Raw genomic sequence first — 96,398 nt, 5'->3', positions numbered from 1 at the left:
GGGTTGTAAGGGATCGCATCGCGGTGCGAGGCCGAAGGATCGGTGAGTCATGATAAACGTCGAGGGCGCGGCTGCTCTACCCTGTGGGGGAGAGAGCCGCGCCCGATCCGTATGAGCTGGAGGAGAGTCATGATAGCGGTCCTACGACGCGGCCTGACGGCCTGGCTGCTGGTGGTCGCCGGGCTGTGGGGCGCGCCGGCCTCGGCCGATCACCATGTCGGCACCCTCGATACCGTCGGTTCCGACACCATGGCGGGGCTGATGCTGCGCTGGGGCGAGCTGCTGAGCCAGCGCTATCCGGGGCTTAGGGTGCAGCTTCAGGCGGCGGGGTCGGCCAGTGCGCCGCCGGCGCTGACCGCCGGCACCACGCTGCTGGGGCCCATGTCGCGGCCGATGGACGACGAGGAGCGCGCGGCCTTCGTCGAGCGCCACGGCTACCCGCCGCGGGAGGTGGTGGTGGCGCTGGATGCGCTGGTGGTGGTGGTGAATCGCCACAACCCGCTGAAGAGCCTGTCGCAGCGCGAGTTCGATGCGATCTTCTCCGAGACTCGGCGCTGCGGGGCCGAGCGGGCCATCCAGCGCTGGGAAGCGCTGGGCCTCGTGTCTCCTGCCGGCCCCATCGTGATGCACGGCCGCAACGCCGTGTCCGGCACCCACGGCCTCTTTCGCCGCGAGGGGCTGTGCGGCGGCAGCTTCCGCCCCGACGTCAACGAGTATCCCGGTTCGGCCGCGGTGGTGGAGGCGGTGGCCGGCGATCCGCTGGCCATCGGCTATGCCGGCCTCAATCACCTGACGCCCGGGGTGCGGGCGGTGCCGCTGCGCGATACCGAGGGGCGAATCCACCGGCCCGATCCGCCCTCGGTGCGGGGCGACGATTATCCGCTGGCCCGGGCTCTGCGCATCTACGTCAATCAGCCGCCGGGCACATCGCTGCCCGTCGCCGAGCGAACCTTCCTCGAGCTGGTGCTCTCGGCCGAGGGCCAGGCCATCGTCGAGGAGCTCGGCTTCGTGTCGCTGCCCACAGCGACCCTGGCCCGCCAGCGCCGGATACTGGAGCTCGACGATGGGGCGTGACAGTGTCACCGCTTTGTCATGAGAATGTCGTAACCTTCCGTTAACCCCTCGACGCCCGTGCGCTGACGATGCCCGACTCCTCCTCTTCACCGCTGCTGCGCCGTCGCCTGCGACAGGGGCGCGATCGCCTTGCCACGGCGCTGATCACCGCCGGTGGCATCGGCGTGATCGCCGCGGTGATGGCGATCGGCGTGTTCCTGGCGGTCGAGGTCCTGCCGCTGTTCTGGCCCGATGCGTCCGGCGAGTCGTCGCTGAGCCTCTCCTCGCTGTGGCTGCCCCAGCCCTATCCCGGCCTCGACGAACCCGTCTACCGCTGGCAGCCCGCGCTGCCGGAGGGCGATCCCGGGCCGCGCTTCAGCCTGGCGCCGCTGGCCTGGGGCACGCTGGAGGCCGCGGCCTGGGCGCTCGCGATCGCCGTGCCGCTGGCGCTGGGCGCGGCGGCGCACTCGGCGCTGTTCATGTCGCGGCGCCTGCGGGCCCACCTCAAGCCCACCCTGGAGCTGATGGAGGCCCTGCCCGGGGTGGTGATCGGCTTCCTCGCCGGCCTGGTGCTGGCGCCCTGGCTGGAGCGCCACCTCGGACTGGGGCTGACCCTGCTGCTGCTGCTGCCGCCCGGCGTGGTGCTGGGCGGCGCCCTGTGGAGCCGGCTGCCCGGGCGGCTGCGCCAGCGTCTGCCGCTGGGCTGGTCGGCGCTGTGGCTGGTGCCCTGGCTGCTGCTGCTGTGGGCGCTGGCGGCCTGGCTGGCGCCGTGGCTCGAGGGCTGGTGGTTCGGCGGCGACCTGCGCACCTGGCTCGCCGCCCATCTGGGGCTCGACTACGCCAGTCGCAACGCCATCATCGTCGGCATGGCGATGGGCTTCGCGGTGATGCCGACCATCTACGCGCTGGCCGAAGATGCCCTGTCCGGTGTGCCGAAGAGCCTGGGTGAGGGCGCCCTGGCGCTGGGCGCGACGCGCTGGCAGACCCTGTGGCGGGTGGTGCTGCCCGCCGCCGCGCCGGGCGTGTTCTCGGCGGTGATGATCGGCGCCGGGCGCGCCGTGGGCGAGACCATGATCGTGCTGATCGCCAGCGGCAACACCGCCCTGATGAACCTCAATCCGCTGGACGGCCTGCGCTCCATGGCCGCCAGCATCGCCATCGAGCTGCCCGAGGCCGCTCCCGGCGGCAGCCACTATCGCCTGTTGCTGCTGGCGGCCCTGCTGCTGTTCCTCTTCACCTTCCTGGTCAACACCCTCGCCGAGGTGATCCGGACCCGCCTGCGTCGCCGCTACCGGCGTCTGGGAGACACGGCATGAGCTGGACGTGGCGACGCCCGGGGCGCGCCCGCCTGCCCCGGGGCGAAGGCCCCTGGGCCTGGCTGGCCGCCGGCAGCATCTCGCTGTCGCTGCTGCTGCTGGCCCTGCTGCTGGTGCTGCTGGCCGCGCGGGGGCTGGGCCATTTCTGGCCCAGCGACGTGGCCCAGCTGACCCTCAGCGACGGCCGCACCCTCGCCGGTCGGGCGGTGAAGCAGACGCCGCTGCCCGACAGCGAAGGCGAGGAGCGGCTCTATCGCACCGGCAACCGCGATCTGGACGGCGATATCTGGACCTGGGTGCCGGTGGCCGATATCGCGACCGAAGCCTATCCCGCCGACCTGGTGGTGCTGGAGCGGCGCCGCTGGGGGGACTTCATCGGCCGCCTGGTGGCCTGGATGCCGGCCGAGGGCGAGCGCCTCGAGGGCGCGGCGGCCTGGGAGGCCCTCAGGGCGCGGATGGCCGATCACGAGCGTCAGCGCGAGGCGATCGCCCGGCTGCGCGACCGGGTGCTGCTGCCGCTGGCCGGCGAGCTCGAGGGGCGCGGCGCGGATCCCAAGGCGGCGCGGGCGCTGTCGGAGGTCGAGGCGCGCATGCGGGCCATGCACGAGGCGATGGCGGGCGACCTGGTGGTGATGGAGAGCGCCGACGGGCGCCGCATCCGCCTGCCCGTCGAGGAGATCGTCAGGGCCCGGCATCCCAACGACATGGGCGTCGGGGCCAAGCTGATCGCCTGGGGCGACGGCGTGTGGCGCTTCCTTTCCGAGGGGCCGCGCTCGGGCAACGTCGAGGGCGGGGTCTGGCCGGCGATCTTCGGTACCGTCCTGATGGTGATGCTGATGTCGCTGCTGGTCACGCCCTTCGGCGTGCTGGCGGCGGTCTATCTCAACGAGGTGGCCCACCAGGGCCGGATGACCCGGCTGGTGCGGATCGGCGTGCGCAACCTGGCCGGCGTGCCCTCCATCGTCTACGGCGTGTTCGGCCTGGGGGTGTTCGTCTACGGCCTCGGGGGCCGTCTCGATCAATGGTTCTTCGAGGAGTCGCTGCCGTCGCCGACCTTCGGCACCGGCGGCCTGCTGTGGGCCTCGCTGACCCTGGCACTGCTGACGCTGCCGGTGGTGATCGTGGCCACCGAGGAAGGGCTGTCGCGGATTCCCGATCGCCAGCGCGAGGGCGCCTTGGCGCTGGGCGCGACGCGCCTCGAGATGCTGAGCCGGGTGGTGCTGCCGATGGCCGCCCCGGCGATGCTCACCGGGATGATCCTAGCGGTGGCGCGGGCCGCCGGGGAGGTGGCGCCGCTGATGCTGGTCGGTGTGGCCAAGCTGGCGCCACAGGTGCCGCTGGACGGCGATTTCCCCTTCCTTCATCTCGAGCGCAAGTTCATGCACCTGGGCTACCACATCTTCGACACCGCCTTTCACAGCAACGATGTCCAGGCGGCGATGCCGCTGGTCTATGCCACGGCGTTACTGCTGGTGCTGGTGATCCTGGTGCTTAACCTGACTGCAATATTTCTGCGCCATCATCTGAGATCACGCCATGGTGGCCTCTCGCGATTATGAGGGCGACCATGGTGCCAAGGGGTATGTGATGCCGGTCAAGCAGGACCCGGCTCCGCGACGCGGGGCCTTTGTCGATTTTGCGCCCGAGGACTCCTGCCTGGAGGTCTCGGGCTTCGGGCTGCGCTATGGCGGCAAGTCAGCGCTGCGCGACCTGACCCTGCGGGTGCCGCGGAACCGGGTCACCGCCTTCATCGGGCCCTCGGGCTGCGGCAAGTCGACGCTGCTGCGCGCCCTCAATCGCCTGCACGATCTCAACGAGGACGTGCGGCGGGAGGGCGAGATCCGCCTCGAGGGTCAGGAGATCCACGCGCCCGAGGTGGCGGTGGCCGAGCTGCGGCGTCGGGTCGGCATGGTGTTCCAGGCGCCCAACCCCTTCCCGATGTCGATCTACGACAACGTGGCCTTCGGGCTGCGGCTGCAGGGCGGGCTGCGCAAGCGGCGCATCGACGACATCGTCGAGTGGTCGCTGCGCTCGGCGGCGCTGTGGGAAGAGGTGAAGGACCGCCTCCAGGCCTCGGCCTGGGCGCTGTCCGGCGGCCAGCAGCAGCGCCTGGTGATCGCCCGGACGCTGGCGGTGGAGCCCGAGGTGCTGCTGCTCGACGAGCCGGCCTCGGCGCTGGACCCGATCTCGACGCTCAAGGTGGAGGAGCTGATCCGCAACCTGAAGTCGAGCCTGACCCTGGTGCTGGTCACGCACAACATGCAGCAGGCGGCGCGGGTGTCGGACTACACCGCCTTCCTGCAGGACGGCGAGCTGGTGGAATACGCCCCCACCGATACCCTGTTCACCAATCCGCGCCTCGCGCGCACCGAGAACTACATTACCGGACGCATGGCCTGACGCCGGCGCCCTCAGGAGAGTCTCATGGACATCACCAGCGATATCCACAGCCAGCATATCTCGCGGCAGTTCAATCATGAGCTCGAGGAGCTCAAGACCCACCTGATGGCCATGGGCGGGCTGGTCGAGAAGCAGGTGCAGGACGCCGTCCGCGCCCTGCTCGACGGCGATTCCGCCCTGGCCGAGCGCGTGGTCGACAACGATCGTGCCGTCAACGACATGCAGATCAAGATCGACGACGAGTGCACCCAGATCCTGGCCCGTCGCCAGCCGGCGGCCTCCGACCTGCGCCTGGTGCTGGCGGTGATCCGCGCCGCCTCCGATCTGGAGCGCATCGGCGACGAGGCCAGCAAGATCGCCCGCAACGCCGTGGACCTGGTCGAGAACCAGAGCGGCACCCGCGGCTTCGTCGAGGTGCGCGTGATCAGCGAGCACGTGCGCAAGATGATGCGCGACGCCCTGACCGCCTTCGCCCGCTTCGACACCGAGCTGGCGCTCAAGGTGGTGCAGGAGGACGAGCAGGTCGACAGCGAGTACCAGAGCGCCATGCGCTCGCTGATGACCTTCATGATGGAGGACGCCCGGGCGATCTCGCCGGTGCTCGGCATCATGTGGATCCTGCGCGCCCTGGAGCGCGTCGGCGACCACTCCAACAATCTGGCCGAATACGTGGTCTATCTGGTCAAGGGCCTCGACATCCGCCACACGGCACCGGATGATCTCGGCGATGAGGTGCTCGGCGACGAGGGCTGAACCCCGCTCGACCGGCACTGTCCATGAAGCGGCCGTCGCCCCTGGCGACGGCCGCCGTCGTCGTGATGGAGGAAATGACACCGATGCTGGATGCCTTCTCGGCGCTGTCCCGGGGGACGCGCCTGGTCTACACCCCCGGCCTGCGCCGCTACGTGTTCCTGCCGATCCTCGCCAACCTGGTGGTCTACGCCGCCATGCTGAGCTACGTGCTGACCCACTTCGGCGGCTGGCTCGACGGCTGGATGGCCATGGTGCCGGGCTGGCTCGACTGGCTGTCGTGGCTGATCTGGCCGCTGTTCGTGCTCAGCCTGGGGCTGATCGTGTTCTTCAGCTTCACCCTGGTGACCCAGCTGATCGCCGCGCCCTTCTACGGCCTGCTGGCCGAGAAGGTCGAGCGCGAGGTGACCGGCCGTCCGCCGCTGGACGACCGCGGCCTGGCGCGCACCGCCATCGATGCCCTGGGCCGCGAGCTGGTCAAGCTGGGCTACATCCTGCCGCGCATGCTGCTGCTGTTCGTGATCGGCTGGATTCCGGTGATCAACCTGATCGCGCCCGTGCTGTGGCTGCTGTTCTCGGCCTGGATGATGGCGGTCACCTACCTCGACTATCCGATGGACAACAACAAGGTGCCCTTCGCCGACATGCGCCGCCGCCTCGCCGCGCGCCGCTGGCCGACCCTGACCTACGGCGGCTGGGTGATGCTGATCACCTGGGTGCCGCTGGCCAACCTGTTCCTGCTGCCCGGTGCCGTGGCCGGCGCGGTGCTGATGTGGGAAGACCACTATCGGGCGCTGACGCCCGACATCGCCCCGGCGAGGCGCTGACGCTACAGGCGTCGTGATCACGTGACATCTCCGCCCGGCCTGCGCCGGGCGGAGTCGTGTCTGTGGGGCGGAATCAGGCGCGCCGGGAGGCCGGCGCGGCGTCGGTGAGGCGCGCGGCGGGGAAGATGCAGCGGAAGGTGGCGCCCTCGCCGAGCCGGGAGTCGATCTCCAGCTGGGCGTCGTGGCGCAGCAGCACGTGCTTGACGATGGCCAGCCCCAGGCCGGTGCCGCCGGTGGCGGTGCTGCGGCCCTTGTCGACCCGGTAGAAGCGCTCGGTCAGGCGCGGGATGTGCAGCGGGTCGATGCCCTCGCCGTCGTCCTCGACCTCCAGGCAGGCGCCGTCGCCCCAGGGGCGCCAGCGCAGCACGATGCGGCTGTCCTCGCCGGCGTAGCGCACGGCGTTGAAGGCCAGGTTGGAAACGGCGCTGTGCAGCTCCTTCTCCGAGCCGAGCAGGGCGCGGGGCTCGTCGATCTCCACCTCCAGCCGATGATGGCTCTCGGACAGCGCCTCGGCGTCGCGGCGCACGGCCTCGAGCAGGCTGAGCGGGTCGAGGCGGACGTCGTCGTGGCCGCCCTGATCGTTCTCCAGCCGCGACAGCAGCAGCAGGTCGTTGACCAGGTTCTGCATGCGCTTGGTCTGGCTCTGCATCTGGCCGATGCCGCGGCCGAGGCGCTCGGGCAGCATCTCGGCCATGTCGCCGTAGGTCTCGAGGTAGCCCGCCAGCACGGTGAGCGGGGTGCGCAGCTCGTGGGAGACATTGGCCACGAAGTCGCGACGCATCTGCTCGAGGCGGTGCAGGCGGGTGATGTCGCGGGCCATCACCAGGCGTTCGTCGTCGCCGTAGAGGGTGATCTGGAACTGCAGGATCAGGTTCTCGTCGATCGGCGAGCACAGCGTCAGCGGCTCGCGGTAGTCGCGGGCGTGGAAGTAGTCGACGAAGCTCGGGTCGCGGAGCAGGTTGGTGATGTGCTGGCCGCGGTCCAGGGTCGGCTTGAGGCCCAGCATCCGCTCGGCGGCGCTGTTCCACCACTCCATGTCGCCGTGGCGGTCGAGCATCACCACGCTGTCGCGCATCGCCTCGGAGGATTCCTGGATGCGGCTCAGGGTGTCGCGCAGCCGCCGCTGGGTGATGCGCTGGCCCTTCTGATAGCGGTAGAGGCGGTCGAACAGTTCCCCCCACAGCCCCACCGCCGAGGGCGGCTCGTCATGGGGGTGATGGGTCAGCCATTCCTGCAGCGCGTGGAGCTGGCGCATCTGGTAGAAGAGATAGATGGCGAGCCCCACGGCGAGGCCGAGGCCGCTCAGGGCGAAGGGCCAGCCGATCAGCGCGCCGGCGGCCACCAGGGCCGCCAGCCGCCACCATTCGCGTCGCCACAGCCGGCCCATGTCAGGCCTTGGCGGAGAAGCGGTAGCCGGTGCCGCGCACGGTCTGGATCAGCTGCTGGTGCGGCTCGCCCAGCGCCTTGCGCAGGCGGCGGATATGCACGTCCACGGTGCGCTCCTCGACGTAGACGTTGCCGCCCCAGACCTGGTCGAGCAGCTGGCCGCGGGTGTAGGCGCGCTCCTGGTGGGTCATGAAGAACTGCAGCAGGCGGTACTCGGTGGGGCCGATCTCCAGCGACTGGCCGTCGATGCTGACGCGGTGGCTGACCGGGTCGAGCATCAGGCCCTCGACCTGGACCGGATCCTCGACGCCGCGCGGCGTGGCCCGGCGCAGCACCGCCTTGAGGCGCGCCACCAGCTCGCGGGGCGAGAAGGGCTTGGTGATGTAGTCGTCGGCCCCGGACTCGAGGCCCTGGATCTTGTTGTCCTCTTCGCCCTTGGCGGTGAGCATGATGATCGGCAGCTCCGAGGTGCCTTCCTCGCGCTTGAGCCGGCGGGCGAGCTCGACGCCGCTGGTGCCGGGCATCATCCAGTCCAGCAGCACCAGGTCGGGCTGGTGATCGACGACCATGGCGTGGGCGCTCTGGGCATTGTCCGCCTCGAGCACGCGATAGTCGGCCATCTCCAGCGCCACGGCGATCATCTCGCGGATGGGCGCTTCATCATCGACGATCAGTACGGTCTTGGCGGTCATCCCGGGGCCTCATGGTCGAGAGCAGTGACATATTGGTGACGATGACAGCATGTCCTTGTGACAATACCGTGACAGCCTCGTCCTGTCGCCCCCGCTCAGCGCCGCGGTTTTTCCCGCCCGGCGTCATGCGCCGGCGCCCGGCCACAGCGACAGCGCGATGCCGGCGAACACCAAGAGCCCCGACCAGTGATTGTTGAGGAAGGCCTGGAAGCAGCGATCGCGATCGCGGTGGCGGATCAGCCGCTGCTGGTGGACGAAGGTCGCCGCCATGGCGGCCAGGCCGAGCCAGAAGAAGCCGGTGAGGCCGAGGCGCTCGCCGGCCCAGGCCAGCAGGGCGAGCGTGGCCAGCTGCAGCAGGCCGATGATCCGCTTGTCGGCGCGGCCGAACAGCACCGCCGTGGACTTGATGCCGATGCGCAGGTCGTCGTCGCGGTCGACCATGGCGTACTCGGTGTCGTAGGCCACGGTCCACAGCACGTTGGCGGCGAACAGCAGCCAGGCCTCCAGCGGCACATGGCCGAGCACCGCGCCGAAGGCCATGGGAATGGCCCACGAGAAGGCCGCGCCCAGCACCACCTGGGGCAGATGGGTGTAGCGCTTCATGAAGGGATAGACGAAGGCCAGGATCACGCCGCCCACCGACAGCATCACGGTGAAGGCATTGGTGAAGCACACCAGCACGAAGGCCGCCAGCACCAGGCCGGCGAACAGCCCCTTGGCCTCGCCTTCGCCGATGCGTCCGGTGGCCAGCGGACGCGACTTCGTCCGCTTCACGTGGCCGTCGAAGTGGCGGTCGGCGTAGTCGTTGACCACGCAGCCCGCGGCCCGCATCAGGTAGACCCCGGCGACGAAGATCAGCAGCAGCCGGCGCTCGGGAACGCCCTCGGCCGCCGTCCACAGCGCCCACAGCGTCGGCCACATCAGCAGCCAGGTGCCGATGGGGCGGTCGAGGCGCGTCAGGTGCAGGAAGTCGGGCAGCCGGGCCAGCCCCTTGGGGCGCATCAGGGAACGTTCCATGTGGGTCTCTCGGTTGAATCGGACGACGCGGGTTTCGGGCGATGCCAGACGCAGCCTATCGCGCCGGCAGGGCCAGGTCATCCGCCATGGCGTCGAGGAAGAACTCCTGGACCAGCACCGCGAAGCGGCCGTGGCGCAGCACCGAGCGGCGACCCCAGGGGCCGGGCGCGTCGTGGAAGGGCGCCGGGTCGGCGCTGACCTCGATGGGGCCGCGCTCGAGGCCGGGCTGGCGGAACAGCCAGTGCCCCAGCGAGCGCTCGCCGAGGCCCGCCAGCCGCTGGCCGTGCAGGCCGTGGAGCGGGGCCACCGAGCGCGCCATCACCCAGGGACGGTCGTCGAGACACAGCGCGACCTCGCGCCGCCAGACCAGGCGGTCCGGCGCCGTGCCCAGCGCCATGGCCTCGTCGCGGCGCGGCCGGCCCAGGCGCTGGTCGAGCAGCCTGACCCGGAAGCGGCGAGGCGCGCCGGCCTCGATCAGCCGCTGGGTCAGCGAGCCCCGGGTGGCGATCCAGCGCCACCAGGCCGGGCTCATGGCGGGGCGTGCCGCCGCCAGGGGGGCGCCGAGCGGGGCGAAAGGGCCGGGGCGTGATTCGACTGCGCGACTCCGCGTCCAATGCAAGGGGCGGCTAGTGTACCATGGCGGCCCGTCGCGCCCCCTGCAGCGAGGAGCCCCATGAGCGCACCCCTGACCATCATCGGCTCCGGCATGGCCGGGCTGGGCCTGGCGCGCCAGGTCCGGGCCCGGCAGCCCGAGCGCCCCATCACCCTGATCACCGCCGACGGCGGCGAGGACTACTCCAAGCCGCTGCTCTCCACCGGCTTCGCCAAGCGCCTGCCGCCGGATCGCCTGGCCTCGCGCAGCGCCCTGGAGGCGGCTGACCGGCTCGGCGTGACGATGCGCACGCACACCCGGGTCGAGGCCATCGATCCGGCCGCGCGCACCCTGGCCCTCGGCGCCGAGCGGCTGCCCTGGGGCGAGCGGGTGGCGCTGGGCCTGGACGACGGCACCGCCCTCGAGGCCGATCTGGTGCTGGTGGCCACCGGCCTGCGGCCGCGCAGCGCCCTGGCCGAGGCCGCGGGGCTGGCCGTGGGGCCGGCCGGCATCCTCGTCGATCGCCGGCTTTCGACCTCGGCGCCCGGCATCCATGCGCTGGGCGACGTGGCCTGCGTCGACGGCGTCAATGCCATGTACGTCCAGCCGCTGCAGGCCGGGGCCAAGGCGCTGGCGGCGACGCTTGCCGGCATGCCCACCGAGGTGCGCTACGGCCCCTGGCCGGTGCTGGTGAAGACGCCGCTGCTGCCGGTGGTCTCGCTGCCGCCGACCCGTGCGCCCGCCCGCTGGCGCATCGAGGGCGAGGGGGCGGATCTGACCGCCCTGGCCGAGGATGAAGACGGACGTTTGATCGGATTTGCGTTGACAGGCGCCTGCGTGCGTCGGAAAGTCGAACTGGCGCGCGCTGCACCGCCGTTGCTAGGCTAGTGACGTCAACGACGGCGCCCCCGGAGTTCCGGGCCCGGCAGCGGCGTTGCCACACGGCGTCATGCGTCTGCCTCACATGGCATGGCAGGCGGGTGGTGCATGAATCAGCGCGAACAACAACGCGGCCGATGGGATCATCGGCAGGATGTCAAACCAGGAGGGCTGTATGCGCAAACCAGAACTCGCCGCGGCGATCGCCGAGCGTGCCGATCTGTCCAAGGACAAGGCCAGCCAGGTGCTGAACGTCATTCTCGACGAGATCACCGGCAGCGTGTCCGATGGCAAGGATGTCTCGCTGATCGGTTTCGGTACCTTCACCGTGCGCGAGCGTGCCGCCCGCACCGGCAAGAACCCCCAGACCGGCGAATCCCTGACCATCCCGGCCAGCAAGACCGTGGCCTTCAAGCCCGGCAAGGGCCTCAAGGACGCCGTCGCCAAATAAGGCGCGACGCGCGGCTCGATCCCCGGGCCGCGCGGCCTCATCCCCTCATTTCCGCTTTCCGGCCAACGGTGTTCCGATGAAGCTACGCCTGATGCTGTGGGTGCTCGGCGTGCTACTCAAGCGTGCGCTGCGGCGCAAGCCCGCCTTTCGCGATCGCCTGGGTGACCTGAAACGCCTCGACTGGGGCATCGGCACCGAGGATCTCGCCATCGCCCGCCACTACCGGATGACGCCCCGAGGCATCGAGACCGGCAGCGGCCTGCCGGTGGATCTCGACCTGGAGCTGCGCTTCGAGGACGCGGACACGGCGCTCCGGGTGCTCAGGAAGCCGACCCAGAAGGCCTTCCTCGACGGCATGATGGCCGGTCGCGTTCGGCTGGTCGGCGACGCCCGGGACCTCGACCGCCTGCAGGGCCTGCTGAAGCACCTGTAGCGCCGAGCGACAAGCGCCGAGCCACAAGCGCCGAGCCACAAGCGCCGAGCCACAAGAAACCCCGAAGGTTGAGCCATCGGGGTTTTCTTTTGCTTCCGGCGATTTCACGCTGCTGGCTTGCAGCTTGCAGCTTGCAGCTTGCAGCTTGCAGCTTGCAGCTTGCAGCTTGCAGCTTGCAGCTTGCAGCTTGCAGCTTGCCGCTGTCAGACCTGCCCGTAGCGCCCGGCTTCCTCGCCCAGCCAGCGGCGGATCAGCGGCCGGCTGGCCTCGGGGTGCTCGGCCAGCAGCGCCTCGGCCAGCGGCGAGATGCGCGGCAGCAGGTCGGCGTCGCGTTCCAGATCGGCGATCTTCATCTGCGCCAGGCCGGTCTGGCGGGTGCCCAGCACCTCGCCGGGGCCGCGGATCTCCAGGTCCTGCTCGGCGATGCGGAAGCCGTCGTTGGTCTCGCGCATCACCGTCAGCCGCTTGCGCGAGTGATCCGACAGCGGCGGGTGATAGAGCAGCACGCAGAAGCTCGCGGTGGCCCCGCGCCCGACCCGGCCGCGCAGCTGGTGCAGCTGGGAGAGGCCCAGCCGCTCGGGGTTCTCGATGATCATCAGGCTGGCATTGGGCACGTCGACGCCGACCTCGATCACCGTGGTGGCCACCAGCAGGTCCAGCTCGCCGGCCTTGAAGGCGGCCATCACCTCGGCCTTCTCGGTGGCCTTCATGCGCCCGTGGACCAGGCCCACGGCGAGCTCCGGCAGCGCCTCGACCAGCTCGTCGCGGCTGGCCTCGGCGGCCTGGCACTGCAGCGCCTCGGACTCCTCGATCAGGGTGCAGACCCAGTAGGCCTGGCGGCCCTCGGCGCAGGCGTGGCGGATGCGCTCGACCACCTCGGGGCGGCGCTCGTCGGGCACCACCACCGTCTTCACCGGGGTACGCCCGGGCGGCAGCTCGTCGATCACCGAGACGTCCAGGTCGGCGTAGGCGCTCATCGCCAGGGTGCGCGGGATCGGCGTGGCGGTCATCACCATCTGGTGGGGCGTCAGGCCGCCGGCCTCGCCCTTCTCGCGCAGCGCCAGGCGCTGGTGGACGCCGAAGCGGTGCTGCTCGTCGATGATCGCCAGGCCCAGGCGCTGGAAGTGGACATCGCCCTGGAACAGCGCATGGGTGCCGACCACCATCTGCGCCCGGCCGTCGTGGATTGCCGCCTTGGCGTCGAGCCGCGCCTTGCCCTTGAGCTTGCCCGCCAGCCAGGCCACCTCGATGCCGAGCGGCTCGAACCAGGCCTTGAAGGCGCGATAGTGCTGCTCGGCGAGGATCTCGGTGGGCGCCATCATGGCCGCCTGGCAGCCGCCGGCGATGGCGGACAGCGCCGCCATGGCGGCGACCACGGTCTTGCCCGAGCCCACGTCGCCCTGCACCAGGCGCAGCATGGGCCGCTCCTCGGCCAGGTCGGCGCGGATCTCGTCGAGCACCCGGCGCTGGGCGCCGGTCAGCGAGAAGGGCAGCTGGGTCAGGAAGCGGGCCTGCAGGCCACGGCCGTCGGACAGCGCCGGCGCGCCGTCCTCCTGGATGCGCAGGCGTACCTCGCGCAGGCTTAGCCGGTGGGCCAAGAGCTCCTCCATGGCCAGTCGGCGCGCGGCCGGGTGGCGGCCCTCGGCCAGCGCATCCGGGTCGGCCTCCGGCGGCGGATGGTGCAGCTCGCGCAGGCAGTCATGCAGCTCGGGCAGGGCGTACTGGTGGCGCAGCGACTCGGGCAGCCATTCCGGCAGCGCCGCGGGGGCCTGCGCGAGCCGGGCCAGGGCCTGGTCGATCAGCGCCCGCAGGCGCGTCTGGTGCAGCCCCTCGGTGGTCGGGTAGATGGGCGTGAGGTGATCCTCCACCGCCGGCGCGCCCTCGCCGATCAGGCGATATTCCGGGTGGTAGATCTCGAGCCCGGTGGCGCCGGCCCGGGCCTCGCCGAAGGCGCGCACCCGGGCGCCGGGGCAGAACTGCTGCTGCTGGGCCGGCGAGAAGTGGAAGAAGCGCAGGCTGAGGATGCCGGAGCCGTCGCGCAGCCGCACCAGCAGGCTGCGGCGGCGGCCGCGCACCACGTCGGCGGCCATCACCTCGCCCTCGACCACGGCCTCGTCGCCGGAGCGGAGGCCGGCGACGGGGGTGATGCGGGTGCGATCCTGGTAGCGCAGCGGCAGGTGGAACAGCAGGTCGGCGACGGCATCGATGCGCAGGCGGCCCAGCTTCTGGGCCAGCGCCTCGCCGACGCCCTTGAGGTCCGTGACGGGGGCGTCGAGGCCGCTCATGCCGGCTCGGTCGTGGCCGCGCGGCAGTGGGCGATGGCGTCGGTCACCGCGTCGATGGCCTGGGGCCGCGGGAAGCTGGCGCGCCAGGCGATGGCCACGGTGCGCCCGGGGCCGGGCGGCGTGAAGGGTCGGCTGGTGAGCAGGCCGCTCTCGTAGTGGCCGGTGCCGATCGCCGAGCGCGGCAGCACGGTGATGCCGAGCCGCGAGGCGACCATGTGACGGATGGTCTCCAGCGAGCCGCCCTCGGCGGTCAGGGTGTTGTTGGGGCTGTTGAGCTTCTGGCTGATCGCCGGGCAGGCCTCGAGGATCTGGTCGCGGAAGCAGTGGCCCTCGCCGAGCAGCAGCAGGCGCTCCTGCAGCAGGTTCTCCTTGTCGATGCTCTCGCGCTCGGCCCAGGCGTGGTCGGCCGGCATCAGCACGTCGAAGGCCTCCTCGTAGAGGGGCTTGGTGACCACGTCGGTCTCGGTGAAGGGCAGCGCGACGATGATGGCGTCGAGCTCGCCGCTGCGCAGCTTGCGCCGCAGCTCGCCGGTGAAGCCCTCCTCGATGTAGAGCGGCATCTGCGGCGCGCGGCGGGTCAGCTCCGGGATCAGGTGCGGGAACAGGTAGGGGCCGACGGTATAGATGGCACCGATGCGCAGCGGGCTGGCCAGCTGGTCGCGGCCGGCGCTGGCGAGCTCCTTGATCACGCTGCTCTGTTCCAGCACGCGCTGGGCCTGCTCGACGATCTTCTCGCCCAGCGGCGTGACCTGTACGGTGGACTTGGAACGCTCGAACAGTGCCACGCCCAGTTCTTCCTCCAGCTTCTTGACCGCCACCGAGAGGGTCGGCTGGGACACGAAGCAGTGTTCGGCGGCGCGGCCGAAGTGGCGTTCCTGGGCCAGGGTTACGATGTAACGGAGTTCTGTTAGAGTCATTTCGGTGCCGGGGCTTCCTCGATTGTCGATGTGTCGCGGGCCCCACCCATAGGGCACCCCGAGGTCGTCATAGGGACTTTTTATCAGGGGGCGAGGGAAAGGTGAAGACAACGACGCTGATTCTGGGTTGTGGTGATATCGGCACGACGCTGGGCCGGGAGCTCAAGGCGGACGGCCACAAGGTCATCGGGGTGCGCCGCGATGCCGCCAAGCTGGCCGACAGCGGCCTGAAGGCGGTGTCGGCGGATCTCGGCGACGCCGCGGCGCTGGCCGAGCTGCCGGACGCGGAGGTGCTGGTCTACGTGGTCAGCGCCGACCGCTTCGAGGAGGAGGCCTATCGGGCGGCCTATCCGGACGGGCTCAAGGCGGTGCTGGCCGAGTTCGGCGCCCGCCGGCACCCGCCGAGGCACGTCTTTTTCGTCTCCTCCACCAGCGTCTACGCCCAGCAGGGCGGCGAGACGGTGGACGAGGCAAGCCCCACCGAGCCGGGCGGCTTCTCCGGCGCGCTGATGCGCGAGGCCGAGCAGGCGCTGATTGATCACGACCTGCCGGGCACGGTGGTGCGCTTCTCCGGCATCTACGGCCCGGGGCGCGACCGCCTGATCCGCCAGGTCGGCGAGGGGCGCATCGCCGCCGCCACGCCGCCGATGTACTCCAACCGCATCCATCGCGACGACTGCGCCGGGGTGCTGGCCCATCTCATCGGGCGGGCGCAGGCCGGCGAGTCGCTGCATGAGCTGTATCTGGCCAGCGACTGCGAGCCGGCGCCGCTCCACGAGGTGATGGCCTGGCTGGCCAAGCAGCTCAAGGTCGAGGCCACCGAGACCATCCAGTCGCCGCTGCGCCGCCGGGCCAGCAAGCGCTGCGACAACGCCCGCCTGATCGAGAGCGGCTATCGCTTCCGCTTCCCCACCTTCCGCGAGGGCTATCTGCAGGTGCTGCGCGAGGGTGGCTACCTGCCCGAGGCCACCACCTAGCGCCCCTCCTCCCTCCGGCCGTCGGCCGACACGCCCGGGAGCGGCCCGGGCGTGCGCGCCAGGCACGCATAGCGGCTGCCCCGCGGGGTGACGGTCGAGCGGATCAACTCGACGCGCGAATACGTCCAGTCCAGCGACACGGCCGGCAGGTCCTGGCCGGGCGGCCTTGCGGCCCGGCGCAGCAGGGTGACATGCGGCACGAAGCGCTCGGGGCGCCCCTCGACGCCGAGCCGCTCGAGCCCCTCCCACAGCTGGTGCTGCAGGCCGACGAGTGCCGGATCGGGCTCGGCGCCGCCGACCCAGACGATGCCCGGACGGCGGAATTGGCCCCAGCGGTCGAGTCGCCAGTGGCCGGGAAGCAGGGTGAAACGCGTCAGCCAGTCGGCGATGGCCGTGGCCCGGGCGTCGGGCTGCTCGCCGAGGAAGGCGAGCGTGAGGTGAACGCTGTCGTCCGGCATGCGCCGGCCGCCGCAGCGGGAGCGGGCGGTATCGGCCAGAACGCCGAGCCGCCGGCGCAGGGCCGGCGGCGGTACCAGGGCCAGAAACAGGCGCATGGTAGGAAGGCTCTCTTCAGAGAGGTAACGGAAAGCGAGGATTCATGTCGCGAGCGAGGAGAGGCTGGTCGCCGCCGGAGCGCAGCTACCGGAGTGTAGCCTGCTACATGAGGATAGCGAGCACCGCCGGCGGCCAGGATCTCGAGCGCAGCAATGAATCAGCCTTTCCTTAGTCGCCGATGACCAGCACGGCCTCTGCCTCGACCTGGCTGCCCTTGGGCAGGGCCTTGACGCCGACGGCGGCGCGGGCCGGGTAGGGCGCGTCGAAGAACTCTTCCATGATGCCGTTGACGATGGCGAAGTTGTCCAGGTCCACCAGGTAGAGGTTCAGCTTGACCACGTCCTTGAGGCCGCCGGCGGCTTCCTCGGCCACGGCCTTCAGGTTGGCGAAGACCTGGCGGGCCTGGGCCTCGAAGTCGTCGGAGACGATCTCCATGGTGGCCGGGTCCAGCGGGATCTGGCCGGACATGTAGACGGTGTTGCCGGCCTTGATGGCCTGGGAGTAGGGGCCGATGGCGGCGGGTGCCTGGTCGGTGTTGATGACGGCCTTGTTGCTCATGGTGTGCTCCATGTGTTGTTGGCGATGATGGGGGTGTCCAATGACAGCGCCCCCGTCCGCCGCGACCGCGACGGACGGGGGCGCTGAGACTCAATTGCCCAGGCGGGTGATCTTGCCGACGTGGGACAGGTTGCGCAGGCGCTTGATGATGCGCGCCAGGTGTACGCGGTTGCGCACCGACAGGGTCAGGTTGACGATCGACAGCCGGGCGTCGCGCTCCTCGATGCCGATGCGCTCGATGTTGGCTTCGGCGTCGGTGACCAGGCTGGCCAGCTCCGCCACCAGTCCGCGGCGGCTCTCGATCTCCAGGCGCAGCGGCACCGGGAAATCCTCGTCGGCCTGATCGGACCACTCGAGGGCGAACAGCTTGTCCGGGTCGCTCTTGAGCTCGGCCAGGTTGCGGCACTCGGTGCGGTGGACGACGATGCCCTTGCCCACCGAGAGGTGGCCGATGACCGGGTCGCCGGGCAGCGGATGGCAGCAGCGGGCGAACTTGATCACCATGCCCTCGGCGCCGCTGATCACGATCGGCCCCTCCTGGGGCGAGCTCTCCACGGTCGGCAGCTGCTCGCCGTGATGCAGGTCGACCAGGCGCCGGGCGGCCACGTGGGCGACCCGGGCACCGAGGCCGATCGATTCCAGCAGGGCGTCCTGGCTCTTCAGTTCGAGCTCGGCCAGCAGCGTGGCCATCGGCCCGCCGGGCAGCTCCTCGAGGCTGGTCTCGAACTCCGCCAGCGCCTTGTTCAGCAGACGGCGGCCGAGCTGCACGGCCTCGGTGTGCTGCTGGTGCTTGAGCGCGTGGCGAATGGCCGAGCGCGCCTTGGCGGTGACCACCACGTTGAGCCAGGCCAAGCTGGGCCTGGCGGCAGGGGCGGTGATGATCTCCAGCGTCTGGCCGCTCTCGAGCCGGGTGGAGAGCGGGGCCAGATGGCGGTCGATGCGGCAGGCGATGCAGCTGTTGCCGATGTCGGTGTGCACGCTGTAGGCGAAGTCGATCACCGTGGCGCCCTGGGGCAGCTCCATGATGTCGCCCTTGGGCGTGAACACGTAGATATCGTCCGGGAACAGGTCGTTCTTGACGTGCTCGATGAACTCCAGCGAATCCCCGGCGTGGCGCTGCATCTCGAGCAGCCCCTTGATCCAGGAGCGGGCCCGGGCGTGGCTGCCCTCGGCGATCGGATGATCGGTCTGGCCGGCCTTGTACAGCCAGTGGGCGGCGATGCCGTTGTTGGCCATGGCCTCCATCTCGCGGGTGCGGATCTGCACCTCGATGGGCATGCCGCCGCTGCCGAACAGCGTGGTATGCAGGCTCTGGTAGCCGTTGGCCTTGGGGATGGCGATGTAGTCCTTGAAGCGTCCGGGCACCGGCTTGTAGAGGTTGTGCACCATGCCGAGGATGCGATAGCAGCTGTCGACGTCGTCGGTGATGATGCGGAAGCCGAACACGTCCATGATCTCGGCGAACGACTTCTTCTGGTCGCGCATCTTCTTGTAGATCGACAGCAGGTGCTTCTGACGGCCCATCACCGAGCCGCTCAGGCCTTCCTCGTCGAGGCTGTTCTGCAGGGTGTCCTGGACCTGGCGGATCGCCGAGCGGCGGTGACCGCGGGCGCTGGCCACGGCGCGCTTGATGCGCTCGGCGCGCATCGGGTGGATGGCCTGGAACGAGAGGTCCTCGAGCTCGACGCGGATGGTGTTGATGCCCAGCCGGTTGGCGATGCGGGCGTAGATCTCCAGCGTCTCGCGGGCGATGCGGCGCTTCTTCTCCGGGCGCAGCGCGCCCAGGGTGCGCATGTTGTGCAGCCGGTCGGCCAGCTTGACGATGATCACCCGGATGTCCCGGGACATCGCCATCACCATCTTCTGGAAGTTCTCGGCCTGGGCGACGGCCTTGTCCTCGAAGGTGATCTGGGTCAGCTTCGAGACGCCGTCGACCAGCTCCGCCACGGCCTCGCCGAACTGCGCGCCCAGGGCCTGCTTGGAGACGCCGGTGTCCTCGATGACGTCATGCAGCATGGCGGCCATCAGGCTCTGATGGTCCATGTGCATGTTGGCCAGGATGTTGGCCACCGCCAGGGGATGGGTCACATAGGGCTCGCCGGAGCGACGACGCTGGCCGTCGTGGGCCTGCTCGGCGTAGTAGAAGGCACGCTTGACCTGCTGGATCTCGTCCTGGGGGAGGTAGCCGCCGAGGCGGTCGGCCAGGTCATCGATGGTGAACATGCGGCGTGCCCTGAAGGTTACGTGATGGCCGTGCGGATGGCGGCGACGCCGGCATCACTCCTCGGCGGGGATGCCCGGTTCGCCTTCGGGGCGCGGACGCGCCGGGGCGGCTTCGATCGGCTCGTCCAGCACGCTGGAGTCGACCAGGCCGTCGGCGATCTCGCGCAGCGCCATCACGGTGGGCTTGTCGTTTTCCCAGGGCAGCAGGGCATCGCGGGAGCCGCGGGCCAGCTGGCGAGCGCGCTGGGTGGAGATCATCACCAGCTTGAAGCGATTTTCGACGTTTTCCAGACAGTCTTCGACGGTAACACGCGCCATGGATGCCTTCCTGAATGCTGACGGGCGAAGCCCCGGCCGGCGCCGCTGCGCCCCGGGGATTCACCGATGAATAGAGGGGTTAGATTACTCGACGCCCGGCTCGCCTGACAAGCGCCGCGGCCGCGCTCAGGAGAGCAGCGCGGCCAGCAGCGGCGCGTGGCGTTCGCGGATGCGTTCGGCGCTCAGGCGCCGGGCGATGACCAGCGACTGAAGCTCGCGCTCGGCGGTGGTGAAGTCGTCGTTGATCACCACGTAGTCGTACTCGTCATAGTGCGACATCTCGCTGACCGCCTCGCGCATGCGCCCGGCGATCACGGCGTGCTCGTCGGTGCCGCGGCCGGACAGGCGACGCTCCAGCTCCTCGCGCGAGGGCGGCAGGATGAAGATCGAGACCGCCTGGGGCAGCTGCTCGCGGACCTGACGGGCGCCCTGCCAGTCGATCTCCAGGATCACGTCCTGGCCGGCGGCCAGCAGTTCCTCCACGGCGCGCCGCGAGGTGCCGTAGTAGTTGTCGAACACCCGGGCATGCTCGAAGAAGTCGCCCTCGGCGATCATGCGCTCGAACTCGGCCCGGTCGACGAAGTGATAGTTCACGCCGTCGACCTCGCCTTCGCGGCGCGGCCGGGTGGTGTGCGACACCGAGACCTGGATGCCGTCGAGGCGTTCGATCAGCTCGCGTACCAGGCTGGTCTTGCCGGCGCCGGAGGGGGCGGAGACGATGAAGAGCGTACCTTGGGGCATGGCGGGTCCTGCGATATCGACGGCTGCGGAGGAGGGCGCGAAGTATCGCACACTTCGTGCCCGTGCCCCAGCCTTGGCCTCAGGCCGCGGCGGCCCTGATCTCTCGGCGCTCCAGGTAGCGGCCGGTGAAGAACATCGCCAGCCCGCCGAGGGCCAGCACGGCGCCGACCAGGCCGCTGGACGACCAGGGCGCGCCGCCCTTGATCACCACCGCGGCCAGCCAGGCGCCCAGGGCGTTGGCGCAGTTGAAGGCGGCGTGGTTCATCGAGGCGGCCATGGTCTGGGCATCGCCGGCGACGTCCATCAGCCGGGTCTGCAGCGCCGGCCCCAGCGCCATGCTGGTGCCCACCAGGCCGACGAACAGCAGGCCGGCGATCAGATGGTTGGCGGCGAAGAAGAAGCCGGCCTGCACCACCAGGCACCACACCAGGATGCGGGGGATGGCCTTGAGCAGATGCTTGTCGGCCAGCCGTGCGCCGACCAGGTTGCCGACGATGGTGCCGACACCGAAGATCGTCAGCACCCAGGGCCCGATGGCTTCGCGCATGCCGGCCTGGGCGGAGAGGGTCGGCACCACGTAGCTGAACACCGCGAACATGCCGCCGAAGCCGATGCTGGCCACGCCCAGGGTGAACAGCACGCGCTGCTTGGCCAGCGCGGTGAGCTCGCGCTTGGGGCTGGCATGGGGATCGGGCGCCTGGCTCGGCACCCACAGGCGGATCAGCGCGGCGGTGGTCAGGGCGATGGCGCCGACGCCGAGGAAGGCGCTCTGCCAGCCCAGCCACTGGCCGGCCCAGGTGGCCAGCGGCGCGCCGACCAGGATGGCGGTGGTCAGGCCCAGCATCACCCGGCTGACCGCCTGGGCACGCTGCTCGATGGGCACCGCGGCGGCCGCGACCAGCGCGGCAACGCCGAAGTAGGCGCCGTGGGGCAGGCCGGCCAGGAAGCGCAGCCCGACGAACGGCCAGAACGAGGTGGCCATGGCGCTGGCGACGTTGCCGACGGCGAACACCAGCATCAGCACGATCAGCAGGGTGCGGCGCGGCACCCGGGCGGCCAGCGCGGAGATCAGCGGTGCGCCGACCACCACGCCCAGGGCGTAGCTGGAGATGGCGTAGCCGACATCGGCGGCGGCGACCTGAAGATCGCCGGCGACCCGCTCCAGCAGGCCCATGATCACGAACTCGCTGGTGCCGATGCCGAAGCCGCCGAGGGCCAGCGCGAGCTCGGCCAGGCGGGGGTGGCGCGCGGTGGCGCCGGCAGAGGGTGTCGACATGGTAGACCTCGGGAAATAAAAAAGACCCTGACGGAGTCAGGGTCGCGTAAAATTACTACAAAAGTATAACGCAGATGTCGTTAGGAAGCGAAGAGGCCCGGAGGGCGGGCGCGGTGTCGCCTCACTCGATGTTCTGGATCTGTTCGCGCATCTGCTCGATCAGCACCTTGAGCTCCACCGCGCAGCGAGTGGTCTCGGCGACCACCGACTTCGATGACAGGGTGTTGGCCTCGCGATTGAGCTCCTGCATCAGGAAGTCCAGGCGGCGGCCGATCGGGCCCTTCTGCTTGAGCTGGCGCTCGACCTCGCCGACGTGGGTCTCCAGCCGGTCGAGTTCCTCGGCCACATCGGCCTTCTGGGCCAGCAGCACCAGCTCGGCCTCCAGGCGCTGGGGGTCGAGCTCGGCGCGCATCTCGGCCAGCCGGTCGAGCAGCTGGCCGCGCTGGCGCTCGAGGATCGTCGGCAGCAGGCCGCGGACCTCGTCGACCTGGGCGCGGATGCCGACCAGCCGCTCGCGGATCAGCTCGGCGAGCTGCTCGCCCTCCCGGGCGCGGCCGGCGACCAGGTCGGCCAGGGCGGCGTCGAACAGGGCGTTGGCCTCGGCCTTGATCGCCTCGAGATCGAGCCCGGGCGCCTCGAGCACGCCGGGATGGTCGAGCAGCGCCAGGGCGTCGGGCATCGGCGCCTCGGGCACGGCCTCGCGCACCTCGCCCAGCGCCGCGCCCAGGGCGCGCAGCTTGGCATGATCGACGCTGGCCTCGGCGCGGCGCTCGGCGGGCTCGAAGCGCAGCGTGCACTCGACCTTGCCACGGGCCAGGCGGCTTCTCAGGCCGTCGCGGAAGCCGGGCTCGAGATCGCGCAGGGCCTCGGGCAGGCGGAAGTGAGGGTCGAGATAGCGCTGGTTGACCGACCGCAGTTCCAGTTGCAGCCGGCCCCAGTCGGCGTCGCGATCCTGCCGTGAGAAGGCGGTCATGCTGTGCACCATGGCGGGCTCCTTGTGGGTAGGTCGGGGTCGGGGCGAGTCAGTGTAACCGATTCCCCCTTCAGGCCGTGTAGAATGGCGGGCCATCCATTTCCGACTGCGAGAGAGCTGACATGGCCGAGGACTTCCGGCGCCCCAGCGGGCGCGCCGCTGACGAGCCCCGCGAGATCCGCCTGACCCGCGACTACACCCGCCACGCCGAGGGCTCGGTGCTGGTCGAGTTCGGCGATACCAAGGTGCTGTGCAACGCCAGCGTCGAGGCCGGCGTGCCGCGCTGGCTGCGCGGCAAGAAGCAGGGCTGGGTGACCGCCGAGTACGGCATGCTGCCCCGTGCCACCCACACCCGCGGCGGCCGCGAGGCGACCCGCGGCAAGCAGGGCGGCCGCACGCTGGAGATCCAGCGGCTGATCGGCCGCTCGCTGCGCGCGGCGGTGAACCTGAAGAAGCTCGGCGAGTACACCATCACCGTGGACTGCGACGTCATCCAGGCCGACGGCGGGACCCGTACCGCGTCGATCACCGGCGGCTGCGTGGCGCTGATCGACGCCGTGCGCTATCTGCAGCGCGAGAAGCTGATCAAGGCCGACCCCTTCCATCAGCTGATCGGCTCGGTCTCGGTGGGCATCTACAACGGCGTGCCGGTGGTCGACCTGGACTACCCCGAGGACTCCCGCGCCGGCACCGACATGAACGTGGTGATGGCCGAGGGCGGCGGGCTGATCGAGGTGCAGGGCACCGCCGAGTCCGGCACCTACAGCCGCGCCGAGCTCGACGCCATGCTCGACCTGGCGGAGCAGGCCGGGGCCTCGCTGTTCGCGCATCAGCGCGAGGCGCTGGGCATCCGCGGCTGAGCAGCCTTCATTCCGGGAACGCGGATTGTCGTCGCGAGCGTTGCAGACCATCCGCGGTTCCCTAACGCAGCACGCCGGCCATCAGGCCGGCGTGCTGCGTCATGCCCGGGGCATGACGGCGACGAAGGGAGACGCGTTACAGCGGCAGGTCGTACTCGACGATCAGCGGCGCGTACTCGGAGAAGGTCGCGTCGTAGTCGATCCAGGCGTCCACCACGTGGCGGCGGAAGTTGGGGCCGACCAGCTGGTAGTCGATGCGCCAGCCTTCCTGGCGTTCGCGGGGCTGGTCCTGATCCAGCGCCGGCCACCAGGTGTACTCGCCGGCATCGCGGTTGATCTCGCGGAAGGTGTCGATGAAGCCGGTCGGGCCGAGCACCTGATCCATCCAGGCGCGCTCCTCGGGCTTGAAGCCGGGGGTCGTCTGGTTATCGGCCCAGTTTTCCAGGTCGATGGTCTTGTGGGCGATGTGCCAGGTGCCGGCGATGATGTACTCGCGGCGCTTGCGGGCCATCTTCGACAGGTATTCCTGGTACTGGGCCATGAAGGCCTGCTTGGCGGCCGGATCGCTGCCGTCGGGCATCAGGAAGCTGGCGATGCTGAAACGGTCGTAGTCGGCCTGCAGGAAGCGTGCCTCGTGGTCGCACTGCGGGAAGCCGAGGCCATACATGATCGCCTTGGGGATCTTGCGGCAGTACAGGCCGACGCCCGAGAAGCCGTCCTGCTCGGCATCGAGGAAGTAGCCCTCGTAGCCTTCCGGATAGAGGATGCTGTCGTCGAGCTCGAAGCTCTTGGCCTTGAGATTCTGCACGCAGACGACATCGGCATCCTGGTTGGCCAGCCAGTCGAGAAAGCCCCGACCCACCGCCTCTCGGATGCCATTCACATTGATGGTGGCGATTTTCATACATGGTCCCTTTTGCGTCGCGCGTGTATGATACCCGACGTTTCGACGTTTGGGTAAATGGCGTCCGCCAATAGACGTGATAGGAGGCTCCGTGGCCGCATCGACCCTGCAACCCTATCAGCAGGCCTTCATCGAGTTCGCCATCGAGCAGGGCGTGCTGCGCTTCGGCGAGTTCACCCTCAAGTCCGGGCGTACCAGCCCCTACTTCTTCAACGCCGGCCTGTTCAAGAGCGGCCGCGCCCTGGCGAAGCTGGGCCGTTTCTATGCCCAGGCCATCGCCGACAGCGGCCTCGAGGCCGACGTGCTGTTCGGCCCGGCCTACAAGGGCATTCCCCTGGCCGCGACCACCGCGGTGGCGCTGGCGGATCATCATGACCGCGACCTGCCCTATGCGTTCAATCGCAAGGAGGCCAAGGCCCACGGCGAAGGCGGCAACATCGTCGGCGCGGCGCTGGCCGGCCGCATCCTGATCATCGATGACGTCATCACCGCCGGCACCGCGATCCGCGAGGTGATGGGGCTGATCGGGGACGCCGGCGCCGAGGCCGCCGGCGTGGTGGTGGCGCTGGACCGCCAGGAGCGCGGCGGCGACGACAGCGACCCGCGCAGCGCCATCCAGCAGGTCGAGGCCGCCTACGGCATGCCGGTGGTGAGCATCGTCACCCTGGACATGGTGCTCGAGTACCTCGAGGTCCATGCCGGCGACGAACTGCGCGGCCACGCCGAGGCGATCCGCGCCTATCGCGACCGCTACGGCATCGCGGGCGACTGAGCCCGCCCGCCAGGGCGCCGAGACCGGCCGCCCGCTCGCTGCCTCGGGCCCCGTTTCGGGGCCCGAGTGCGTTGGCGGCCCTGTCCTCCCCGCCGTCTACAGGAGTCATCGATGCTCGACGTGGTGCTCTACCAGCCCGAGATCCCGCCCAACACCGGCAACCTGATCCGCCTGTGCGCCAACACCGGCTTCCGGCTGCACCTGATCGAGCCGCTGGGCTTCACCCTCGACGACAAGCGGCTGCGCCGCGCCGGCCTCGACTATCATGAGTGGGCCCGGGTGCGGGTGCATGCCGACTGGGCGGCCTTCCTCGCCGAGGTGGCGCCGAGGCGGGTATTCGCGGTCTCGACCCGCGGCCGCACCGGCTACCACGAGCCGGCCTACTGCGAGGGCGACGCCCTGGTATTCGGCCCCGAGACCCGCGGCCTGCCCCAGGCGATGCTCGACGCCCTGCCCGAATCGCAGCGCCTGCGCATTCCCATGCTGGCCGAGAGCCGCAGCCTGAATCTGTCCAACGCCGCCGCGGTGCTGGTCTTCGAGGCCTGGCGACAGCTGGAATTCGTGGGGGCCGGCCTTCCGGGGGCCGCGCTTCCCGAAAGCGAGTCGATCGCCGCGCCGAGGAGTGACGCATGACCGAGAGCATCGCCAGTCGCATCGCCAAGCTCAACCCGCGCCAGCAGGAGGCGGTGCGCGCCATCGACGGGCCCTGCCTGGTGCTGGCCGGCGCCGGCTCGGGCAAGACCAGCGTGATCACCACCAAGATCGCCTACCTGGTGCAGGAGTGCGGCATGAGCGCCCGGCGCATCGCCGCGGTGACCTTCACCAACAAGGCCGCCCGCGAGATGAAGGAGCGGGTCGGCAAGATGCTCCAGGGCCGCCAGGGTCACGGCCTGACGGTGTCGACCTTCCACACCCTCGGCCTCAACATCATCCGCGGCGAGCTCAAGGCGCTGGGCTACAAGCCGGGCTTCTCGCTGTTCGACCCCGAGGATGCCAAGGCGCTGCTGCGCGACCTGATGAACAAGGACGCCCAGGTCGACGCCGAGGCGATCAACCAGGTCCAGGCGACCATCTCCAACTGGAAGAACGACCTGGTGCTGCCCGGCCAGGCGCTCTCTCATGCCAACAGCGAGGACGAGCTGTTCGCCGCCCGGGTCTACGAGGCCTACGGCCGCCACCTCAAGGCCTACAACGCGGTCGACTTCGACGACCTGATCCTGCTGCCGGTGACCCTGCTGCGCGACGACCCCGAGGCCCTCTCTCGGTGGCGCAAACGCATCCACTACATGCTGGTCGACGAGTATCAGGACACCAACGTCAGCCAGTACCAGCTGGTGCAGCTGCTGATGGCCGAGCGCCAGACCTTCACCGTGGTCGGCGACGACGACCAGTCGATCTATGCCTGGCGTGGCGCGCGGCCCGAGAACCTGGTGACCCTGGGCGAGGACTTCCCGCGCCTGAACGTGATCAAGCTGGAGCAGAACTACCGCTCCACCGGCACCATCCTGCGCGCGGCCAACACCCTGATCGCCAACAACCCCCACGTCTACGAGAAGACCCTGTGGTCGGACATGGGGCAGGGCGCGGCGATCCGGGTGGTGGTCAATCGCCACGAGGAGGCCGAGGCCGAGCGGGTGGCCAGCGAGATCCTCACCCGGCGCATCAAGGAGCGCGCCGAATGGCGCGACTTCGCGGTGCTCTACCGCGGCAACTTCCAGGCCCGGCTGCTGGAGCTGAAGCTGCAGCACTACCAGATTCCCTACAAGCTCTCCGGCGGCACCTCCTTCTTCTCGCGCAACGAGATCAAGGACGCCATGGCCTACCTGCGGCTGTTGATCAATCCGGCCGACGACAACGCCTTCCTGCGCATCGTCAACGTGCCGCGCCGCGAGATCGGCCCCAGCACCCTGGAGAAGCTCGCCAACTACGCCACCGAGCGTGGCGGCTCGCTGTTCGCCGCCTGCCAGGAGCTGGGGCTGGCCGAGCTGCTGCCGGTGAGAGCCGTCGAAAGGCTGGGGAGATTCACCCACTTCATCGAGGGCGTGCGCCGGCGCATGGACGGCGGCGATGCCATCGAGGCCATCCGCGACATGCTGCGCGAGATGGACTACGAGGCCTGGCTCTACCAGAACGCCAGCGCGCCGACCATCGCCGAGCGGCGCATGGCCAACGTCTGGACGCTGATCGACCAGCTCGAGAAGTCGATGGGCGCCGACCCCGACGAGGACACCGCCAGCACGGCCACCGAGACCGACGGCGTGGAGGCGGCGATCTCGCGGCTGGTGCTGCGCGACATCCTCGAGCAGCAGGCCGAGGAGGACGACTCCGACCGCGTGCAGCTCTTGACCATGCACGCCTCCAAGGGCCTCGAGTTTCCCCACGTCTACCTGATGGGGCTGGAGGAGGAGCTGCTGCCGCACCGCAACGCCATCGAGGTGGGCACGGTCGAGGAGGAGCGGCGCCTGGCCTACGTGGGCATCACCCGGGCGCGGCGCACCCTGACCATGACCCTGGCGCGCCAGCGCAAGGCCTACGGCGAGCTGATGGACTGCACGCCGAGCCGCTTCCTCGACGAGCTGCCGGAAGACGCCCTGGAGTGGGAAGGCCGGGCCGACCGCGAGGACCCGGAGAAGAAGCAGGCCCGCGGCAAGGACGCCATCGCCGGGCTGCGCTCGCTGCTGAACTGACGGCGATCCAGGCCAGCGGAACGACGAGCGGGGCGCCACCGGGCGCCCCGCTTTTTTATGTCTACCGTTTCCGTCGTTGCCGGCCTGGCGCGAGCGTCACTGTGCCTCGCCGACCATGTAGTCGACGATGGCCTTGATCTCCTCGTCGGGCAGGCCGGCGCCGCCCTTGGGCGGCATGGTGCCGATGCCGTTGATGGCGCTGGCGTAGAGGGTCTCCATGCCCTTGTCGATGCGCGGTGCCCAGGCCTCGGTGTCGCCGAGCTTGGGCGCCCCGGCGACGCCGGCGGCATGGCAGGCGGCGCAGGGCGCGCTGGCGTAGAGGGCCTCGCCGTCCGCGCCGCTCTCGGCCGGCGCCGCGTCACTGGCGGTGGCGCTGGCGTCTTCGTCGGGCGCGGCCGCGGTGTCGTCGGCGGCCGGCACGTCCATCACCGGCTCGACCAGATAGGCCACCGCGGCGCGCACCTCCGCATCCGAAAGGTTGGGATTGCCGCCGCGGGCCGGCATGGCGTTGAAGCCGTTGAGGGCGTGGTCGAGCAGGGTGGCGAAGCCCTTGCCGGTGCGCTCGGCCCAGGCCGCCTCGTCGCCGCGGATCGGGGAGCCGGCGGCACCGGTCTCGTGGCAGGCCATGCAGATGCTGCCATAGATGCCCTCGCCGTCGATGGCATCGCCGGCGGTGCCGGTGTCGCCGGCGCCGGCCGAGGCCATGGCGGTGCCGCAGTCCTCGCCCTCCAGGCACAGCTGGCCCACCGGCGCCAGGCGCTCGGCGAGGGCCTCGCGGTCCACCTCCTGCTGGGCATGGGCCGAGGCCGCGGTCACCAGGCCGAGCAACGTCAGGCATCCCAGGATCAGCTTGCTGGCATTCACTCTCACCACCTCTCATTGACGGTCTTGTTATCGGATCACGGACGGCGGCGTGATGGGCGCAGTATAGCGACAGTCCCCCGCCCGGAAAATGTCGCCGATCAACTGCGCGGCGAACGAGGCCGGTGAGGGAAGCCAGCGGGGGGAGCCGCGGAGGCCAACGCAGCAGCGGCGACCCGAGGGCCGCCGCTGGTGGACCTGGTTCGGGGCATCGCCCGGGATGCCCCGTGGGGGCCGCGGCCTACCGCGGCGCCGATATCGGCACTTACACCGGCTCCATGGCGTAGCGCAGGATGGCCGCCGCGCCGCTGTTGCCGGGCATCAGCTCGCTGGGCACGAAGACCACGTCGCCGTCGGTGTTGATGACGTGCCGCGCGACCGCGTCGAGCACGTCCTCCGAGCCGGTGCGATCGTAGTCGACCCTGCCGCCTTCGCTATCGACGGTGCCCTCGATGCGGGCCTCCTCGTCGATCAGCAGTGTGCCGACCTGGCCGATGGTGGCCGAGTAGGCGATCTGCTCGAGATCGCTCTCGCCTTCGCCCTGGGCGGCCTTCTGCTGGTACTGCTCGATGAGGCGTTCGAGGTCGGTGCGCGTGGCGCGCTGGGCCACCTCGCGGGAGAGTTCGCTCAGCCGGTGCTGGCGAATCGCCTCGAAGGGCTCCTGATCCACGCCCTGCTCGAGAAGCTGGGGATGCTCGCTGACCTCGCGGAACAGGCCCTGATGCTCGGCGACCATGGCCAGCACCAGCGGGCGCTGCCGGGGATCGGCGTGATGGTCGCGGATGGCCTTGTCGACGGCCTGGAAGTACTGCTTGAGGTCCGTGCTGTCGTCGCCGCTGCGGTCGCCGTCCTTGCGGTTGGCCGAGGTCTCGGTCTTGCCCAGCGCCTCGCCCATGCCCCGCGGCACGTTGCTGTGCAGCGCCACCTCGGTCAGCTGGTCCTGGTTGCCGTCGTACAGCGCCACGTCATGCAGACTGACGCACAGCACGCGGTACTGCATCCAGTGGGAGGCCTCGCGCAGCGCGGGGCGCAGGTGGAAGGCATCGCCCACGATGGCCTGGGCCTTCTCGGGGCGGGTCATCATCTTCCTGACCTCGAAGCGCTCGGGCGAGACGAAGACCGCCAGGCCATTCTGCTGGTGGGTCCAGAAGGCCTCGTCCGTGCCGACGCTTTCCAGTCGTTCGATCAGCTCGGCGCGCAGCGACTTGTCGATGTCCTGACGCTCGAGCTCGTGTGCCGCCTCCTTGATCTGATCCTTGTAGAGGATTCGGTTTTCCTCGCGATAGTTGGAGACGGGGGTGGTGGGAACGTAGAGACTGATGCACGGCGATTCCTTCGCCTCGAGCAGCCCGTCGATGTCCTGCCATTGAAGTACCGGTGCCTGAGTCTCGTTTGCCGTCGCTGTTGCGTTAGCCATGGAGCACTCCTGAGTTCTCGGTTGATGTCATCCTTGTCCTCCATGACCTGACGATGAGCACCGGGGAATTCAAGGCGTCGGTATCGTTTGCACATTTCGCGCACGCGTCTCTCGCCCCGCCGGCGCCGAGAGACGCCGTCTGCCGCCCGGCCAGGGCCGCGTCACGGCTAGACAGTCGACAGGCGGCAAGGTAGGATGTGCCTCGCTCGGTGGCGCCAGCCCTCGAGCACCGCGCGCCCTTAGCTCAGCTGGATAGAGCGTCGCCCTCCGGAGGCGAAGGTCAAAGGTTCGAATCCTTTAGGGCGCGCCACCGAATCTCGAAAGGGCCCACGGTTATCCGTGGGCCCTTTTTCGTTCGCCTCGCCTTTGTCCACAGCGCCTCGTTATCCACACCCCCTTTGCCGGCCGCGCGAGATGAAAGAGACGTGCTCGGCCCGGTATGCTCTCCGACTGGCTCACCGCAATGAGAACCCGCCGACCGATGCGGGGCACAAGGATGCGCACATGACCCTGCCCGACTACTCCTGGCTCGCCTGGACGCTGATCGTGCTCTCCACCTATCTCACCGGTGTCTCCAAGGGCGGTTTCGCCGGCGGCTTCGGCACCCTCTCGGTCCCGCTGATGGCGCTGGCCATCGGGCCCATCGAGGCGGCGGGCCTGCTGCTGCCGCTGCTGCTGGTGATGGATGCGCTGGCGGTGAAGGCCTGGTGGGGGCATCAGGACATGGCCGAGGTGAAGCGTCTGCTGCCGGGGCTGGCCATCGGCGTGGCGGCGGCGAGCCTGGTAGCGGGCAGCCTGAACGAGGATCACGTGCGCCTGCTGCTGGGCGTGATCTCGTTGCTGTTCGTCGCCTACATGATCGCCAAGCCCGCCTCGTCGCGGCCGATCCGCGCCTTCTGGGCCTGGCCGGCGGGGATCGCCACCGGGATCACCAGCTTCATCGCCCATGCCGGGGCGCCGCCGATGAACCTCTATCTGGTGCCGCGTCACCTGCCCAAGATGACCTTCATCGCCACCACGACCCTGATGTTCGCCTCCGTCAATCTGATGAAGCTGCCGCCCTACCTGGTGCTCGGCGAGATCAACCTGACCAGCATCTGGGCCTCGCTGGTGCTGGTGCCGGTGGCCTGGGCGGGGGTGCGCAGCGGCCTGTGGCTGCAGCATCGCGTCAACGAGCGGCTGTTCTACCGGCTGGTGGTGCTGGCCATGGCGATCGTCGGCGTGCAGCTGATCGTCAAGGCGCTGGGGTAGGCTGGGTGCTCGAGGCCGAGGTTTTAAGTTGGGCGGTAGCCTGCCGAACTCTGACAGTGACCGTTGCCATCTTAAAGACATCAAACACTGATATAACATCATTCAGGATACCGCCAAGCAGGCTTATCCCCGTAGCGGCAAGATGTCCGGCTCGCCAATTTGGTGTTGTGACTCCCCAGCTCAGTATTCGGAGCTCTCGTCGAGCAGTCTAAGGCGTACATGTACCGGCCCCTGCGACCTGAAAAGGAGGCGCCATGCAGAACGGAGATCGGTCAGAGCAGGCGACGGCCGAACAGCTCGACGAGCTGGCGCGGATACTCGACGAGGGCGCGATCACGCCGCTGTTCCAGCCCATCGTCGATGCCGGCTGCCAGGGCATCTTCGGCTACGAGGCGCTGGCACGCGGCCCCGAAGGATCGCCGCTGCACTCGCCGGTGGCGCTGTTCGACTGCGCCCGCCAGGCGGGGCGGCTGCTGGCGCTGGACCTGCTGTGCCGCCGGCGGGCCATCGAGGCCTTCGCCCAGGGCGGGCTGCCCGGGCGGCTGTTTCTCAACGTGATGCCGGCCTCGCTGCTCGAGCACGACTTCCGCGAGGGGCTGACCCGCGCCTACCTGGACGGCGTGGGGCTGTCGCCGGAGCGGGTGGTGATCGAGCTCACCGAGCACCTGCCGATCCACGACTATGCGCTGATGCGCCAGGCCGTGGATCACTACCGCCGCATGGGCTTCCAGGTGGCGCTGGACGACCTGGGCGCCGGCTATTCGAGCCTGCGTCACTGGGCCGAGCTGCGTCCGGATTTCGTCAAGGTGGACCGCCACTTCGCCCACGGCATCGATCGCGATCCGGGCAAGTGCCAGTTCCTGAACTCGCTGCTCGATGTGTCGAAGAGCCTCGGCTGCCAGGTCATCGCCGAGGGCATCGAGACCGACGGCGAGCAGCGCTGCCTGTGGGAGATGAACTGCACCCTGATGCAGGGCTATCACTTCGCCCGGCCGTCGCGGCATCCGCCGACCCGGCTCGAGCCCACCCTGCCGGCGCGCCAGGAGGTGTCCGGCTCCTTCGGCACCACGGCCGCCATGCTGTGCCGGCATCTGGAGCCGGTGCGTCAGGGCACGCCGGTGCCCGAGGTGGTGGAGCGTTTCCGCCACGATCCGGAACTGCGCTGCCTGGCGGTGCTGGACGACGACGATCGCCCGGTGGGCGTGGTGCGCCAGCACGAGTTCCTGGGCGTGTTCGCCAATCCCTTCAGCCACTCGCTGCATGCCCGGCGGGCCATCGACGAGCTGATGGATCGCCGCATGCTGGTGGCCGAGGCCTCGATGCCGCTGGAGGCGCTGAGCCGGCGCATCACCGGTTCGCCCAAGGCGGGCCGGGACGACTTCGTGATCGTCGACGACGCGGGCCGCTATCGCGGCCTGGGGCAGATCATCGATCTGCTACGCGAGATCACCGCGATCCAGGTGCGCACGGCGCGCCAGGCCAACCCGCTCACCGGCCTGCCCGGCAACGAGGCGATCCACGACACCCTGGCCGCCTGCCTGGCCCGGGGGTGCGCCTTCGTCGCCGTCTATGCCGACCTCGATGCCTTCAAGGCCTACAACGATGCCTACGGCTATGCCCGGGGCGACCAGGTCATCCTCTCGCTGGGACGGATGCTGCAGGAGGAAGTCGGCGAGGAGGGCTTCGTCGGCCACGTGGGTGGCGACGACTTCATGCTGGTGCTGCCGGAGGCATCGGCCCGGGAGCGCTGCGAGGCGATCCTGTCGCGCTTCGCACACTTCGCGCCAGAGTTCTATTCGTCGGCGCATCGCGAGGCCGGCGGCTTTCCGGGCCACGATCGCGAGGGGCGTGAGCGCTTCGTGCCGCTGATGTCGCTGTCGCTGGCCTATCACGCCGTCGCGCCCGGGGCAGAGAAGACCGCCATGGACATCGGCAATGTGCTCGCCGAGCTGAAGGGGCAGGCCAAGCGTCAGCCCGGCAACAGCCTGTTCATTGACCGTCGTCAACAGGACGCCGGGTAAGCCTGTCGCTGAAAAGTGACATTGCGCTAGATTGAGGGGTTCCCCTTTGATGCGGTAAGCGAATGGACTCGGATCAGCTGCTCAACACCCACGCCCTCTCCGTCGAACGGATCATGAACACCGGCCTGCTCAGCTGCGGGCCGGACACGCCGCTGTGCGAGGCCGCCACGCGCATGAGCCAGCGGCGCTGCAGCGCGATCCTGGTAGTCGAGGAGGGGCGGACCCTGGGCATCTGGACCGAGCGCGACAGCCTGGCCCTCGACTTCGCCGATCCCGAATCGATGCGCCGTCCGGTCGGTGAGGTGATGAGCCGCCCGGTGGTCACCATCGGCCGCGGCGTGTCGGTGGGCGAGGTCGCCGCCCGCTTCGCCCGGCTGGGCTATCGCCACCTGCTGGTGGTGGACGACGATGGGCGGCCGCTGGGCATGGTGTCCCAGAGCGACGTGGCGCTGAACCAGGGCCTCGAGCCCTATCTGCGGCTGCGCGAGGTGAAGGGCGCCATGCGGCGCTCGCCGCTGGTGCTGTCGAGCGCGCTCGGCCTGGCCGAGGCGGCGCGCCGGATGCGCAATGCCGGCGCCGAGGCCGCCGTGGTGGAGGATGCGTCGCGCTCGCTGGGCATCCTCACCGAACGCGATCTGGTGCGCTTCGTCGCCCGTCATCCGGGCTCGATGAGCGTCGGCGAGCTGGCCAGCCGCCCGCTGATGACCATCGGCGCCGACGAGCCGCTGATCCGCGCCCGGGAGGCGCTGGTCGGCGAGGGCGTGCGCCACCTGGCGGTGCTCGATGCGTCGGGCGAGGTGAATGGCCTGCTCGGCTTTCAGGACCTGCTCGCCGGGGTCGAGCACGGCTACCTGCAGGACCTGCGCGAGGCGCTCGAGGCGCGCGACCGGGCGCTGGCCGAATCGCGGGAGAGCCTGCAGCTGGCCGAGCGGGTCATCGATGCCTCGCTGGAAGGCATCATCATCACCGACCCGCAGACGCGCATCCGCTTCGTCAATCCGGCCTTCACCCACATGACCGGATACTCCCTCGAGGAGGTGGTCGGCCATACGCCGGCGGTGCTGTCCTCCGGGCGCCATGACGCGGCCTTCTACCGCGACATGTGGGACACGCTGCAGCAGAGCGGCTTCTGGCGCGGCGAGATCTGGAACCGCCGCAAGAGCGGCGAGCTCTACCTGGAGCTGCTGACCATCTCGGCGATCCGCGACGAACGCGGCGAGGTCAGCCACTATGCCGCGCTGTTCACCGACATCACTCATATCCGCGAGAACGAGGAGCGGGTGCGCCACCTGGCCTACTACGATCCGCTCACCGGGCTGCCCAATCGGCGCCTGCTCGACGACCGGCTGTCGCTGGCGATTCGCCACACCCACCGCCAGGGGCGGCGCCTGGCGGTGCTGTTCCTGGATCTGGATCACTTCAAGCAGGTCAACGATTCGCTGGGCCATGCCGTGGGCGACGAGCTTCTGGTGCGGCTCACCGAGCGCCTGCAGCATCACCTGCGCGAGGATGACACCCTGGCGCGGCTGGGCGGCGACGAGTTCATCGTGCTGCTGCCCGACGTGAAGGAGGTCGACGAGGTGACCCGGGTGGCGCGGCGGCTGATCGAGGCGGCGAGCGCGCCCTTCGAGCTGCGCTCGCATCGCTTCCGGGTCGGCTGCAGCCTGGGCATCAGCGTCTATCCCGACGATGGCGACACGCCCGAGCGGCTGGTGAAGCGGGCCGATGCGGCCATGTACCGGGCCAAGCAGGAGGGGCGGAACACCTACCGGCTCTATCGCGCCGAGATGCACGTCGAGGATCACCAGCACCTGGCCCTGGAGACGGCGCTGCGCAACACCGCCGAGACCGGCGAGGGGCTGTCCGTTCACTACCAGCCGCTGATCGACCGCGACAGCGGCGAGGTGCAGGGTGCCGAGGCGCTGCTGCGCTGGCGCGCGCCGGGGCTCGGCGAGGTGTCGCCGGGGGACTTCATTCCGCTGGCCGAGCGCTCCGGGCTGATCCTGCCGCTGGGGCGGCGGCTGATGCGGCTGGTGGCCGGTCAGCTCCGGGCCTGGCGGGAGGCCGGCCTGACGCCGCCGCGGGTGGCGATCAACCTCTCGGCGCGCCAGTTCTGGCAGGCCGATCTGGTCGCCGAGGTGCGCCGGCTCTACGAGGAGCACGATCTGCCGCCGGGCCAGATCGGCTTCGAGCTCACCGAGAGCACCCTGCTCGATCAGCACCAGCAGGCCGTGGCCACCCTAGCGGCCCTTCGTGACCTGGGCTGCATGCTCGCCATCGACGACTTCGGCACCGGCTACTCCTCGCTGAGCTATCTGCAAGAGCTGCCGGTCACGACGCTGAAGATCGACCGCTCCTTCATCCGCGGCCTGGGCGAGTCCCGGGGCAGTGGCGCCATCCTCGCCGCGGTGACGGGCCTGGCCCGGGAGCTCGGCCTGCGGGTGGTGGCCGAGGGCGTGGAGACCGAGGCCCAGCTCGAGGCGCTCGCCACCTATCACGTCACCCTGATCCAGGGCTTTCTCACCGGCCGGCCGGTGCCGGTGGAGACCTTCCGCGAGCGCTACCTGAGCCGGGCGACCGCCTAGGCGTCGCCGCGTCCTGAGCGTCAGCGCCGCTTCAGGCGGCTCAGGAAGTCGTCGAGATCCAGCAGCGAGTCCTGCCGCGAGCCGTCCCGTCGCTCGGCGGCCTCGGCCGGCGGGGCCCGGCGCGGCTCGGAGGCGGGCCGTGTCCGGCCGGGCGAAGGCGGCCTCGAGCGGGCGACCTCCAGCCCGGTGGCGATCAGCGAGACCCGCAGCCGGCCCGCCATGTCGGGATCGAGGGCGGTGCCGACCACCCGCATGGCGTCTTCGCCGGCCAGTTCGGCGACCTGGCGCCCCACCTCGTCGAAGTCGGCCAGGCTCAGATCGGCGCCGGCGGTGATGCTGACCAGCACGCCGGCGGCCTCGGCCAGGTCGGTGGCCTCCAGCAGCGGATGCTCCAGGGCCGCGCGCACCGCCGCGCCGGCGCGATCCTCGCCCGTGCCCTCGCCGGTGCCGATGCGCGCCCGGCCGGGCCGGCGCATCACCGCGGCCACGTCGGCGAAGTCGATGTTGATCAGCCCCGGCCGGGTGATGACCTCGGCGATGCCGGTCACCGCCTCGCGCAGCACGTCGTTGACGGCGGCGAAGGCGCGCATCATCGAGGCACCGTGGCCGAGGGTCGGCAGCAGGCGGTCGTTGGGCACCACGGCCAGACAGTCGACCCGGCCGTCGAGCGCCGCGATGGCCTCGTCGGCGGCCCGTTGGCGCCGCTGGCCCTCGAAGCCGAAGGGGCGCGTCACCACGGCCACGGTCAGCAGGCCCATCTCGCGGGCCAGGTCGGCGATGGCCGGGGTCGCGCCGCTGCCGGTGCCCCCGCCCATGCCGGCCATCAGGAACACCAGGTCGGCGCCGGCCAGCCGGGCGCGCAGGCCGTCGCGACTCTCCTCGGCGGCCTGCCGGCCGGCCTCGGGGTCGGCCCCGGCGCCGAGGCCGCGGGTGGTGGCGCTGCCGATGGGCATCGCCACGCCCTGGGGCAGCAGCTCGAGGGCCTGACGGTCGGTGTTCACGGCGATGGCGTCGATGCCGTCGAGATCGGTGGTGTCGATCAGGTGGCGGACGGCATTGCCGCCGCCGCCGCCGATGCCGACCACCTTGAGGGCGGCGGGATATTCCTGGGGAAACTGTGGGTCGCTCATGCGTCCTGTCGCGGGGTCGGTGAGGAAGAGGGCGTCTCCCCATCATCGGCCAAAGTGCCGCCTCCTTGAAAGGTCTGAAGCGCGCCTCGCAGGGCGCGGGGAGATCGGCGGCACGCGCCGACGGCTAAAGTCGGCGCGTACCGTGGCCGATAGCAGGGGAGCTCCCGGTTCCTGGCAGCCGTGGACCGCTACAAGACCAACTCCCCATGACCCATGAGAGTGACCATGCTGACTTCCCTGCGCTTGCGTATCTCGAACGCCGCCGCCGCGGCGCTGCCGGATGCGTGGGCCCGCCGCGGCGAGCCCGCCTGATCACGGGCAGCGTCTCGCCCCGTCTTCAGGACTGGTGGGGCAGGTCGATCTCGTCGCTGCAGCGGATGCCTTCGGTCATCTGCCGGCACAGCTTGAGGAACTCGCGCATGCCGGGCGCCAGGTACTTGTGGCGATGCCAGATGAAGGCGAACTGACGGCTCAGGTCCAGGTCGGGGGTGGGGAGCGGCACCAGGCTGCCGCGGCGGAAGGCGTCGCGCAGCGCCAGGCGCGAGACGCAGCCGATCCCCAGCCCCGACTCCACGGCGCGCTTGATGCCTTCGGTGTGCTCCAGCTCGAGCAGGGTGTTGAAGCGACCGCGCCGGTGCCGGGCGGCCTGCTCCAGGGTCAGCCGGGTGCCGGAGCCTTCCTCGCGCATGATCCAGTCCTCGCGCAGCAGCCGGTCTAGCTCCACCGGGCCCTGGCCGGCCAGCGGATGGCCCGGGGCGCAGAACACCGCCAGCTCGTCCTCCACCCAGGGCTGGGTGATCACTTCCTCGTCCTCGCACTGGCCCTCGATCAGGCCCAGGTCCAGCTCGTGGTGGCGCACGCCGTCGATGATGGTGCGGGTGTTGCGTACCTGCAGGCGGATGCGGCTGCCCGGATGCTGCTGCATGAAGTCGCTGATCAGCAGCGTGGCCAGGTAGTTGCCGATGGTCAGGGTGGCGCCCACATCAAGGGTGCCGACGCCCTGCTGGCCGCGCAGCAGTTCCTCGACCTCCTCGGCACGGTCGAGCAGCGCCACGGCCTTGGGCAGCAGCTGGAAGCCCAGGGCGTTGAGCTTGAGGCGCTTGCCGATGCGGTCGAGCAGGCGGCAGTCGAACTGGCGTTCCAGCTCGGCCAGGGCGGTGCTGGCCGCCGACTGGGACAGCGCCAGGGCGCGGGCGGCGTGGGAGACGCTCTCGTGCTGGGCCACGGCCACGAACACCTCGAGCTGGCGCAGGGTATAGCGCATGGGGCGGGCTCCGGATCAGTATATCTGGAGTATAGATAAGCTTTATCCATACAACCCATTTAACAGATATCCTGCCGTCTCTTAGAATCCACTGCAAAGATCAATCGGCGCAATTATGAGTTTTTGGTATATGCGCTCTCGCGATACATAGGAGTCGGCATGAGCAAGTTCGCCCTGGAAGAAGTCCTCAGCGTTCATCACTGGAACGACACCCTGTTCAGCTTCAAGACCACTCGCGAGCGCAGCCTGCGCTTCAAGAACGGTCAGTTCGTGATGATCGGCCTGGAAGTCGACGGCAAGCCGCTGATGCGCGCCTACTCCGTGGCCAGCCCCAACTACGAGGATCACCTGGAGTTCTTCTCCATCAAGGTGCCGGACGGCCCGCTGACCTCACGCCTGCAGCACCTCAAGGTCGGCGACCAGATCATGGTCAGCCGCAAGCCCACCGGTACCCTGGTCACCGACGACCTGCTGCCGGGCCGCAACCTCTACCTGCTGTCCACCGGCACCGGCCTGGCGCCGTTCATGAGCCTGATCCAGGATCCGGAGGCCTACGAGCGCTTCGAGAAGATCGTGCTGATCCACGGCGTGCGCACCGTCAGCGAGCTGGCCTATGCCGACTTCATCACCAAGGAACTGCCGGCCCACGAGTACCTGGGCGAGGAGATCAGCGAAAAGCTGGTCTACTACCCCACCGTGACCCGTGAGGAGTTCCACACCATGGGCCGCCTGACCGACCATATCCGCAGCGGCAAGCTGGCCGAGGACACCGGCCTGCCGCCGCTGGACCCGAAGCAGGACCGCGCCATGATCTGCGGCAGCCCGGCCATGCTCGACGAGACCAGCGCGCTGCTGGACGAGCTGGGCTTCAACATCTCGCCGCGCCTCGGCGAGCCGGGCGACTACGTCATCGAGCGCGCCTTCGTCGAGAAGTAAGCGGCCAGCGCCGAGCTACAAGAAAACCCCGAAGGTTGAGCCTTCGGGGTTTTCTTTTGCTTCCGGCGATTTCAGCTTGCCGCTTAGACGGCGTCCTTGTCCGTCTCGCCGGTGCGAATGCGGATGACCTGCTCCAGGGCGGTGACGAAGATCTTGCCATCGCCGATCTTGCCGGTGTTCGCGACCTGGGTGATGGCGTCGATCACCTGCTCGGTCATCGGCTCGTCCACGGCCACCTCGAGCTTCACCTTGGGCAGGAAGTCGACGACGTACTCGGCGCCGCGATAGAGCTCGGTGTGGCCCTTCTGACGGCCGAAGCCCTTGACCTCGGTGACGGTGATGCCCTGGACGCCGATGTCGGAGAGCGCCTCGCGGACGTCGTCGAGCTTGAACGGTTTGATGATGGCGGTCACCAGCTTCATGGTCATCTCCTCGATGGTTCGTATCCGATGGCGCCACTCGCCATCCCTGACGGAATCATTGTGCCAGAGCATACACCCACGGCGTGAAGAACAAAAAAATGGCCCCGCGAGGGGCCATTTCGTGTTGCCGTCAGGGCGGGGCGATCAGGAGCGCGCGGCCATGTGCGACTGGCCGGCGCTTTCGCTGCGGGCACGACCGGAGGAGCCGCCGCCACCGTGCACCTTGGAGACGGTGAACTCGGGGTAGGCCTCGAGACCGCACTCGGCCAGGTCGACGCCCTCGTATTCCTCTTCCTCGCTGACGCGGACGCCCATGATCGCCTTGATGATCAGCCACACCACCAGGCTGGCGAGGAAGACCCAGGCGAAGATGCCGAGGATGCCGATGATCTGGGCGCCGAAGGAGGCACCGTCGTTGGTCAGCGGCACGGCGAGCACGCCCCAGATGCCGACCACGCCGTGGGCGGAGATGGCACCGACCGGGTCATCGAGCTTCAGCTTGTCGAGGCTGATGATGGAGACCACCACCAGCAGGCCACCGACGGCACCGATCAGGGTGGCGCCCAGGGCGCTGGGCGACAGCGGATCGGCGGTGATGGACACCAGGCCGGCGATGGCGCCGTTCAGGGCCATGGTCAGGTCGGCCTTGCGGAACCAGGCCTTGGCCAGGATCAGCGCGGCGATCACGCCGCCGGCGGCCGCGGCGTTGGTGTTCACCAGCACCTGGGCCATGTTGTTGGCGGAGCTCACGTCGGACACCTTCAGCTCGGAGCCGCCGTTGAAGCCGAACCAGCCCATCCACAGGATGAAGGTACCCAGGGTGGCCAGAGGCATGTTGGCGCCGGGGATGGCGAAGATGCTGCCGTCCTTGCCGTACTTGCCCTTGCGCGGGCCGAGCACCAGCACGCCGGCCAGCGCCGCGGCCGCACCGGCCATGTGCACGATGCCGGAACCGGCATAGTCGGAGAAGCCGAGCTCGGAGAGCCAGCCGCCGCCCCAGGTCCAGTAGCCGGAGACCGGGTAGATGACGCCGGTCATCACCACGGCGAAGGCCAGGAAGGCCCACAGCTTCATGCGCTCGGCCACGGCACCGGAGACGATGGACATGGCGGTGGCCACGAACACGACCTGGAAGAAGAAGTCGGCGCGCATGGAGTAGTAGGGGGCGTCGTCGCCGCCGGCGGTGACCGCGGCCACGGTGTTGTCGTCACCCAGCAGGAAGCCCAGGTTGGGCAGGATGCCGCCCGCGTCGCCGGAGTACATCAGGTAGTAGCCCAGCAGCAGGTACATGGTGCAGGCGATGGCGAACAGGGCGATGTTCTTGGTCAGGATCTCGGCGGTGTTCTTGGACCGCACCAGGCCGGCCTCGAGCATCGAGAAGCCCGCGGCCATCCACATCACCAGGACGCCGCAGATCAGGAAGTAGAAGGTATCGAGCGCATAGCTCAGCTCGGTAATCTCGTTCATGGCTGTCACTCCAGACGGAAAGGGAGAGAGGCGGTCGGGTTAGACGGCGTCGGCACCGCGCTCGCCGGTACGGATGCGGATGACATCCTCGAGCGGGGTCACGAAGACCTTGCCGTCGCCGATCTTGCCGCTGTTGGCGGCGCTGCAGATGGCGTCCAGCACGGTGTCGAGGCGGCCATCATCGACGGCGATCTCGACCTTGACCTTGGGCAGGAAGTCGACGACGTACTCGGCGCCGCGATAGAGCTCGGTGTGGCCCTTCTGGCGGCCGAAGCCCTTGACCTCGGTGACGGTGATGCCCTGAACGCCGTTGTCGGCGAGCGCCTCGCGCACGTCGTCGAGCTTGAAGGGCTTGATAATGGCGGTAATCAGCTTCATCCCGGATCTCCCCATTGGATGAGCGCGGGCTGCTCCGCGCGGTGTGTGTGCAGGTTTTCCTGTCATTGCTTAAAACGTGCCACTAAACCGAATTTGTCATGGTTTTCATGATCTTGTTTTTCCAACCTGACCCGATGGTGAGATTCTGGTGCAGGCGGGGCAGGGCGCCGTGCACTGATTTGATGCCGGTGAGCGATCGCTTCGCACCATCCGGGGGCGAAGCCCGCGGCACGCGGGAATGCGCCCGTCGAACGGCTTGCGTATCCTTGGAGTCAGCCCCATTCCACTCAGGAGAGAGATCATGGTCAGCCAAGACCGCATCGGCCGCCTGGCCCAGCAGATCGGCGAGCGCCTGCAGGGCGCCTCACAGGCGCCGGAAGACGTGCAGAAAGGCATTCAGCAGGTGGTGCGCGGCGCCTTCGACCGGCTCGAGCTGGTGTCGCGGGAGGACTTCGACATCCTGATGGACGTGCTGCAGCGCACCCGCGGCCGGGTCGAGGCGCTGGAGCAGCAGGTCGCCGCCCTGGAAGAGGCGCTGGACGCCAGCCGCTCGGGCGGCGAGGTGCCGGCCGTGGCGGACGAGGCCTCGATCGATGCTGCGGCAGCCGATGCTGCGGCAGCCGGTGCTGCGGCAGCCGGTGCGGCGGCGGACGAGGAGCCCCCGTCCTCCCCCGAGGAAGGCGCCGGCGAGTCCGGCCGCTGATCCCGAGCCGCCACCGGGCGGTCCCCGCCGTGCTGAACTAGCCTTAAGGGCAGAATCAGCGCGAGGGACCGCCGATGACCCTGTCGATCGTTCGCACCCGGGCCGGTCTCGGCCTCGAGGCCCCCGAGGTGCTGGTGGAAGTGCATCTGGCCAACGGCCTGCCCGGCATCACCCTGGTCGGGCTGCCGGAGACGGCCGTCAGGGAGAGCCGCGAGCGGGTGCGCAGTGCGCTCGTCAACGCCGGCTTCGACTTCCCGCTGCGTCGCATCACCCTCAACCTCGCGCCCGCCGACCTGCCCAAGGAAGGCGGGCGCTTCGATCTGCCCATCGCCCTGGGGATATTGGTGGCCTCGGGGCAGATTCCCGCCGCGGCGCTGGCCGAGACCGAATGCGCGGGCGAGCTCGCTCTGGACGGGGCGCTGCGCCCGGTGGCCGGGGTGCTGCCGCTGGCGCTGGCCACGCGCCGTGCCGGGCGGCGGCTGATCGTGCCCCGGGCCAACGCCGATGAGGCGGCGCTGGCCGGCGGCCTCGAGGTGCTGCCCGCCGATCATCTGCTCGAGGTGGTGGCGCACCTGCTGGGGCAGGCGCCGATCGCGCCCCATCGGGCGTCGCGTCCCGCCGAGGCCCCGTTGGCGGGGGCCGACCTCGCCGAGGTGCGGGGCCAGCATCAGGCCCGGCGGGCCCTGGAGGTCGCCGCCAGCGGCGGCCACAACCTGCTGCTGGCCGGCCCGCCCGGCACCGGCAAGACCATGCTGGCCAGTCGCCTGCCCGGCATCCTGCCGCCGCTGACCGAGGACGAGACCCTGGAGGTGGCGGCGGTGCGCTCGGTGTGCGGGCTGCCGCTCGACGAGGGCTGGGGGCGCCGGCCCTTCCGGGCGCCCCACCACACCGCCAGCGCGGTGGCGCTGGTCGGCGGCGGGTCGCGGCCCAGGCCCGGCGAGATCTCGCTGGCCCACCGCGGCGTGCTGTTTCTCGACGAGCTGCCCGAATTCCCCCGCCAGGTGCTCGAGGTGATGCGCGAGCCCATGGAATCCGGGCGCATCCATATCGCCCGCGCCAGCCACGAGCGGCGCTATCCGGCGCGCTTCCAGCTGGTGGCGGCGATGAACCCCTGCCCCTGCGGCCATCTCGGCGATCCACGCCGGGCCTGCCACTGCACCGCCGCCCAGATCCAGCGCTATCAGGCGCGACTCTCCGGCCCGCTGCTCGACCGCATCGACCTGCAGGTGGAAGTGCCGGCGCTGCCGCCGGAGCAGCTCACCGCCCATGAGCGAGGCGAGCCCTCGGAGGCGGTGCGCGAGCGGGTGCTGGCGGCCCGCGAGCGCCAGTGGGCGCGCGGCGCGCTCAACGCCCATCTGGCCAGCCGCGAGCTGGAGGACGCCTGCGCGCTGAACGGGGCGGATCGGGCCTGGCTGGCCGGGGTGCTGGAACGGCTGAACCTCTCGGCGCGGGCCTATCACCGGGTGCTGCGGGTGGCGCTGACCCTGGCCGACCTGGCCGGCGAGGCACGCCCCGGGCGCGAGCAGCTGATCGAGGCGATCGGCTATCGCCAGCTCGATCGGCTGCTGCAGGGGCGCTGAAGGGAAGAGGTGTCGGCCTTGTCCGGGGGCTGGTCCAGGCCTCGCCTAGAGCGCGCTGGCGTCCAGGGCGCCATCCAGCTGCGCCTGCCACAGCGGCGTGTCGCTGCCGGGGCGGCGCAGGGTCAGCTGCAGGCGATAGGGCAGCAGGGTGCGGTCGGACAGCGCGAGACGCGGGCCGGCCGCGATCAGCCGGCTGTCCAGTCGCCACTGATTGGCCTCGGCACCCCGTGACAGCGCGGGCTGCCAGTCCAGCACCTGGGGGCTCTGCTCGAGTCCCAGCAGGGCGCGGGTCAGGCTCTCGAGCAGGCGATCGCTGCCGACGCCGAGGCCGGCATCGACCTCCGGCGTGGCCAGCAGCAGCACCTCGTCGGTCAGGGGGCTCGGCAGCGGCGGCGCCTCGCCCACCCGCTCCGCGGCCCGTTCGCCGAGGCCGAACAGCGCCTGGCGGACCGTCTGGGGGTGCTCCGGGCCACCGGTGGCGCAGCCGGTGAGCAGCAGCACCGTCATCACAAGCGTCAGCAGGGGCGGCAGCAGGGTGAAGCGGCGACGGCTCATCGACGGGAGGCCCTCCGGGCGGTGGGCGAGGGAGCGTCGGCTTCCTCGAGGTTGGCGATGAAGCGCGTGAGCTCCTCGAACAGCACCCGGCGGATCGGCTCGGCCTCGTTGACCAGGTGATGGCGGGCCTCGGGGTGGCGATGGACCTCGGCCCGCGGGAACTTGCGCGTCAGCACCTCCAGGTTCCACTCCCAGTCCACCGTCAGGTCCTGCTCGCCCTGCAGGATCAGCGTCGGCAGCGGGCTGGCCGGCATGGCCAGCAGCCGCGGCATCCAGCGGCGCATGGCGTCCACCCACTCCATGGCCAGCCGGTCCGGCTGCAGCGGGTCGCTCTCGCGCAGGAAGGTGGCGAAGTCGCTGTCGGTGGAGTTCTCGCGGAAGCGGCGCGGCACCGAGCGCACGAAGGGGCCCAGCAGGCGGTGCAGCCAGCTCGACTGGTTCCAGCCCCAGGGGCGCACCAGCGGGGCCAGCAGCGCCAGGCCGCTCCAGTGGCCGTCGTCGCCCCGGCGCAGGGCGTCGGTGGCGAGGATCGCCGCGCCGGTGCTCTGGCCGATGCCGACCCAGGGGCGTGGCGCCAGGTCGCGGGCGGTCAACTGGGTCTGCAGGTTGTCCAGGCAGCTGCCATAGTCATCGAAGTCGGCGATGGTGGCGCGCGGGCCGCTGGACAGCCCGTGCCCCGGCAGGTCCCACAGCACCACCTGCCAGCCGCGCTCGAGCAGGCACTCGAGCAGGTGGCGGTAGAGGCCGAGGTGATCGTAGTAGCCGTGCACCACGAACACGGTGCCGCGGGGCGACGGCGGGCGCCAGATCTGGGTCCACAGGCGGAAGCCGTGAGCGTCCACGTATCCCACGTGCAGGCCCACCCGCTCGGCGAGCAGCGGCGCCAGGCCGTAGTGGCCCAGATAGCCCTTGAGCGGGCGGCCGGACGGATCGGCCGGGGCGATGGGGCCGAGCGCCTGCAGGGGAGTGAAGTCGGTCATCGAGTCCTCCGTGGTGGCTGACCATGCTAGCGCTCCGTCGGTACGGTCACCAGCGTCGGTTTCCAACGCCTCCGGCCTCGTCTATTGGTCGAGTCTCGGGGGTGGTTCGCAGGCGCCGGGTTTACATGTGGAAGTATTTTCCACAATATTGAGTGCACGCAGTCACCCTTGCCTGTCCGGCCGCTTGGCGCTTGGGGAGCGCCGAAACGCCTCGCATAGGAGAACGACCCATGACCCAACGCATCACTCGCCATCGCCTGCAGGTGGCCGCCGAGCTGGACCGCTTCGTCAACGAGCAGGCCCTGCCGGGCTCCGGCGTCGACCCCGAGGCCTTCTGGGCCGGCATCGACGCCCTCTTTCATGATCTGACACCGAAGAACCGCGAACTGCTCGCCGAGCGTGACGCCATGCAGGCCGAGCTCGACGCCTGGCACCGCGAGAACCGCGGTCCGGTGCGCGACATGGCCGCCTACCGCGGCTTCCTCGAGCGCATCGGCTACCTGCAGCCGGCGCCGGCCGAGGTCAAGGTCACCACCACCAACGTCGACCGCGAGATCGCCGTCCAGGCCGGCCCGCAGCTGGTGGTGCCGGTGAACAATGCCCGCTACGCGCTGAATGCCGCCAATGCCCGCTGGGGCAGCCTCTACGACGCGCTCTACGGCACCGACGCCATCGCCGACGAAGACGGCGCCGAGCGCGGCGACGGCTTCAACCCCAAGCGCGCCGAGAAGGTCATCGCCTACGCCCGCGGCGTGCTCGACCGCGCCGCGCCGCTGGCCACCGGCTCCCACGCCGAGGCCGTGAAGTACGCACTGCGCGACGGCCACCTGGTGGTGAGCCTGGCAGGCGGCCGCGAGACCGGCCTCAAGGAGCCGGGCAAGCTGGTCGGCTACCTGGGCGAGGCCGACGCGCCGACCTCGGTGCTGCTGGCCAACAACGACCTGCACCTGGAGATCCAGATCGACGCCACCCACCCGATCGGCAAGACCGATGCGGCGGGCGTCAAGGACGTGGTGGTCGAGGCCGCGCTGACCTCGATCATGGACTGCGAGGACTCGGTCGCCGCGGTGGACGCCGAGGACAAGGTCGGCGTCTACGCCAACTGGCTGGGCCTGATGGCCGGCGACCTCGAGGAGCCGATCGAGAAGGGCGGCAAGCGCTTCACCCGCAAGCTGGCGGCGGATCGCACCTGGACCGCGCCGGACGGCGGCGAGGTGACCCTGCCCGGCCGCTCGCTGCTGTTCGTGCGCAACGTCGGCCACCTGATGACCACCCCGGCGGTGCTGGACGCCGACGGCAACGAGCTGCCGGAAGGCATCCTCGACGCGGTCATGACCAGCCTGCTGTCGATCCGCGACCTGCAGAAGGGCGAGGGCGAGGCCCGCAACTCCCGCGAGGGCTCGGTCTACATCGTCAAGCCGAAGATGCACGGCCCGAAGGAAGTGGCCTTCACCAACGAGCTGTTCGGCCGCGTCGAGGACCTGCTGGGCCTCGCGCGTGACACCCTCAAGATGGGCATCATGGACGAGGAGCGCCGCACCTCGGTCAACCTCAAGGCCTGCATCGCTGAGGCGACCTCGCGGGTGGTGTTCATCAACACCGGCTTCCTCGACCGCACCGGCGACGAGATGCACACCGCCATGCAGGCCGGCCCCATGGTGCGCAAGGGCGACATGAAGGGCGCCGCCTGGATCGGCGCCTACGAGCGCAACAACGTTCAGGTCGGCCTGGCCTGCGGGCTGCGCGGCCACGCCCAGATCGGCAAGGGCATGTGGGCCATGCCGGACCTGATGGCGGCCATGCTCGAGCAGAAGATCGGCCATCCCAAGGCCGGCGCCAACACCGCCTGGGTGCCGTCGCCGACCGCCGCCACCCTGCACGCCCTGCACTATCACCAGGTCAGCGTGACCGAGGTGCAGCGCGAGCTGGAGGCCCAGGGCGAGCCGGACCTGCTCGACGAGCTGCTGACCGTGCCGGTGGCCGAGAACACCGACTGGTCCGAGGACGAGCTGCAGCAGGAGCTGGACAACAACTGCCAGGGCATCCTCGGCTACGTGGTGCGCTGGGTCGAGCAGGGCGTCGGCTGCTCCAAGGTGCCGGACATCCACGACGTGGGCCTGATGGAAGACCGCGCCACCCTGCGCATCTCCAGCCAGCACGTGGCCAACTGGCTGTACCACGGCGTGGTCGACGAGGCCCGCGTGCGCGCCACCCTGGAACGCATGGCCAAGGTGGTCGACGAGCAGAACGCCGGTGACCCGGCCTACTCGCCGATGAGCGCCGACTTCGCCGGCTCCCACGCCTTCCAGGCCGCCTCGGACCTGATCTTCAAGGGCATCGAGCAGCCCTCCGGCTACACCGAGCCGCTGCTGCACCACTGGCGCGCCGTCCACAAGGCCGGCTGATCGCCAAACGCGCCGTTCGCCGCCCCCTTCATGGGGGCGGCGTTCGTTGGGGGCGAGAACAATGAGAGAAGGGAAAAGGGAGATGCCCCGGGTGTGCGTCGCGCGCGGGCTGGGCTATCTTGTGGCCATCGTTCAGCCGCAGGGAGCGCGCCCATGACCGTGATGACCGCCGCCGCCATCGAGGAATTCCTCGACGAGGTGTTTCCCCAGCGTGCCGGCACCATCGAGGGCGTCGGCGAGGGCCGCGCCACCATGAGCCTGGCCATCGAGGACGAGCACCTGCGCCCCGGCGCCAGCGTCTCCGGCCCGACCCTGATGGGCCTGGCCGACGTCTGCCTCTATGTGGCGATCCTGGCCCAGATCGGCCCCGAGCCGATGGCGGTCACCAGCGACCTGCACTGCCGCTTCCTGCGTCGCCCGCGAAGCGATCGCGACCTGATCGCCAATGCCCGGCTGCTCAAGCTGGGCCGGCGGCTGGCGGTGGGCGAGGTACAGCTGTTCTCCGACGGCGAGGAGGCGCCGGTGGCGCTGGTCACCGCGACCTATGCCTTGCCCGATAATGACTGACCCCGCCAGGCCGTCACGGCCAGCGCCAGCCAGCCGAGAATCAGCAGCCCGCCGCCGATCGGTGTGATGGCGCCGAGCATCTTCACGCCGCCGATCGCCAGGGCGTAGAGCGAGCCCGAGAACAGCGCCATGCCGGCCAGCCACAGGCCGAGGATCCAGCGCTGGCCGGCCAGCGGCCGCGCGGCGCGCCAGGCCAGCACGCCGAGCATCGCCAGGGTATGCCAGGCCTGGTAGCGCACCCCGGTCTCGAACACCGTCATCAGCCTCGGCGGCAGCGTGCCGTTCAGGGCATGGGCGCCGAAGGCCCCGGCCATCACCGTCAGGGCGCCGCACAGCGCCACCGCCATCCACCAGCCGCGATCCTGCATGCTGTCTTTCTCCCGTTGGGGTGTGTTCCGTGATGTCTGAGCAGGGGGCCGGGGACAGGCCAGAGCGGGGTCCTTACCAGGGACGGCAAAAGGTAGCGCCCAGGGATGGGTTCCCATAGCCCCGCGGCGGCCTGTTGCCAGGCCGGCCCCGTCAGGTCTGCGCCATACCGTACCCGGGGGCGCCCCGAGGCGCTACAATATGGGCCCGCGAAATCGCAGCCCGGAGGATGCCATGCAGATCCAGCTCAACGGCGAGGCGCGCACCCTGGAGGCCGAGGCCTCCGTGGCCCAGCTGGTCGAGACCCTCGGCCTGGCTGGACGGCGCATCGCCGTGGAGGTCAACGAGGAGATCGTGCCCCGAAGCGCCCACGGCGAGACGCGCCTGGCCGACGGCGACCGGGTGGAAATTGTCCATGCCATCGGTGGCGGCTGAAGGAAAACACTGATTTATCGCTGCGCTCGACGACCCATAGGGAAGTGGGAAGTGCGTTGGTTCGTCGGGAACGAACCTAGCCATCTTGGCCGCCGGCGGTACTCGAGCGCGAGCCCGGCCAATATCCTCATTTACTGGCGTGTAAACTCCGGTATTTCCGTTCCGGCGTCGCCCAACCTATCTTCGCTCGCAAGAAAAATCAGCGCTTTCCCCTGAGCCATAGGAGAAATATACGCATGACCGACTTCTTCCAGGACGCGCCGCTGCGCGTCGCCGGCCGTGAATTCGCCTCGCGCCTGCTGGTGGGCACCGGCAAGTACCGGGATCTCGACGAGACCGGCGAGGCCATCGCCGCCAGCGGGGCCGAGGTGGTGACCTTCGCCGTGCGTCGCACCAATCTGGGGCAGGATGCCTCGGCGCCCAATCTGCTCGACGTGGTGTCCCCGGAGCGCTATACCCTGCTGCCCAACACCGCCGGCTGCTACACCGCCCAGGACGCGGTGCGCACCTGCCGGCTGGCCCGCGAGCTGCTCGACGGCCACAACCTGGTCAAGCTCGAGGTGCTGGGCGACGACACCACCCTGTATCCCAACGTGGTGGAGACCCTGGCCGCCGCCGAGACCCTGGTCAACGACGGCTTCGACGTCATGGTCTACACCAGCGACGATCCCATCGTCGCCCGCGAGCTGGAGCGTCTCGGCTGCTGCGCCGTGATGCCGCTGGGCTCGCTGATCGGCTCCGGCCATGGCATCCAGAACCCGCACAACATCCGCCTGATCATCGAACAGGCCAGCGTGCCGGTGCTGGTGGATGCCGGCATCGGCACCGCCTCCGAGGCCGCCCAGGCCATGGAGCTGGGCTGCGACGGGGTGCTGATGAACTCCGCCATCGCCCACGCCCGCCAGCCGGTGCTGATGGCCGGCGCCATGAAGCAGGCGGTGCAGGCCGGCCGCGAGGCCTTCCTCGCCGGACGCATGCCGCGCCGCCAGGGCGCCGAGCCCTCCTCGCCGCTGGCCGGGCGCATCAACGCCTGATCCTGTCCTTTCGACCTTCACGAGTTTCGACGCCGCGCATGAACGACGAACAACGCCCCGACACGCCCTCGACCGAGGGTCCCGAGAGCCCCGACGCCCCGCTGCATCGCCGTGGGATCAAGAGCTACGTGCTGCGTGCCGGGCGCATGACCGCCGCCCAGACCCGCGGCCTCGAGGAGGTGTGGCCGCGTCTGGGGCTGACCCTCGAGGACGGCCGCCAGGACCTCGAGACGCTGTTCGGGCGTCGCGCTCCGGTGGTGCTGGAGATCGGCTTCGGCATGGGCGGCTCGCTGATCGAGCAGGCCGAGACCCATCCCGATACCGACTTCATCGGCATCGAGGTGCATGCGCCCGGCGTCGGCAAGCTGCTCGACGAGGCCGACAAGCGTGGCCTCACCAACCTCCGGGTCTATCGCGAGGACGCCCTGCTGGTGCTCGAGCAGTGCCTGCCGGAGGGCAGCCTCGACACCCTGCAGCTGTTCTTCCCCGATCCCTGGACGAAGAAGAAGCATCACAAGCGGCGCATCGTCCAGCCGGCCTTCGTCGAGCTGGTGCGCACTCGCCTCAAGATCGACGGCGCCCTGCACATGGCCACCGACTGGGAGGCTTACGCCGAGTGGATGGCCGAGGTGATGGCCGAGGCCCCGGGCTATCGGAACACCGCCACCGACGACACGGCGCCCTACGTGCCGCGCCCCGAGTTCCGCCCGCTGACCAAGTTCGAGCAGCGCGGCGAGAAGCTCGGCCACGGCGTCTGGGACCTGATCTTCCGCCGCGTCGACTGAGCTCGCCCCTCTCGCATCCTCCCGCGCCCCGGCCCTCGTGCCGGGGCGCTCGCGTTTGGCGGCGGCCGGCGAGACGCGCGTGCATAAAAAAGGCCGCCGTGACGGCGGCCGAGGCACTTCCCCTGCGGGGTCGCAGAAGCCTGGACGATCTCGAACGAACGCGAGCGCAAAAGAAAGCCGCCCTGGGCGGGGCGGCGAAAGACCGTGACTAGCAATGAGGAGGAGAATCCCCTCGGAGGACTGGCAAGGCTCCGTGGGGTCTGACACGCACCTCGGCGATGTCATGGATGTAGAGTAAATCATTCTCATTTGTGTGGTCAACACTAACGAGAATCTTTTTTATTTGAGGGGCCTGCTCAGGCGACGAGGCGCAGCCACAGCGGCAGGCTGATCATGGCCAGCAGGGTCTGGGCGGTGATCAGTGCCGCCATCAGCTCGGCATCGCCGCCCAGCTGCCGCGACAGGATATAGGCCGAGGTGGCGGTGGGCAGGGCGGCGAAGAGCAGCACCACGTCGCGGCTCACCGGCCCCAGGCCGAGCAGGATGGCCAGGCCCAGCACGAGCGCCGGCAGCAGCGCCAGCTTGATCAGGGTCGAGGTCCAGAGGCCGCCGTCGCGGCGCAGCATCGCCTGGGGGCGCAGCGCCACGCCCACCGCCACCAGGCCCAGCGGCAGCGCCGCCCGGCCGAGCAGGGCCACCGCCTCGTGGCTCCAGCCGGGCAGGCCGACCCCCGTGAGGTTGAGTCCGGCGCCGGCCAGGCAGGCCAGGATCAGCGGGTTGCGGGCCAGGGCCCTCAGGCTGGCGCCCACGCCGCCCTTGCCCAGGGTGCCGGCGGCGAGGAAGGTCAGCACGCACAGCACGTTGACCAGCGGCACCATCAGCGCCACGGCGACCGCCGCCACGGTGGCGCCGGCCGAGCCGTGCAGGGCGGCGGCGCCGGCCACGCCGACGTAGGTGTTGAAGCGCAGCGCGCCCTGGAAGACCGAGGTGAAGGCCGGCATGTCGAGCCCCAGCCGCGGGCGCAGCGTCCACAGGCCGACGGCCAGCAGCAGCAGGCTGCCGAGCAGCACCAGGGCGAGGCGGGCGACCGGCACCGCGCGGATATCGGCCTCGGCCAGGGTGGCCACCAGCATCGCCGGGAACAGCAGGTAGTAGATCAGGCCCTCGAGGCGCGACCAGAAGTCGCCGCCGGGCCAGGGGCCGCGGCCGAGCAGGGCGCCGAGCAGGATCAGCAGGAACAGTGGCCCGAGGGCGCCGATGATGCTTTCCATGACGATGCCATTCCCTGGTCAGTGGTGAGCGTGGCGCGTCAGGCCGCACAACGCAAGGCGGCCGGCCCCGAGGGAGGCCGGCCGCCGGTCACGCCATCGAGGCGCGCTCGCCGCGGGCGATCAGCCTTCGGCGTTGTCCGGGTTCACGTCGAGCAGCTCGACCTTGAACACCAGGGTCTCGTTGGGACCGATCGGGCCCTGACCGCGGCTGCCGTAGGCGAGGTCGGCCGGGATCACGACTTCCCAGGTGTCGCCGACGTTCATCATCTTCAGGGCCTCCTGCCAGCCCTCGATGACCTGGCCGACCTGGAAGCTGACCGGCTCGCCGCGCTCGTAGGAGCTGTCGAAGACGGTGCCGTCGATCAGCTTGCCTTCGTAGTTGACCTTGACGGTGTCGCCGTCGCTGGGCGAGGCGCCGTCGCCGGCCTCGATCTCGCGATACTGCAGGCCGGAGTCGGTGACGGTCACGCCATCCTTCTCGGCGTTCTCGGCCTGGTAGGCCTCGCCCGCGGACCGGTTCTCCTCGGCGAGCTGCTGGGTCTCGGCGGCACGCTGCTGCATGGCCTGCTGCTGGAAGGCCTGCATGGTGGCGTTCATCTCGTCCTCGGTCATCTCCAGCTCGTTATCGTCGAAGACGTCCTGCACGGCCTGGGTGAAGGCGTCGACGTCGAGATCGGAGACGTCCTGCTGGATGCTCTTGCCCAGGGTCACGCCGAGGCTGTAGCCGAGCTTCTCGCCGTCGGTATCGGGGGCGGCCAGTGCCAGCGGGGCAGCGGTCAGCAGCGCCGTCAGGGATGCGGTAGTCAGCAGTCGCTTCATGAAAATGCCTTGTACTCCGGCGCCTTGGCGCCATCGGTGAATGGGACCCTTGGGACTCTAACAGGGCCGGGTCGGTTCCGCACCCGTCGCAACGGCGCGCGGACCGACTCGGCACAGGGGAGGTCGAGCGGTGTCAGACGACCAGCGTCGGGCAGTGCGCGGAGCCCGCCACCCGCTGCGACACGCTGCCCAGCAGCAGGCCCTTGTCGCCGTTGGTGCCCTGGGCACCGATCACGATCAGGTCGCAGTCGCGCTTGCGGGCGAAGCGCACGATGGTGCGCGAGGGGCGTCCGCCCTTGACGAAGGCGCGCACCTGGTCTGCGGGCACGCCGAGCTCCGCGGCATGGGCCTTGGCCTGCACGGCGATCTCGGTGGCGTATTCCTTGAGCGCATCGTCGGGGATGTCGAGCCGCTCGGGCCGGATCATGGACAGCGAGGCCTCGAGCAGGCTGTGATGCTTGAACACGCACAGGATGTAGAGTTCGGCGCCGGTGAGCCGCTGCAGCGCGACCGCCTTGTCCAGCGCCTTGATGGCGCCCTTGGAGCCGTCCACCGGCACCATGATCCGCTTGAACATCATGAGTTCTCCTCTTCAATCCCGGTCAGTCGCTGAAGGCCAGGTCGCGCAGGAACAGGGCGATCTGCGGGAAGATGATCAGCAGGGCGGCGGCGAGGATCAGCAGGAACACGAACGGCGGCGTGCCCTTGATCACGTCCAGATAGGGCCGCTTGAAGATCGCGATGGCGGTGAAGATGTCGCAGCCGAAGGGCGGCGTCGCCGAGCCGATGGCCACCTGCAGGGTGATCAGGATGCCGACCAGCACCGGATCCAGGCCGGTGGCCTCGATGGCGGGCGCGAAGATCGGCGTCAGCACCAGGATCACCACGATGGGGTCGACGAACATGCAGGCCACGAAGAAGGCCACACAGATCGCGATCAGCACCCCGGTGGGGCCGGCCTCGTTGATGCCCACCGCCTCGAGGATGGTCTGAGGAATCTGGGCGAAGGAGATGATCCAGGAGAAGCCGTTGCCGACGGCGACCAGGATGAACACCACGGCGGTGATCAGGCCGGTGGACTTGGCGATGGCGTAGATGTCGTTGATCTTCAGCGAGCGGAAGATCACGAACTCGAGCAGGATGGCATACAGCACGCAGGCCGCGGCGGCCTCGGTGGGGCTGAAGATGCCGCCATAGATGCCGCCGACGATGATCACCGGGAAGCCCAGCGGCCACAGCGCCATGCGTACCGCGCCCAGCCGCTCGCCCCAGCTGGCCTTGGGCTCGGTGGGCACCTTGCGGATCACGGCGTAGGCCACGCAGTAGGCGGAGAACATGGCGAGAATCAGCAGGCCGGGCCCGATGCCGGCGATGAACAGCTCGCCGATGGAGGTGCCGGAGATGACCCCGTAGATGATCATGCCGATACTGGGCGGGATCAGGAAGGCGATGTCGCTGGAGTTGATGATCAGCGCCAGGGTGAAGGAGTCCGAGTAGCCGGCCTTGAGCATGCGCGGGCGCAGCGGCGAGCCCACCGCCACCACCGTGGCCTGGGTCGAGCCGGAGACCGCGCCGAACAGGGTGCAGGAGGCGGCGGTGCTGACCGCCAGGCCGCCCTTCACGTGGCCGATGAAGGACATCACCATGTTGATCAGCCGTTCCGCCGACTGGCCCCGCGTCATGATGTCGGCGGCGAGGATGAACATCGGCACCGCGATCAGCGAGGCCGGCCGGATGCCCGCCATCATCTGCTGGATCAGCGTCTCCATCTGGCCCAGGCCGTTGAACATCATGAAGAAGCCGATCACCGCCGCGGTGATCAGCGGAATCATCATCGGAAAGCCCAGCAGCAGCAGGGCGATCATGGTCACCACCATAATGGTCGTCATTTTGCGTTCCCCCGGGTCGTGCCCATCATCGTCAGACTTCCGTTTCCGTATCCTTGTAGCCGTCGAGCACCGAGGTCGACAGGTAGACGTCGCGCGACGTCAGGTTCTTGATGGCGGTGAGCAGGTACTGGATGCCGGTGATCAGAAAGCCCAGCGGCACCCAGATGTAGATCAGATAGATGGGGAAGCCGAGCGCCGGCAGGATGCGTCCCTTGTCGTACAGGTCGAGGATGTAGAGCACCGAGAAGTAGAGCAGGAAGAACATCACCAGCGAGGTGAACAGCGAGATCACGATCATCAGCGCCCGTCGTCCGCCCACCGGCAGGGCATCGTAGATCGCCGACATGCGGATGTGGCGGCCGTGGCGCGCCGCATAGCCGATGCCGGCGAAGGTGATCATGATGATCAGGATGCGGTTGATCTCGCCGGAGAAGAAGATGCTCTCGCCGAACGCGAAGCGGCCGATGACGTTGGCGATGGTGTTGGCGGCCATCAGCAGCACGCCGAGGGCCAGGATCACCGCCTCGACTCTGCTGATGAAGGTGTCGATGACGCCGAGAAAGCCCGGCAGCCCGGAGCGATAGCGTTTTTCGGAATCTTCGTCGGTCATGGGCGTATTTCCCTGGAATCGTGGCGAACGGCATGACGCGAGAGTGACGTCCCTGTCGAGCAGCGTAACGGCTGTAGGCCATGCCGGGAGCCTCGCGGGTCAACGTTGGGTGAACGTTGCCCGGACGGAAACAAAACGGGGGCAGCCAGGCTGCCCCCCGTCGTGCCGATCAGGTGATCGCGATCACTCTTCGGCTTGTTGCACGGCCTCGAGGTCGGCCTTGAACTGGTCGAGCAGCGCGGCGCCGTCGTCGCCGGTCATTTCGAGGAAGGCTTCCTCGACCTGGGGGGCGCGCTCCTTGAAGGCCGCGATCTGCTCGTCGTCCAGGCGGGTCACGGTGCACTCGTCGCAGGCTTCCATGATCTTGTCGAGCGAGTCCTCGGCGAGGCCCTTGATGTGCTCGATGGTGTGGTCATAGGCCGCGTCGGTGGCGTCCTGCACCAGCTGCTTGTCCTCGTCGGACAGGCCTTCGTAGAAGTCCTGGTTGGCCATCATGGCGGTGGTGAACCAGCCGTGGCTGGTGAAGGTCAGGTTCGGAGACACCTCGTAGAGGCCGCCGGACTCGATCCAGAAGATCGGGTTCTCCTGGCCGTCGATGATGCCGGTCTGCAGGCCGCCGTAGACCTCGCCCCAGGGCAGCGGGGTCGGGGTGGCGCCGAAGGCGTTGTAGGTCTCGGCCAGCAGCGGGTTGGTCATCACCCGGATCTTCTTGTTGTCGAAGTCCTCCGGCGAGGTGATCGGCTCGTCGGCGGTGACCACCATTTCCCCCTCGGGGAACATCTGCAGCAGCTTCAGGCCGTGCTCGGCGTAGAGCTCGGGGAACATCTCGTTGATGGCCTTGCTCTCGTCGAAGAACTCGAGCACGGTGTCCATGTCGGTCGGCATCAGATACGGGATGAAGAAGATCTGGGCCGCCGGGATCAGGGCGCCGGTGAAGCCGGGCGACTGGTCGACGAACTGCAGGATGCCGTTCTGGGTCTGCTCCATGATGTCGTCGGACTCGCCGAGCTCACCGAAGCGATAGACCTGAACGTTGTGGTCGGAGTTCTCTTCCACGTAGCGCTTGAATTCCTGGGCGAAGACGTCCTGTACGTCGCCCTCGTATTCCTCGTGGGCATAGCGCCAGTTATCCGAGTAGGCGGCCGTCGACATGCCTAGCATCAGGGCGCCGATACCCGCGGTGGCCAGCAGCTTGTGTGACTTCATTGATATGCTTCCTCTGCAGATTCAGTCAGCGACGCGACCAGCAGGATCACGGTAAATTCGCTAACGAAAGAACGTTTTGTTTTTGCAGTGTTTATTCAGGCTAGTGGGGCGATCATTGAGGGTCAAGTTGGTCATTCAACCTTTCCAGCGCCGTCCGATGAGACGCTTTTGTCAGCCTGGCGTGAAAAGGTAGTGCATCCTTCAGGCCGTCGGCGGAGGTGAGAGAACGATGCGTGACATCGCCGCGGCGGCTGTGCGCCTCGAGCCGGGCCAGGGCCTCGCGCTCGGCGTCGAGCTCGGCGGCCTTGAGCCGCTGGCGCAGCGCGGCGACGCTCTCGCGCTCGGCGGCCTCGGCCTTGAGCGACCGCCGCAGCCGGCGCAGCGGCGCGGTTACCTCGGCCTGCCAGCGGGCCACCGAGTCGGGCATGGGGCCGGCGGCCAGGCCGTGGTGGAACAGCCACAGCCGCCACAGCAGCTCGATCACCTCGAGGCCGGCGTCGTCCTGCAGGTGCAGGCAGGCCGCTTCCGCCCCGGGGCGGGCGTAGAGCGCCAGGGCGAAGTCCCATAGCGGATCGGCGGCGAGCCGGGCCCGCAGAGCGGCCGGCAATTCGGTAGAATCGGGCGTCATGATTCGGCTGTCGTCACGGCGGCGGCCCTATGCCTTCCTGTGGAGCCTTCATGATTGCACTGCGCCAAGTTTCCCTGCAACGCGGCACCCAAGCGCTGCTCGAGGACGCCGACCTGACCCTGCACGCCGGCCACAAGGCGGGCATCGTCGGGCCCAACGGCGCCGGCAAGTCGAGCCTGTTCGGCCTGTTGCGCGGCGAGTTCGCCCCCGATCGCGGCGAGCTCGAGATGAGCGGCGGCCAGCGCATCGCCCACATGGCCCAGGAGGTCGAGGCGCTGGAGCGCAGCATCCAGGACTACGTGCTCGACGGCGACCAGGCCCTGCGCGAGGCGGAAGCCGCGCTGGCCAGGGCCCAGGCCAGCGGCGACGCCCACCGCGAGGCCGAGCTGCACGGCACCATCGAGGCGCTGGACGGCTACAGCGCCCCGGCCCGCGCCGCCCAGCTGCTGGTCGGGCTCGGTTTCGACCAGGGCGACCTCGCGCGCCCGCTGTCGGACTTCTCCGGCGGCTGGCGGATGCGCGTCAACCTGGCGCGCACCCTGTTCATGCCCTCCGACCTGCTGCTGCTCGACGAGCCCACCAACCATCTGGATCTCGATGCCCTGCTGTGGCTCGAGCAGTGGCTGACCCGCTATCCGGGCACCCTGCTGCTGATCTCCCACGACCGCGACTTCCTCGATGCCGTGTGCGATCACATCGTGCACTTCGATCGCCGCTCGCTGGTGCTGTACCGCGGCAACTACTCCACCTTCGAGCGCACCCGGGCCGAGAAGCTGGCCCTGCAGCAGGCCGAGGCGGCCAAGCAGCAGGCGCGCAAGGAGGAGATCGAGCGCTTCGTGGCCCGCTTCCGCTACAAGGCCACCAAGGCCCGCCAGGCCCAGAGCCGGCTGAAGATGCTCGAGCGCATGGGCGAGATCGCCGTAGCCCACGTCGATTCGCCCTTCCACTTCACGCTGCCGTCCGCCGACCGCACCTCGCATCCGCTGCTGGTGCTGGACGAGGCGCGGCTCGGCTATCGCGGCGAGGACGGCGAGACCGTCCAGCTCGAGGGCGTCGACATGACCCTGCAGCCGGGCCAGCGCATCGGCCTGCTGGGCCCCAACGGCGCCGGCAAGTCGACGCTGATCAAGTCGCTGACCGGCGAGCTGGCGCTGCTCGGCGGGCGCCGGGTGCCCGGCGAGCACCTGGCCATCGGCTACTTCGCCCAGCATCAGCTCGAGGGGCTCGACCTCGCGGCCACGCCCTTCATCCACGTGCAGCGGCTCTCGCCGCGGGCCGCCGACCTGGACATCCGCAACTTCCTGGGCGGCTTCGGCTTCAAGGGCGACGACGCCTTCGCCGAGGTGCGGCGCTTCTCCGGCGGCGAGAAGGCGCGGCTGGCGCTGGCGCTGGTGGCCTGGCAGAAGCCCAACCTGCTGCTGCTCGACGAGCCGACCAACCACCTGGACCTGGAGATGCGCGAGGCGCTCACCGAGGCGCTGGCGAGCTTCGAGGGCACGGTGATCGTGGTCTCCCACGACCGCCACCTGCTGCGCGCCACCGTGGACGAGTTCTGGCGGGTCGCCGACCACCGGGTCACGCCCTTCGACGGCGACCTCGACGACTATCGCGCCTGGCTCAAGACGCGGCTCGAGAACGAGCGCCGCGAGGCCCGGGCCCAGAAGGTCGAGCGTCAGGAGGCCGCCGAGGCGCCGAAGGAGGATCGCAAGGCCGCGCGCCGCGCCGCCGCCGAGCTGCGCGAGAAGCTGCGCCCGCTCAAGCGCGAGCGCGACCGCGCCGAGCGCGAGATGGAGAAGGTGCAGGCCTCGCTCGGCAAGGTGGAGGATGCCCTGGGCGACGCCGAGCTCTACACCGACGAGGCGCGCAAGGACGAGCTCTCCAAGCGGCTCGCCGAGCAGGCCGAGCTGGCGTCGCGGCTCGGCGAGCTGGAGCAGGCCTGGCTGGCCGCGGAGGAATCGCTGGAGGCGATGGAAGCGGAGCTGCGCGAGGCGACCTGAGGCGCCGGCTCAGCCCTCGAGCAGGAAGGTCACCGGGCCGTCGTTGACCAGCGCCACCTGCATGTCGGCGCCGAACTCGCCGGTGGCGACCCGCGGCCAGGCGGCCCGGGCGCGCTCGACCAGGGCATCGAACAGCCGCTGGCCCACGGCGGGCGGCGCGGCGCTGGAGAAGCTGGGGCGCAGCCCCTTGCGGGTGTCGGCGGCCAGGGTGAACTGCGACACCAGCAGCAGGCCGCCCTCGGCCTGCTGCAGGTTGAGGTTCATCTTGCCGTCCCGGTCGGAGAACACCCGGTAGTGCAGCAGCTTGTGCAGCAGCCGCTCGACGCTCTGCTCGTCGTCTTCCTGCTCGACGCCGATCAGCGCCAGCAGGCCGTGGTCGATGGCGCCGGTCTCGCGGTCGTCGACGGTGACGCTGGCGTGGCGAACGCGCTGGATCAGGGCTTTCATGGCACTTTCCCTCTCTTCCCGCCCTCGGCGGCTGGCAAAAGCCGGCAGCCTAGCACGCCCGCGTTCAGCGCCCCAGCAGGTCGTCCCGGAAGCCGTCGCCCAGCGGCGCCTCGCCGAGCCAGATGCCGAACAGGGCATCGGCCAGCGCCGGCTCGGGTCGTGCATAGAGCGACTCGCCGTTCAGCGCCAGGCTCAGGGTCTCGCCGTCCCAGGTCAGGGCATAGCGGTCGCCCGGCGAGACATCGCGGTAGCGGGCGTTGAAGGCCGACAGCGCCGGCTCGAGCGAGCGGAAGTCGGCCGCGCCGAGCTGGTCGCGCAGGGTATCGCGGGTGACCTCGGCGAAGTCGCCGGCCTCGATGGCGTGGAAGTACTCGAGCTCCAGGCGCCGCGGCACGTTGGCCGACTGGGGCGCGGGCCGCGGAAAGCCCTCGGCCTGGTAGTAGGCGCCGGCGTAGGCGTCCCAGATCATGTAGCGGAACAGCCCGTGGCCGATCATCCGGAAGGGACGACCGTCGACCCGCTGGACGGTGTCGAAGCGGGCGTTCTTGACCACGACCTCCGCGCCGGCGGGCATGGTGGCGAGGCCCATGGCCAGCGCCAGGGCAAGCATCAGCGCGGCGAAGGGCAGGCGCAGCATCGGCATGACGGCATCCTCCTGATGGGAATCTCCTATGCAGACACTATTTTATTGTAATGATTCTGTACAGCTTTGCGCTGGCCTTGCGCGGAGGCCGCCGTCGGTCACGGCCCGCCTGAAAGGTCGGCGCGCGCAGGCACTCCTCGGGGATGGCCTACCAGCTGCGGCACAGCATGATGTCACAGTGCGGCTCGGCCAGGAGCCGCTCGGTGATCTGCCCGTGGCGGCCGAGCTGGCCGCGGCTGCCCAGCGCCAGCAGCTGGGGCGGCTGGCGGCGCAGGCGGGTCATCAGGACCTCCAGCGGGTCGCCCTGCTCGAGCTCCAGCTCCACCTCGGGCACGCGCTCGAGCTCGCCCATCAGCTGCTCGGTCTCCTGCTCCAGGTGGCGGCGCAGCGTGGCGACCTCGCGGTCACGCCAGCGGGCGTAGTCGCTCGACGAGCCCAGCTCCCGCTCGCCGGGGATGTTCCAGGCGTGCAGCAGGGTCAGCCGGCTCTCGGGGAAGCGCTTGAGGGTCTCGCGCAGGGTGCGGCGGCAGGTCAGCGAGAAGTCCACCGGCACCAGGATGTCCTGCCACGGCTGGGTGGCGGGATGGCTCACCGAGAGCACCGGGCAGGGCGCGCCGCGCAGCACCCGCGCCAGGGTGGTGCCGGTGACCAGGTCCGGCTGGCCGCGCTTGCGGTGGGCGCCGAGGATGATCATGTCGGCCTCGCGCTCGTGGGCCTCGCGGATGATCTCGGCGTAGGGCGCGCCGGCCACGGTCTGGATCAGGCTGGCCGGCTCGTCGAGGGCGTAGTCCTCGCGGAGGTCGGTGAGGGTGGCGGCGATGTCGGCCACCACCGCCTCCTCCAGATCGTGCAGGACCCGGCGGGGCAGGTAGGGGTCGAGCACGTGGATGATGTCGAGCCGGGCGCCGGTCTCGTTCGCCAGCCGGATGGCCCGGGCGAAGGCGGCGCGGTTCTCGGCGGAGAGATCGCAGGCGAACAGCAGGGTGCGGGACATGGCACAACCCTCGTACGGCCGGAAGATGGCCGTTTCAGGATGGGCGCCCCCCGCGGCCCCTGCAAGGTGGGTTTTCCGGTACCGCCCGCTCGTGCGTCGTCACCACAGGGCGTGGAAGTGGTGCACCGGCCCGCGGCCCTGGCCCACCGCCAGCCGCGGGCTGGCGTCGAGGGCGGCATGCAGCCAGCGCTTGGCCTCGCCGATGGCGCCGACGATGGCCTCGCCGTCGGCGTCCGGCGGCAGGTGGGCGAGATGCGCGGCGATGGCCGAGGACAGCGCGCAGCCGGTGCCGTGCAGGTTCTCGGTGGCGATGCGCGGCGCCGGCAGCCACTGGCTGCGCTCGGGCGTGGCCAGCAGGTCGGGGCAGGTCTCGCCGCTCAGGTGGCCGCCCTTGAGCAGCACGTAGGGCGCCGCGAGGGCCTGCAGGGCGGGCAGCATGGTCTCCATGGCGTCCGGGGTGCGCGGCGTTTCGGCGTCGAGCAGCACCGCGGCCTCGGGCAGGTTGGGCGTGATGACATCGGCCAGCGGCACCAGCACGTCGCGCACCGCGGCGATGCCGGCGGCGTCGACCAGGATATCGCCGCTCTTGGCCACCATCACCGGGTCGAGTACGATCCAGCGCGGCCGGCGGCGGCCGAGCACCTCGGCCAGCGTCTCGGCCACGGCGCGGTCGGCGACCATGCCGATCTTCACCGCGTCGATGCGCACGTCGTCGAGCAGGTTCTCGAGCTGCTCGCCGATCACCGGTGCCGGCACCGGGTGAACGGCGGCCACGCCTCGGGTGTTCTGGGCGATCACCGCGGTGATCACGTTGGTGGCATAGGTGCCCAGCGCCGAGAGCGTCTTGAGGTCGCCCTGCAGGCCTGCGCCTCCGGAAGGGTCGGAGCCGGCGATGGTGAGAGTATGAGGAATGGAGGACATCGTGTGTCGTCTCGTGGCGTGAATCCGGCGCCTAGCATACGCCAGCGGCCGGGCAGGCGGCCATGCTGAGCCTGTTCCTTGTTGCCCTGGCCAGCGCCACCCTGCTGCCGGGCGGCTCCGAGGCGTGGCTGGCCCGGCAGTGGTGCCAGGGCGGGGCGCTGCCGGCGTTGTGGGCGGCGGCCACCGCGGGCAACGTGCTGGGCAGCCTGATCAACGTGGGGCTGGGGCGCTATGCCCGGCACTTTCAGGACCGCCGCTGGTTTCCGGTCTCGCCGCGAGGCCTGGCACGGGCGGAGCGCGGCTATCGGCGCTTCGGCGAGGCCAGCCTGCTGCTCTCGTGGGCCCCGGTGATCGGCGATCCGCTGACCGTGCTGGCGGGCATCTTCCGGCTGCCCTGGTGGCGGGCCACGCTGTGGATCCTGGTCGCCAAGGGCGGGCGCTACGCGCTGGTGCTGGCGCTGGCCGAGGCCTGGCTGGCGCCCTACTGCGGATAGGCGGGCCCCTGCAAACGCAACAGGGCCGCCCGGAGGCGGCCCTGTTGACGGTTGACCCGTGGTCTTACTCGGCGTCGCCGGTGGTGTCGCCTTCCGGGTTGCGGGCGTTGTAGTAGGCCTGCTCGGAGATGGCGTGGTAGTTCTCCACCTTCTCCTGGAAGGCGCGGTAGGACTCGTGGATCTTGCCGGCCATCTCGCTGGACTCGGCCAGCTCGGCGACCACGTCCTCGGAGTGCGCCTTGGCCTGGGCCAGCACGTCGTCCGGCAGGCGACGCAGCTCGACGTCGTGCTCGTTGATCAGCGTCTCCAGGGCGTCGTTGTTGCGGGCGGTGTACTCGTCGAGCACGTCGGCGTTCACGTCGCGGATGGCGGTGCGCAGGATCGCCTGGAGGTCGTCCGGCAACTCGGCAAACGCCTCGTCGTTGACGATCGCCTCGAACATCACGGTCGGTTCGTGCCAGCCCGGATAGTAGTAGTAGTCCGCGGCCTGGTGGAGGCCGAAGGCCAGGTCGTTGTAGGGGCCGATCCACTCGGTGGCATCGATGGCGCCGGACTGCAGCGAGGTGAAGATCTCGCCGCCGGGCATGTTGACGATGGCCACGCCCATGCGGTTCATGACCTCGCCGCCGAGGCCCGGCATGCGCATCTTCAGGCCGTCCAGGTCGTCGACCGAGTTGATCTCCTCGTTGTACCAGCCGCCCATCTGCACGCCGGAGGCACCGGCGGCCATGACGTCGACCCCGAACGGCTCGTAGAGCTCGTTCCACAGCTCCAGGCCGCCGCCGTAGTGCAGCCAGGCGTTCATCTCCTGGGCGTTCATGCCGAACGGCACGGCGGCGAAGAACTGGGCCGCCGGGGCCTTGCCCTTCCAGTAGTAGGAGGCGGAGTGGCCCAGCTCGGCGGTGCCCTCGGACACGGCGTCGAAGACCTCGAAGCCGGGCACCAGCTGGCCGGCGCCGAACACCTCGATGGTCAGCCGGCCGTCGGACATCTGGTCGACCAGCTCGGCGAGGCGCTCGGGGCCCTGGCCGACGCCGGGGAAGTTCTTCGGCCAGGAGGTCACCATCTTCCACTCGAAGGTGTCCTGGGCCTGGGCCTGGGCCCCGACGAGCAGCAGGCCGGTGGCGGCACCGGCGAGGGTAATGGCGTTGGCGAGTGACGTGCGTTGCATGCTTGCTCCCTAGATCTGTTATGGCGTTGTTGAACCGGGGGGGCCGGCAGGCCAGGGCTTGCATCAGGCTCGGCCGGGCCGAGCCGTCATGGGAAGGACGATGAGTCGCTTCCGACACTGTAGCCGTCGGCGCCCGCGTCTCGTCCACGGGGCGCCAACGCTGCGCTGGGCCGGCGCCGCTAGAACTGCTGCGGCAGCCAGGTGGCCAGCTGCGGGAAGAACGACAGCGCGATCAGCATCGCCAGCTGCAGGACGATGAACGGAATCACGCCGCGGTAGATGGCCGAGGTCGGCACCGACTCCGGGGCCACCCCGCGCAGGTAGAACAGCGCGAAGCCGAACGGCGGCGTCAGGAACGAGGTCTGCAGGTTGATGGCGATCATGATGCCCAGCCACACCGGATCGAGGCCCATGGCCAGCAGGATCGGGCCGACGATCGGCACCACCACGAAGGTGATCTCGATGAAGTCGAGGATGAAGCCGAGCAGGAAGATCACCAGCATCACGATGAGGGTGGCGCCGACCACGCCGCCGGGCATGCTCTCGAACAGGTGGGTGACCAGTTCCTCGCCGCCGTAGGCGCGGAACACCAGCGAGAACAGCGCCGCGCCGATCAGGATCAGGAACACCATGGTGGTGACGTCCACGGTGGAGCGCAGCACCTCCTTGAGGGTGGCCATGTCCAGGCGGCGATAGGCCAGGGCCAGCATCAGCGCGCCGAAGGCGCCGACCGCGGAGGCCTCGGTGGGGGTGGCGAAACCGCCGAGGATCGAGCCCAGCACCACCACGATCAGCACGATCGGCGGCACCAGCCCCTTGAGCAGCAGCAGGCCGAGGCCGCCCTCGTGGCCGAGCTCATCCATCAGGTCGCGGCGATCCACGGCCGGTGCGGAGGCGGGCTTGATCCAGGCGGTCACGGCGACGTAGGCGATATACAGCCCCACCAGGATCAGGCCGGGCACCAGCGCGCCCATGAACAGGTCGCCCACCGAGACGGTCTTGGGGCTGAAGATGCCCATCGACAGCTGGGCCTGCTGATAGGCGGAGGACAGCACGTCGCCCAGCAGCACCAGGGCGATGGAGGGCGGGATGATCTGGCCCAGGGTGCCGGTGGCGCAGATGGTGCCGGTGGCCAGCGGCATGCTGTAGCCGCGCTTGAGCATGGTCGGCAGCGACATCAGGCCCATGGTGACCACGGTGGCGCCGACGATGCCGGTGGAGGCGGCCAGCAGCATGCCGACCACGGTGACCGAGATGCCGAGGCCGCCGCGCAGCGAGCCGAACAGCAGCGCCATGGCCTCGAGCAGCGTCTCCGCGACCCGGGATTTCTCCAGCAGCACCCCCATCAACACGAACAGTGGCACCGCGAGCAGCGTCTGGTTGCTCATGATGCCGTAGAGGCGGTTGGGGAAGGCGGCCAGGTAGCCGCCGTCGAAATTGGCATCGACGCCCAGCGCCTCGAGGCCGAAGCCCAGGCCGGCGAAGGCCAGGGCGGTGCCGGCCAGCGACAGGGCGACCGGATAGCCGAACATCAGGACGGTGCAGATCACGGCGAACAGCACCAGCGGCATGAACTCCAGCATCACAGGTGCTCCTCGTGGTGGTCGGGGACGTCGGCCTCGGGATCGATGCGGCCGGTCAGGATCAGCAGGTTACGCGAGGCCTCGACCACGCCCTGCAGGATCATCAGCCCAGCGAACACCGGGATCAGCGTCTTGAGCAGGAAGACGCCGGGGATGCCGCCGGTGTCCGGCGAGGTCTCGAGGATCGCCCAGGACTTGCCGACATAGCCCAGGCTGGACAGGATCACGAAGAGCATGAAGGGCAGCAGCAGCAGCAGCGTGCCCAGCAGGTCGATCAGCGCCTTGCGCTTCGCCGTCATGGCCCGATAGAAGATGTCCACCCGCACGTGGCCGCCGTGGCGCAGGGTGTAGCCGGCGGCCAGCATGAATACCGTGGCGTGCATGTACATCACCGATTCCTGCATGGGGATGCTGTTGATGCTGAAGGCATAGCGCAGCACCACGATCAGAAACTGGATCAGCATCATCAGCAGGATCAGCCAGGACAGGCTGCGGCCGAGCCACTCGGAGAAGCGGTCGAGCCGGGCCAGGAGGCTCGGTAGCTCGTGGGTGGGAGGCATGGGCGATCGCTCGAGGTTGCAAGGATGTCGAGATAGTAGCGCCGTGCGTTGAAACGGCCCAGCCGACTATACGGGAATTGGTCAACGCCTGTCAGGACGACGGGTGGGACATTGGTCTTACCCTTGGCTCGCCGGCTGCGGCCCTAGGCTCGCGCTAGGCTGGCGCGGCAGGCGTCAGGCAGCCGGATCTCGATCGCCACCGGCAGGTGGTCGGAGAACAGGTGCTCCAGTACCTCGACGCGGTCGGCCTCCAGCGAGTCGGAGAGCAGGATGTGATCCAGGGCGCGGCGGGGCTGCCAGGAGGGATAGCTGAGCGGCGGGCGCACCGGATGCAGCGGCAGCGCCTCGCGGAAGCGCGAGTGGGCGTGGATCTGGTCCGGCGTGCAGTTGAGATCGCCCATCACCACCACGTGGCGCAGGGGCCGGATCAGCTCGCTGAGATAGTCGAGCTGGCGCACGCGGCCGCGATGGCTCAGCGCCAGGTGGGCGACGAACACGTGCAGGGCGTCGGGGCCGTCGCCGAAGCGGGCGTGGATGGCGCCGCGCCCGGGCAGGGTGCCGGGCAGGCGGTGTTCCTCGATGCGCGCCGGCGGCAGCTTCGACAGCAGGCCGTTGCTGTGCTGGGCGACGCGCCCCAGGTTGCGGTTGAGCTGCTGGTAGTGGTGGGGAAAGCCGCCGTGGCTGGCCAGGTAGTCGACCTGATTGACGTGGCCGGAGCGGAAGCTGCCGCCGTCCACCTCCTGCAGGCCGACGATGTCGAAGCCGCTGAGCACCTCGCCCATGGCGTCGAGGCGCTCGCCGCGGCGGGGGTGGGGCAGCAGGTGCTGCCAGCCCCGGGTCAGGTAGTGATGATAGGCCGAGGTCTGGATGCCCACCTGCAGGTTGAAGGTCAGCAGCTTCAGGGGCTTCGTGTGCGGGGCCAGGCCCCTGTCCTCGGCCTGATGACTCATGTTATTCGGCCCGCTCCTCGCGCACCTGCTCGACCAGGGCATCGGCGATCTGCGGCATGTTGTCGAGGCTGCCGGCGGTGCTCGGGGTCACCACGAAGCGGCCGTCGACGACCAGCGCCGGCACGCCCATCAGCTGCATGTTGCGCATCCGCGCGTGGGCGCGGTTGACCTGGGACTTCACGCCGAAGGCGTCCAGGGCGTCGAGGGCCTCGTCCTCGCTGACGCCGTACTGGCCGAAGAAGGCCGCGATGTCCTCGTTGTCGGTCAGCTGGGCGCCCTGCTCGTGGATGGCGTCGAAGAAGTCGCTGTGCATCTCCTGCTGGATGCCCAGCTGCTGGGCGGCATAGAAGGCGGTGGCGTGGCGGTTCCAGGCGCCGCCCATGGTGGCCGGCATGCGCTGGAACTCGACGTCCTCGGGCAGCTCGTCGACCCAGGCGTTGAGGGGTTCTTCCAGGGCGTAGCAGTGCGGGCATCCGTACCAGAAGGCCTCGGTGACCTCGATCTTGCCGTCGGCGACCTGGGTCTGGACCGGCTCGTCGAGCACGGTGTAGTCCTGTCCGGCGACCGGGGCAGCGGAGGCGAGGGTGGACAGGCCGAGGCCGGCCACGGCGACCATCAGTGACTTGAACATTCGGGGAGTCTCTCCTTGATTTGACGTGATCCGATCGCCGTCATTCGGGAACGGCGTTCGCGGCCTTGGAGTCGCCGCCGGGCCGTGGGTTCCCTGAAGGCGTCGAGCGCGGCGCGCGGCCGCGCTCGCGGGGCCCGGCTCAGTGCAGACCGTGTACGTAGTTGGCCACCGCCTCCATGTCGCGGTCGCTCATCTTGGCGGCGATGTCGCGCATGATAGCGCTTGGATCGTTGGCGCGCTCGCCGGCGGCGAAGGCCTGCAGGGTGGAGACGACATAGTCGCGCTGCTGGCCCGAGAGGGCGGGATAGACGGCGCTGCCGATGCCCGCGCCGGTGGGCGTGTGGCAGGCCGCACAGGCCGGCAGGCCCTTCTCCATGTCGCCGGCGCGGTACAGCTCGCGGCCACGCTCGACCAGGGCGGGATCGGGGTCGGCCTGGCCCAGCGCCGGTTCCATGCCGGCGTAGTAGGCGGCCACGTCCCAGGCGTCCTGATCGGAGAAGCCGTCCACCTGGCCGGCCATCTGCGGCACCTGACGGTTGCCGTCGCGGATGTCCATGATCTGCTTGGCCAGGTAGGAGGCCTGCTGGCCGGCCAGGTTGGGGAAGGTCGGGGTGATGCCGACGCCCTGCTGGCCGTGGCAGGCGGCGCAGGCCGCGGCCTTGTCGCCTCCGGCGGCGGCATCGGCCTGCGCCAGGGACGCGGCATGGGCGGCGCCGGTGGCGCTCAGGGAAATGGCCAGGCTTGCCAGAAGCTTTCTCATCGCGAATCCACACTGCCGTTAGTGGTGGAGCGGGCCGGGCCGCCGGTCGCTGGCGTTGGGTGCACGGTGTATACTGCCGTCCCCGGCCGCAGACAAAATCGACTGCAGTATAAAAGGAACACCGGAATCGCGGAAATGCAACCCGCGACGCCCTTGATCGACGTCAGGAACCCCGCCATGTCGCGCCTCAATTACCAGGCAGCCAGCTTCATCACCAGTGCGCCGACGCTGGCGAAATGTCCCGCCGATGCCGGGGCCGAGGTCGCCTTCGCCGGCCGTTCCAACGCCGGCAAGTCCAGCGCCATCAACGCCCTGACGCGCCAGAAGGCGCTGGCGCGCACCTCCAAGACGCCGGGTCGGACCCAGCTGATCAACTTCTTCTCGCTGGACGAGGGCGACGCGCATCGCCTGGTCGACCTGCCGGGCTACGGCTATGCCAAGGTCCCCGAGCAGGTGAAGCTGGAGTGGCAGCGCCACCTCTCCGACTACCTGCGCCGGCGTTCCTCGCTGCGGGGGCTGGTGCTGCTGATGGACGTGCGTCATCCGCTCACCGAGTTCGACCAGACCCTGCTCGGCTGGGCCGACGAGGCCGACATGCCGGTGCATATCCTGCTGACCAAGGCCGACAAGCTGAAGCGCGGCGCGGCCAAGAACGCCCTGCAGCAGGTCCGCTCGCGGCTGCGCGAGTGGGAGGATCTGGTGAGCGTGCAGCTGTTCTCGTCGCTCAAGAAGGACGGCATCGAGGAAGTACATCAGCGCCTCGACGACTGGCTCTTGGCTGAGATCGCCGACGACTAAGTGCCTGCTACAGGAGGGCTTGCCCGGCGGCAAGCCTTCGCGAGGGCGCTGTAAATACTTCCCTGTACGCTACCGACGCCATCCCTGGCGTAGGACCCTCGCTACGCCTTGCCCCCGGCGCCCATGAGCGTCCTAGGCGCTCACCCGTCGGACCGCTTTCCGTGACTCAGTCTCTCCAGCAGCGCCGGCAGCTCGCGGATATGCGAGAGCCGGTGCACGCCGGCCGGCATCGCCTCGCCGTGGGGCGTGTCGCCGGCGATCCAGGCCGCCTGCATGCCCAGCCGCACCGCCGGCAGGATGTCCTCCTGCCAGGAATCGCCGATATGCATCGCCCGCTCCGGCGTGGTGCCGAGCTTGGCCAGCGTCATCAAAAAGCAGCGCGGGTCCGGCTTGGGCGCGTGCATCTCGCCGGCGGCGATCGAGACCTCGAAGTGGCGCGACAGCTCGAGCCGGTGGAAGGCCAGGTTGCCGTTGGTGATCGAGGCCAGCCGGTAGCGCCGGCGCAGGTCCTCGAGCATCGGCTCCACCTCCGGATAGGGCGAGACGCGCAGGCGCAGGTGGTGGAAGTGTTCCATGGCCGCCAGCGCCCACATCCAGGCCGCCGCGCGGGGCAGGCCGAATTCCTCCAGCAGCGCACACAGCGCCTGCTCGCGGATCCAGGTGAAGTCGCCGCGGCGCAGCGGATGGCGCTCGGCCAGCTCGCGCCGGCGGCGCTGGTAGGCCTCGATCGGCTGCCGCTCGGCGAAGCGGCCCAGGGCGTGTTCGCCGCGCTCGGCGAGCCAGGCGGCGAGAGACGCGTCGAGCCAGGCGTAGTGGCCCTCCTCGGTGAGGGTCATCACTCCCTGGTTGTCCCACAGGGTATCGTCGAGATCGAAGGTCAGGGCCTGGAGGGGGCGCTGGCCGGGGGGAGAGAGGGGGCGTCGGGTCATGGGGAAGTGTCGCTGTCGTCGGGGCGGCGTCGCGCCCGGGGATGTGCCGCGTCGTATCCGGCGGCCAGGTGCTGCCAGTCCAGCCGGGTGTAGACCTGAGTGGTCGACAGGTGGGCATGGCCCAGGAGTTCCTGGACCGCGCGCAGGTCCTGGCTGGATTCGAGCAGGTGGCTGGCGAAGGAGTGGCGCAGGCGGTGCGGATGCAGGTGTTCGTCGAGGCCGCGACGCCGGGCCAGCTGGGCGAGGCGCTGCTGGATCGCCCGGTGCCCGAGGCGCCCGCCCCGGGCGCCGACGAACAGCGCGCCCTCGCCGTCGCCCGCCAGGGCGCCGCGCACGCTCAGCCAGGCGTCCAGGGCCTGGCGGGCGCGTCCGCCCACCGGCACCTGACGCGGCTTGCCGCCCTTGCCCAGCACTCGCACCCGCTGGGGCTGGAGGTCGGTCAGGTCGAGGGCGGCCAGCTCGGCCAGGCGCAGGCCGCTCGAGTAGAACAGCTCGAGCATGGCCTGGTCGCGCACCGACAGCGGCGAGCCGTCGTGGGGCGTGTCGAGGAAGCGCGCCAGGGCGTCCACGTCCACCGGGCGCGGCAGGTCCTTCGGCGCCTTGGGCGTGCGCACCAGCTCCGTCGGGTTGTGGGCCAGCCGGCCGTCGCGACGCAGCCATTCGGCGAAGCGTGCCGCGGCCGCGCGGCGCCGGGCCAGGCTGCGCGGCGCCAGGCCGCGGGCCCGCTCGCCGCCGAGGAAGCGGCGCATCAGGGCCACGTCCAGCGCGGCGCCGTCGTCCACGCCCTGGGCCTCGAGGAAGGCGGCCAGCGCCGCCAGGTCCTGCCGATAGGCGCTCACCGTGGCCGGGCTGGCCGTGCGGGCGAGTTCGGCCAGGCAGGCCTCGACCTGGCGCGCCAGCGGTGTGTCCTCAGCCATGGCGGGGGGGCGTCAGCCGCTCCAGCAGCCGGGCCACCACGTCGCCGACGTATTCGGTGAACAGGGTGTCCATGCTGGCGCGGAAGTGATCCGGATCGGGGTTGGCCAGCACCAGATAGCCCATGGGCTCGCCCAGGGTCAGCCGCGCGAGGGCGCAGGAGCCGGCCTGCTCGGGCGCCGGCGCATGGGGCAGCAGGCGCTTCCAGTCGGTGGGCGTGAGCCGCGCGCAGCGGCTGGCCCGGCCGTCGAGCAGCGCGTTGAGGCGCTGGGCCGCGTGGTCGTCGAGCACCTGGCGAGGCGCCTGGGGCGGCGTCGGCTCGTCGTCGGTCAGCGAGGACGGGCACCACAGCGCCAGCGCCGGCACCTGGAAGCGCTCGCTGAACTGGGTCGCCAGCGCCTGGCCGAGGGCATCGCGGTCCTCGGCCTCGAGCAGCGCCAGCACCAGCTCGCGGGTGCGCCGGTACTGGGCCTCGTTGTGGCGGGCCGACTCGAGCAGCTGCTCGAGCCGCCATTCGGATTGCTCGGCGCGGCCACGCAGGTCGTGCACCAGGCGCTCCAGCAGGGAGGTGGCGCCCCGGGCCTCGGGGTGCGGCACCCGGAGCTGTTGCAGCAGCCCCTCGCGGCCGACGAAGAAGTCCGGGTGGCGGGCCAGCCACTGGGCGACGATGTCGGGGTCCAGGGTCTTGCGCGGCTCGGGGGCGGCTTGGCTCATGGGCGATCTCTCCTCTGCGTTGGGCGCGCGGTGTTGTCGGTCTTTATGCCAGGGGTACGCGTCCCTCGAAGACCCGCGTGGCGGGTCCGGTCATGGTCAGGTGGGCCTCGCCGCCGGGCCAGGCGATCTCCAGGTCGCCGCCGGGCAGGTGCACGGTGACCGGGCTCTCGAGCCAGCCCAGGCGGATGCCGGTGGCCACCGCGGCGCAGGCGCCGGTGCCGCAGGCCAGGGTCTCGCCGCTGCCGCGCTCGAAGACGCGCAGGCGAATCTCGTGCGGCGACACCACCTGCATGAAGCCGGCATTGACCCGCTTCGGGAAGCGCGGGTGATGCTCGATCAGCGGGCCCAGGCGCTCCACCGGGGCGGTGTCGACGTCGGCCACCCGCAGCACCGCGTGAGGATTGCCCATCGACACCACGCCGACCTCGAGGGTCTCGCCCTCGACGGTGAGCGCGTGCCGCGGGCGGTCCTCGTCGGCCTCGAAGGGCAGCGCCTCGGGGGCGAAGCGCGGGGTGCCCATGTCGACGCGCACCCGCTCGTCCTCCTCGACCACCAGGGTCAGGGGGCCGCCGGCGGTCTCGACGCGGATCTCGTGCTTGTGGGTCAGGCGCTGGTCACGCACGAAGCGGGCGAAGCAGCGGGCACCGTTGCCGCAGTTCTCGACCTCGCTGCCGTCGGCGTTGTAGATCCGGTAGCGGAAGTCCATGTCGGGATCGCGCGGCGGCTCGACCACCAGCAGCTGGTCGAAGCCGATGCCGAAGCGGCGGTCGGCCAGCTCGCGGATCTGCTCGTCGCGCAGCCGCGCCCGCTGGCTGATCAGGTCGACCACCATGAAGTCGTTGCCCAGCCCGTGCATCTTGGTGAACTGCAGCAGCATCAAGGCGTCTCCGCGCTGTCGTCCGGCAGCACCGCCTCGCCGGCCCACAGGTCCTCGAGCCGCTCGCGGCGGCGCACCAGGTGGGCACGATCGCCGTCGACCATCACCTCGGCCGGGCGCGGGCGGCTGTTGTAGTTGGAGGCCATGACGAAGCCGTAGGCGCCGGCGGAGCGCACCGCCAGCAGGTCGCCCGGGGCGATGGCGAGCTCGCGGTCCTTGCCGAGGAAGTCGCCGGTCTCGCACACCGGGCCGACCACGTCGTAGGTGTCGCTGGCGCGTTCGGCGCCGGTGTCAACCGCCAGGATCGCCTGCCAGGCCTGGTAGAGCGAGGGCCGGATCAGGTCGTTCATGGCCGCGTCGACGATGGCGAAGTTCTTGGTCTCGCCGGGCTTGAGGAACTCGACGCGGGTCAGCAGCACGCCGGCGTTGGCGGCGATCGAGCGGCCCGGCTCGAACAGCAGCGTCAAACGCTCGCTGCCCGGCCAGCACGACAGCCGCTCGAGCAGCGCGGTGGCGTAGTCGAACGGCTGCGGCGGACGCTCGTCCTGATAGGTCACGCCGAGGCCGCCGCCGAGGTCGAGGTGTTCGATCTCGATGCCGTCCTCGCGCAGCTTCTCGAGCAGCACCAGCAGCCGGTCGAGGGCGTCGAGGAAGGGCGTGGTGTCGGTCAGCTGGGAGCCGATGTGGCAGTCCAGCCCGGTGACGCGGATGTGTTCCATGGCCGCGGCCCGACGGTAGACCTCATGGGCCTCGTCGACCGGGATGCCGAACTTGTTGTCCTTGAGCCCGGTGGAAATGTAGGGATGGGTGCCGGCGTCGACGTCGGGATTGACCCGCAGCGAGACCGCGGCGACCTTGCCCATGCCCCGGGCCACGGCGTCGAGGCGCTCGAGCTCGGCCCGGGACTCGACGTTGAAGCACTTGATGCCCACGGAGAGCGCGCGCTCGAGCTCGTTCTCCTCCTTGGCCACGCCGGAGAACACGATCCTGGCCGGATCGCCGCCGGCCACCAGCACCCGCTCCAGCTCGCCCACCGAGACGATGTCGAAGCCGGCCCCGAGCCGCGCCAGCAGGTTGAGCACCGCCAGGTTGGAGTTGGCCTTCACCGCGTAGCAGATCAGGTGCGGGTGGCTGCCCAGCGCCTCGGTGTAGGCGCGGAAGTGGCGCGCCAGGGTGGCCTTGGAGTAGACGTAGCAGGGGGTGCCGAACTCCTCGGCCAGCCGCGGCAGGGCCACGTCTTCCGCGTGAAGCACGCCGTCGCGATATTCGAAATGGTCCATCAGTCTTCCTCGGCGCTGCGTGTGTCGTCGGCGTTGGCGTCGTTGTCCTGGGTGTCGTCGCTCTGCTGGGCATCGCGGGGGCCGTAGCGCTCCGCCGCGGCCTCGTCGCCGGGCAGGTAGAGCGGGCCCTTCTGGCCGCAGCCGGCCAGCAGGGCGAGCGTCAGCAGGGCGAGGGGGGCGAGGCGGCGCATCAGCCCTCGCCTCCCTGGGTGCGATCGGCGCTCAGCGCGGCCAGGGCCTCGCGGGCGCGCTGGGCGGCGGCGCGCACCTGGTCCGGGGCGGTGCCGCCGATGTGGTTGCGGGCGGCCACCGAGCCCTCGAGGGTCAGCACCTCGAACACGTCCTGCTCGATCACGTCGGAGAACTGGCGCAGCTCCTCGAGGCTCATGTCGGAGAGGTCCTTGCCCTCGCGCAGCCCATAGGCCACGGACTGGCCGACGATCTCGTGGGCGTCGCGGAAGGCCACGCCGCGGCACACCAGGTAGTCCGCCAGGTCGGTGGCGGTGGAGAAGCCCTTGCGCGCGGCCTCGCGCATGCTGTCGGCCTTGGCCTCGATGGCCGGCACCATGTCGGCGAACGCCTTGAGGCAGTCCTGCACGGTGGTCAGGGCGTCGAACAGCGGCTCCTTGTCCTCCTGGTTGTCCTTGTTGTAGGCCAGCGGCTGGGACTTCATCAGCGTCAGCATGCCCATCAGGTGGCCGTAGACGCGGCCGGTCTTGCCGCGCACCAGCTCCGGCACGTCCGGGTTCTTCTTCTGCGGCATGATCGAGGAGCCGGTGCAGAAGCGGTCGGGCAGGTCGATGAAGTCGAACTGGGCGCTGGTCCACAGCACCAGCTCCTCGCTCATGCGCGACAGGTGCATCAGCAGGGTGCTGGCGAAGGCGGTGAACTCGATGGCGAAGTCGCGATCGCTGACGGCGTCGAGGCTGTTCTCGGCGGGGCGGTCGAAGCCCAGCAGCTCGGCGGTCACGTGGCGGTCGATCGGGTAGGTGGTGCCGGCCAGGGCGGCGGCGCCGAGCGGCAGCACGTTGACCCGCTTGCGGCAGTCGAGCAGGCGCTCGTGGTCGCGGGCGAGCATCTCCTGCCAGGCCAGCAGGTGGTGGCCGAAGGTCACCGGCTGGGCGGTCTGCAGGTGCGTGAAGCCGGGCATGATGGTGTCGGCCTCGCGCTCGGCCAGCGCGATCAGGCCCTGGCGCAGGCGGGCCAGCTCGGCGCCCACGGTGTCGATCTCGTCGCGCAGGAACAGGCGGATGTCGGTGGCGACCTGGTCGTTGCGCGAGCGGCCGGTGTGCAGCTTCTTGCCGGTGATGCCGATCTTGTCGGTGAGCCGCGCCTCGATGTTCATGTGCACGTCCTCGAGGTCCACCGACCACTCGAAGGTGCCGGCCTCGATCTCCGCCTGGACCTCGTCGAGGCCTGCCAGGATGGTGTCGCGTTCGTCCTCGGTGAGCACCCCGACCCGTGCCAGCATGGTGGCGTGGGCGCGCGACCCCTGGATATCGTGGTGGGCCAGGCGCTGGTCGAAGTCGACCGAGGCGGTGAAGCGGGCGACGAAGGCGTCGGTGGGCTCGCTGAAGCGGCCGCCCCAGGACTGGTTGGTGCTATCGTTCGTCGGGGTCTGGCTCATCGGGCTGACATCCTGCATGACGGTGAGAGGAGGCGGCGAGCGGCGGGCCGTGCCGGCTTGACATGGCGGAAAGTGTACCAGAGTCCGCGGGTCAGGCGAGGGGGCGGGGCGCTTCCGCGGCCGCCGCCCCGGCGCCCGCTCATGCCTGGCGGCGACGGATTCGGAGGGCGTCCTGGCAGGGCGGCGATTTTCCTGGCCTGCCGGGTCCTTTATGATGAAGCTATATCAGAGATCACCGGGCGCCCGCGTGAACAGGCGCCGGCGCTATGAACCGGGACGGAGAGAAGCCTGTGCAAGCCATGACAACGTTGCGTATCGCCACCCGCAAGAGCCAGCTGGCCCTGTGGCAGGCCGAGCACGTCCGTGACCGCCTGATGGCGACGCACCCCGAGCTCAAGGTGGAGCTGGTGCCGATGTCCACCCGCGGCGACAAGATCCTCGACACGCCGCTGGCCAAGGTCGGCGGCAAGGGGTTGTTCGTCAAGGAGCTGGAGGAGGCGATGCTCGACGGCCGCGCCGACATCGCGGTGCACTCGATGAAGGACGTGCCGATGCATTTCCCCGAGAGCCTGGGGCTGTCGGTGATCCTCGAGGGCGCCGATCCCACCGACGCCTTCGTTTCCAACCACTATGCCTCCCTGGACGAGCTGCCCGAGGGCGCGCGCATCGGCACCTCCAGCCTGCGCCGCGGCCTGCAGATGCGCGAGGCGCGCCCCGACCTCGAGGTGCTGAGCCTGCGCGGCAACGTCCAGACCCGCCTCGGCAAGCTCGACGACGGCGAGTTCGACGCCATCCTGCTGGCCACCTCCGGGCTCAAGCGCCTGGGGCTGGGCGATCGCATCACCATGGAGCTGCCGCCGGAGGTCTGCCTGCCGGCCTGCGGCCAGGGGGCGCTGGGCATCGAGTGCCGCATGCACGATGCCGAGCTGATCTCGCTGCTGGCGCCGCTCGACGATCCGGCCACGGCCACGCGGGTGCGCGCCGAGCGCGCCATGAACACGCGCCTCGAGGGCGGCTGCCAGGTGCCGATCGGCGGTCACGCCGTGTTCGAGGACGACGGCCAGACCCTGTGGCTGCGCGCCCTGGTCGGCAATCCCGAGGGCACCGAGGTGCTGCGCGCCGAGGGCCGCGGCTCGATCCACGAGCCCGAGGCGCTGGGCATCCGCGTCGCCGAGGAGCTGCTGGACCTGGGTGCCGGCGATATCCTCGCCGAGGTCTACGGCGGCGGCTGATGGCGACAGCGCCGGTCCTGATCTGCCGTCCCGGGCCCCGGGCCGCGGCGCTGGCCGAGGCCATCGCCGCGCGCGGCTTCGCCGTCGAGCGTGGCGAGGCCATGGCCCTCGAGGCCCTGCCGGAGACCCAGGCGCAGCGAAACGCCTGGCTGGACTTCGATCAGTTCCGGCGGGTGGTGGTGGTCAGCCCCTTCGCCGCCGAATGCCTGGTTGATGCGCTGGACCGCTACTGGCCGCAGCTGCCGGTGGGCCTCGACTACTATGCCGTGGGCGCGGCCACCGCCGAGGTGCTGCACCGCGAGCTGGGCGTGCGGGTGCACCTGGCGCCGGCCGGCGCCGGCGACACCAGCGAGGCGCTGCTCGGCCTGGGGTCGCTCAAGCGCCTCGACGAGCAGAAGGTGCTGCTGGCGGCGGGCGAGGGCGGCCGGGCGCTGCTGGGCGAGACGCTCGCCGCGCGCGGCGCCGAGCTGACCCGGCTGGCGCTCTATCGCCGCCGCCTGCTCGACCCCGGCGCGGCCTTCGCGCGGCGGCTCGCCACCGGCGACTATCGCGCCCTGGTGGTGACTAGCGGAGAAATTCTCGAACATCTGGCAAGATGGTGCTCGCGCGCCGCCTTGCACCAACCGCTAATCGTGTCCAGTACCCGGTTGGCTACACTGGCCGGCACGCTGGGGTTTCGTCGCCCCGCGGTGGCGGCGGGAGCCACGCCCGCCGCGCTGGCGAAGGCCGTGGCCGAGGGAGACCCGGAGAGGGCCGATGTCGATCATGACGATCTCGAAAAGGGCTAGCGACAGATGAGTAAGCAATACAACGATCAGGACGAACAACAGACGCCCTCCGGCGCCGGGAATGGCGCCGACTCGTCGCCCCAGGTCGAGGCCGAGGCGACCCCGAGCGGCGGTACTTCATCGCGCCGGTCCCGGCGTCGCGGCAAGGGCGGCGGCGCGGCCAAGGCCGGCGAGTCGAGCGGCGACAAGGCCTCTCCCCAGCCGTCTTCCGCCAAGGGCGGCGAGTCGAGCGGCGGCAAGGCCTCTCCCCAGCCGCCGTCCGCCAAGGGCGGCGAGTCGAGCGGCGGCAAGGCCTCTTCCCAGTCGTCGTCCGCCAAGGCCGACGCTTCTGCCGGTAGCAAGGCCGATGCCGCCTCCGGCGGCAAGAGCGGCGCCGCGGCTGCCTCTGGCAGTGCGGCGACATCGCGCGGGGCGAGCCGGCCCGCGTCGGGCAAGTCCGGCGGCAGCGGCGGTACCGCCGCCTCCGGCGGCAATGACGGTTCCGGCAAGGGCGGCAGCAAGGCCGGCGCCGTGGCGCTGGGGCTGGTGATCCTGCTCGGCGCCGGCGGCGCCTACTTCGGCTGGCAGGTCTGGCAGCGGCTCGACGCCCAGCAGCAGAGCCTGGCCGCGCTGCCCGAGCAGCCCGCGACCCAGGGCGAGCTGGACGACCTGGCCTCGCGGCTGGAGAGCGGCCAGAGCGAGCGCGAATCCGCCATCAGCGACCTGCGCAGCGAGTTCTCCGACTACCGCGGCAGCGTCGACGACGCCCTCGACCGGGTGCTCGAGGACCTGGCCAGCGAGCAGCAGACCGACGAGCGCGACTGGCTCCACGCCGAGGCCGCCTACCTGCTGCGCCTGGCCAACCAGCGCCTGCAGCTCGAGCGCGATGTCGAGGGTGCCATGGCGCTGCTGCGCACCGCCGACGCCCGGCTGCGCGAGGCGGACAACCCGGCGCTGCTGCCGATCCGCCGCGATATCGCCTCCGAGCTGGCCGAGCTGGAAGCCGTGCCCCGGGTCGACCGCACCGGCCTCTACCTGGCGCTCAACGCCCAGCAGGAGCAGATCGCCGGCCTGCCGTTGGCCCAGGACATCGAGGAGATCGCCGCCAACTCCACCATCGAGGAGGCGCCCAGCGGCGGCTGGCAGCAGCAGCTCTCGCGCTTCGGCGAGGAGCTCCAGGAGCTGGTCACCGTGCGCCAGCATGACGAGGCCCTGGAGGCGCTGATCACGCCGGAGCAGGAGTCCTACCTGCGCCAGAGCGTGCGGCTGATCCTCGAGCAGGCCCAGCTGGCGCTGCTCAAGGAGGAGCAGGAACTCTTCGATGCCAGCCTCGACAAGGCGCTGACCCTGATCGACGGCTACTACGACACCGACGACGAGGGCGTGCAGTCGGTGATGAGCCGGCTCGAGGAGCTCCAGGGCCGTACCATCCGCCCCGAGCTGCCCGACATCAGCGCGTCCCAGCAGGCGCTGGCCGAGTTCATCGATCGTCGCTTTGAGGCCGGCGGCAACGGCCAGGGAGGCGCATCATGAGAAAGCTGATCCTGCTCATCGTCGTCGGGCTCGCGGTCGGGGCCCTGTTCGGCCAGCTGATGATGTCGGTGCCCGGCTACTGGCTGGTGCGCGTCGGCGACACCTCCTACCAGACCTCCTTCTGGTTCGGCCTGGTGCTGCTGCTGGCCGCCTTCATCGTGCTGCACTTCGCGCTGCGCCTGCTGATGCGCCTGTCGCGGCCGGTGTCGCGCTTCAAGGTGTGGAACAGCCGCTCGCGCAACCGCACCGCCATGAAGCGCACCGTGCGCGGCCTGGTGGCGCTGGCCGAGGGCCGCTGGAAGCGCGCCGAGAAGTCGCTGGTCAAGGCCGCCGACGACTCCAGCACGCCGCTGGTCAACTACCTCTCCGCGGCGCTGGCGGCCCACTACCAGGGTCGCTACGAGCAGGCCGATACCCTGCTCAAGCGCGCGCACCTCAGCACCGAGGGCGCCGACACCGCGGTCGGCATGATGCAGGCCCAGCTGATGCTGGATCGCCAGCAGTACGAGGAGGCCCTGGCCATCCTCACCCGGCTGGATCGCCATCTGCCCAATCACCCGCAGGTGCTCAAGCAGCTCAAGCAGGCCTACATCAGCCTCAGCGACTGGGACGGCCTGCGCCGCCTGATGCCGCGGCTGGGGGCTCAGCAGCTGATCTCCCCGGAGGAGCGCGAGCAGCTCGAGCGGCAGGCCTATCGCGAGCTGATCGGCCGCGAGGCGCGTCAGCCGGGCGACATCGAGCGCGTCCGCAACCTGTGGGCCGACATGCCCGAGCCGCTGCGCAACAACGTCGAGCTGATCGTGCTCTACGCCGAGGCGCTGGTGCGGGGCAACGAGCAGGGCATCGCCGAGCGGCTGCTGCGCCACTCGCTCAAGGAGCAGTGGGACAGCCGCCTGGTGCTGCGCTACGGCCTGCTCGAGGTCGACGCCGCCCGCCAGCTGGTGGTGGCCGAGAAGTGGCTGCAGGAGCGTCCCAACGACCCGGACCTGCTGCTGTCCCTGGGTCGCCTGTCGCTGCGCAACGCCTACTGGGGCAAGGCCCAGGAGTACTTCGAGGCCAGTCAGCGTCAGCGCCCGAGCGGCGTGGTCTGCGCCGAACTGGCGCGGCTCTATGCCAACCTGGGCGAGCACAACAAGAGCCAGCTCTACTACCGCCAGAGCGTCGAGATGCTCGACAAGTCGCTGCCCTCGCTGCCTCAGCCCACCGAGCCCGAGGACACCCTGTCCCGCGGCAACGCCCGTCGGGCGTCCTGAGCAGGCCGCCCGCCGGCCGATGCCGGTGGGGCAGGCAACAGGAGAGCAGGAAACGGAAACAAGAGAAGGGGCTGCCGATCGGCAGCCCCTTCTTCGTGGTGCGTTCTCCCCCATGGCGGAGGGCGTGAAAGGGTCCGGGCGGCGTTCGTGGACGCCGCCCGGGAGCGAGCTCAGTCCACGTCTTCCTGGTTGTGCACCTCGCGGCGGGCCGAGGTGTCGGCCGGGTTGAAACGATCGTCGACATGGTTGCCGTCCTGCCGCGGCTGGCCGGCCGGGCTGCCGTCGATCGAGAAGTTCTGCTGCATGACGCGCAGGTTGGCCGGCGGCGCACCGCCCTCCTTGTCGGCCCCGAAGTAGAGCGTGGTGTGGGGGAAGGGGATCTCGATGCCGGCGGCGTCGAAGTGCAGCTTGACCAGCCGGTTGTAGGCGCGGCCCACGGCCCACTGATCGCCCGGCGTGGTCATCAGGCGCACGCGGATGTTCACCGAGCTGTCGGCCAGCGCGATCACCCCGGCCACTTCCAGCGGCTCGAGCAGGCAGGGCTTGATCTCCTCGTCGTTGGAGAGGTCGTCGAAGGCATCGCGCAGCGCCTGGATCGCCTCGTCGATGCTCTCGCGGTAGGCGATGCCGTACTCGCCGACGTGGTAGGCGAAGTCACGCATGTAGTTGGAGACGGTGTCGACGCTGGAGAAGGGCACCACGTGATAGGTGCCCGAGAGGTCACGGATGCCCACCGAGCGGATGCTCAGCTTCTCGGCCACCCCGGTGATGCCGCCCACCGTGATCACGTCGCCGGTGTTCATGGCGTTCTCGATCTGGATGAAGACGCCGGTGATGATGTCCTGCACCAGCTTCTGGGCGCCGAAACCGATGGCCAGGCCCAGCACCCCGGCGCCGGCGATCAGCGGGCCGATGTTGATGCCGATCTCGGACAGCACGATCATCGCCGTCAGCGTGACCAGGGCGATGGCCAGGGCGTTGCGGAACAGCGCCAGCAGCGTCTGGGCGCGGGCCGAGGGCACGCCGCCGGTCTCGGGGTTCAGCTTGTGCTCGATCAGGCTCGCCAGCCCCAGCCAGGCGGCGGCGGCCACGATCAGGATCATGAACACGCTGAGCAGCTTGCCGAGCAGGTCGCGGCCCGCCTCGGAGGCGTACCAGGCGGCGAGATCGAAGGCGCCCCAGGCGTTCAGCACCAGCATCACCACGGCGATCAGGATCCCCGCCCGTATCACCCGCAGCGCGGTAGGCACGTAGCTGTTGAGGCGCGCCTCGAGCAGCGGCAGCTTGCGGCGCAGCTCGTCGCTGAGCCGGATGCGGCGGCCGATGGTCTGGGTCAGGAAGGAGGAGATCAGCATGCCCGCCAGCACGGTCACCAGCGTCTTGAGCGTCGCCAGCATGACGAAGGGCAGGGCGGTCTCCGGCTTGGTCAGGGTCAGCACCAGCACCACGGTGAAGTAGGCCAGGGCGAACAGGTGCCAGGTACGGGCGAACAGCTGCAGCGAGACCCGGCTGGCGGTCATGGTGGTCTGCCCGGCCTTGTGGTTCAGCGCCCGGCGCAGGCTCTGGCGATTGCGCATCACCACGGCCACGGCGTAGACGTAGGCGCCGAGCATGATCAGGGTGCCCACGGCGCTGCCCAGCGAGGGCGACAGGTAGGCGTTGACCAGCGGCACCACCACCATCAGCCCGTAGCCGGCCAGGCCGATCAGCCGGGCGATCCAGCGGTTCCAGTAGCGGGCGCTGTCGGCCCCGATGGGCAGCAGGCGCAGCCCCTCGTAGTGCGAGGCGAACAGCATCCGCACCGCGGCCTTGAGCAGCTCGATGACCAGGAAGGCGTTGAGGAACAGCGAGGCGCGGGTCGAGAGCTCGCCGCTCTCGCCCACCGCGAAGGTGGCCACCAGGTTGCCGCCGACATAGGCCAGCGCCACCACCAGGGCATCGATCAGCGCCGCGATCCCGACGCACAGCAGCAGGCGCAGCATGGGCTGGAGGCCCTGGCCGTTCAGCGAGTACTGGCTGAGGCGGGTGAAGAGCGGGCGGACCAGGCGGCGAATGGCGACGAACAGCACGAGGGTCGCCAGGATCACCATGCCCAGGTTCAGGGCGGCGCTGGTGAAGGCGCTCATGTCGAAGCCGCCATCATCGGCCAGGCCGCCGCCGAACAGGCCGACCAGGGTGTCGGCGGCCTGGCCGAGCTGGCCGCCCAGCTCATCGACGACGTGGCTGGTGGCGTCGGCCAGCTGGCGCGGCAGCGAGGGCTCGCTGGCGACTTCCTGCGCCGCCTCGGTGGCGGCGTCGGTCGGGACCCGGGCCTCGTCGCGCAGCTGGTCGATCAGCTGCTGGCGGGTCTCGGGGTTCTCCAGCAGGCTGGCCAGGGTGGCGTTGGCCGCCTGCTGGTCGGCGCCCTGCTGCGCCTGCAGCGGCCCCGAGGCCAGCAGCAGGCAGGCCAGCAGCCAGCTGCCGAAGAGGAATAGGGGTCGTCTGGGGAGCGTCACGCGATGGGCCTCCTTGTCGTGGCGTGGATGTGTAGCGAAAACGGGGGATCGTCCGCATCTTCCCAGTCTGCGTGGAAGGCGTCGAGACCCGAAGGTCCTGTAATGGTGTACGAGAGTTGTACATCTGTCGAAGTCTATGTCATCTTTGTTGCCAAGCATCCATGACGATTTTCCCTGCAAGGCAAGCATGTCTTTCCGCCACCCCTCCCCGGGGTGGCGTTTTTTTGTCGGGTCCCCGCGGCTTCGCTAGCATGGTCGCGAACTCACGCGGAGACGGATCATGAGCGGCGGCATCGTCGGCCTGGGGCTGGTGGCAGTGGGGGGCGCGCTGGGTGGCATGGCGCGCCTGGCGGTGGGTGACCTGGCGGCGCGCTGGCTGGGGCGTGGCTTCCCCTGGGGCACCCTGGCGGTGAACGTGCTGGGCTGTCTGGCGATCGGCGCCCTGGCACCGGCGCTGGGCTGGCCGGTGACGGCGTCGCCCGCCTGGTCGCTGCTGGCGGTCGGTGGCCTGGGGGGCTTCACCACGGTGTCGTCCTTCAGCCTGCAGACCCTGACCCTGTGGCAGGAGGCCCGCCCCGGCCCGGCCGTGGCCAACGTGCTGATCACCCTGGTGGCGGGGGTGGCCGCCGTGGCGCTGGGTTGGTGGCTGGCCGGAGGCGGCGCATGACGGGCTGGCGGAGCTATCTGGCGGTGGGCCTCGGCAGCGGCCTGGGGGCGCTGTCGCGCCATCTGGTGGGGCTCGGCGTGATGAAGGCGCTGGGCAGCGCCTTCCTGTGGGGCACCCTGGCGGTCAACCTGGTCGGCTCCTGGCTGATCGCCGCCTTCGCCGCCCGGGCGGCCCACCGCATCACCGGCCATGCCGCCCGCTGGCAGCCCTTCCTGGTGGCCGGCTTCTGTGGCGGTTTCACCACCTTCTCGCTGTTCGGCCTGGAGACGCTCTATCTGCTCGAGACGTCGCGCCCCTGGCTGGCGCTGGCCTATGGCGTCGGCAGCGTGCCGCTGTGGCTGGCCGCGGCCTGGTGGGGACAGAGGGTCGGGCGTGGCTCTTTATAGGCGCCCGACCCCGCGCCTGAGGGCACAGGCGCCCGACCCCGCGCCTGAGGGCACAGGCGCCCGACCCCGCGCCTGAGGGCATAGGCGCCCGATCTCGCGCCTGAGGGCACAGGCGCCCGATCCCGCGCCTGAGGGCACAGGCGCCCGACCCCGTGACTGAGGGCACAGGCGCCAACGCCTCGGCTCATCGGACGCCCTCTTCCTTGAATCAGCTCGAGGCCTTGCTGCGCTTGGGTTTCGGTTCCGACTTGGCCTTGGGCGCCTGGTCGGCGGCCGTCTGGCGCTTCTGGCTCGGGAAGCGCTCGCGCACCAGGGTCAGCAGGCCCTGGGTGGAGCCGTCGAAGTCCTGGCTGTGCTCGTCGATGCGCTCGCTGATCTCGCCGGCGATGCGCTTGCCGAGCTGCACGCCCCACTGGTCGAAGGAGTTGATGTTCCAGATCACCCCCTGGACGAAGACCTTGTGCTCGTACAGGGCGATCAGGGCGCCGAGGTTCTTCGGCGTCAGCTCGTCGAGCAGCAGGGTGCTGGAGGGGCGGTTGCCCGGGCAGCTGTAGGGGTCCAGTTCGCTGCCCTTCTGGCTGCCCTCCATGAAGGCGTTGGCCTGGGCCAGCATGTTGGTCAGCAGCGCGAAGTGGTGGTCCTCCATGCCGGGCTCGGGCTTGAGCGAGGCGATGAAGTCGATCGGCACGTAGCGGGTGCCCTGGTGCAGCAGCTGGAAGAAGGCGTGCTGACCGTTGGAGCCGGTCTGGCCCCAGACGATCGGGCCGGTCTTGTAGTCGACCGGGTGGCCGAAGATGTCCACCGACTTGCCGTTGGACTCCATGTCGAGCTGCTGCAGGAAGGACGGCAGCTGATGCAGCGCCTGGTCGTAGGGCACGATGGCGTGGGTCTCGGCGCCGGCGAAGTTGATGTACCAGATCCCGATCAGCGCCATCAGCACCGGCATGTTGGCGTCGTTGGGCGCGTTCAGGAAGTGCTGGTCCATCTCGTAGGCGCCTTCGAGCATCTCCATGAAGCCCTCGAAGCCCACGGCCAGCGCGATCGGCAGGCCGATCGACGACCACATGGAGTAGCGCCCGCCGACCCAGGCCCAGAATTCGAAGACGTTCTCCTCGCGGATGCCGAACGCCATCGCCGCCTTGCGGTTGGTGGAGGCGGCGACGAAGTGCGCACCCACGTCGGCGTCCTCGCCGGCCTGCTCCAGGAACCAGCGCCGCGCGGTCTTGGCGTTGAGCAGCGTCTCCTGGGTTGAGAAGGTCTTGGTGGAGACGATGAACAGCGTGGTGGCCGGATCGAGTCCGTTGAGCACCTTCTGGATGTGGGCGCCGTCGACGTTGGAAACGAAGTGGAAGTTGAGGTCCGGGTGGCGGTACTTGAGCAGCGCCCGGCAGGCCATGTTGGGGCCCAGGTCGGAGCCGCCGATGCCGATGTTGACCACGTCCTTGATGCGCTCGCCGCTGTAGCCCTTCCACTCGCCGCTGCGCACCGCCTCGGAGAAGCGCTGGATCTGCTCGCGGGTGCGCTGGATCTCCGGCATCACGTCTTGGCCGTCGACCATCAGCGGCCCTTCGCCGACGTTGCGCAGCGCGGTGTGCAGCACCGGGCGGTTCTCGGTGACGTTGATGATGTCGCCGGAGAACATCTGGGCGCGGCGCTGGACCAGCGCCGAGTGATCGACCAGCTCGAGCAGCTTCTCCAGCACCGCGTCCGAGATGTGGTGCTTGGAGTAGTCGAGGAACAGGCCGCCGACGCGCAGGCTCATCTTGTCGAAGCGCTTCGGGTCGGCGGTGAAGTAGTCGGCGATGCGGTCACTGGCGGTGTCGGCGTTCAGGCGCTTGAGGGCCTGCCAGGTGACGCTGCGGGTGAGTTGGAACATGCGGGGTGTCCTCGTTGAAGGCTTTCTTTATGTCTTCTTGTCGCGGCGATCAGTCGGTGCGGGCCGAGATCCAGCCGCCGGCATCGGGGATATCGATCTCGACGTCGTGGTCGAGCAGGGGCGAGCTGAGCAGGAAGTCCGCGCTGGCGGGATTGCAGGCCACCGGCACGTTCCACAGCGCGGCCAGGCGCAGCAGCGCCTTGACGTCGGGGTCGTGGGGCTGGGGCGCGAAGGGGTCCCAGAAGAACACCAGCAGGTCGAGGCCCTGCTCGGCGATGCGGGCGCCGATCTGCTGGTCGCCGCCCAGCGGGCCGCTCATCAGCGGCTCGATCTCGAGCCCCAGCTGTTTGGCCAGCCGGGTCGCGGTGGTGCCGGTGCCGACCAGTTCGTGGCGGGCCAGGGTGTCCTGCCAGCGCTCGGCCCAGGCCAGCATCTCCGGCTTCTTGCCATCGTGGGCGATCAGCGCGATGCGCTTGCGGGCCGGCAGGGTGCGGCGGATGTCCCGCCGCGGACGCGTCTCACTCATGCTGGGCTTCCACCTCGAGGATCCTCAGGGTATTGGTGCCGCCGTGGGCGTTCATGTGATCGCCGCGGGTGAGGATCACGTGGTCTCCCTGAACGGCGATGCCCTGAGCCACCACCCGGGCCAGGGCCTGGTCGTTGAGCTCGTCGGCCGACATCTCGCTGGTGTCGAAGGGCAGCGAGATGACACCACGATACAACGCCATGCGCCGCTGGGCGACGGGGCTGTGTGCCAGGCCGACGATCGGCAGCCCGGAACGGATGCGCGAGGCGATCAACGGGGTGTAGCCGGTGGAGGTCATGCAGGCGATGGCGGCCACGCCCGACAGATGGTTGGCGGCGTACATCGCCGACAGCGCGATGGTTTCGTCGATCTTCGAGAAGCCCTCGTGGATGCGGTGGCCGGAGGACTGGGCGATGCGCTCGCGCTCGGCGCCCAGGCACACCCGGGCCATGGCCTCCACGGTCTCGACCGGGAAGTCGCCGGCGGCGGTCTCGGCGGAGAGCATCACCGCGTCGGTGGCGTCGAGCACCGCGTTGGCCACGTCGAACACCTCGGCGCGGGTCGGCAAGGGCGAGTCGATCATCGACTCCATCATCTGGGTGGCGGTGATCACCGCGCGGTTGTGGCTGCGGGCGTGCTTGATGATGCGCTTCTGGGTGCCGATCAGCGCCTCGTCGCCGATCTCCACGCCGAGATCGCCGCGGGCCACCATCACCGCCTCGCTGGCCTCGATGATGCCGTCGAGGGTTTCGTCGTCGGCCACCGCCTCGGCGCGCTCGAGCTTGGCCACCAGGCCGATCTCGCGACCGGCCTCGCCCAGCAGCGCGCGGGCCTCCTCCATGTCGGCGGCGCTGCGCGGGAAGGACACGGCCAGGTAGTCGACGCCGATGGCCATGGCGGTCTCGAGGTCGGCCTTGTCCTTGTCGGTCAGCGCCGGGGCGGAGAGCCCGCCGCCCTGCTTGTTGATGCCCTTGTTGTTGGACAGCTCGCCGCCCACCACCACGGTGGTGTGGATGGCGCTGCCGTCGACGCGGGAGACGTCGAGCACCACCCGGCCGTCGTCGAGCAGCAGGCGGTCGCCGGCGCTCACGTCGTCGGCCAGCTCACGATAGTCGCAGCCGACGCGGCTGGCGTCGCCGGCCTGGCCGTCGAGGGCCACGTCGATGACGAAGGGCGCGCCTTCCTCGAGCACGACCTTGCCGTCGGTGAAGCGGGCGATGCGGATCTTCGGCCCCTGCAGGTCGCCCAGGGCGGCGACGCTGCGACCCTTTCGGGCGGCGATCTCGCGCACCGCGCTTAGCCGGCGGCGATGGTCGTCCGCCGAGCCGTGGGAGAAGTTGAGGCGCACCACGTCGACGCCGGCGGCGATCATCTGCTCCAGCACGCCCTCCCGGTCGCTGGCGGGGCCGAGAGTGGCGACGATCTTGGTGCGGCGGAGGGGGGTGGGGCGATCAGACATGCCGATTCTCCTGTGGGCGCGGCCGGTGCGGCGGGCGAGAAATGAGAGGGTCAAGATAGCGTAGCGGTAGTGATATTACGAAACAAAGCGCCTGCGACCAAAGTCGATCCGGGGGCGGTCTCGGCGGCCTTTTTTCCTTTAAACCCTTATGGGGAGAGATTTTAACTGGGTGCCGGGAGAGTGACGAGAGGCTTTGTGTTGTAAAATTACGAAAAACCACTTGTCTCGGACGCCATCCTGTTCCACATTGGGCGGCAGACGAGCCTTCGGGTCGCCCGCGAGGCGGCGAGTGCCGCTTCTCCGGCTCGACACGCTCCCATCCGACAAGTCGGTCAAAGGTTTCGAGAGGATCCCGCCATGACGCTCAAGATCGCCATCAACGGTTTCGGTCGTATCGGTCGCAACGTGTTTCGTGCCCTGTACGAGGGTGGCTATCGCGACCGGGTGCAGGTCGTCGCCATCAACGACCTGGGTGATCCGGCCCTCAACGCCCACCTGCTGCGCCACGACACCGTGCACGGCCACTTCCCGTTCGAGGTCTCCCACGACGAGAGCAGCCTGACGGTGGACGGCGATCGCATCGAGATCAGCTCCGAGCGTGACCCGGCCCAGCTGCCCTGGGAGCGTCTGGGCGTGGACCTGGTGATGGAGTGCACCGGCCTGTTCACCAAGCGCGCCGATGCCGGCAAGCACCTCGAGGCCGGCGCCGGACGCGTGCTGGTGTCCGCCCCGAGCCCGGACGCCGACGCCACCGTGGTCTTCGGTGTCAACGAGAGCGTGCTGACCGCGGAGCACAAGGTGGTGTCCAACGCCTCCTGCACCACCAACTGCCTGGCCCCGGTGGCCAAGGTGCTGAACGAGACGGTGGGCATCGAGAACGGCCTGATGACCACGGTGCACGCCTACACCAACGATCAGAACCTGTCCGACGTCTACCACACGGACCCCTACCGGGCCCGCAGCGCCACGCATTCCATGATTCCGACCAAGACCGGTGCCGCCGCGGCGGTGGGGCTGGTGCTGCCGGAACTGGATGGCAAGCTCGATGGCCTGGCGGTGCGCGTGCCGGTGATCAACGTCTCGCTGGTGGACCTGACCTTCACCGCGGGCCGCGATACCACCAAGGAAGAGATCAACGCCATCGTCGCCGAGGCGGCCCAGGCGTCGCCGGTGCTGGCGGTCAACGCCCAGCCGCTGGTGTCCATCGACTTCAACCATGACGCCAACTCCTCCACCTTCGACAGCAATCACACCCGCGTGACCAACGGTCGCCTGGTGAAGGTCATGGCCTGGTACGACAACGAGTGGGGCTTCTCCAACCGCATGCTGGATACCGCCCTGGCGATGCACGCCGCGGCCTGATCCCGCCGGCGTAAGCGCCGCGCCGAACGACGCCGGGCCACTTGAGTGGCCCGGCGTCGTCGTGTCTGGCCGTGGGAAGGCGGGGTGGTGCTAGACGCCGCGCCGCCAGCGGCTCTCCAGCGTTACCGGCCGGGTGGCGCCGTAGCGGGCGGCGGGATGGTCGCCGTAGTGGGCCCACAGCGGATCGTCGAGGTCGAAGTGCCACCACTCGCTCGGCAGGTTGGTGAAGCCCTCGGCGGCCATGGCGTGATACAGCAGGCGGCGATGGTCGCGGGCGCGGCGCTCGGCGTCGTCGGGCGCGTCCAGGCGTTCCAGCGCGGCGCTGTGGGAGGCCGGCACGGCCTCGTCGAACAGCGTGCCCATGTCCAGCGGCAGGCCGTCGGCATCGCACAGGGTGACGTCCACGGCGCCGCCGGTCAGGTGCGGGCTCGGTGCCTCCGGCGACTGGCTCGGCAGGGCGACGAACTCCCGGGTGCGCGCCGCCAGGGTCTCGGCATCGAGTTCCGGGTGGCGCGCCCGGATCGTCTCCTGCAGCGTGTCGAAGAGGTACTGCTGCACCCGCCACGGGCGCCAGCCGTCAATCACCAGCAGGCTGAGGCCCTCCGGCAGGGCGCGGGCCACCGCCAGCAGTCGGCGATACACGCCCTCGCGAACGTAGCATTCGTGGACGGCGCCGGGAATGCCGAGCCGGGCGTAGACGGGATAGGCACGCAGCGGCGCGGGCGCCAGGCTGACCGGCACCAGCGGCTCATCGCACTCGACGATCGGGCGGCGCTCGACGGCGGCCCAGTCGGGTTCGGGGCGTTCGGGGATGGGCGGAAGATGATCGGCCATGCGGGGCTCGCGTCCGGCGGGGGAGGCTTCATCATATCGCAGCGGATCGTGCCGTCAGCAAGCCGAGATCTATGCGTCATGCCTCGTCAGCACTGGCCCGCTGGAACGGCATCGTATGAGTCGGCAGGTTATGGAGATGCCCAAACGAAAAACGCCACCCGTGGAGGGAGGCCTTTCTCTGAGCTTGGTAGAGGCGGCGGGGATCGACTCGGGTCGTCGAGAGAGGGCCGACACCGTGTCGGCGACGCCTGGCTCTTCTCAAACGCAAAACGCCACCCGTGGAGGGTGGCCTTTCTCTGAGCTTGGTAGAGGCGGCGGGAATCGGCTCGGGTCGTCGAGAGAGGGCCGACACCGCCTCGGCGGGTTGGGGATGCGCAAACGAAAAAGGCCACCCGTGGAGGGTGGCCTTTCTCTGAGTTTGGTGGAGGCGGCGTCTCTGCAAAAGTTATTATAAGTATTTGTAAATTAACAATAAAGGCATTATTGAATAAAAGTTATGCCCCCAAAAATGCCCCCAAAAGCTATGTTCTGCCACTGTTCTGAGAGGTATTGGGCCGACTACCAGGCACCTTCATCAACCCCGGGTGTGCTGTAGTCGTCATAGCCAGAGCCGATCGCGCCTTCATTGATGTCGGGAGTACTGTAGTCATCGTAGCCCGACCCGATGTTGCCTTCGTTGATGCCGGGGGTGCTGTAATCATCGTAGCCGGACCCGATGTTGCCCTCGTTGATCCCGGGGGTGCTGTAATCATCGTAGCCTGAGCCAATATTGCCCTCGTTAATCCCGGGAGTGCTGTAGTCGTCGTATCCCGAGCCGATCGCTCCTTCATTGATTCCAGGCGTGCTGTAGTTGTCGTATCCCTGGCCATGAGCTGTGGCAGCGCTAAGCAGAATCAAGCTCGCTGCCAAGATGGTTCTTGTGGTGAAGCTCATCATTCATCTCCCTGCGTTCTTTGATCATGGTCTATCGCGCCTACGGCAATGGAGCTCTTGCTGGCTAAGTTCGAGCCTCCCGCCCCGCCAGCAGCTTGAGGATCAGCAGCGCGAACTCCCGCCCGGTCTTCTCGTCCTCCAGCAGCGGCATCGAGAGCTTCTCGTGGTCGCCAATGGCATCCATGACGGCTGCTTCGACTTTCTTGGGGAATAGCCCGTGCATCACCTGATCCGCGTCATGGTGCCGGATCTGGGCCATCACCGATTCGTCGCGTTCGATGCGGTCGGCGATGCCGTTGGCGAAGTGCAGCTTGTCGTCGTCGCTGACCTCGGCCCCGTAGAGGTCGTTCAGCTTGTCGATGATCTCGTCGAGGCGCTGCTTCTCGGGGTCATAAGGCTTGCCGGAGCCGACCTCGCTGATCGGCTGCAGGCCATAGTCGCCCTGTTCCTCCTCCAGGCGCAGCTGGTGCTCGGCGCGCTTGGTCAGGCGGTAGTGGGTCAGCTCGAGCTCGCTGACGTCGATGGTGTCTTCCCCGATCCGGTCGGTGCGCAGCAGCGGCTGGAGGTGCTTGGCGAACACGCAGAGCTGCTCCAGCTCGCGGTCGTCGAAGTGCACGATCTGGGACAGGAACTCATAAGTGCGAACGAAGCTGGCGAGGTTCTTGCGGAACAGGTCCAGCTCGTCGCGGGTGGTGCCGGCGTCCTTGAGCTCCTGATCGGCGCGGTGCACGCCCGCCTGATCGCCCTGCTGCTCGGCCTGCTGCCTCGCCGCCTGCCAGGTCTGGAGCTGATCGACGATCGCCTTGTAACGCGTGGTGAAGCGTTCCTTGGCCGGCTTGCAGTAGTAGCTGAGCTTGCTGGCAGGGGCCTTGGGGTCGAAGAAGGCCGCGGCGAAGGCCTCGACCTCTTCCCAATGATAGATCCCGCTGGCATCCAGGGTCTGCTGCAGGTCATAGACCACATTGACGTCGGAGACGTCGGCCAGCTCGGCCTTGCGATAGTAGGGGGCGAAGGCGCCGATGATCTCCTCGGGGTCGTTGAAGAAGTCGAGGATGAAGGTCTCCTTGCCCGGGAAGATGCGGTTCAGCCGTGAGAGGGTCTGCACGCAGTCCACCCCCTGCAGCTTCTTGTCCACGTACATGGCGCACAGCTTGGGCTGGTCGAAGCCGGTCTGGAACTTGTTGGCCGCGATCATGACGTTGTAGTCATCGGTGTCGAAGGCCTCGGCCAGGTCGCGCCCCTTGAGGCCCGGGTTGAGCTTGGCGCTGGTCTCGGTGACCTCCTCCTCGATCACGCCGTCCGGGAGCACGCTACCCGAGAAGGCCACCAGCGGGTGCACGTCCTGGTACCCCTGCTCCTTCACGTACTGGCGCATGGCGAGGGCATAGCGTACCGCCTCCTGGCGGCTGGCGGTGACCACCATGGCCTTGGCCTGGCCATCCAGCAGGTGCTTCACGTTGGCCCGGTAGTGCTCGACGATCACTTCCACCTTCTGGCCGATGTTGTGCGGGTGCAACCTTACCCACTTGGCCAGGGTACGTGAGGCCTTCTTGGCATCCACCTCCTGATCGTCGCCATCCGGGTGAGCAAGCTTCCAGGCGGTGCTGTAGGTGGTGTAACGCTCCAGCACGTCGAGGATGAAGCCCTCCTCGATGGCCTGGCGCATCGAGTAGAGGTGGAAGGGCTCGGGCTTGTTGTCGCTGCTGGGCGGCAGCTCGGGATCGGGGGCTTGGCCGAACAGCTCCAGGGTCTTGGCCTTGGGGGTGGCGGTGAAGGCGTAGTAGCTGATCTTCTCGCTTGGCTTGCGCGCACTCACGGCGGCATCCATCAGCGCCTCGGCGCTCACCTCCTCATCGTCCCCCGTGGCCTCTCCAGCGGCCGCCAGCAGCGCCTTGAGCTTGCTGGCCGAGGAGCCGGTCTGGGAGGAGTGGGCCTCGTCGGCGATCACCGCATAGCTGCCCTGGGCCAGCTGGGGGCGCTTGTCCAGGGCATCGAACAGCGCCGGGAAGGTCTGGATGGTGACGATGATGATGCGGGTATTGGTCTCGAGCGCTGCCGCCAGCTGCTCGGACTTGCTCTGGTTGCCGATGTCGCGGGTGATCGGGCACACCACCCCGTGCGCATGCTCGAACTGGTAGATGGTGTCCTGCAGCTGGCTGTCGAGCACCGTGCGGTCGGTGACCACGATCACCGAGTTGAACCGCTTGTGGCCATACTCGTCATACAGGTTCGCCAGCTGGTGGGCCGTCCAGGCGATCGAGTTGGACTTGCCCGACCCGGCGCTGTGCTGCACCAGGTAGCGGCTCCCCGGCCCTTCATGGCGGGTGGTCTCCACCAGACGGTTGACCACGTCCCACTGGTGGAAGCGGGGGAAGATCAGCGTCTCCTTGGTCTGGCGGCGGCCTTCGAAGTCCTCCTTGGTGACCTGCTCCAGGTGCAGGAAGCGGCCCAGGATCTTCAGCCAGGCATCGGGCTGGAACACCCGATCCCACAGATAGGCGGTGGCATAGGTGGCGTCATCAGGCGCCGGCGGGTTACCGGCGCCGCCGTCTTCGGTGCCCTGGTTGAAGGGCAGAAAGAAGGTATCCTTGCCGGCCAGCTTGGTGGTCATCGCCACCTCGTCCTGGCTGACCGCGAAGTGCACCAGGGCGCCGCGCTTGAAGGTCAGCAGCGGCTCCGGCTTGCGGGTCACGGGGTCCTTCACCGGGCGGTCGTCGCGGTACTGGCGCTTGGCGTTCTCGACCGACTGCTTGAAGGCGCTCTTGAGCTCGAGGGTGGCTACCGGCAGGCCGTTGACGAAAATCACCAGATCCAGGCGCGGGTTATAGCCTTTCCCTGCCCCCTGGGCGCTCCCTGAGGCGCTCTCGCGGGCGTGGGGCGAGTAGGAGACCTCAGGCACCACCCGTAGCCGATTCGCCCGGTAGCGCGCCTGCGCGTCCGGGTTCATGCCATGGTCGGGCTTGAAGCTGCACAGCTCGATCCGGTTGCCCGGCACCTTGAAGCCATGGCGCAGCACCTCGAGGGTACCGACACGCTCCAACTGCCGCACCACCGCCTTGATCAGCGCCGTCTCGGGATCCTTGGAGTGCGCCTTGGCGAACTTGTCCCAGCGCTCCGGGTAGGCCTCTTGGAAGTAGCCGACCAGGTCCTCGGGGTAGACGGCATTGACCCGGTCATAGCCGCTGGCCTGGCCCACGCGCCAGCCACCGGCGGCCATGGCATCGATGATGTCCTGCTGGAACTGCGCTTCCCTGCTGTCCGCCATGCTCGCTCCCTGCGATGTCTTTCGTTATCCGCTAATCCTACAAGCCTAAGAGAGCCGCCGCGAAAAAACACCAATATGGCCACTGCCTGGGGCGACAGGCCGGCCTCATGGCTCGCCCAGCGGGGCGATGAGGTCGGCATCATTCTGAGTAGGGCGATTGACCCGGGGGCTCACCGGCCAATGCGTGATCGCATCGGCATCCAGGTGATGCACCACCTGGCGAATCGCTTCACGTTCGCTCAGCGCCGGGTCCAACCACGGCGCCAGGCTGGCGTCGTCCAGGGCCAGGGGCATGCGGTCATGGATCACCTTGGCCGCGCCTCGGCCTGGCTCGGTCAGGATGGCACAGCCGGGCTTACCATCGGCGCGCTCGGCCCAGATCCCTGCCAGCCATAGCGGCTCCCCATCGCGGCGAGTCAGGAAATGCGGCTGCTTGTGGCCCTCTACCGGCTTCCACTCGTACCAGCCATCGGCCGGTATCAGGCAGCGGTGGTGGGCGAAGGCCCCGCGAAAGTAGTGGGAGGTCGCCACCTTCTCGACGGTGGCATTGATCGGCTGTGGGGCCTTGTCGCCCGCCCAGTGGGGCTTGTAGCCCCACCACAGCTCGTCCATGACCGGCGCGTCATCCTCCTCGAGCTGCCGAACTGCCGTGATCCAGGTGCCTGGCGTGACGTTATAGCGGGGTATCAGGTCGTGCCGCGCCGGCGGCAGGCGCAGGGCCTCGGCGAGCTTGGGGTAGGGGCTGAAGAGCGCGAAGCGGCCGCACATGACTTACCTCCATCGGGAGGGCATCACTCGTTGTGCGATGCCCTCGTGTTGATGGCTAGTCTAGGCAAGGCTCCTCGATGGAGGCAGCGGCGCTAACCTGCTGATCCTGCCAGGCGGCGTAGGTCTGGCCGGTGCCCTCGAGCTTCCAGTGCTCGCGCCCGTTGGCACTCCGGCCGGAGACCACAGCGGCCGCGGCGCTGGGGCTCGAGAAGGCGAAGTCGCTGGCGAAACGCCGCAGGCCCTGTTCGGCCTCGACCAGCACCCCATCGTCGCAGAGCTGCTGGTACAGGCTTTGGTAGCCGCCATCGCTGCCGGTCCAGCTGCCCCGGGCCAGGGAGCCCTCCAGCACGTAGAACTCCCCGTCGATCTCCTGGCCCAGGGCCCTGATGCCGAAGCGGGGCACCTCGGCCACGAAGCGCGGTGACGGCTGGCGCTTGGGCTCGGCGGGTTCGGAGGTGGTGCTGGAGGGCATCGGGCGGTCGCGCAGGAAGTCGAGCCCTAGCACCGGCAGCACGGTGCGTACCTGCTCCATGAAGAAGGCCATGTCGGCGCGATCGGACTCGGGCAGGCCGATGTACTCATGGGCGGTTCCGTTGATTAGCTTGCAGCGACCGACTTCGCCGGCATTCTGGATCAGCAAGCTCTCGAGGTACTTCACATGCGCCTTGGTCAGGTTCTGATCCTTGCTGGTGACCAGACAGACCTTCTCCCAGAAGTCCTTGCCACCCTTCTCCTCGGGGCGATTGTGCTGCTTGAGGCGCGTGGCCACGTCGTCGCTCTCGCCGATGTAGACCAGCGGGCGCAGGCTGTTCTCGGGGTCCGGCCCGACCAGGAAGTAGATCCCGGTGCGGCCGCACTCCGGGCGCTGTACCAGCTCGCTCAACTTGCTGCGCGGCCCGGTGAGCACATGACCGGTCCAGTTCATGATTTCGGCGGTTAGCAGGCCGTTGGGCGTGCCGTCCACCAGGAACAGCCGGATGCTGCGCCCCTGGGTCATACCGCCTCCATGCGAGCTTCCTGATCGACTGGCGCCGCGTCGGCTGGCGGCGTCCAGCCGCGCACGTCGATCTTGCCGGTGACTGCGGCGGAAATTAGGGCAGAGCGGCGTTCCTTCATCAACTCAATAACCGATTCACCTTCTTCCACCAAGGCATCAATGCGAGCTGTTTCTTGGTCGATGAACTTACTGATGGCGTCTTGTTCATCAAGAGGGGGCACTGTCACGATGAGGTTAGCCACGTCCTCAAGCGACAGTTGGATTTTGGTACCACCATAACCCTGAGAAGCTAAATAGTTAGCCCCAACTTCTGACAAGGTCACGTAGGCCACCCAAGTCGGCAAAAG

The 96,398-nt window shown here is 69.4% G+C and carries 92 protein-coding genes, 1 tRNA gene and 1 pseudogene; 36 read left to right on the top strand and 58 right to left on the bottom strand.

Annotation, left to right across the window (positions count from 1 at the left end):
- Positions 1 to 129: 129 nt before the first annotated feature.
- From UYS_RS0212915 to cysZ, 6 genes are all read left to right on the top strand, one after another.
- A complete protein-coding gene (locus tag UYS_RS0212915) occupies positions 130 to 1,074 on the top strand; it encodes a PstS family phosphate ABC transporter substrate-binding protein (RefSeq protein ID WP_016855940.1) in 945 nt (314 codons plus the stop codon).
- A 68-nt stretch (positions 1,075 to 1,142) separates the two neighbouring features.
- A complete protein-coding gene (locus UYS_RS0212910) occupies positions 1,143 to 2,369 on the top strand; it encodes an ABC transporter permease subunit (protein WP_016855939.1) in 1,227 nt (408 codons plus the stop codon).
- Positions 2,366 to 3,928, top strand: a complete 1,563-nt coding sequence (gene pstA, locus UYS_RS0212905) for a phosphate ABC transporter permease PstA (RefSeq protein ID WP_016855938.1) — start codon at positions 2,366 to 2,368, stop codon at positions 3,926 to 3,928. The genes UYS_RS0212910 and pstA overlap by 4 nt, the downstream gene beginning before the upstream one ends.
- 28 nt (positions 3,929 to 3,956) lie before the next feature.
- Complete coding sequence (gene pstB, locus UYS_RS0212900) at positions 3,957 to 4,769, top strand: phosphate ABC transporter ATP-binding protein PstB (protein ID WP_051008835.1); 813 nt, start codon at positions 3,957 to 3,959, stop codon at positions 4,767 to 4,769.
- A gap of 24 nt (positions 4,770 to 4,793) precedes the next feature.
- A complete protein-coding gene (phoU, locus tag UYS_RS0212895) occupies positions 4,794 to 5,522 on the top strand; it encodes a phosphate signaling complex protein PhoU (RefSeq protein ID WP_016855936.1) in 729 nt (242 codons plus the stop codon).
- Between the two features lie 83 nt (positions 5,523 to 5,605).
- A complete protein-coding gene (cysZ, locus tag UYS_RS0212890) occupies positions 5,606 to 6,346 on the top strand; it encodes a sulfate transporter CysZ (protein ID WP_026068541.1) in 741 nt (246 codons plus the stop codon).
- Positions 6,347 to 6,419: 73 nt separating this feature from the next.
- On the opposite strand, the gene phoR is transcribed toward cysZ, so the two are convergent.
- The 4 genes from phoR to UYS_RS0212870 all read right to left on the bottom strand — a co-directional run bounded on the left by phoR (position 6,420) and on the right by UYS_RS0212870 (position 9,973).
- Entirely contained in the window at positions 6,420 to 7,733 is a 1,314-nt protein-coding gene (gene phoR, locus UYS_RS0212885) for a phosphate regulon sensor histidine kinase PhoR (protein WP_016855934.1), read from the bottom strand.
- Position 7,734: 1 nt separating this feature from the next.
- Positions 7,735 to 8,424 carry a phosphate regulon transcriptional regulator PhoB gene (gene phoB / locus UYS_RS0212880; protein ID WP_016855933.1) on the bottom strand — a complete coding sequence of 230 codons (690 nt, stop codon included), beginning with the start codon at positions 8,422 to 8,424 and terminating at the stop codon, positions 7,735 to 7,737.
- 123 nt (positions 8,425 to 8,547) lie between these two features.
- On the bottom strand, positions 8,548 to 9,441 hold the full coding sequence (gene ubiA, locus UYS_RS0212875) for a 4-hydroxybenzoate octaprenyltransferase (protein ID WP_016855932.1): 894 nt from the start codon (positions 9,439 to 9,441) through the stop codon (positions 8,548 to 8,550).
- Between the two features lie 55 nt (positions 9,442 to 9,496).
- A complete protein-coding gene (locus UYS_RS0212870; protein WP_016855931.1) occupies positions 9,497 to 9,973 on the bottom strand; it encodes a chorismate lyase in 477 nt (158 codons plus the stop codon).
- Positions 9,974 to 10,114: 141 nt separating this feature from the next.
- Between UYS_RS0212870 and UYS_RS0212865 the strand changes: the two genes are divergently transcribed.
- The 3 genes from UYS_RS0212865 (at position 10,115) to UYS_RS0212855 (ending at position 11,796) form a co-directional block, all read left to right on the top strand.
- Positions 10,115 to 10,921 carry an FAD-dependent oxidoreductase gene (locus UYS_RS0212865; RefSeq protein WP_016855930.1) on the top strand — a complete coding sequence of 269 codons (807 nt, stop codon included), beginning with the start codon at positions 10,115 to 10,117 and terminating at the stop codon, positions 10,919 to 10,921.
- 166 nt (positions 10,922 to 11,087) lie between these two features.
- Positions 11,088 to 11,363, top strand: a complete 276-nt coding sequence (locus UYS_RS0212860; protein WP_016855929.1) for an HU family DNA-binding protein — start codon at positions 11,088 to 11,090, stop codon at positions 11,361 to 11,363.
- Positions 11,364 to 11,439: 76 nt separating this feature from the next.
- Positions 11,440 to 11,796 (top strand): hypothetical protein, encoded by a 357-nt coding sequence (locus UYS_RS0212855; RefSeq protein ID WP_016855928.1) that lies wholly within the window; start codon positions 11,440 to 11,442, stop codon positions 11,794 to 11,796.
- Positions 11,797 to 11,999: 203 nt separating this feature from the next.
- On the opposite strand, the gene recG is transcribed toward UYS_RS0212855, so the two are convergent.
- Entirely contained in the window at positions 12,000 to 14,081 is a 2,082-nt protein-coding gene (recG, locus tag UYS_RS0212850; RefSeq protein WP_016855927.1) for an ATP-dependent DNA helicase RecG, read from the bottom strand.
- A complete protein-coding gene (locus UYS_RS0212845; RefSeq protein ID WP_016855926.1) occupies positions 14,078 to 14,998 on the bottom strand; it encodes a hydrogen peroxide-inducible genes activator in 921 nt (306 codons plus the stop codon). Before UYS_RS0212845 ends, recG begins: the two co-directional genes overlap by 4 nt.
- 101 nt (positions 14,999 to 15,099) lie before the next feature.
- On the opposite strand from UYS_RS0212845, the gene UYS_RS0212840 reads away from it, so the two are divergent.
- The gene (locus UYS_RS0212840; RefSeq protein ID WP_016855925.1) at positions 15,100 to 15,975 is read left to right on the top strand and encodes an SDR family oxidoreductase; all 876 of its coding nucleotides are present in this window, start codon (positions 15,100 to 15,102) and stop codon (positions 15,973 to 15,975) included.
- Here UYS_RS0212840 and thpR read toward each other — a convergent pair.
- The 7 genes from thpR to UYS_RS0212805 form a co-directional block, all read right to left on the bottom strand.
- Complete coding sequence (gene thpR, locus UYS_RS17410; RefSeq protein ID WP_016855924.1) at positions 15,972 to 16,529, bottom strand: RNA 2',3'-cyclic phosphodiesterase; 558 nt, start codon at positions 16,527 to 16,529, stop codon at positions 15,972 to 15,974. The genes UYS_RS0212840 and thpR overlap by 4 nt on opposite strands.
- Before the next feature lie 169 nt (positions 16,530 to 16,698).
- Complete coding sequence (locus UYS_RS0212830; RefSeq protein WP_016855923.1) at positions 16,699 to 17,088, bottom strand: RidA family protein; 390 nt, start codon at positions 17,086 to 17,088, stop codon at positions 16,699 to 16,701.
- A 90-nt stretch (positions 17,089 to 17,178) separates the two neighbouring features.
- Positions 17,179 to 19,311: a RelA/SpoT family protein gene (locus UYS_RS0212825; protein WP_016855922.1), complete on the bottom strand. Its 2,133-nt coding sequence runs from the start codon at positions 19,309 to 19,311 to the stop codon at positions 17,179 to 17,181.
- A gap of 54 nt (positions 19,312 to 19,365) precedes the next feature.
- Positions 19,366 to 19,629 (bottom strand): DNA-directed RNA polymerase subunit omega, encoded by a 264-nt coding sequence (gene rpoZ, locus UYS_RS0212820; protein ID WP_016855921.1) that lies wholly within the window; start codon positions 19,627 to 19,629, stop codon positions 19,366 to 19,368.
- 126 nt (positions 19,630 to 19,755) lie between these two features.
- Positions 19,756 to 20,370: a guanylate kinase gene (gene gmk, locus UYS_RS0212815; protein WP_016855920.1), complete on the bottom strand. Its 615-nt coding sequence runs from the start codon at positions 20,368 to 20,370 to the stop codon at positions 19,756 to 19,758.
- Positions 20,371 to 20,449: 79 nt separating this feature from the next.
- Positions 20,450 to 21,646: an MFS transporter gene (locus tag UYS_RS0212810; protein WP_016855919.1), complete on the bottom strand. Its 1,197-nt coding sequence runs from the start codon at positions 21,644 to 21,646 to the stop codon at positions 20,450 to 20,452.
- A 121-nt stretch (positions 21,647 to 21,767) separates the two neighbouring features.
- Complete coding sequence (locus UYS_RS0212805; protein WP_016855918.1) at positions 21,768 to 22,631, bottom strand: YicC/YloC family endoribonuclease; 864 nt, start codon at positions 22,629 to 22,631, stop codon at positions 21,768 to 21,770.
- Between the two features lie 110 nt (positions 22,632 to 22,741).
- Between UYS_RS0212805 and rph the strand changes: the two genes are divergently transcribed.
- Positions 22,742 to 23,479: a ribonuclease PH gene (gene rph / locus UYS_RS0212800; protein WP_016855917.1), complete on the top strand. Its 738-nt coding sequence runs from the start codon at positions 22,742 to 22,744 to the stop codon at positions 23,477 to 23,479.
- Positions 23,480 to 23,615: 136 nt separating this feature from the next.
- Here the strand turns inward: rph and UYS_RS0212795 are convergent, their stop codons facing one another.
- On the bottom strand, positions 23,616 to 24,383 hold the full coding sequence (locus UYS_RS0212795; protein WP_016855916.1) for an exodeoxyribonuclease III: 768 nt from the start codon (positions 24,381 to 24,383) through the stop codon (positions 23,616 to 23,618).
- Between the two features lie 91 nt (positions 24,384 to 24,474).
- Here UYS_RS0212795 and pyrE point away from each other — a divergent pair, with 91 nt between their 5' ends.
- The 3 genes from pyrE to rep all read left to right on the top strand — a co-directional run bounded on the left by pyrE (position 24,475) and on the right by rep (position 27,842).
- A complete protein-coding gene (pyrE, locus tag UYS_RS0212790; protein ID WP_016855915.1) occupies positions 24,475 to 25,155 on the top strand; it encodes an orotate phosphoribosyltransferase in 681 nt (226 codons plus the stop codon).
- A gap of 111 nt (positions 25,156 to 25,266) precedes the next feature.
- On the top strand, positions 25,267 to 25,788 hold the full coding sequence (gene trmL, locus UYS_RS0212785) for a tRNA (uridine(34)/cytosine(34)/5-carboxymethylaminomethyluridine(34)-2'-O)-methyltransferase TrmL (protein WP_016855914.1): 522 nt from the start codon (positions 25,267 to 25,269) through the stop codon (positions 25,786 to 25,788).
- Positions 25,785 to 27,842 (top strand): DNA helicase Rep, encoded by a 2,058-nt coding sequence (gene rep / locus UYS_RS0212780; RefSeq protein ID WP_016855913.1) that lies wholly within the window; start codon positions 25,785 to 25,787, stop codon positions 27,840 to 27,842. The genes trmL and rep overlap by 4 nt, the downstream gene beginning before the upstream one ends.
- A gap of 96 nt (positions 27,843 to 27,938) precedes the next feature.
- Here rep and UYS_RS0212775 read toward each other — a convergent pair whose 3' ends face one another.
- Complete coding sequence (locus UYS_RS0212775; RefSeq protein ID WP_016855912.1) at positions 27,939 to 28,706, bottom strand: c-type cytochrome; 768 nt, start codon at positions 28,704 to 28,706, stop codon at positions 27,939 to 27,941.
- A 262-nt stretch (positions 28,707 to 28,968) separates the two neighbouring features.
- A complete protein-coding gene (locus tag UYS_RS0212770; RefSeq protein ID WP_016855911.1) occupies positions 28,969 to 30,120 on the bottom strand; it encodes a baeRF3 domain-containing protein in 1,152 nt (383 codons plus the stop codon).
- 233 nt (positions 30,121 to 30,353) lie between these two features.
- Here UYS_RS0212770 and UYS_RS0212765 point away from each other — a divergent pair.
- From UYS_RS0212765 to UYS_RS0212750, 4 genes are all read left to right on the top strand, one after another.
- A tRNA-Arg gene (locus tag UYS_RS0212765) sits at positions 30,354 to 30,430 on the top strand.
- Positions 30,431 to 30,624: 194 nt separating this feature from the next.
- Positions 30,625 to 31,371, top strand: a complete 747-nt coding sequence (locus UYS_RS0212760) for a sulfite exporter TauE/SafE family protein (RefSeq protein ID WP_016855910.1) — start codon at positions 30,625 to 30,627, stop codon at positions 31,369 to 31,371.
- A 254-nt stretch (positions 31,372 to 31,625) separates the two neighbouring features.
- Positions 31,626 to 33,392 carry a bifunctional diguanylate cyclase/phosphodiesterase gene (locus tag UYS_RS0212755; protein ID WP_016855909.1) on the top strand — a complete coding sequence of 589 codons (1,767 nt, stop codon included), beginning with the start codon at positions 31,626 to 31,628 and terminating at the stop codon, positions 33,390 to 33,392.
- A 62-nt stretch (positions 33,393 to 33,454) separates the two neighbouring features.
- Positions 33,455 to 35,977 carry an EAL domain-containing protein gene (locus UYS_RS0212750; RefSeq protein ID WP_016855908.1) on the top strand — a complete coding sequence of 841 codons (2,523 nt, stop codon included), beginning with the start codon at positions 33,455 to 33,457 and terminating at the stop codon, positions 35,975 to 35,977.
- A gap of 20 nt (positions 35,978 to 35,997) precedes the next feature.
- Here the strand turns inward: UYS_RS0212750 and ftsZ are convergent, their stop codons facing one another.
- Together ftsZ and UYS_RS0212735 are read right to left on the bottom strand one after the other, a co-directional pair.
- Positions 35,998 to 37,107 carry a cell division protein FtsZ gene (gene ftsZ / locus UYS_RS17405; RefSeq protein ID WP_016855907.1) on the bottom strand — a complete coding sequence of 370 codons (1,110 nt, stop codon included), beginning with the start codon at positions 37,105 to 37,107 and terminating at the stop codon, positions 35,998 to 36,000.
- A gap of 337 nt (positions 37,108 to 37,444) precedes the next feature.
- The gene (locus UYS_RS0212735; protein ID WP_016855906.1) at positions 37,445 to 38,371 is read right to left on the bottom strand and encodes a LysR family transcriptional regulator; all 927 of its coding nucleotides are present in this window, start codon (positions 38,369 to 38,371) and stop codon (positions 37,445 to 37,447) included.
- 159 nt (positions 38,372 to 38,530) lie between these two features.
- Between UYS_RS0212735 and UYS_RS0212730 the strand changes: the two genes are divergently transcribed.
- The gene (locus UYS_RS0212730) at positions 38,531 to 39,307 is read left to right on the top strand and encodes a ferredoxin--NADP reductase (protein ID WP_016855905.1); all 777 of its coding nucleotides are present in this window, start codon (positions 38,531 to 38,533) and stop codon (positions 39,305 to 39,307) included.
- An 83-nt stretch (positions 39,308 to 39,390) separates the two neighbouring features.
- Here the strand turns inward: UYS_RS0212730 and glnK are convergent, their stop codons facing one another.
- The 3 genes from glnK to UYS_RS0212715 form a co-directional block, all read right to left on the bottom strand.
- A complete protein-coding gene (gene glnK, locus UYS_RS0212725; RefSeq protein ID WP_016855904.1) occupies positions 39,391 to 39,729 on the bottom strand; it encodes a P-II family nitrogen regulator in 339 nt (112 codons plus the stop codon).
- A 144-nt stretch (positions 39,730 to 39,873) separates the two neighbouring features.
- Positions 39,874 to 41,196: an ammonium transporter gene (locus UYS_RS17400; protein ID WP_016855903.1), complete on the bottom strand. Its 1,323-nt coding sequence runs from the start codon at positions 41,194 to 41,196 to the stop codon at positions 39,874 to 39,876.
- Between the two features lie 39 nt (positions 41,197 to 41,235).
- Entirely contained in the window at positions 41,236 to 41,574 is a 339-nt protein-coding gene (locus UYS_RS0212715) for a P-II family nitrogen regulator (RefSeq protein WP_016855902.1), read from the bottom strand.
- 301 nt (positions 41,575 to 41,875) lie between these two features.
- Here UYS_RS0212715 and UYS_RS18890 point away from each other — a divergent pair, with 301 nt between their 5' ends.
- On the top strand, positions 41,876 to 42,277 hold the full coding sequence (locus UYS_RS18890) for an accessory factor UbiK family protein (RefSeq protein WP_016855901.1): 402 nt from the start codon (positions 41,876 to 41,878) through the stop codon (positions 42,275 to 42,277).
- Positions 42,278 to 42,351: 74 nt separating this feature from the next.
- Entirely contained in the window at positions 42,352 to 43,857 is a 1,506-nt protein-coding gene (locus UYS_RS0212705) for a YifB family Mg chelatase-like AAA ATPase (RefSeq protein WP_016855900.1), read from the top strand.
- A 45-nt stretch (positions 43,858 to 43,902) separates the two neighbouring features.
- On the opposite strand, the gene UYS_RS0212700 is transcribed toward UYS_RS0212705, so the two are convergent.
- Positions 43,903 to 44,412, bottom strand: a complete 510-nt coding sequence (locus UYS_RS0212700; protein WP_016855899.1) for a hypothetical protein — start codon at positions 44,410 to 44,412, stop codon at positions 43,903 to 43,905.
- Positions 44,409 to 45,392: an alpha/beta hydrolase gene (locus UYS_RS0212695; RefSeq protein ID WP_016855898.1), complete on the bottom strand. Its 984-nt coding sequence runs from the start codon at positions 45,390 to 45,392 to the stop codon at positions 44,409 to 44,411. Before UYS_RS0212695 ends, UYS_RS0212700 begins: the two co-directional genes overlap by 4 nt.
- A gap of 230 nt (positions 45,393 to 45,622) precedes the next feature.
- On the opposite strand from UYS_RS0212695, the gene UYS_RS0212690 reads away from it, so the two are divergent.
- Together UYS_RS0212690 and UYS_RS0212685 are read left to right on the top strand one after the other, a co-directional pair.
- The gene (locus UYS_RS0212690; RefSeq protein ID WP_016855897.1) at positions 45,623 to 47,797 is read left to right on the top strand and encodes a malate synthase G; all 2,175 of its coding nucleotides are present in this window, start codon (positions 45,623 to 45,625) and stop codon (positions 47,795 to 47,797) included.
- Positions 47,798 to 47,950: 153 nt separating this feature from the next.
- Positions 47,951 to 48,364 carry a PaaI family thioesterase gene (locus UYS_RS0212685; RefSeq protein WP_016855896.1) on the top strand — a complete coding sequence of 138 codons (414 nt, stop codon included), beginning with the start codon at positions 47,951 to 47,953 and terminating at the stop codon, positions 48,362 to 48,364.
- Here the strand turns inward: UYS_RS0212685 and UYS_RS0212680 are convergent.
- The gene (locus UYS_RS0212680) at positions 48,340 to 48,732 is read right to left on the bottom strand and encodes a DUF423 domain-containing protein (protein WP_016855895.1); all 393 of its coding nucleotides are present in this window, start codon (positions 48,730 to 48,732) and stop codon (positions 48,340 to 48,342) included. The two genes, UYS_RS0212685 and UYS_RS0212680, sit on opposite strands and share 25 nt — an antisense overlap.
- A 232-nt stretch (positions 48,733 to 48,964) precedes the next feature.
- On the opposite strand from UYS_RS0212680, the gene thiS reads away from it, so the two are divergent.
- From thiS to trmB, 3 genes are all read left to right on the top strand, one after another.
- The gene (gene thiS, locus UYS_RS0212675) at positions 48,965 to 49,165 is read left to right on the top strand and encodes a sulfur carrier protein ThiS (RefSeq protein WP_016855894.1); all 201 of its coding nucleotides are present in this window, start codon (positions 48,965 to 48,967) and stop codon (positions 49,163 to 49,165) included.
- 236 nt (positions 49,166 to 49,401) lie between these two features.
- A complete protein-coding gene (locus UYS_RS0212670; protein WP_016855893.1) occupies positions 49,402 to 50,199 on the top strand; it encodes a thiazole synthase in 798 nt (265 codons plus the stop codon).
- Positions 50,200 to 50,237: 38 nt separating this feature from the next.
- Entirely contained in the window at positions 50,238 to 50,984 is a 747-nt protein-coding gene (gene trmB, locus UYS_RS0212665) for a tRNA (guanosine(46)-N7)-methyltransferase TrmB (protein WP_016855892.1), read from the top strand.
- 356 nt (positions 50,985 to 51,340) lie between these two features.
- On the opposite strand, the gene UYS_RS0212660 is transcribed toward trmB, so the two are convergent.
- From UYS_RS0212660 to UYS_RS17395, 7 genes are all read right to left on the bottom strand, one after another.
- Positions 51,341 to 52,255, bottom strand: coding sequence for an AEC family transporter (locus UYS_RS0212660; protein ID WP_016855891.1), 915 nt, complete (start codon positions 52,253 to 52,255; stop codon positions 51,341 to 51,343).
- Between the two features lie 120 nt (positions 52,256 to 52,375).
- Positions 52,376 to 53,074: a BamJ family beta-barrel-assembly machinery protein gene (locus tag UYS_RS0212655; protein ID WP_016855890.1), complete on the bottom strand. Its 699-nt coding sequence runs from the start codon at positions 53,072 to 53,074 to the stop codon at positions 52,376 to 52,378.
- Positions 53,075 to 53,207: 133 nt separating this feature from the next.
- Complete coding sequence (locus tag UYS_RS0212650) at positions 53,208 to 53,651, bottom strand: universal stress protein (protein WP_026068540.1); 444 nt, start codon at positions 53,649 to 53,651, stop codon at positions 53,208 to 53,210.
- 25 nt (positions 53,652 to 53,676) lie between these two features.
- On the bottom strand, positions 53,677 to 54,963 hold the full coding sequence (locus tag UYS_RS0212645) for a TRAP transporter large permease (protein ID WP_026068539.1): 1,287 nt from the start codon (positions 54,961 to 54,963) through the stop codon (positions 53,677 to 53,679).
- Between the two features lie 31 nt (positions 54,964 to 54,994).
- Entirely contained in the window at positions 54,995 to 55,573 is a 579-nt protein-coding gene (locus UYS_RS0212640; RefSeq protein ID WP_016855887.1) for a TRAP transporter small permease, read from the bottom strand.
- Between the two features lie 183 nt (positions 55,574 to 55,756).
- Positions 55,757 to 56,779: a TRAP transporter substrate-binding protein gene (locus UYS_RS0212635; protein WP_016855886.1), complete on the bottom strand. Its 1,023-nt coding sequence runs from the start codon at positions 56,777 to 56,779 to the stop codon at positions 55,757 to 55,759.
- Between the two features lie 112 nt (positions 56,780 to 56,891).
- Positions 56,892 to 57,407 carry a TIGR02444 family protein gene (locus UYS_RS17395; protein WP_016855885.1) on the bottom strand — a complete coding sequence of 172 codons (516 nt, stop codon included), beginning with the start codon at positions 57,405 to 57,407 and terminating at the stop codon, positions 56,892 to 56,894.
- Between the two features lie 50 nt (positions 57,408 to 57,457).
- Between UYS_RS17395 and UYS_RS0212625 the strand changes: the two genes are divergently transcribed.
- Positions 57,458 to 59,404 carry an ABC-F family ATP-binding cassette domain-containing protein gene (locus tag UYS_RS0212625; RefSeq protein ID WP_016855884.1) on the top strand — a complete coding sequence of 649 codons (1,947 nt, stop codon included), beginning with the start codon at positions 57,458 to 57,460 and terminating at the stop codon, positions 59,402 to 59,404.
- Between the two features lie 9 nt (positions 59,405 to 59,413).
- On the opposite strand, the gene dtd is transcribed toward UYS_RS0212625, so the two are convergent.
- The 4 genes from dtd to thiD form a co-directional block, all read right to left on the bottom strand.
- On the bottom strand, positions 59,414 to 59,851 hold the full coding sequence (dtd, locus tag UYS_RS0212620; protein WP_016855883.1) for a D-aminoacyl-tRNA deacylase: 438 nt from the start codon (positions 59,849 to 59,851) through the stop codon (positions 59,414 to 59,416).
- Between the two features lie 64 nt (positions 59,852 to 59,915).
- Positions 59,916 to 60,494, bottom strand: coding sequence for a chalcone isomerase family protein (locus UYS_RS0212615; RefSeq protein ID WP_016855882.1), 579 nt, complete (start codon positions 60,492 to 60,494; stop codon positions 59,916 to 59,918).
- A gap of 148 nt (positions 60,495 to 60,642) precedes the next feature.
- The gene (locus tag UYS_RS0212610; RefSeq protein WP_016855881.1) at positions 60,643 to 61,488 is read right to left on the bottom strand and encodes a universal stress protein; all 846 of its coding nucleotides are present in this window, start codon (positions 61,486 to 61,488) and stop codon (positions 60,643 to 60,645) included.
- Between the two features lie 99 nt (positions 61,489 to 61,587).
- A complete protein-coding gene (gene thiD / locus UYS_RS0212605; protein WP_016855880.1) occupies positions 61,588 to 62,409 on the bottom strand; it encodes a bifunctional hydroxymethylpyrimidine kinase/phosphomethylpyrimidine kinase in 822 nt (273 codons plus the stop codon).
- 62 nt (positions 62,410 to 62,471) lie between these two features.
- Between thiD and UYS_RS0212600 the strand changes: the two genes are divergently transcribed.
- A complete protein-coding gene (locus UYS_RS0212600; RefSeq protein WP_016855879.1) occupies positions 62,472 to 62,903 on the top strand; it encodes a YqaA family protein in 432 nt (143 codons plus the stop codon).
- 64 nt (positions 62,904 to 62,967) lie between these two features.
- On the opposite strand, the gene UYS_RS0212595 is transcribed toward UYS_RS0212600, so the two are convergent.
- The 6 genes from UYS_RS0212595 to UYS_RS0212570 form a co-directional block, all read right to left on the bottom strand.
- Positions 62,968 to 64,074, bottom strand: coding sequence for a TRAP transporter substrate-binding protein (locus tag UYS_RS0212595; protein WP_016855878.1), 1,107 nt, complete (start codon positions 64,072 to 64,074; stop codon positions 62,968 to 62,970).
- Positions 64,075 to 64,253: 179 nt separating this feature from the next.
- Positions 64,254 to 65,657, bottom strand: a complete 1,404-nt coding sequence (locus tag UYS_RS0212590; protein WP_016855877.1) for a TRAP transporter large permease — start codon at positions 65,655 to 65,657, stop codon at positions 64,254 to 64,256.
- Entirely contained in the window at positions 65,657 to 66,217 is a 561-nt protein-coding gene (locus tag UYS_RS0212585) for a TRAP transporter small permease subunit (protein WP_016855876.1), read from the bottom strand. The genes UYS_RS0212590 and UYS_RS0212585 overlap by 1 nt, the downstream gene beginning before the upstream one ends.
- Before the next feature lie 143 nt (positions 66,218 to 66,360).
- Positions 66,361 to 67,167, bottom strand: a complete 807-nt coding sequence (locus tag UYS_RS0212580; RefSeq protein WP_016855875.1) for an endonuclease/exonuclease/phosphatase family protein — start codon at positions 67,165 to 67,167, stop codon at positions 66,361 to 66,363.
- Position 67,168: 1 nt separating this feature from the next.
- A complete protein-coding gene (locus UYS_RS0212575) occupies positions 67,169 to 67,798 on the bottom strand; it encodes a thiol:disulfide interchange protein DsbA/DsbL (protein ID WP_016855874.1) in 630 nt (209 codons plus the stop codon).
- Positions 67,799 to 67,937: 139 nt separating this feature from the next.
- On the bottom strand, positions 67,938 to 68,558 hold the full coding sequence (locus tag UYS_RS0212570; protein WP_016855873.1) for a c-type cytochrome: 621 nt from the start codon (positions 68,556 to 68,558) through the stop codon (positions 67,938 to 67,940).
- A 177-nt stretch (positions 68,559 to 68,735) separates the two neighbouring features.
- On the opposite strand from UYS_RS0212570, the gene yihA reads away from it, so the two are divergent.
- A complete protein-coding gene (gene yihA, locus UYS_RS0212565; RefSeq protein WP_016855872.1) occupies positions 68,736 to 69,356 on the top strand; it encodes a ribosome biogenesis GTP-binding protein YihA/YsxC in 621 nt (206 codons plus the stop codon).
- A 140-nt stretch (positions 69,357 to 69,496) separates the two neighbouring features.
- Here the strand turns inward: yihA and UYS_RS0212560 are convergent, their stop codons facing one another.
- The 7 genes and pseudogenes from UYS_RS0212560 to argH form a co-directional block, all read right to left on the bottom strand.
- Positions 69,497 to 70,285, bottom strand: a complete 789-nt coding sequence (locus UYS_RS0212560; protein ID WP_016855871.1) for an HAD family hydrolase — start codon at positions 70,283 to 70,285, stop codon at positions 69,497 to 69,499.
- Positions 70,282 to 71,202, bottom strand: coding sequence for a tyrosine recombinase XerC (locus UYS_RS0212555; RefSeq protein ID WP_016855870.1), 921 nt, complete (start codon positions 71,200 to 71,202; stop codon positions 70,282 to 70,284). Before UYS_RS0212555 ends, UYS_RS0212560 begins: the two co-directional genes overlap by 4 nt.
- Complete coding sequence (locus UYS_RS0212550) at positions 71,195 to 71,914, bottom strand: DUF484 family protein (RefSeq protein WP_016855869.1); 720 nt, start codon at positions 71,912 to 71,914, stop codon at positions 71,195 to 71,197. Before UYS_RS0212550 ends, UYS_RS0212555 begins: the two co-directional genes overlap by 8 nt.
- 43 nt (positions 71,915 to 71,957) lie before the next feature.
- A complete protein-coding gene (gene dapF, locus UYS_RS0212545) occupies positions 71,958 to 72,791 on the bottom strand; it encodes a diaminopimelate epimerase (protein ID WP_016855868.1) in 834 nt (277 codons plus the stop codon).
- Positions 72,791 to 74,071, bottom strand: coding sequence for a diaminopimelate decarboxylase (lysA, locus tag UYS_RS0212540; protein WP_016855867.1), 1,281 nt, complete (start codon positions 74,069 to 74,071; stop codon positions 72,791 to 72,793). Before lysA ends, dapF begins: the two co-directional genes overlap by 1 nt.
- 86 nt (positions 74,072 to 74,157) lie before the next feature.
- Positions 74,158 to 74,262 (bottom strand): annotated as a pseudogene (gene lptM, locus UYS_RS19025) (LPS translocon maturation chaperone LptM); the annotation flags it as partial.
- Complete coding sequence (gene argH / locus UYS_RS0212530; protein WP_016855865.1) at positions 74,262 to 75,698, bottom strand: argininosuccinate lyase; 1,437 nt, start codon at positions 75,696 to 75,698, stop codon at positions 74,262 to 74,264. The gene argH and the pseudogene lptM, both read right to left, overlap by 1 nt.
- 299 nt (positions 75,699 to 75,997) lie before the next feature.
- On the opposite strand from argH, the gene hemC reads away from it, so the two are divergent.
- From hemC to UYS_RS0212510, 4 genes are read left to right on the top strand one after another with little or no spacing between them, the layout of a single operon-like run.
- Positions 75,998 to 76,930 carry a hydroxymethylbilane synthase gene (gene hemC, locus UYS_RS0212525; protein ID WP_394601992.1) on the top strand — a complete coding sequence of 311 codons (933 nt, stop codon included), beginning with the start codon at positions 75,998 to 76,000 and terminating at the stop codon, positions 76,928 to 76,930.
- A complete protein-coding gene (locus UYS_RS0212520) occupies positions 76,930 to 77,718 on the top strand; it encodes a uroporphyrinogen-III synthase (RefSeq protein WP_016855863.1) in 789 nt (262 codons plus the stop codon). The genes hemC and UYS_RS0212520 overlap by 1 nt, the downstream gene beginning before the upstream one ends.
- Before the next feature lie 6 nt (positions 77,719 to 77,724).
- A complete protein-coding gene (locus tag UYS_RS0212515) occupies positions 77,725 to 79,230 on the top strand; it encodes a uroporphyrinogen-III C-methyltransferase (protein WP_016855862.1) in 1,506 nt (501 codons plus the stop codon).
- Positions 79,227 to 80,483 (top strand): heme biosynthesis HemY N-terminal domain-containing protein, encoded by a 1,257-nt coding sequence (locus tag UYS_RS0212510; protein ID WP_016855861.1) that lies wholly within the window; start codon positions 79,227 to 79,229, stop codon positions 80,481 to 80,483. Before UYS_RS0212515 ends, UYS_RS0212510 begins: the two co-directional genes overlap by 4 nt.
- 170 nt (positions 80,484 to 80,653) lie before the next feature.
- Here UYS_RS0212510 and ybiO read toward each other — a convergent pair whose 3' ends face one another.
- On the bottom strand, positions 80,654 to 82,978 hold the full coding sequence (ybiO, locus tag UYS_RS0212505; protein ID WP_016855860.1) for a mechanosensitive channel protein: 2,325 nt from the start codon (positions 82,976 to 82,978) through the stop codon (positions 80,654 to 80,656).
- Positions 82,979 to 83,258: 280 nt separating this feature from the next.
- Between ybiO and crcB the strand changes: the two genes are divergently transcribed.
- Together crcB and UYS_RS0212495 are read left to right on the top strand one after the other, a co-directional pair.
- Positions 83,259 to 83,645 carry a fluoride efflux transporter CrcB gene (gene crcB, locus UYS_RS0212500; protein WP_016855859.1) on the top strand — a complete coding sequence of 129 codons (387 nt, stop codon included), beginning with the start codon at positions 83,259 to 83,261 and terminating at the stop codon, positions 83,643 to 83,645.
- On the top strand, positions 83,642 to 84,031 hold the full coding sequence (locus UYS_RS0212495; protein WP_016855858.1) for a fluoride efflux transporter FluC: 390 nt from the start codon (positions 83,642 to 83,644) through the stop codon (positions 84,029 to 84,031). The genes crcB and UYS_RS0212495 overlap by 4 nt, the downstream gene beginning before the upstream one ends.
- A 208-nt stretch (positions 84,032 to 84,239) precedes the next feature.
- Here the strand turns inward: UYS_RS0212495 and pgi are convergent, their stop codons facing one another.
- Genes pgi through pyk form a run of 3 tightly spaced genes read right to left on the bottom strand, consistent with a single transcriptional unit; the run spans position 84,240 to position 87,892 of the window.
- Complete coding sequence (gene pgi / locus UYS_RS0212490) at positions 84,240 to 85,907, bottom strand: glucose-6-phosphate isomerase (protein ID WP_016855857.1); 1,668 nt, start codon at positions 85,905 to 85,907, stop codon at positions 84,240 to 84,242.
- Between the two features lie 49 nt (positions 85,908 to 85,956).
- Positions 85,957 to 86,433: a methylglyoxal synthase gene (locus tag UYS_RS0212485; RefSeq protein WP_016855856.1), complete on the bottom strand. Its 477-nt coding sequence runs from the start codon at positions 86,431 to 86,433 to the stop codon at positions 85,957 to 85,959.
- Positions 86,426 to 87,892, bottom strand: a complete 1,467-nt coding sequence (gene pyk / locus UYS_RS0212480; protein WP_016855855.1) for a pyruvate kinase — start codon at positions 87,890 to 87,892, stop codon at positions 86,426 to 86,428. The genes UYS_RS0212485 and pyk overlap by 8 nt, the downstream gene beginning before the upstream one ends.
- Before the next feature lie 357 nt (positions 87,893 to 88,249).
- Here pyk and gap point away from each other — a divergent pair, with 357 nt between their 5' ends.
- On the top strand, positions 88,250 to 89,254 hold the full coding sequence (gene gap / locus UYS_RS0212475) for a type I glyceraldehyde-3-phosphate dehydrogenase (protein ID WP_016855854.1): 1,005 nt from the start codon (positions 88,250 to 88,252) through the stop codon (positions 89,252 to 89,254).
- Positions 89,255 to 89,344: 90 nt separating this feature from the next.
- Here gap and UYS_RS0212470 read toward each other — a convergent pair whose 3' ends face one another.
- From UYS_RS0212470 to UYS_RS17390, 6 genes are all read right to left on the bottom strand, one after another.
- Positions 89,345 to 90,088, bottom strand: a complete 744-nt coding sequence (locus UYS_RS0212470; RefSeq protein ID WP_016855853.1) for a M15 family metallopeptidase — start codon at positions 90,086 to 90,088, stop codon at positions 89,345 to 89,347.
- A gap of 558 nt (positions 90,089 to 90,646) precedes the next feature.
- On the bottom strand, positions 90,647 to 91,024 hold the full coding sequence (locus UYS_RS0212465; RefSeq protein WP_016855852.1) for a hypothetical protein: 378 nt from the start codon (positions 91,022 to 91,024) through the stop codon (positions 90,647 to 90,649).
- Positions 91,025 to 91,085: 61 nt separating this feature from the next.
- Entirely contained in the window at positions 91,086 to 94,286 is a 3,201-nt protein-coding gene (locus tag UYS_RS0212460; RefSeq protein WP_016855851.1) for a type I restriction endonuclease subunit R, read from the bottom strand.
- A 105-nt stretch (positions 94,287 to 94,391) separates the two neighbouring features.
- Positions 94,392 to 95,054, bottom strand: coding sequence for an SOS response-associated peptidase (locus UYS_RS0212455; RefSeq protein WP_016855850.1), 663 nt, complete (start codon positions 95,052 to 95,054; stop codon positions 94,392 to 94,394).
- Between the two features lie 55 nt (positions 95,055 to 95,109).
- Positions 95,110 to 96,051, bottom strand: coding sequence for a GIY-YIG nuclease family protein (locus UYS_RS0212450; RefSeq protein ID WP_016855849.1), 942 nt, complete (start codon positions 96,049 to 96,051; stop codon positions 95,110 to 95,112).
- A partial coding sequence (locus UYS_RS17390; RefSeq protein ID WP_016855848.1) for a restriction endonuclease subunit S occupies positions 96,048 to 96,398 on the bottom strand: 351 nt, incomplete at its 5' end. The genes UYS_RS17390 and UYS_RS0212450, both read right to left, overlap by 4 nt.

The sequence above is a fragment of the Halomonas smyrnensis AAD6 genome, assembly GCF_000265245.1.
GTDB lineage: Bacteria > Pseudomonadota > Gammaproteobacteria > Pseudomonadales > Halomonadaceae > Halomonas > Halomonas smyrnensis.
The sequence above is the reverse complement of the archived record's forward strand: the minus strand, read 5'-3'. Positions and strand labels throughout refer to the sequence as shown.

Excerpts from the sequence above, each read along its gene's own strand:
- UYS_RS0212915 (WP_016855940.1), top strand. The coding sequence starts at position 130 with ATGATAGCGGTCCTACGACGCGGCCTGACGGCCTGGCTGCTGGTGGTC.
- UYS_RS0212910 (WP_016855939.1), top strand. The coding sequence starts at position 1,143 with ATGCCCGACTCCTCCTCTTCACCGCTGCTGCGCCGTCGCCTGCGACAG.
- pstA (WP_016855938.1), top strand. The coding sequence starts at position 2,366 with ATGAGCTGGACGTGGCGACGCCCGGGGCGCGCCCGCCTGCCCCGGGGC.
- pstB (WP_051008835.1), top strand. The coding sequence starts at position 3,957 with ATGCCGGTCAAGCAGGACCCGGCTCCGCGACGCGGGGCCTTTGTCGAT.
- phoU (WP_016855936.1), top strand. The coding sequence starts at position 4,794 with ATGGACATCACCAGCGATATCCACAGCCAGCATATCTCGCGGCAGTTC.
- cysZ (WP_026068541.1), top strand. The coding sequence starts at position 5,606 with ATGCTGGATGCCTTCTCGGCGCTGTCCCGGGGGACGCGCCTGGTCTAC.
- phoR (WP_016855934.1), bottom strand. The coding sequence starts at position 7,733 with ATGGGCCGGCTGTGGCGACGCGAATGGTGGCGGCTGGCGGCCCTGGTG.
- phoB (WP_016855933.1), bottom strand. The coding sequence starts at position 8,424 with ATGACCGCCAAGACCGTACTGATCGTCGATGATGAAGCGCCCATCCGC.
- ubiA (WP_016855932.1), bottom strand. The coding sequence starts at position 9,441 with ATGGAACGTTCCCTGATGCGCCCCAAGGGGCTGGCCCGGCTGCCCGAC.
- UYS_RS0212870 (WP_016855931.1), bottom strand. The coding sequence starts at position 9,973 with ATGAGCCCGGCCTGGTGGCGCTGGATCGCCACCCGGGGCTCGCTGACC.
- UYS_RS0212865 (WP_016855930.1), top strand. The coding sequence starts at position 10,115 with ATGAGCGCACCCCTGACCATCATCGGCTCCGGCATGGCCGGGCTGGGC.
- UYS_RS0212860 (WP_016855929.1), top strand. The coding sequence starts at position 11,088 with ATGCGCAAACCAGAACTCGCCGCGGCGATCGCCGAGCGTGCCGATCTG.
- UYS_RS0212855 (WP_016855928.1), top strand. The coding sequence starts at position 11,440 with ATGAAGCTACGCCTGATGCTGTGGGTGCTCGGCGTGCTACTCAAGCGT.
- recG (WP_016855927.1), bottom strand. The coding sequence starts at position 14,081 with ATGAGCGGCCTCGACGCCCCCGTCACGGACCTCAAGGGCGTCGGCGAG.
- UYS_RS0212845 (WP_016855926.1), bottom strand. The coding sequence starts at position 14,998 with ATGACTCTAACAGAACTCCGTTACATCGTAACCCTGGCCCAGGAACGC.
- thpR (WP_016855924.1), bottom strand. The coding sequence starts at position 16,529 with ATGCGCCTGTTTCTGGCCCTGGTACCGCCGCCGGCCCTGCGCCGGCGG.
- UYS_RS0212830 (WP_016855923.1), bottom strand. The coding sequence starts at position 17,088 with ATGAGCAACAAGGCCGTCATCAACACCGACCAGGCACCCGCCGCCATC.
- UYS_RS0212825 (WP_016855922.1), bottom strand. The coding sequence starts at position 19,311 with ATGTTCACCATCGATGACCTGGCCGACCGCCTCGGCGGCTACCTCCCC.
- rpoZ (WP_016855921.1), bottom strand. The coding sequence starts at position 19,629 with ATGGCGCGTGTTACCGTCGAAGACTGTCTGGAAAACGTCGAAAATCGC.
- gmk (WP_016855920.1), bottom strand. The coding sequence starts at position 20,370 with ATGCCCCAAGGTACGCTCTTCATCGTCTCCGCCCCCTCCGGCGCCGGC.
- UYS_RS0212810 (WP_016855919.1), bottom strand. The coding sequence starts at position 21,646 with ATGTCGACACCCTCTGCCGGCGCCACCGCGCGCCACCCCCGCCTGGCC.
- UYS_RS0212805 (WP_016855918.1), bottom strand. The coding sequence starts at position 22,631 with ATGGTGCACAGCATGACCGCCTTCTCACGGCAGGATCGCGACGCCGAC.
- rph (WP_016855917.1), top strand. The coding sequence starts at position 22,742 with ATGGCCGAGGACTTCCGGCGCCCCAGCGGGCGCGCCGCTGACGAGCCC.
- UYS_RS0212795 (WP_016855916.1), bottom strand. The coding sequence starts at position 24,383 with ATGAAAATCGCCACCATCAATGTGAATGGCATCCGAGAGGCGGTGGGT.
- trmL (WP_016855914.1), top strand. The coding sequence starts at position 25,267 with ATGCTCGACGTGGTGCTCTACCAGCCCGAGATCCCGCCCAACACCGGC.
- rep (WP_016855913.1), top strand. The coding sequence starts at position 25,785 with ATGACCGAGAGCATCGCCAGTCGCATCGCCAAGCTCAACCCGCGCCAG.
- UYS_RS0212770 (WP_016855911.1), bottom strand. The coding sequence starts at position 30,120 with ATGGCTAACGCAACAGCGACGGCAAACGAGACTCAGGCACCGGTACTT.
- UYS_RS0212760 (WP_016855910.1), top strand. The coding sequence starts at position 30,625 with ATGACCCTGCCCGACTACTCCTGGCTCGCCTGGACGCTGATCGTGCTC.
- UYS_RS0212755 (WP_016855909.1), top strand. The coding sequence starts at position 31,626 with ATGCAGAACGGAGATCGGTCAGAGCAGGCGACGGCCGAACAGCTCGAC.
- UYS_RS0212750 (WP_016855908.1), top strand. The coding sequence starts at position 33,455 with ATGGACTCGGATCAGCTGCTCAACACCCACGCCCTCTCCGTCGAACGG.
- ftsZ (WP_016855907.1), bottom strand. The coding sequence starts at position 37,107 with ATGAGCGACCCACAGTTTCCCCAGGAATATCCCGCCGCCCTCAAGGTG.
- UYS_RS0212735 (WP_016855906.1), bottom strand. The coding sequence starts at position 38,371 with ATGCGCTATACCCTGCGCCAGCTCGAGGTGTTCGTGGCCGTGGCCCAG.
- UYS_RS0212730 (WP_016855905.1), top strand. The coding sequence starts at position 38,531 with ATGAGCAAGTTCGCCCTGGAAGAAGTCCTCAGCGTTCATCACTGGAAC.
- glnK (WP_016855904.1), bottom strand. The coding sequence starts at position 39,729 with ATGAAGCTGGTGACCGCCATCATCAAACCGTTCAAGCTCGACGACGTC.
- UYS_RS17400 (WP_016855903.1), bottom strand. The coding sequence starts at position 41,196 with ATGAACGAGATTACCGAGCTGAGCTATGCGCTCGATACCTTCTACTTC.
- UYS_RS0212715 (WP_016855902.1), bottom strand. The coding sequence starts at position 41,574 with ATGAAGCTGATTACCGCCATTATCAAGCCCTTCAAGCTCGACGACGTG.
- UYS_RS18890 (WP_016855901.1), top strand. The coding sequence starts at position 41,876 with ATGGTCAGCCAAGACCGCATCGGCCGCCTGGCCCAGCAGATCGGCGAG.
- UYS_RS0212705 (WP_016855900.1), top strand. The coding sequence starts at position 42,352 with ATGACCCTGTCGATCGTTCGCACCCGGGCCGGTCTCGGCCTCGAGGCC.
- UYS_RS0212700 (WP_016855899.1), bottom strand. The coding sequence starts at position 44,412 with ATGAGCCGTCGCCGCTTCACCCTGCTGCCGCCCCTGCTGACGCTTGTG.
- UYS_RS0212695 (WP_016855898.1), bottom strand. The coding sequence starts at position 45,392 with ATGACCGACTTCACTCCCCTGCAGGCGCTCGGCCCCATCGCCCCGGCC.
- UYS_RS0212690 (WP_016855897.1), top strand. The coding sequence starts at position 45,623 with ATGACCCAACGCATCACTCGCCATCGCCTGCAGGTGGCCGCCGAGCTG.
- UYS_RS0212685 (WP_016855896.1), top strand. The coding sequence starts at position 47,951 with ATGACCGTGATGACCGCCGCCGCCATCGAGGAATTCCTCGACGAGGTG.
- UYS_RS0212680 (WP_016855895.1), bottom strand. The coding sequence starts at position 48,732 with ATGCAGGATCGCGGCTGGTGGATGGCGGTGGCGCTGTGCGGCGCCCTG.
- thiS (WP_016855894.1), top strand. The coding sequence starts at position 48,965 with ATGCAGATCCAGCTCAACGGCGAGGCGCGCACCCTGGAGGCCGAGGCC.
- UYS_RS0212670 (WP_016855893.1), top strand. The coding sequence starts at position 49,402 with ATGACCGACTTCTTCCAGGACGCGCCGCTGCGCGTCGCCGGCCGTGAA.
- trmB (WP_016855892.1), top strand. The coding sequence starts at position 50,238 with ATGAACGACGAACAACGCCCCGACACGCCCTCGACCGAGGGTCCCGAG.
- UYS_RS0212660 (WP_016855891.1), bottom strand. The coding sequence starts at position 52,255 with ATGGAAAGCATCATCGGCGCCCTCGGGCCACTGTTCCTGCTGATCCTG.
- UYS_RS0212655 (WP_016855890.1), bottom strand. The coding sequence starts at position 53,074 with ATGAAGCGACTGCTGACTACCGCATCCCTGACGGCGCTGCTGACCGCT.
- UYS_RS0212650 (WP_026068540.1), bottom strand. The coding sequence starts at position 53,651 with ATGTTCAAGCGGATCATGGTGCCGGTGGACGGCTCCAAGGGCGCCATC.
- UYS_RS0212645 (WP_026068539.1), bottom strand. The coding sequence starts at position 54,963 with ATGACGACCATTATGGTGGTGACCATGATCGCCCTGCTGCTGCTGGGC.
- UYS_RS0212640 (WP_016855887.1), bottom strand. The coding sequence starts at position 55,573 with ATGACCGACGAAGATTCCGAAAAACGCTATCGCTCCGGGCTGCCGGGC.
- UYS_RS0212635 (WP_016855886.1), bottom strand. The coding sequence starts at position 56,779 with ATGAAGTCACACAAGCTGCTGGCCACCGCGGGTATCGGCGCCCTGATG.
- UYS_RS17395 (WP_016855885.1), bottom strand. The coding sequence starts at position 57,407 with ATGACGCCCGATTCTACCGAATTGCCGGCCGCTCTGCGGGCCCGGCTC.
- UYS_RS0212625 (WP_016855884.1), top strand. The coding sequence starts at position 57,458 with ATGATTGCACTGCGCCAAGTTTCCCTGCAACGCGGCACCCAAGCGCTG.
- dtd (WP_016855883.1), bottom strand. The coding sequence starts at position 59,851 with ATGAAAGCCCTGATCCAGCGCGTTCGCCACGCCAGCGTCACCGTCGAC.
- UYS_RS0212615 (WP_016855882.1), bottom strand. The coding sequence starts at position 60,494 with ATGCCGATGCTGCGCCTGCCCTTCGCCGCGCTGATGCTTGCCCTGGCG.
- UYS_RS0212610 (WP_016855881.1), bottom strand. The coding sequence starts at position 61,488 with ATGTCCCGCACCCTGCTGTTCGCCTGCGATCTCTCCGCCGAGAACCGC.
- thiD (WP_016855880.1), bottom strand. The coding sequence starts at position 62,409 with ATGTCCTCCATTCCTCATACTCTCACCATCGCCGGCTCCGACCCTTCC.
- UYS_RS0212600 (WP_016855879.1), top strand. The coding sequence starts at position 62,472 with ATGCTGAGCCTGTTCCTTGTTGCCCTGGCCAGCGCCACCCTGCTGCCG.
- UYS_RS0212595 (WP_016855878.1), bottom strand. The coding sequence starts at position 64,074 with ATGCAACGCACGTCACTCGCCAACGCCATTACCCTCGCCGGTGCCGCC.
- UYS_RS0212590 (WP_016855877.1), bottom strand. The coding sequence starts at position 65,657 with ATGCTGGAGTTCATGCCGCTGGTGCTGTTCGCCGTGATCTGCACCGTC.
- UYS_RS0212585 (WP_016855876.1), bottom strand. The coding sequence starts at position 66,217 with ATGCCTCCCACCCACGAGCTACCGAGCCTCCTGGCCCGGCTCGACCGC.
- UYS_RS0212580 (WP_016855875.1), bottom strand. The coding sequence starts at position 67,167 with ATGAGTCATCAGGCCGAGGACAGGGGCCTGGCCCCGCACACGAAGCCC.
- UYS_RS0212575 (WP_016855874.1), bottom strand. The coding sequence starts at position 67,798 with ATGTTCAAGTCACTGATGGTCGCCGTGGCCGGCCTCGGCCTGTCCACC.
- UYS_RS0212570 (WP_016855873.1), bottom strand. The coding sequence starts at position 68,558 with ATGAGAAAGCTTCTGGCAAGCCTGGCCATTTCCCTGAGCGCCACCGGC.
- yihA (WP_016855872.1), top strand. The coding sequence starts at position 68,736 with ATGTCGCGCCTCAATTACCAGGCAGCCAGCTTCATCACCAGTGCGCCG.
- UYS_RS0212560 (WP_016855871.1), bottom strand. The coding sequence starts at position 70,285 with ATGACCCGACGCCCCCTCTCTCCCCCCGGCCAGCGCCCCCTCCAGGCC.
- UYS_RS0212555 (WP_016855870.1), bottom strand. The coding sequence starts at position 71,202 with ATGGCTGAGGACACACCGCTGGCGCGCCAGGTCGAGGCCTGCCTGGCC.
- UYS_RS0212550 (WP_016855869.1), bottom strand. The coding sequence starts at position 71,914 with ATGAGCCAAGCCGCCCCCGAGCCGCGCAAGACCCTGGACCCCGACATC.
- dapF (WP_016855868.1), bottom strand. The coding sequence starts at position 72,791 with ATGCTGCTGCAGTTCACCAAGATGCACGGGCTGGGCAACGACTTCATG.
- lysA (WP_016855867.1), bottom strand. The coding sequence starts at position 74,071 with ATGGACCATTTCGAATATCGCGACGGCGTGCTTCACGCGGAAGACGTG.
- argH (WP_016855865.1), bottom strand. The coding sequence starts at position 75,698 with ATGAGCCAGACCCCGACGAACGATAGCACCAACCAGTCCTGGGGCGGC.
- hemC (WP_394601992.1), top strand. The coding sequence starts at position 75,998 with ATGACAACGTTGCGTATCGCCACCCGCAAGAGCCAGCTGGCCCTGTGG.
- UYS_RS0212520 (WP_016855863.1), top strand. The coding sequence starts at position 76,930 with ATGGCGACAGCGCCGGTCCTGATCTGCCGTCCCGGGCCCCGGGCCGCG.
- UYS_RS0212515 (WP_016855862.1), top strand. The coding sequence starts at position 77,725 with ATGAGTAAGCAATACAACGATCAGGACGAACAACAGACGCCCTCCGGC.
- UYS_RS0212510 (WP_016855861.1), top strand. The coding sequence starts at position 79,227 with ATGAGAAAGCTGATCCTGCTCATCGTCGTCGGGCTCGCGGTCGGGGCC.
- crcB (WP_016855859.1), top strand. The coding sequence starts at position 83,259 with ATGAGCGGCGGCATCGTCGGCCTGGGGCTGGTGGCAGTGGGGGGCGCG.
- UYS_RS0212495 (WP_016855858.1), top strand. The coding sequence starts at position 83,642 with ATGACGGGCTGGCGGAGCTATCTGGCGGTGGGCCTCGGCAGCGGCCTG.
- pgi (WP_016855857.1), bottom strand. The coding sequence starts at position 85,907 with ATGTTCCAACTCACCCGCAGCGTCACCTGGCAGGCCCTCAAGCGCCTG.
- UYS_RS0212485 (WP_016855856.1), bottom strand. The coding sequence starts at position 86,433 with ATGAGTGAGACGCGTCCGCGGCGGGACATCCGCCGCACCCTGCCGGCC.
- pyk (WP_016855855.1), bottom strand. The coding sequence starts at position 87,892 with ATGTCTGATCGCCCCACCCCCCTCCGCCGCACCAAGATCGTCGCCACT.
- gap (WP_016855854.1), top strand. The coding sequence starts at position 88,250 with ATGACGCTCAAGATCGCCATCAACGGTTTCGGTCGTATCGGTCGCAAC.
- UYS_RS0212470 (WP_016855853.1), bottom strand. The coding sequence starts at position 90,088 with ATGGCCGATCATCTTCCGCCCATCCCCGAACGCCCCGAACCCGACTGG.
- UYS_RS0212465 (WP_016855852.1), bottom strand. The coding sequence starts at position 91,024 with ATGATGAGCTTCACCACAAGAACCATCTTGGCAGCGAGCTTGATTCTG.
- UYS_RS0212460 (WP_016855851.1), bottom strand. The coding sequence starts at position 94,286 with ATGGCGGACAGCAGGGAAGCGCAGTTCCAGCAGGACATCATCGATGCC.
- UYS_RS0212455 (WP_016855850.1), bottom strand. The coding sequence starts at position 95,054 with ATGTGCGGCCGCTTCGCGCTCTTCAGCCCCTACCCCAAGCTCGCCGAG.
- UYS_RS0212450 (WP_016855849.1), bottom strand. The coding sequence starts at position 96,051 with ATGACCCAGGGGCGCAGCATCCGGCTGTTCCTGGTGGACGGCACGCCC.